Annotated in this window: 113 protein-coding genes and 2 pseudogenes (2 of these 115 only partly in view); 64 read left to right on the top strand and 51 right to left on the bottom strand. The window is 60.3% G+C overall.

The features are described 5' to 3' along the window. The 4 genes in view from LG409_RS17995 to hemC are tightly spaced (at most 43 nt apart) and all read right to left on the bottom strand, a layout consistent with a single transcriptional unit that may run on beyond the window. Positions 1 to 80 carry the start of a heme biosynthesis HemY N-terminal domain-containing protein gene (locus LG409_RS17995; RefSeq protein WP_227407338.1) on the bottom strand. It extends 1183 nt beyond the left edge of the window, so the window shows 80 of its 1263 coding nt (coding positions 1-80); it begins with the start codon at positions 78 to 80; the stop codon falls past the left edge of the window. After that, on the bottom strand, positions 77 to 1465 hold the full coding sequence (locus LG409_RS17990) for a uroporphyrinogen-III C-methyltransferase (RefSeq protein WP_227407337.1): 1389 nt from the start codon (positions 1463 to 1465) through the stop codon (positions 77 to 79). The genes LG409_RS17995 and LG409_RS17990 overlap by 4 nt, the downstream gene beginning before the upstream one ends. A gap of 43 nt (positions 1466 to 1508) precedes the next feature. Further along, a complete protein-coding gene (locus LG409_RS17985; protein ID WP_227407336.1) occupies positions 1509 to 2261 on the bottom strand; it encodes a uroporphyrinogen-III synthase in 753 nt (250 codons plus the stop codon). Then, on the bottom strand, positions 2258 to 3202 hold the full coding sequence (gene hemC, locus LG409_RS17980; protein ID WP_039178844.1) for a hydroxymethylbilane synthase: 945 nt from the start codon (positions 3200 to 3202) through the stop codon (positions 2258 to 2260). The genes LG409_RS17985 and hemC overlap by 4 nt, the downstream gene beginning before the upstream one ends. A gap of 135 nt (positions 3203 to 3337) precedes the next feature. Here hemC and LG409_RS17975 point away from each other — a divergent pair, with 135 nt between their 5' ends. From LG409_RS17975 to LG409_RS17940, 8 genes are all read left to right on the top strand, one after another. After that, the gene (locus tag LG409_RS17975; RefSeq protein ID WP_227407335.1) at positions 3338 to 5782 is read left to right on the top strand and encodes a sensor domain-containing protein; all 2445 of its coding nucleotides are present in this window, start codon (positions 3338 to 3340) and stop codon (positions 5780 to 5782) included. A 119-nt stretch (positions 5783 to 5901) separates the two neighbouring features. Next, a complete protein-coding gene (gene argH, locus LG409_RS17970) occupies positions 5902 to 7305 on the top strand; it encodes an argininosuccinate lyase (protein WP_227407334.1) in 1404 nt (467 codons plus the stop codon). After that, the gene (gene lptM / locus LG409_RS17965) at positions 7305 to 7430 is read left to right on the top strand and encodes an LPS translocon maturation chaperone LptM (RefSeq protein ID WP_081138587.1); all 126 of its coding nucleotides are present in this window, start codon (positions 7305 to 7307) and stop codon (positions 7428 to 7430) included. The genes argH and lptM overlap by 1 nt, the downstream gene beginning before the upstream one ends. Beyond that, the gene (lysA, locus tag LG409_RS17960; protein WP_227407333.1) at positions 7430 to 8701 is read left to right on the top strand and encodes a diaminopimelate decarboxylase; all 1272 of its coding nucleotides are present in this window, start codon (positions 7430 to 7432) and stop codon (positions 8699 to 8701) included. Before lptM ends, lysA begins: the two co-directional genes overlap by 1 nt. After that, a complete protein-coding gene (gene dapF, locus LG409_RS17955; RefSeq protein WP_016915460.1) occupies positions 8701 to 9534 on the top strand; it encodes a diaminopimelate epimerase in 834 nt (277 codons plus the stop codon). Before lysA ends, dapF begins: the two co-directional genes overlap by 1 nt. A gap of 16 nt (positions 9535 to 9550) precedes the next feature. Then, positions 9551 to 10279 (top strand): DUF484 family protein, encoded by a 729-nt coding sequence (locus LG409_RS17950; RefSeq protein ID WP_016915459.1) that lies wholly within the window; start codon positions 9551 to 9553, stop codon positions 10277 to 10279. Beyond that, complete coding sequence (locus LG409_RS17945; RefSeq protein ID WP_016915458.1) at positions 10269 to 11183, top strand: tyrosine recombinase XerC; 915 nt, start codon at positions 10269 to 10271, stop codon at positions 11181 to 11183. Before LG409_RS17950 ends, LG409_RS17945 begins: the two co-directional genes overlap by 11 nt. Positions 11184 to 11198: 15 nt before the next feature. Next, positions 11199 to 11936: an HAD family hydrolase gene (locus LG409_RS17940; protein WP_189463832.1), complete on the top strand. Its 738-nt coding sequence runs from the start codon at positions 11199 to 11201 to the stop codon at positions 11934 to 11936. 19 nt (positions 11937 to 11955) lie between these two features. Here LG409_RS17940 and yihA read toward each other — a convergent pair whose 3' ends face one another. Continuing rightward, on the bottom strand, positions 11956 to 12603 hold the full coding sequence (gene yihA / locus LG409_RS17935) for a ribosome biogenesis GTP-binding protein YihA/YsxC (protein ID WP_016915456.1): 648 nt from the start codon (positions 12601 to 12603) through the stop codon (positions 11956 to 11958). Between the two features lie 305 nt (positions 12604 to 12908). Between yihA and LG409_RS17930 the strand changes: the two genes are divergently transcribed. The 9 genes from LG409_RS17930 (at position 12909) to dtd (ending at position 20208) form a co-directional block, all read left to right on the top strand. After that, on the top strand, positions 12909 to 13538 hold the full coding sequence (locus LG409_RS17930) for a c-type cytochrome (protein ID WP_039178828.1): 630 nt from the start codon (positions 12909 to 12911) through the stop codon (positions 13536 to 13538). 115 nt (positions 13539 to 13653) lie between these two features. Continuing rightward, positions 13654 to 14286, top strand: a complete 633-nt coding sequence (locus LG409_RS17925; RefSeq protein ID WP_227407332.1) for a thiol:disulfide interchange protein DsbA/DsbL — start codon at positions 13654 to 13656, stop codon at positions 14284 to 14286. A 2-nt stretch (positions 14287 to 14288) separates the two neighbouring features. After that, complete coding sequence (locus LG409_RS17920) at positions 14289 to 15152, top strand: endonuclease/exonuclease/phosphatase family protein (protein ID WP_446719088.1); 864 nt, start codon at positions 14289 to 14291, stop codon at positions 15150 to 15152. 115 nt (positions 15153 to 15267) lie between these two features. Next, entirely contained in the window at positions 15268 to 15816 is a 549-nt protein-coding gene (locus LG409_RS17915; protein ID WP_218314035.1) for a TRAP transporter small permease subunit, read from the top strand. After that, the gene (locus LG409_RS17910; protein ID WP_227407330.1) at positions 15816 to 17231 is read left to right on the top strand and encodes a TRAP transporter large permease; all 1416 of its coding nucleotides are present in this window, start codon (positions 15816 to 15818) and stop codon (positions 17229 to 17231) included. The genes LG409_RS17915 and LG409_RS17910 overlap by 1 nt, the downstream gene beginning before the upstream one ends. 15 nt (positions 17232 to 17246) lie before the next feature. After that, the gene (gene thiD, locus LG409_RS17905) at positions 17247 to 18062 is read left to right on the top strand and encodes a bifunctional hydroxymethylpyrimidine kinase/phosphomethylpyrimidine kinase (RefSeq protein ID WP_227407329.1); all 816 of its coding nucleotides are present in this window, start codon (positions 17247 to 17249) and stop codon (positions 18060 to 18062) included. Positions 18063 to 18195: 133 nt separating this feature from the next. Beyond that, entirely contained in the window at positions 18196 to 19041 is an 846-nt protein-coding gene (locus LG409_RS17900; protein ID WP_189463835.1) for a universal stress protein, read from the top strand. Positions 19042 to 19136: 95 nt separating this feature from the next. Beyond that, a complete protein-coding gene (locus tag LG409_RS17895) occupies positions 19137 to 19715 on the top strand; it encodes a chalcone isomerase family protein (RefSeq protein WP_227407328.1) in 579 nt (192 codons plus the stop codon). Between the two features lie 55 nt (positions 19716 to 19770). Beyond that, a complete protein-coding gene (dtd, locus tag LG409_RS17890) occupies positions 19771 to 20208 on the top strand; it encodes a D-aminoacyl-tRNA deacylase (RefSeq protein ID WP_096921805.1) in 438 nt (145 codons plus the stop codon). Between the two features lie 10 nt (positions 20209 to 20218). Here the strand turns inward: dtd and LG409_RS17885 are convergent, their stop codons facing one another. Further along, positions 20219 to 22165 carry an ABC-F family ATP-binding cassette domain-containing protein gene (locus LG409_RS17885; protein ID WP_227407327.1) on the bottom strand — a complete coding sequence of 649 codons (1947 nt, stop codon included), beginning with the start codon at positions 22163 to 22165 and terminating at the stop codon, positions 20219 to 20221. A gap of 44 nt (positions 22166 to 22209) precedes the next feature. On the opposite strand from LG409_RS17885, the gene LG409_RS17880 reads away from it, so the two are divergent. The 7 genes from LG409_RS17880 to LG409_RS17850 all read left to right on the top strand — a co-directional run bounded on the left by LG409_RS17880 (position 22210) and on the right by LG409_RS17850 (position 28508). Continuing rightward, the gene (locus tag LG409_RS17880) at positions 22210 to 22776 is read left to right on the top strand and encodes a TIGR02444 family protein (protein WP_227407326.1); all 567 of its coding nucleotides are present in this window, start codon (positions 22210 to 22212) and stop codon (positions 22774 to 22776) included. Positions 22777 to 22977: 201 nt separating this feature from the next. Continuing rightward, entirely contained in the window at positions 22978 to 24024 is a 1047-nt protein-coding gene (locus LG409_RS17875) for a TRAP transporter substrate-binding protein (protein ID WP_227407325.1), read from the top strand. Between the two features lie 228 nt (positions 24025 to 24252). Next, positions 24253 to 24840, top strand: a complete 588-nt coding sequence (locus LG409_RS17870; protein WP_227407324.1) for a TRAP transporter small permease — start codon at positions 24253 to 24255, stop codon at positions 24838 to 24840. A 17-nt stretch (positions 24841 to 24857) separates the two neighbouring features. Continuing rightward, on the top strand, positions 24858 to 26141 hold the full coding sequence (locus tag LG409_RS17865; RefSeq protein ID WP_227407323.1) for a TRAP transporter large permease: 1284 nt from the start codon (positions 24858 to 24860) through the stop codon (positions 26139 to 26141). A 15-nt stretch (positions 26142 to 26156) separates the two neighbouring features. Continuing rightward, on the top strand, positions 26157 to 26600 hold the full coding sequence (locus LG409_RS17860; RefSeq protein ID WP_016915442.1) for a universal stress protein: 444 nt from the start codon (positions 26157 to 26159) through the stop codon (positions 26598 to 26600). Positions 26601 to 26741: 141 nt separating this feature from the next. Next, a complete protein-coding gene (locus LG409_RS17855; RefSeq protein WP_096921810.1) occupies positions 26742 to 27422 on the top strand; it encodes an FKBP-type peptidyl-prolyl cis-trans isomerase in 681 nt (226 codons plus the stop codon). A gap of 3 nt (positions 27423 to 27425) precedes the next feature. Continuing rightward, the gene (locus LG409_RS17850; protein ID WP_227407322.1) at positions 27426 to 28508 is read left to right on the top strand and encodes a PHB depolymerase family esterase; all 1083 of its coding nucleotides are present in this window, start codon (positions 27426 to 27428) and stop codon (positions 28506 to 28508) included. Here the strand turns inward: LG409_RS17850 and LG409_RS17845 are convergent. Then, on the bottom strand, positions 28505 to 29110 hold the full coding sequence (locus tag LG409_RS17845; RefSeq protein WP_227407321.1) for an SCO family protein: 606 nt from the start codon (positions 29108 to 29110) through the stop codon (positions 28505 to 28507). The genes LG409_RS17850 and LG409_RS17845 overlap by 4 nt on opposite strands. 4 nt (positions 29111 to 29114) lie before the next feature. After that, positions 29115 to 29666: a hypothetical protein gene (locus LG409_RS17840; RefSeq protein ID WP_227407320.1), complete on the bottom strand. Its 552-nt coding sequence runs from the start codon at positions 29664 to 29666 to the stop codon at positions 29115 to 29117. Positions 29667 to 29726: 60 nt separating this feature from the next. Between LG409_RS17840 and LG409_RS17835 the strand changes: the two genes are divergently transcribed. Further along, positions 29727 to 30644, top strand: a complete 918-nt coding sequence (locus tag LG409_RS17835; protein WP_227407319.1) for an AEC family transporter — start codon at positions 29727 to 29729, stop codon at positions 30642 to 30644. Between the two features lie 211 nt (positions 30645 to 30855). Here the strand turns inward: LG409_RS17835 and trmB are convergent, their stop codons facing one another. From trmB to thiS, 3 genes are read right to left on the bottom strand one after another with little or no spacing between them, the layout of a single operon-like run. Then, a complete protein-coding gene (trmB, locus tag LG409_RS17830) occupies positions 30856 to 31605 on the bottom strand; it encodes a tRNA (guanosine(46)-N7)-methyltransferase TrmB (protein WP_227407318.1) in 750 nt (249 codons plus the stop codon). A gap of 12 nt (positions 31606 to 31617) precedes the next feature. Beyond that, entirely contained in the window at positions 31618 to 32412 is a 795-nt protein-coding gene (locus LG409_RS17825; protein ID WP_193461326.1) for a thiazole synthase, read from the bottom strand. A gap of 27 nt (positions 32413 to 32439) precedes the next feature. Then, a complete protein-coding gene (gene thiS / locus LG409_RS17820) occupies positions 32440 to 32661 on the bottom strand; it encodes a sulfur carrier protein ThiS (protein ID WP_044629870.1) in 222 nt (73 codons plus the stop codon). A gap of 142 nt (positions 32662 to 32803) precedes the next feature. Between thiS and LG409_RS17815 the strand changes: the two genes are divergently transcribed. Then, on the top strand, positions 32804 to 33184 hold the full coding sequence (locus LG409_RS17815) for a DUF423 domain-containing protein (RefSeq protein WP_193461324.1): 381 nt from the start codon (positions 32804 to 32806) through the stop codon (positions 33182 to 33184). Between the two features lie 6 nt (positions 33185 to 33190). On the opposite strand, the gene LG409_RS17810 is transcribed toward LG409_RS17815, so the two are convergent. After that, positions 33191 to 33946 (bottom strand): glutaredoxin, encoded by a 756-nt coding sequence (locus LG409_RS17810; RefSeq protein ID WP_198517525.1) that lies wholly within the window; start codon positions 33944 to 33946, stop codon positions 33191 to 33193. Positions 33947 to 34111: 165 nt separating this feature from the next. On the opposite strand from LG409_RS17810, the gene LG409_RS17805 reads away from it, so the two are divergent. After that, positions 34112 to 34552 (top strand): DUF411 domain-containing protein, encoded by a 441-nt coding sequence (locus LG409_RS17805; RefSeq protein WP_227407317.1) that lies wholly within the window; start codon positions 34112 to 34114, stop codon positions 34550 to 34552. On the opposite strand, the gene LG409_RS17800 is transcribed toward LG409_RS17805, so the two are convergent. The 3 genes from LG409_RS17800 to LG409_RS17790 all read right to left on the bottom strand — a co-directional run bounded on the left by LG409_RS17800 (position 34539) and on the right by LG409_RS17790 (position 37602). Beyond that, positions 34539 to 34721, bottom strand: a complete 183-nt coding sequence (locus tag LG409_RS17800; protein WP_264477638.1) for an EAL domain-containing protein — start codon at positions 34719 to 34721, stop codon at positions 34539 to 34541. The two genes, LG409_RS17805 and LG409_RS17800, sit on opposite strands and share 14 nt — an antisense overlap. A 169-nt stretch (positions 34722 to 34890) precedes the next feature. Next, positions 34891 to 35301 (bottom strand): PaaI family thioesterase, encoded by a 411-nt coding sequence (locus tag LG409_RS17795; RefSeq protein WP_227407316.1) that lies wholly within the window; start codon positions 35299 to 35301, stop codon positions 34891 to 34893. A gap of 126 nt (positions 35302 to 35427) precedes the next feature. Continuing rightward, entirely contained in the window at positions 35428 to 37602 is a 2175-nt protein-coding gene (locus LG409_RS17790) for a malate synthase G (protein ID WP_227407315.1), read from the bottom strand. A gap of 219 nt (positions 37603 to 37821) precedes the next feature. On the opposite strand from LG409_RS17790, the gene LG409_RS17785 reads away from it, so the two are divergent. Together LG409_RS17785 and LG409_RS17780 are read left to right on the top strand one after the other, a co-directional pair. Next, on the top strand, positions 37822 to 38814 hold the full coding sequence (locus LG409_RS17785) for an alpha/beta hydrolase (protein ID WP_227407314.1): 993 nt from the start codon (positions 37822 to 37824) through the stop codon (positions 38812 to 38814). Then, a complete protein-coding gene (locus LG409_RS17780; protein WP_227407313.1) occupies positions 38811 to 39392 on the top strand; it encodes an NADPH-dependent FMN reductase in 582 nt (193 codons plus the stop codon). The genes LG409_RS17785 and LG409_RS17780 overlap by 4 nt, the downstream gene beginning before the upstream one ends. A gap of 11 nt (positions 39393 to 39403) precedes the next feature. Here the strand turns inward: LG409_RS17780 and LG409_RS17775 are convergent, their stop codons facing one another. Then, positions 39404 to 40912, bottom strand: coding sequence for a YifB family Mg chelatase-like AAA ATPase (locus LG409_RS17775; RefSeq protein WP_227407312.1), 1509 nt, complete (start codon positions 40910 to 40912; stop codon positions 39404 to 39406). Positions 40913 to 41111: 199 nt separating this feature from the next. Here LG409_RS17775 and LG409_RS17770 point away from each other — a divergent pair, with 199 nt between their 5' ends. Together LG409_RS17770 and LG409_RS17765 are read left to right on the top strand one after the other, a co-directional pair. Next, positions 41112 to 41447: a type II toxin-antitoxin system PrlF family antitoxin gene (locus LG409_RS17770; RefSeq protein ID WP_074211285.1), complete on the top strand. Its 336-nt coding sequence runs from the start codon at positions 41112 to 41114 to the stop codon at positions 41445 to 41447. Further along, the gene (locus LG409_RS17765) at positions 41444 to 41941 is read left to right on the top strand and encodes a type II toxin-antitoxin system YhaV family toxin (protein ID WP_227407310.1); all 498 of its coding nucleotides are present in this window, start codon (positions 41444 to 41446) and stop codon (positions 41939 to 41941) included. Before LG409_RS17770 ends, LG409_RS17765 begins: the two co-directional genes overlap by 4 nt. A gap of 35 nt (positions 41942 to 41976) precedes the next feature. Here LG409_RS17765 and LG409_RS17760 read toward each other — a convergent pair whose 3' ends face one another. After that, on the bottom strand, positions 41977 to 42414 hold the full coding sequence (locus tag LG409_RS17760) for a cation diffusion facilitator family transporter (RefSeq protein ID WP_227407309.1): 438 nt from the start codon (positions 42412 to 42414) through the stop codon (positions 41977 to 41979). Between the two features lie 146 nt (positions 42415 to 42560). Further along, a complete protein-coding gene (gene chrA, locus LG409_RS17755; RefSeq protein WP_227407308.1) occupies positions 42561 to 43937 on the bottom strand; it encodes a chromate efflux transporter in 1377 nt (458 codons plus the stop codon). 79 nt (positions 43938 to 44016) lie between these two features. Here chrA and LG409_RS17750 point away from each other — a divergent pair, with 79 nt between their 5' ends. Together LG409_RS17750 and LG409_RS17745 are read left to right on the top strand one after the other, a co-directional pair. Then, on the top strand, positions 44017 to 44985 hold the full coding sequence (locus LG409_RS17750; protein WP_227407307.1) for a chromate resistance protein ChrB domain-containing protein: 969 nt from the start codon (positions 44017 to 44019) through the stop codon (positions 44983 to 44985). A 197-nt stretch (positions 44986 to 45182) separates the two neighbouring features. Continuing rightward, positions 45183 to 45791, top strand: coding sequence for a hypothetical protein (locus LG409_RS17745; protein ID WP_227407306.1), 609 nt, complete (start codon positions 45183 to 45185; stop codon positions 45789 to 45791). A 91-nt stretch (positions 45792 to 45882) separates the two neighbouring features. Here the strand turns inward: LG409_RS17745 and LG409_RS17740 are convergent, their stop codons facing one another. Beyond that, entirely contained in the window at positions 45883 to 46698 is an 816-nt protein-coding gene (locus tag LG409_RS17740; RefSeq protein WP_227407305.1) for a hypothetical protein, read from the bottom strand. Positions 46699 to 46713: 15 nt separating this feature from the next. Further along, on the bottom strand, positions 46714 to 47448 hold the full coding sequence (locus LG409_RS17735; RefSeq protein ID WP_227407304.1) for a HupE/UreJ family protein: 735 nt from the start codon (positions 47446 to 47448) through the stop codon (positions 46714 to 46716). A 549-nt stretch (positions 47449 to 47997) separates the two neighbouring features. Here LG409_RS17735 and LG409_RS17730 point away from each other — a divergent pair. From LG409_RS17730 to LG409_RS17720, 3 genes are all read left to right on the top strand, one after another. Further along, complete coding sequence (locus LG409_RS17730; protein WP_227407303.1) at positions 47998 to 48273, top strand: metal-sensing transcriptional repressor; 276 nt, start codon at positions 47998 to 48000, stop codon at positions 48271 to 48273. Positions 48274 to 48308: 35 nt separating this feature from the next. Continuing rightward, complete coding sequence (locus tag LG409_RS17725) at positions 48309 to 49679, top strand: MFS transporter (protein ID WP_227407302.1); 1371 nt, start codon at positions 48309 to 48311, stop codon at positions 49677 to 49679. A 139-nt stretch (positions 49680 to 49818) separates the two neighbouring features. After that, a complete protein-coding gene (locus tag LG409_RS17720) occupies positions 49819 to 51174 on the top strand; it encodes an IS1182 family transposase (RefSeq protein ID WP_016913619.1) in 1356 nt (451 codons plus the stop codon). A gap of 36 nt (positions 51175 to 51210) precedes the next feature. Here LG409_RS17720 and LG409_RS17715 read toward each other — a convergent pair whose 3' ends face one another. From LG409_RS17715 to LG409_RS17700, 4 genes and pseudogenes are all read right to left on the bottom strand, one after another. Then, the gene (locus LG409_RS17715; RefSeq protein WP_227407301.1) at positions 51211 to 51684 is read right to left on the bottom strand and encodes a hypothetical protein; all 474 of its coding nucleotides are present in this window, start codon (positions 51682 to 51684) and stop codon (positions 51211 to 51213) included. Between the two features lie 131 nt (positions 51685 to 51815). Beyond that, positions 51816 to 51926 (bottom strand): annotated as a pseudogene (locus LG409_RS18755) (ATP-binding protein); the annotation flags it as partial. Between the two features lie 115 nt (positions 51927 to 52041). Beyond that, on the bottom strand, positions 52042 to 52911 hold the full coding sequence (locus tag LG409_RS17705; RefSeq protein WP_227407300.1) for an ABC transporter substrate-binding protein: 870 nt from the start codon (positions 52909 to 52911) through the stop codon (positions 52042 to 52044). A gap of 240 nt (positions 52912 to 53151) precedes the next feature. Beyond that, positions 53152 to 53493: an accessory factor UbiK family protein gene (locus LG409_RS17700; protein WP_096921824.1), complete on the bottom strand. Its 342-nt coding sequence runs from the start codon at positions 53491 to 53493 to the stop codon at positions 53152 to 53154. 350 nt (positions 53494 to 53843) lie between these two features. Between LG409_RS17700 and LG409_RS17695 the strand changes: the two genes are divergently transcribed. The 3 genes from LG409_RS17695 (at position 53844) to glnK (ending at position 56055) form a co-directional block, all read left to right on the top strand. Further along, positions 53844 to 54182 carry a P-II family nitrogen regulator gene (locus LG409_RS17695; RefSeq protein ID WP_007112359.1) on the top strand — a complete coding sequence of 113 codons (339 nt, stop codon included), beginning with the start codon at positions 53844 to 53846 and terminating at the stop codon, positions 54180 to 54182. A gap of 61 nt (positions 54183 to 54243) precedes the next feature. Continuing rightward, the gene (locus LG409_RS17690) at positions 54244 to 55491 is read left to right on the top strand and encodes an ammonium transporter (RefSeq protein ID WP_039178722.1); all 1248 of its coding nucleotides are present in this window, start codon (positions 54244 to 54246) and stop codon (positions 55489 to 55491) included. 225 nt (positions 55492 to 55716) lie between these two features. Next, on the top strand, positions 55717 to 56055 hold the full coding sequence (glnK, locus tag LG409_RS17685; protein ID WP_009098335.1) for a P-II family nitrogen regulator: 339 nt from the start codon (positions 55717 to 55719) through the stop codon (positions 56053 to 56055). A 155-nt stretch (positions 56056 to 56210) separates the two neighbouring features. Here glnK and LG409_RS17680 read toward each other — a convergent pair whose 3' ends face one another. Continuing rightward, entirely contained in the window at positions 56211 to 56987 is a 777-nt protein-coding gene (locus LG409_RS17680; protein WP_016915417.1) for a ferredoxin--NADP reductase, read from the bottom strand. Between the two features lie 193 nt (positions 56988 to 57180). Between LG409_RS17680 and LG409_RS17675 the strand changes: the two genes are divergently transcribed. Then, on the top strand, positions 57181 to 58107 hold the full coding sequence (locus LG409_RS17675; RefSeq protein WP_016915416.1) for a LysR family transcriptional regulator: 927 nt from the start codon (positions 57181 to 57183) through the stop codon (positions 58105 to 58107). Between the two features lie 16 nt (positions 58108 to 58123). Here LG409_RS17675 and LG409_RS17670 read toward each other — a convergent pair whose 3' ends face one another. The 6 genes from LG409_RS17670 to phnD all read right to left on the bottom strand — a co-directional run bounded on the left by LG409_RS17670 (position 58124) and on the right by phnD (position 64011). Beyond that, positions 58124 to 59974 (bottom strand): methyl-accepting chemotaxis protein, encoded by a 1851-nt coding sequence (locus LG409_RS17670; protein WP_227407299.1) that lies wholly within the window; start codon positions 59972 to 59974, stop codon positions 58124 to 58126. 83 nt (positions 59975 to 60057) lie between these two features. Further along, complete coding sequence (locus LG409_RS17665; protein ID WP_039179255.1) at positions 60058 to 60489, bottom strand: host attachment protein; 432 nt, start codon at positions 60487 to 60489, stop codon at positions 60058 to 60060. An 81-nt stretch (positions 60490 to 60570) separates the two neighbouring features. Continuing rightward, a complete protein-coding gene (gene phnE / locus LG409_RS17660; protein ID WP_039178707.1) occupies positions 60571 to 61380 on the bottom strand; it encodes a phosphonate ABC transporter, permease protein PhnE in 810 nt (269 codons plus the stop codon). Continuing rightward, complete coding sequence (phnE, locus tag LG409_RS17655; RefSeq protein WP_039178704.1) at positions 61374 to 62174, bottom strand: phosphonate ABC transporter, permease protein PhnE; 801 nt, start codon at positions 62172 to 62174, stop codon at positions 61374 to 61376. Before phnE (LG409_RS17655) ends, phnE (LG409_RS17660) begins: the two co-directional genes overlap by 7 nt. Before the next feature lies 1 nt (position 62175). Then, positions 62176 to 62967, bottom strand: coding sequence for a phosphonate ABC transporter ATP-binding protein (phnC, locus tag LG409_RS17650; RefSeq protein ID WP_227407298.1), 792 nt, complete (start codon positions 62965 to 62967; stop codon positions 62176 to 62178). Positions 62968 to 63021: 54 nt separating this feature from the next. Next, on the bottom strand, positions 63022 to 64011 hold the full coding sequence (gene phnD, locus LG409_RS17645) for a phosphate/phosphite/phosphonate ABC transporter substrate-binding protein (protein ID WP_144981374.1): 990 nt from the start codon (positions 64009 to 64011) through the stop codon (positions 63022 to 63024). Between the two features lie 157 nt (positions 64012 to 64168). Between phnD and LG409_RS17640 the strand changes: the two genes are divergently transcribed. Beyond that, positions 64169 to 64762, top strand: coding sequence for a histidine phosphatase family protein (locus LG409_RS17640; protein ID WP_039178694.1), 594 nt, complete (start codon positions 64169 to 64171; stop codon positions 64760 to 64762). Here LG409_RS17640 and LG409_RS17635 read toward each other — a convergent pair. From LG409_RS17635 to hemE, 8 genes are all read right to left on the bottom strand, one after another. After that, positions 64759 to 65151 carry a RidA family protein gene (locus LG409_RS17635; RefSeq protein WP_039178691.1) on the bottom strand — a complete coding sequence of 131 codons (393 nt, stop codon included), beginning with the start codon at positions 65149 to 65151 and terminating at the stop codon, positions 64759 to 64761. The genes LG409_RS17640 and LG409_RS17635 overlap by 4 nt on opposite strands. Positions 65152 to 65248: 97 nt before the next feature. Continuing rightward, positions 65249 to 65977: an amino acid ABC transporter ATP-binding protein gene (locus LG409_RS17630; RefSeq protein WP_039179251.1), complete on the bottom strand. Its 729-nt coding sequence runs from the start codon at positions 65975 to 65977 to the stop codon at positions 65249 to 65251. 86 nt (positions 65978 to 66063) lie between these two features. Then, complete coding sequence (locus LG409_RS17625) at positions 66064 to 67164, bottom strand: amino acid ABC transporter permease (RefSeq protein ID WP_227407297.1); 1101 nt, start codon at positions 67162 to 67164, stop codon at positions 66064 to 66066. A 21-nt stretch (positions 67165 to 67185) separates the two neighbouring features. Continuing rightward, entirely contained in the window at positions 67186 to 68376 is a 1191-nt protein-coding gene (locus LG409_RS17620) for an amino acid ABC transporter permease (protein ID WP_227407296.1), read from the bottom strand. Between the two features lie 98 nt (positions 68377 to 68474). Next, the gene (locus tag LG409_RS17615) at positions 68475 to 69500 is read right to left on the bottom strand and encodes an amino acid ABC transporter substrate-binding protein (RefSeq protein WP_227407295.1); all 1026 of its coding nucleotides are present in this window, start codon (positions 69498 to 69500) and stop codon (positions 68475 to 68477) included. A 226-nt stretch (positions 69501 to 69726) separates the two neighbouring features. Next, a complete protein-coding gene (locus LG409_RS17610) occupies positions 69727 to 70737 on the bottom strand; it encodes an amino acid ABC transporter substrate-binding protein (protein ID WP_227407294.1) in 1011 nt (336 codons plus the stop codon). Positions 70738 to 70825: 88 nt separating this feature from the next. Beyond that, positions 70826 to 71686, bottom strand: coding sequence for a polyamine aminopropyltransferase (speE, locus tag LG409_RS17605; RefSeq protein WP_227407293.1), 861 nt, complete (start codon positions 71684 to 71686; stop codon positions 70826 to 70828). Further along, positions 71683 to 72798: a uroporphyrinogen decarboxylase gene (gene hemE / locus LG409_RS17600; protein ID WP_016915400.1), complete on the bottom strand. Its 1116-nt coding sequence runs from the start codon at positions 72796 to 72798 to the stop codon at positions 71683 to 71685. The genes speE and hemE overlap by 4 nt, the downstream gene beginning before the upstream one ends. A gap of 218 nt (positions 72799 to 73016) precedes the next feature. Between hemE and ribA the strand changes: the two genes are divergently transcribed. The 3 genes and pseudogenes from ribA (at position 73017) to cheZ (ending at position 75116) form a co-directional block, all read left to right on the top strand. Then, a complete protein-coding gene (ribA, locus tag LG409_RS17595; protein WP_039178678.1) occupies positions 73017 to 73652 on the top strand; it encodes a GTP cyclohydrolase II in 636 nt (211 codons plus the stop codon). Positions 73653 to 73688: 36 nt separating this feature from the next. Then, positions 73689 to 74048, top strand: a pseudogene (gene trhA / locus LG409_RS17590) (PAQR family membrane homeostasis protein TrhA); the annotation flags it as partial. A 414-nt stretch (positions 74049 to 74462) separates the two neighbouring features. Beyond that, positions 74463 to 75116, top strand: a complete 654-nt coding sequence (cheZ, locus tag LG409_RS17585; RefSeq protein WP_422822528.1) for a protein phosphatase CheZ — start codon at positions 74463 to 74465, stop codon at positions 75114 to 75116. 76 nt (positions 75117 to 75192) lie between these two features. On the opposite strand, the gene LG409_RS17580 is transcribed toward cheZ, so the two are convergent. From LG409_RS17580 to LG409_RS17560, 5 genes are all read right to left on the bottom strand, one after another. Then, positions 75193 to 75816, bottom strand: coding sequence for a glutathione S-transferase family protein (locus LG409_RS17580; RefSeq protein WP_227407292.1), 624 nt, complete (start codon positions 75814 to 75816; stop codon positions 75193 to 75195). Positions 75817 to 75881: 65 nt separating this feature from the next. Next, a complete protein-coding gene (djlA, locus tag LG409_RS17575; protein WP_189463616.1) occupies positions 75882 to 76643 on the bottom strand; it encodes a co-chaperone DjlA in 762 nt (253 codons plus the stop codon). Between the two features lie 28 nt (positions 76644 to 76671). Further along, positions 76672 to 78582 (bottom strand): 1-deoxy-D-xylulose-5-phosphate synthase, encoded by a 1911-nt coding sequence (dxs, locus tag LG409_RS17570; protein ID WP_200885465.1) that lies wholly within the window; start codon positions 78580 to 78582, stop codon positions 76672 to 76674. Between the two features lie 39 nt (positions 78583 to 78621). Further along, entirely contained in the window at positions 78622 to 79515 is an 894-nt protein-coding gene (locus tag LG409_RS17565; RefSeq protein ID WP_227407291.1) for a farnesyl diphosphate synthase, read from the bottom strand. Next, positions 79509 to 79793: an exodeoxyribonuclease VII small subunit gene (locus LG409_RS17560; RefSeq protein ID WP_039178661.1), complete on the bottom strand. Its 285-nt coding sequence runs from the start codon at positions 79791 to 79793 to the stop codon at positions 79509 to 79511. Before LG409_RS17560 ends, LG409_RS17565 begins: the two co-directional genes overlap by 7 nt. Positions 79794 to 80067: 274 nt before the next feature. Here LG409_RS17560 and serA point away from each other — a divergent pair, with 274 nt between their 5' ends. After that, positions 80068 to 81312, top strand: a complete 1245-nt coding sequence (serA, locus tag LG409_RS17555) for a phosphoglycerate dehydrogenase (protein ID WP_039178658.1) — start codon at positions 80068 to 80070, stop codon at positions 81310 to 81312. 51 nt (positions 81313 to 81363) lie between these two features. On the opposite strand, the gene LG409_RS17550 is transcribed toward serA, so the two are convergent. Beyond that, entirely contained in the window at positions 81364 to 82053 is a 690-nt protein-coding gene (locus LG409_RS17550) for a pirin family protein (protein WP_227407290.1), read from the bottom strand. Positions 82054 to 82295: 242 nt separating this feature from the next. On the opposite strand from LG409_RS17550, the gene trhO reads away from it, so the two are divergent. The 4 genes from trhO (at position 82296) to ybiO (ending at position 87342) form a co-directional block, all read left to right on the top strand. Next, on the top strand, positions 82296 to 83255 hold the full coding sequence (trhO, locus tag LG409_RS17545) for an oxygen-dependent tRNA uridine(34) hydroxylase TrhO (protein WP_227407289.1): 960 nt from the start codon (positions 82296 to 82298) through the stop codon (positions 83253 to 83255). A 189-nt stretch (positions 83256 to 83444) separates the two neighbouring features. After that, positions 83445 to 84269 (top strand): IclR family transcriptional regulator domain-containing protein, encoded by an 825-nt coding sequence (locus LG409_RS17540; protein WP_227407288.1) that lies wholly within the window; start codon positions 83445 to 83447, stop codon positions 84267 to 84269. Between the two features lie 16 nt (positions 84270 to 84285). Further along, positions 84286 to 84717, top strand: coding sequence for a YqaA family protein (locus LG409_RS17535; RefSeq protein WP_227407287.1), 432 nt, complete (start codon positions 84286 to 84288; stop codon positions 84715 to 84717). Positions 84718 to 84987: 270 nt separating this feature from the next. After that, positions 84988 to 87342 (top strand): mechanosensitive channel protein, encoded by a 2355-nt coding sequence (gene ybiO, locus LG409_RS17530; protein ID WP_446719104.1) that lies wholly within the window; start codon positions 84988 to 84990, stop codon positions 87340 to 87342. A gap of 68 nt (positions 87343 to 87410) precedes the next feature. Here ybiO and LG409_RS17525 read toward each other — a convergent pair whose 3' ends face one another. Beyond that, a complete protein-coding gene (locus LG409_RS17525; protein ID WP_227407285.1) occupies positions 87411 to 88160 on the bottom strand; it encodes an SDR family oxidoreductase in 750 nt (249 codons plus the stop codon). A gap of 210 nt (positions 88161 to 88370) precedes the next feature. Here LG409_RS17525 and folK point away from each other — a divergent pair, with 210 nt between their 5' ends. From folK to hglS, 5 genes are all read left to right on the top strand, one after another. Next, a complete protein-coding gene (folK, locus tag LG409_RS17520; protein ID WP_227407284.1) occupies positions 88371 to 88799 on the top strand; it encodes a 2-amino-4-hydroxy-6-hydroxymethyldihydropteridine diphosphokinase in 429 nt (142 codons plus the stop codon). A 119-nt stretch (positions 88800 to 88918) separates the two neighbouring features. Then, positions 88919 to 89740, top strand: a complete 822-nt coding sequence (locus LG409_RS17515; protein WP_227407283.1) for a flagellin N-terminal helical domain-containing protein — start codon at positions 88919 to 88921, stop codon at positions 89738 to 89740. A gap of 186 nt (positions 89741 to 89926) precedes the next feature. After that, positions 89927 to 91180 carry a 2-aminoadipate transaminase gene (locus LG409_RS17510; protein WP_227407282.1) on the top strand — a complete coding sequence of 418 codons (1254 nt, stop codon included), beginning with the start codon at positions 89927 to 89929 and terminating at the stop codon, positions 91178 to 91180. Further along, entirely contained in the window at positions 91177 to 94272 is a 3096-nt protein-coding gene (gene ydiJ / locus LG409_RS17505; protein ID WP_227407281.1) for a D-2-hydroxyglutarate dehydrogenase YdiJ, read from the top strand. The genes LG409_RS17510 and ydiJ overlap by 4 nt, the downstream gene beginning before the upstream one ends. A 26-nt stretch (positions 94273 to 94298) precedes the next feature. Further along, positions 94299 to 95660 carry a 2-oxoadipate dioxygenase/decarboxylase HglS gene (gene hglS / locus LG409_RS17500; RefSeq protein WP_227407280.1) on the top strand — a complete coding sequence of 454 codons (1362 nt, stop codon included), beginning with the start codon at positions 94299 to 94301 and terminating at the stop codon, positions 95658 to 95660. Between the two features lie 166 nt (positions 95661 to 95826). Here the strand turns inward: hglS and amaA are convergent, their stop codons facing one another. The 3 genes from amaA to amaB all read right to left on the bottom strand — a co-directional run bounded on the left by amaA (position 95827) and on the right by amaB (position 100198). Further along, complete coding sequence (gene amaA, locus LG409_RS17495) at positions 95827 to 97119, bottom strand: L-pipecolate oxidase (RefSeq protein ID WP_227407279.1); 1293 nt, start codon at positions 97117 to 97119, stop codon at positions 95827 to 95829. A gap of 54 nt (positions 97120 to 97173) precedes the next feature. Next, positions 97174 to 98634, bottom strand: coding sequence for a Na+/H+ antiporter NhaC (gene nhaC / locus LG409_RS17490; protein ID WP_227407278.1), 1461 nt, complete (start codon positions 98632 to 98634; stop codon positions 97174 to 97176). Between the two features lie 70 nt (positions 98635 to 98704). After that, entirely contained in the window at positions 98705 to 100198 is a 1494-nt protein-coding gene (gene amaB, locus LG409_RS17485; RefSeq protein ID WP_227407277.1) for an L-piperidine-6-carboxylate dehydrogenase, read from the bottom strand. A gap of 120 nt (positions 100199 to 100318) precedes the next feature. On the opposite strand from amaB, the gene LG409_RS17480 reads away from it, so the two are divergent. Further along, entirely contained in the window at positions 100319 to 101206 is an 888-nt protein-coding gene (locus tag LG409_RS17480) for a LysR substrate-binding domain-containing protein (protein WP_227407276.1), read from the top strand. Between the two features lie 107 nt (positions 101207 to 101313). Here LG409_RS17480 and LG409_RS17475 read toward each other — a convergent pair whose 3' ends face one another. Next, positions 101314 to 102867 carry a BCCT family transporter gene (locus tag LG409_RS17475; protein ID WP_227407275.1) on the bottom strand — a complete coding sequence of 518 codons (1554 nt, stop codon included), beginning with the start codon at positions 102865 to 102867 and terminating at the stop codon, positions 101314 to 101316. 343 nt (positions 102868 to 103210) lie between these two features. Here LG409_RS17475 and LG409_RS17470 point away from each other — a divergent pair, with 343 nt between their 5' ends. From LG409_RS17470 to LG409_RS17460, 3 genes are read left to right on the top strand one after another with little or no spacing between them, the layout of a single operon-like run. Further along, positions 103211 to 104263: an ABC transporter substrate-binding protein gene (locus LG409_RS17470; RefSeq protein WP_227407274.1), complete on the top strand. Its 1053-nt coding sequence runs from the start codon at positions 103211 to 103213 to the stop codon at positions 104261 to 104263. Continuing rightward, positions 104263 to 105045, top strand: a complete 783-nt coding sequence (locus tag LG409_RS17465) for an ABC transporter ATP-binding protein (protein WP_227407273.1) — start codon at positions 104263 to 104265, stop codon at positions 105043 to 105045. The genes LG409_RS17470 and LG409_RS17465 overlap by 1 nt, the downstream gene beginning before the upstream one ends. A gap of 10 nt (positions 105046 to 105055) precedes the next feature. Beyond that, positions 105056 to 105829, top strand: coding sequence for an ABC transporter permease (locus LG409_RS17460; RefSeq protein ID WP_227407272.1), 774 nt, complete (start codon positions 105056 to 105058; stop codon positions 105827 to 105829). 9 nt (positions 105830 to 105838) lie between these two features. Here the strand turns inward: LG409_RS17460 and LG409_RS17455 are convergent, their stop codons facing one another. Beyond that, positions 105839 to 106585, bottom strand: coding sequence for a DUF481 domain-containing protein (locus tag LG409_RS17455; RefSeq protein WP_039178631.1), 747 nt, complete (start codon positions 106583 to 106585; stop codon positions 105839 to 105841). A 125-nt stretch (positions 106586 to 106710) separates the two neighbouring features. Between LG409_RS17455 and LG409_RS17450 the strand changes: the two genes are divergently transcribed. The 6 genes from LG409_RS17450 to urtA form a co-directional block, all read left to right on the top strand. Continuing rightward, entirely contained in the window at positions 106711 to 108405 is a 1695-nt protein-coding gene (locus tag LG409_RS17450; RefSeq protein ID WP_227407271.1) for an ATP-binding protein, read from the top strand. Positions 108406 to 108448: 43 nt separating this feature from the next. Further along, positions 108449 to 109177 carry a response regulator gene (locus tag LG409_RS17445; RefSeq protein ID WP_227407270.1) on the top strand — a complete coding sequence of 243 codons (729 nt, stop codon included), beginning with the start codon at positions 108449 to 108451 and terminating at the stop codon, positions 109175 to 109177. A gap of 154 nt (positions 109178 to 109331) precedes the next feature. After that, entirely contained in the window at positions 109332 to 110327 is a 996-nt protein-coding gene (locus tag LG409_RS17440) for a Bug family tripartite tricarboxylate transporter substrate binding protein (protein ID WP_227407269.1), read from the top strand. 91 nt (positions 110328 to 110418) lie between these two features. Next, entirely contained in the window at positions 110419 to 110901 is a 483-nt protein-coding gene (locus LG409_RS17435; protein ID WP_039178620.1) for a tripartite tricarboxylate transporter TctB family protein, read from the top strand. A gap of 49 nt (positions 110902 to 110950) precedes the next feature. After that, positions 110951 to 112450, top strand: a complete 1500-nt coding sequence (locus LG409_RS17430; RefSeq protein ID WP_227407268.1) for a tripartite tricarboxylate transporter permease — start codon at positions 110951 to 110953, stop codon at positions 112448 to 112450. 341 nt (positions 112451 to 112791) lie between these two features. Further along, positions 112792 to 112892, top strand: the beginning of a protein-coding gene (urtA, locus tag LG409_RS17425; RefSeq protein ID WP_096921849.1) for an urea ABC transporter substrate-binding protein. Its footprint extends 1252 nt past the window's final position; 101 of the gene's 1353 nt are visible here — the first part of the coding sequence; its start codon is at positions 112792 to 112794; its stop codon lies beyond the right edge, outside the window.

The following is a 112892-nucleotide window of genomic DNA, read 5'->3' as shown; positions in this document are numbered from 1 at the left end:
CCGGGCACCGACATCATCAGGTGCCCGAACAGTGCGCCAACCGCCAAGCCTGCAACGATCAGCAGGATAAGTTTTCTCATGCATCACCTCCGCCCTGGCGGCGCGACTCGAAGCGGTTGTCGATGAAGCTGGCCAGTGCCTGCTGGGAAGCACTGATGTCCGGCAGCTCGGGCTTGACCTGAACTTGCTTGAGTTCCTGCAGACGCGCGATGACGCTCTGGGTCTCTTCGCGCTCGGTGGCGTAGTAGCCATTCAGCAGTTCCAGCGCCTTGTCGAGGCTGGCTTCATAAAGCTCCTGCTCTTCTTGCAGCAGGGCCAGCTGCGATTGCTCCAGCACCAGGCGCAGGCTTTGACGCAGATAGGACTCTTGTTCCGGTGTGATCAGCGTTTCGAGAGCTTCATCGTGATGACGAATCACTACCAGATCTTTCAGCTCTTCACCGAAACGAGCCAGCTGGCGCTGGAAGGTGCCGGTCGGGGGCTGTTCGATCCCTGAGTTCACGGCACGCTCTTCGATCTCCTGGGAGAGCCGCAGGCCTGAAATGCGCTCCTGCTGCGCGTTGAGCGCCAGATAGATGCCGGTACGGTCGACGCGAGGCACGGCATCCAGTGCGGCCAGCTCGCTGGCGATTTCACGGCGCACGGAAGTGAGTGCCGGGTTGTCGGCATCGACCAGGCGAGCATCGGCAGTGCGCAGCAGGGCTGCGGCACCATCCACATCGCCTTCGAGCTGCAGACGTTGGTTCGCCAGACGCAGCAGGTAGGCGGCTTCGGCGTGTAGCCAGTCGCGCTCGTCGGTTTCCTGCTCTTGTGACAGTTGGGCCAGCACCTCATCCAGCGTGCTGTTGACGTCGCTGCGATAGCTGTCCAGCTCGCTGCGCAGTTCGTCCATGGTGCTGTCCAGCGCCTGACTGCGTTCGGCTTCACCAGACTCGAAGCGTGCTTCCAGGTCGCTGACCGAGGCTTGTGTGGCGCTGTCCTGGGTCTGTTGGGTCAGCTCGTCGATGCGCTGCTGCTGGCTATCCAGGCGCTGCCAGCCTTGCCAGGCAACGATACCCAGGGCGAGTGCCAGGATAACCACCAGCGCAATGGCAATGCCGCCACCCTTGCCGTTTCCGCCACCGTTGACGGTGGGCGGCGGCGTGGGCTTCGCGCCGCCGCCTGCTGGAGCAGGCCCGCTATGCTTGGCAGGCTTCTCATCTGCCGGCTTGGCGGTGGGTTTGGTGCCGGCAACGTTCTCTTTGGCGGGGTCGACCGCAGCGCTTGCCGCAGGGGCCGCTGTCGTGTTGCTGGTGTTTTTATGCCGACGCCGTGAACGGCTGTTCTTGGCGGCATAAGACGAAGAGCCGTTGGGGCCCGTGTCTTGGGGCGCGGTCGCTGAGGCGTCACCAGCAGGAGTGCCGCCCTTGGATGCATCGGTAGACGCGTGGTTGACGCCTTCCTGATCAGTTGGTTGTTTGCTCATCTGTCGCTAGCCCTTATTAAGTTCCTTGATCGACATCGGCACCCTAGGGGTTGCAGGACCGATCCAACGCGGCCACCAGCGCAGCCGGCGTTGCTCCCGACGCCACCTTGAGGTCACAAAAACCCAGTCTACCGGCCAGTGTAGCTAAACGGTGACTGGAAACGATTAGCGGTTGGTTCAACGCAGCTGGACCACACCATTTTGCCAGATATTCAAGTAGTTCGCCGCTGGTGACGATTAACGCTCGGTAATGGCCGTTTGCCAGACACTGCTGCATGGCCGCCGAGGGCGGCTGGTATAGCCGACGATAGACGGCCAGCCGAGTGACGCAGGCGCCCCGCTCGGCCAGCGTATCCGCGAGCAGGGTACGGCCCCCTTCTCCAGCGACCAGCAGCACCCGCTGATGGTCCAGTCGGGCCAGCGAGGCCAGCGACAGGAGTGCTTCGCTGGTGTCTTCTCCTCGCTGAGGCGAGGGAACACGCACCCGTACGCCAAGCTGGTCATGCAGCGCGCTGGCAGTGCTGCGGCCCACACTGTAGTAATCGATGCCAGTCGGCAACTGCGGCCAGTAGCGATCCAACGCTTCACTCAAACAGTAAGCGGCAAAGGGGCTGACGACTACTATCTTATGGTACTGATCGATATCCAGCCAGATTTGACGCTGCGCGGCATCTTCCGCCAGTGCTTCCAGACGCATGACGTCCAGGGGCAGTACCTCCCACTCCTGCTCGCCCAGCGCCTGGGCCAGGGCGTCGCCGCGGTCACCGGGGCGACAAATCAGCACCGGTAGCGTCATACGTCGCTGCCGTAGACCTCGGCCAGGATGTCACCAGCCCCTTGGTCCAGCAGCTCCTCGGCGATACGAATGCCCAGTGCCTCCGGTTCGTGGATGGAGCCCCGCCCCTCGGCGCGCAGTACTTCGGTGCCCTCCGGGTTGCCCACCAGGCCACGTAGCCAGAGCGTGTCATTGGCCTTGTCCAGTACGGCATGGCCCGCGATGGGCACCTGGCATCCACCTTCCAGGCGGGTATTCATGGCGCGCTCGGCGCGCACGCGGGTGGCAGTGTCCGGATCGTCCAGCGGGGCCAGGAGCGCGATCAGGTCGGGGTCGTGCAGGCGGCATTCGATGCCCAGCGCCCCCTGGCCGCAGGCAGGCAAGCATACTTCCGGCGGCAGCGCTTGGGCGATTCGGGCGTCCAGCCCCAGGCGCTGCAAACCTGAGGTCGCCAGGATGATGGCCTCGAACTCGCCGTCGTCCAGCTTGGCCAGCCGGGTCTGCACGTTACCGCGCAGGTTGAGAATCTGCAGGTCGGGGCGCGCTTCCCGGAGTTGCAGGCCTCGGCGCAGGCTGGCGGTACCAATGCGAGCGCCCTCCGGCAGCGCTTCGACGCTGGCGTAATGGTTCGAAACGAAAGCGTCGGTCGGGTCGGCACCTTCCAGAATGACCGACAGCCCCAGCCCCTCGGGGAAGTGCATCGGCACGTCCTTCATGGAGTGCACGGCGATATCGGCGCGGCCATCCAGCATGGCATCCTCGAGCTCCTTGACGAACAGCCCTTTGCCGCCAATCTTGGAAAGCGGTGTGTCGAGGATCTTGTCGCCCTTGGTGGACAGCGGAACAAGCTCGACCTCCAGGCCTTCGTGGGCCGCCATGAGGCGGTCGCGAACATACTCGGCTTGCCACATGGCCAACTGGCTTTTTCGCGTGGCAATGCGCAATTTCGTGATGGGTAACACGTTATTCTCCCTTTGCCGCTGACACGGCGCGTCGAACTGTGATAATTCTCATCATAAAGCACCCGGCCACACAGTAAAAATAACCGGTCCATTTAAGAGCCGTGCGCGATGCGCCCAACCCTGCCAGGAATCCTAATGTCAGTCGATGAACCGCAAGGCAAGCTAGACCAGTTCTTCCTGCTTTCCCAGGACTTGTTCTGCTGCATCGACTTTGCGGGCAAGCTGCTCAGCGTCAACCCACGCTTCGAGACCTTGCTGGGGTATGACGCTGCCGCGCTACTGGGCAGGCCCTGTGGTGTCGTGGTGGAGCCCCGAGACCACCCGGCCATCGAAGATGCCCTGGCGCGGTTATGTCGTGGCGAGAAGATCGAGGCGTTTGCGGTCTGCGCATTGACCGCCGATGGTCGTCGCGTATGGATCGAGGTGACCGCCTCTACCGGTGACCAGGTGATCTATGTGATTGCGCGAGATATCACCCAGCGCAAGGCGGTAGAGAAGCAGCTGCGGCGCAATCAGCGCCTGTTCAGGATTGCTGGGGAAACCGCCCATATCGGCGGTTGGTACATGGACATTGCCGCTGGGGTGCCGATCTGGTCAGAAGAGGTGTGTCGCCTCCACGGTATGCCCGTGGGCTATCAGCCGACCCTGGGCGAAGCCCTGGGTTTTTACGAGGCGCGTTCCCAGGAGCGCATCCGGGCGGCGTTTACGGCTTGCTGCGAACAGGGCATGAGCTTCGACGAAGAGCTCGAGATCGTCACCCAGCACCATCAGCGCCGCTGGGTCAGGGTGATTGGGCGTGCCGTGCGCGATGAGCTGGGGCAGATCATCCAGGTGCAGGGGTCCACTCAGGACATTACCCAGCGCAAGGCCACCGAGCGTCAACTGACCCTGCTGGAGCGTAGCGTGGAGTCCAGCACCAATGGCGTAGTGATCGTCGATGCGCAGCAGCCGGACCTGCCGATGGTCTACGTGAACGCTGCCTTCGAGCGTATCACCGGTTACTCCAGGGATACGGCCCTGGGGCGCAACTGTCGCTTTCTGCAGGGCGAAGAGACGGATTTGACAACGCTGGCGCTGTTACGCAAGGGCATTCAGGAACAGCGGGACGTGCACGTGGTGATCCGCAACTATCGTCGCAACGGAGCGCCATTCTGGAACGATCTGTACATTTCCCCCGTGCGTGACGACGACGGCGTGGTGACCCATTTCATCGGCGCTCAGAACGACATTACCGCTCAGCGTGAATATCAGGCCCAGTTGAGCCACAACGCCAATCACGACGCGCTGACGGGGCTGCCCAACCGGCTGCTGCTGGATCAGCGGCTGGCCCAGGGGTGTCTGCTGGCCAAACGCTACCACCGTTACCTGGCCGTGCTGTTCATCGACCTCGATGACTTCAAGCCCATCAACGATACCCTGGGCCACGAAGTGGGCGACTTCATGCTCCTGGAGGTGGCCAAGCGCCTGGAGGAGGAGCTGCGGCCCTGGGATACCGTGGCGCGTTTTGGCGGCGACGAATTCATCGTGCTGTTGCCGGACCTTGCCCATGAGCACGATGTGCTGCAGGTGGTCGAGCGGCTGCTGGCCCGAGTATCGGCTCCTTATTGGTATCGCGGCAGCGAGCTGCGCATGACCGCCAGCATCGGTATTGCCACCGACGACGGGACCATCAAGGAGCCGCGCCAGCTAGTGCAGCAGGCGGACCTGGCCATGTACAAGGCGAAGCGACGGGGACGCAACACCTTCCAGTGGTACACTGACGAGCTGAACCGCAAGGTGACCGAGCGCGTCAACCTGCGTCATGCCTTGCAGCAAGCCATCGAGCAGCACCAGTTCGAACTCCATTACCAGCCGCAGATCGATCACCGTGGGCGAGTGGCGGGGGTAGAAGCGCTGATTCGCTGGCATCACCCGGTGCGCGGCAATATCCCGCCTACCCAGTTCATCAGCCTGGCCGAAGACACGGGCCAGATCATTCCGATCAGCGAGTGGGTGCTGGCCACCGCATGCCGCGATGCGCTGGAACTCAATGCGCTGAACGACACCCCAATCACCGTGGCCATCAACGTCTCGCCCATGCAGTTTCAGCGCCCGGGTTTTCTCACCTCGCTGGAGCAGGTGCTGGCCGACAGTGGTCTGGCACCCGCGCTGCTGGAGCTTGAGCTGACCGAAGGGGTGTTGATGGACAGTGCCGAATCGACCATTCAGGCCCTGCAGGCCATCCGGCGGCTGGGCGTGCACATTGCGCTGGATGATTTTGGCACCGGGTTCTCCAGCCTCAGCTACCTCAAACGCCTGCCTATCAACAAGCTGAAGGTGGATCGCTCCTTCGTACGCGACGTTGCCAACGATACTCGCGATGCCGCCATCGTCGAGGGGGTGGTGACCATGGCCGACAAGCTTGGCCTGGAAGTGCTGATCGAGGGCGTGGAAACGGCCGAGCAGTTTGCCTACCTCCGCCAGCTCCAGTGCGACCATTTTCAGGGCTACTACTTCGCGCGCCCGATGAGCCTGACGGCGCTGAAAGACTTCCTGCGCACGCCCTTGGCCTCCCTGGATGCCCCTGCCGAACTGCCGTGAAGGTGAGGGCTGCCGAGCACACTGAGCAGAGTGCTAAAACGGCGTGCCGCTCGGCGGGGTGACTCTGGTACACTTTCCGGTAACGACTCCTTTAGTTTTGTCAGCAGGATATATCACCGATGAGCCAAGCTACGAATCAGTCCTGGGGCGGCCGCTTCAGCGAGCCTACCGATGCCTTTGTCGCACGCTTCACCGCGTCTGTGAATTTCGACCAGCGCTTGGCGCGCCAGGATATCCAGGGCTCGATTGCCCACGCCACCATGCTGGCGCGGGTGGGCGTGCTCACCGAGGACGAGCGTGACGCCATCATCAATGGCCTGACCGAGATTCAGGGCGAGATCGAGCGCGGCGAGTTCCAGTGGTCGGTGCCGTTGGAAGACGTGCACATGAACATCGAAGCGCGGCTGACCGACAAGATCGGCATCACCGGCAAGAAACTGCACACTGGCCGTTCGCGCAACGACCAGGTGGCCACCGATATTCGCCTGTTCATGCGTGATGAAATCGATGTGATCGAGGCCGAACTGACACGGCTGCGCGATGGCATGATCACGCTGGCCGAACGGGAAGCCGATACCATCATGCCCGGCTTCACCCACCTGCAGACGGCACAGCCGGTCACTTTCGGCCACCACCTGCTGGCCTGGCAGGAAATGCTGGCCCGCGATCACGAGCGCCTGCTGGATTGCCGCAAGCGGGTCAACGTGATGCCGCTGGGTTCGGCAGCGTTGGCGGGCACCACGTACCCCATCGACCGCCACGTGACCGCCGAGCTGCTGGGCTTCGTGCGCCCATCGGAAAACTCGCTGGATGCCGTGTCGGATCGAGACTTTGCCATCGAATTCACCAGCTTCGCCAGTATCCTGCTGATGCACCTCTCGCGCATGAGCGAAGAGCTGGTGCTGTGGACCAGCGCGCAGTTCAATTTCATCGATCTGCCTGACCGCTTCTGCACCGGCTCCTCGATCATGCCGCAGAAGAAAAACCCCGACGTGCCCGAGCTGGTACGTGGCAAGACAGGCCGCGTGTATGGCCACCTGATGGCGCTGTTGACGCTGATGAAGTCCCAGCCGCTGGCCTACAACAAGGATAATCAGGAAGACAAGGAGCCGCTGTTCGATGCCGTCGATACCGTGCGCGACTGTCTGAAAGCCTTTGCCGACATGGTGCCCGCCATCGAGCCGAAGAAAGACAGCATGTACGAGGCTGCGCGGCGTGGATTCTCGACCGCCACCGACCTGGCCGACTATCTGGTACGCAAGGGCGTGGCTTTCCGTGATGCTCACGAAATCGTCGGCCTCTCCGTGGCCTACGGCCTGAAGAGCAAGAAAGACCTCTCGGAAATGACGCTGGAAGAGCTGCAGCAGTTCTCCGCGATCATCGAGCAGGACGTTTTCGAGGTGCTGACACTGGAGGGCTCGGTGGCGGCGCGTAATCACATTGGCGGCACGGCACCGGACCAGGTGCGTGCCGCCGCCAGCCGTGCCCGTGACGCGCTGAAAGCGCTCCAGGGTGCCTCATGATGCGCGCTGCCAGTGCCTTCGGCGCGCTGCTGCTGGTGGCGCTGCTGCTGGTGGGCTGCGGCCAGAAAGGGCCGCTCTACTTGCCTGACGACACATCCGATTCGGCCGCCGAGCAGGAGGGGTAATGGATCATTTTAACTATCGCGATGGCGTGCTCTATGCCGAAGACGTCCCGCTGACGGCGCTGGCCGCCGAGCTGGGCACGCCCTGTTACGTCTACTCCAAAGCCACCCTGGAGCGCCACTTCCGGGCTTACACCGAAGCGCTGGGTGGCCATCCGCATCTGATTTGCTATGCGGTGAAAGCCAATTCCAACCTGGCGGTACTGGGCCTGCTGGCACGTCTGGGTGCCGGGTTCGATATCGTCTCGGTGGGTGAGCTGGAGCGGGTGCTCAAGGCGGGAGGCGACCCCGCCAAGGTGGTGTTCTCCGGCGTGGCCAAGCAGCCCCATGAAATGGCTCGGGCCCTTGAAGTCGGGATCAAGTGCTTCAACGTCGAGTCGCGCCCGGAGCTGGAGCGCCTGAACGCCGTGGCGGGTGAACTGGGGAAAATCGCCCCGGTCTCGCTGCGCGTCAATCCGGATGTCGATGCGGGTACCCATCCGTACATCTCTACCGGTTTGAAGGACAACAAGTTCGGCATTCCCGTCGATGATGCGCTGGACGTGTATCAACTGGCTGCCAGCCTGCCCCATTTGCGCGTGACCGGTCTGGATTGCCACATCGGCTCACAGCTGACCGAAACCGCTCCGTTCCTGGATGCCCTGGAGCGCCTGCTGCTGCTGATGGAGCGCCTGCGCGAGCAGGGTATCGAGATCGACCACCTGGACCTGGGAGGTGGCCTGGGCGTGCCTTACCGCGACGAGAAGCCGCCCCAGCCCTTCGACTACGCCAGCCAGCTGCTGGCGCGCCTCTCCCGCTGGGAAGGCGGCGAAACCCTGACGCTGCTGTTCGAGCCGGGCCGCTCCATTGCGGCCAACGCGGGCCTGATGCTCACTCGGGTGGAGTTCCTGAAGCCTGGTGAAACCAAGAACTTTGCCATCGTCGATGCGGCCATGAACGACCTGATTCGCCCGGCGCTGTATCAGGCGTGGCAGGCCATCGTGCCGGTGGATACCCGCACGCCCCGTGAGCCGGCCACCTACGACGTGGTCGGCCCGGTGTGTGAAACCGGCGACTTCCTGGGCAAGGAGCGGGAACTGGCGATTGCCGAAGGCGACCTGCTGGCGGTGCGCTCTGCGGGCGCTTACGGTTTCGTGATGGCCTCGAACTACAACAGCCGCCCACGCCCGCCGGAAGTGATGGTGGACGGTGACCGCTACCACGTGGTACGTGCGCGGGAGAGTCTGGAGAGCCTGTGGGCGGGCGAAGCGCTGCTGCCGGAAGGGGCGCGCTGATGCTGCTGCACTTCACCAAGATGCACGGGCTGGGCAACGACTTCATGGTGATCGATCTGGTCACCCAGCGTGCCCGCCTGCGCGACGAGCAGATCCGCCAGTTGGCGGATCGTCGCTTTGGCATCGGCTTTGACCAACTGCTGATCGTCGAACCCCCGCGCGACCCGGACATGGACTTTCGTTATCGTATCTACAACGCCGACGGTAGCGAGGTGGAAAACTGCGGCAACGGAGCGCGCTGCTTTGCCCGCTTCGTGCGTGACCAGCGCCTGACCCACAAGCACGAAATTCATGTCGAGACCGCTGGCGGCCCGCTGGTACTCAACGTTCAGCACGATGGCATGGTGCGGGTGGACATGGGCGCGCCGCGCTTCAATCCGGCCACGCTGCCCTTCGAAGCCACCGGCGACCAGCCTCTGCACGAGGTGGAGGTAGACGGTGAAACGCTCTCCCTTGGAGTGGTTTCCATGGGCAACCCCCATGCCGTGCTCCAGGTCGAGGATGTCGAGCGTGCGCCCGTCGAACGGCTGGGTCCGCTGCTGGAGTCGCATCCTCGCTTTCCCAAGCGCGTCAACGTGGGCTTCATGCAGGTCGTGTCGCCCAACGAGATTCGCCTGCGGGTCTTCGAGCGAGGCAGCGGTGAAACGCTAGCCTGCGGGACCGGGGCCTGTGCGGCGGTGGCCAGTGGCATTCGTCAGGGGCTACTGAAAAGTCCGGTCAAGGTCTCCCTGCCGGGTGGCCAGCTGAGTATCGAGTGGCCTGGCCCAGAAGCCTCGCTGGTCATGGTGGGGCCCGCTACCCGAGTGTTCGACGGTCGGGTATCACTCAACTGATTCGAGGAGAACGGCGATGTCTCAAGCCCCTGAGCCGCGTAAAACGCTGGACCCGGACCAGGTCGCGTTCTGGCTGGCCCGCCATCCCGATTTTTTCATCGGTCGTGAGGGGCTGCTGCAACAGCTGAAAGTCCCGCATCCGCATATCGAGGGAGCGGTATCGCTGCTCGAACGGCTGGTCATCGACCTGCGCCAGCGGGCCGAAACGGCGGAGGGCCGCCTGGAGCACCTGCTGGAAACCGCCCGCCATAACGAGGCCCAGTACCGCCGCCTGCGCGAAACGCTGCTCAGCCTGGTAGAAGCAGAAGACCGCGATGCCTTGGCGCAAGCGCTGGCGACCCAATTGAGCGAGCGTTTCCAGACGCCCGCCATGGCGCTGTGGTGCCCGGCCTCCTTGAGTGACGCAGAGCCCGCGCCGCCGCAAGCGCCCCGGCATGTGCTGGACCAGCACGCCGGTGCCCGCCTGGCGGCGTTGCTGGATGGTCGCACCAGCCGCTGCGCCAAGCTCAGCGTCAGCGACTGGAAGTGCCTGCTGCCCCATGCCAAGCCCCCGCGCAAGGCGGGCTCTTGTGCGATTACGCGGCTTTCCGCAGGCGAATCCCTGGGCTATCTGCTGCTCGCCAGCCCCGACCCCGAATGCTACCGCGCCAGCATGGATACGCTGTTTACCGAGTATCTGGGGGATATCGTTGCTCGGCTGTTGCTGCGCCTGGGGCCGCTGGGTTCGGTACCCCATGGAGAGTGACTCTCCGCTGGCGCAGGCGATAGAGGGCTATCTGGCCCATCTGGCCAGCCATGCCAGCCCGGCGACGGTGGCTGCGTATCGGCAGGATCTGAACGCGTTCTGCCAGTTTGCCCTGCAGCGCGGCGTCACTCAGCCCCATGGCTGGGACACGGCGCTGGCGCGGGCCTTCCTGGGGGCCGAACGCAGCCGTGGCCTGGCGCCCCGCAGCCTGGCGCGCCGCCGAGCGGCGCTCTCTCGGTTTGCCGATGCGCTGGTGGAGCGCCAGGTACGGGCGGACAACCCCGTGGCGCTGCTGCGCACTCCCAAGCAGCCCAGCCACTTGCCCCGGCCACTGGATGTCGATGCGCTGGCTCGCTTTCTGGATACGCCCCACGATGGCACGCCGCTGGCGCTGCGGGATCAGGCCATGCTGGAGCTGTTTTACTCCAGCGGGCTGCGTCTGGCCGAGCTGGCTGCGCTGGATGTCGCCCACTTGGCGGGCCACCACGTGCGGGTCATGGGCAAGGGCAGCAAGCCCCGCCAGGTGCCGGTGGGAGCCCGGGCTCGGCAGGCGCTGGAAGCCTGGTTGGGCTGCCGTGACGGGTTGGCTGCCAGTGAAGAGCAGGCACTGTTCGTCGGCCTGCGCGGGCGACGTCTAGGGCATCGCGGCATCCAAAAGCGACTGGCCCAGCTGTCGGTACTGCGTGGCCTGCCAGAGCATCTTCACCCCCACCGTCTGCGCCACTCGTTTGCCAGCCATCTGCTGGAGTCCAGTCAGGACCTGCGGGCCGTACAGGAGCTGCTGGGGCATGCCAATCTATCGACTACCCAAGTCTACACGCGGCTGGACTGGCAGCACCTGGCCGAGAGCTACGATGCTGCCCACCCACGCGCCAAACGGCGTTCCCGCGAGAGTGAAAGTTGAGGCGAGAATCGAAACATGGTCACGTTAGATGCCATCACCTTTGATCTGGACGACACCCTGTGGGACAACCACGGCGTCATGCTCACCACCGAAGAGGGCCACTACCGCTGGTTATTGACGGCGCTGGCGGCCTGGCGAGCGGCCCGCCAGGAGCCGCCGCTGGCACTGGACTACGATGCAGGCGTGGCAGACTATCTGCAGCGCCGCCAGCAGTGGGCCAGCCAGGTGCCCGAGCGTCGCGGCGACTTCACCTGGCTGCGGCTACGGGCGCTGGAAGCGCAGCTGGAGGCCAGCGGGCTACCGCGCAGCGCGGCGCTGCTGTGGGCCGCCGCCGCGATGAACGAGTTTCACCGTCTACGGGTGCAGGTCACGCCTCACCCGGAGGCTGATGGCTTGCTGGCCGCGCTGGCTCAGCGCTATCGGCTGGCTGCCATCACCAACGGCAACATTCATCTCAAGCGCCAGCCGCTGGCCGCCCACTTTCCCATAGCGATTGCGGCCGGTGAGCTACTCGCCCCCAAACCGGACCCCAAGCCGTTTTTGACCGCGCTCGAACGGCTCGGTACCGTGCCTGCCCGGGCCATGCATGTGGGCGATTCATGGCAAGAGGATGTGCTGCCCGCGCAGCAGTTGGGCATGCACGCGGCCTGGGTGGCCGAACGTGGCGATCAGGCGCTGCCCGCCAGAGTGCATCGCATTGCCCACGTGAAGGAGTTGCCAACGCTGATTGCATGGCTGGAGCAGCGCCGGTGAAGACGCACCTGACGCACGCTCAGTGTTCGGTTTCCTCGGGCGTATGCAGCCAGCGGTCCAGGGTCTGGGAAAGCGTGTCCACGCCCTGACGCTTGAGGGAGGAGAAGAGCTGTACCGAGACCAGGTCTTCCCACTCTTTCAGGCGTGAACGAACCTTCTGCAGCGCAGCGCTGGCAGGCCCTTTCTTCAGCTTGTCGGCCTTGGTCAGCAGAATATGCACCGGCATGCCCCGCTGGTCGGCGAACTCCAGCATCATCTGGTCGAATTCGGTGAGCGGGTGACGCACGTCCATGAGCAGGACCAGGCCACGCAGGCTGAAGCGGCCGCGCAGGTATTCGGAAAGGTGCTGCTGCCACTCGATCTTGACCGCTTCCGGTACTTTGGCATAGCCATAGCCGGGCAGGTCGACCAGGCGGCGACTTTCATCGTTCATCACGCTGAAAAAGTTGATCAGTTGCGTACGCCCGGGGGTGCGCGAGGTGCGTGCCAGCGCGTTCTGCTGGGTCAGCGCGTTGATGGCGCTGGACTTGCCCGCATTGGAGCGCCCGGCAAATGCCACTTCGGCGCCGGTGTCGTCCGGGCACAGGGCCAGCGTGGGGGCGCTGATCAAGAATCGCGCAGTAGGGTAGTTCAGTCGTGGGACTGGGCTATCATGAAGGGTAGACATGATGGTGTTCCTGAAAACAGACATGAAAGAGGGCTCATCGAGCCATCCTGCAGGGATCGCCAAGGTACCGCGACGAATTACCCCAAAAGCAGACATGGACTTGCATTCCCGCCGCTTGGGTGATTCGTTATAATGCATGAGGTTCATAACTGCGACCTGGGGCGCTAGTGTACCATCGCGCTCTAGCCAGCAGCGACCAACAACATGTTGTTCGTTTCGGCGGAGCTGACCCTGGTAGTGTGCAGAGCCTGGGCAGCGCCCAGGGTGCGTACCAGTCAATAATCAAACGGCATAGTGGAATAGCAATGAGAAAGTTACTGGCAAGCCTGGCAATTACCATGGGTGCCGTTGGCACCGCTCACGCCCAAACGGACCTTCAAGCCGACGCAGATGCGGCCGCTGGTCGCGAAATGGCACAAACCTGCGCTGCCTGTCACGGCCAAGCGGGTATCAGCCCTTCGGGCGCTTTCCCTAACCTGGCCGGACAGCAGATGTCCTATCTGGCCAAGCAGATCATGGACATTCGTGACGGCGACCGCATGGTCCCCACCATGGCAGGTCAAGTAGACGACTTCTCCGACCAGGATGCCTGGGACGTGGCGGCCTTCTTTGCCGGTCAGGACGCCAACCTGGGTCAAACCAGCGATGAAGACGCCGAGCTGCTCGCCCGCGGTGAAGAGCTGTATCGCGCAGGCGACATGAGCAAAGGCATTCCTGCCTGCAGCGCATGCCATACGCCCACCGGTGTCGGCATCGGCAGTGCCGTCTATCCGGCGCTGTCGGGTCAGCACGTGGAGTACACCATCTCCACCCTGCAGGATTTCGCATCAGGCGAGCGTACCAACAGCCCCAACAACCTGATGGGCGATATCGCTTCCAAGATGAGCGATCGTGACATGGAAGCGGTTGCGAACTACGTATTGGGCCTGAACTAAGCGCTCGATGCTGTGCCCCATCCTGCGTGGTACCGGCAGGATGGGGAACCTGCCTGTGCAAGCGGTGGTCTTAGCCTCGCCCTTATTGGCTCGCTTATTCTGGAGAGTTCTCGCTATGTTGAAAACGTTGATGGTCGCCCTGGCTGGTCTAGGTCTTTCCGCTGGGGTCAGTGCTCAGGAGTTGGTGGAAGGCCAGCACTACACGCTGCTGGCGTCTCCGGTCGCCACGCAGGTGGAAGAAGGCCAAATTGAAGTGACCGAAGCGTTCTGGTTTGGCTGCCCGCACTGCTATCGGTTGCAAGAGCATGTCAACGACTGGTACGACACGCTGGAAGACGACGTCAGTGTGATTCACATGCCGGCCACCATGGGCGGTGACTGGAATACTCACGCCACGGCCTTCTACGCCGCTCAGTCACTGGGCATCGAAGAAGAACTGCATGCAGACTTCTTCGATGCAATTCACCAGGATGGCCGCTCTCTGACCGACCCTGACGACATTGCCAAGTTCTTCACCAATTACGGCGTCAGTGAAGAAGAAGCCAAGCAGGCGTTGACCGCTTTCAGCGTACGCAGCGATGTCAACAAGGCCAACAGCCGCATGCGTGAAATGCGCCTGATGGGGGTTCCGGCCATCGTGGTGGATGGTCGCTATGTGGTATCGCCGCAAACCGCAGGCAGCCTCGAGAACATGCCGCGCATTGCCGATGCCCTGGTGGAAAAAGTGCGTAACGAGCGCGCTCAATAACCGTGCTCGAACACGGCACTACCGGTGAGCCTGTGGGCTCACCAAAGGCGCCCCCCGCTCCCTTGCTGGAGCGGGGGCACTTGCGACTGCTGACGTTCAATCTGCAGGTGGGTATCCAGACCTCTGCCTATCACCATTACCTCACCCGCAGCTGGCAACACTTCTTGCCACATCCCCAGCGCTTGAAGCGCCTGGCGATGATGGGCACTATACTCGAGCAGTTCGATGTGGTGGGTTTGCAGGAAGTAGACGGCGGCAGCTTTCGCTCCAGCCGTGTCAATCAGGTGGAGTTCCTTGCCGCCCAGGCCAGGTTTCCGCACTATTTTCAGCAGTTGAATCGCAACTTGGGCAAGTTCGCCCAGCACAGCAACGGGCTACTGTCGCGGCTGGTGCCGAGCCGTATCGAAGAGCATCGGCTGCCCGGGATGCTGCCAGGGCGAGGCGCGATTCATGCCCGCTATGGCGATGGCCCCGATGCCCTGCACATCTTCGTGGCCCACTTGGCCTTGAGCCATCGTGGCCGAGTACGCCAGCTGGACTACCTTAGCGACATCATTCAGCCACTGCGCCATGTGGTCGTGATGGGGGATCTCAACTGCACGCCGGATCAACTTCATGCCCACGAGCGTTTCAGCACATCGTTGCCGCTGCATCCGGTGAAGCCGCTGCTCAGTTACCCCTCCTGGCAGCCCCGTCGGGCGCTGGACCATATCCTGCTGTCCCAAACGCTGGAAGCCGCAGAAGTGCGCGTGCTGGATCATCTGTTTTCCGATCACTTGCCCATCGCGGTCGACCTGCCCTTGCCCGCGGCCTGCGTCAGTGCGCTGGCAGAGGCCGAACATGCGCAAACCCATGAGCGTTCATAGCCAGACGTGCCGCCCAGACGTATGGATAAGCGTTTAATCCTGTGAATGGGGATGACGTCAGGCCCAGAATCAGCGATGATTCTGGGCCGTTTTTATTCATGCTGGGACATCTGCTATGCCGACGAGTGCTCAAGAGCCACGTTTATTGCGTTGGCTGGACTGCGTAACCGAGGGGATTGGCCGAGCCATTGCTTGGCTGGTGATCATCATGATGCTGGTCCAGTTTGCCATTGTCATCATGCGCTACTGGTTGGGCATCAACAGCATCGTCATGCAAGAGTCGGTGATGTACATGCACGCCGCAGTGTTCATGCTGGGTGCCGCCTGGACCCTCAAGCGCGATGGCCATGTACGCGTCGATATTTTCTATCGCCGCCTGTCCGACCGTGGGCGGGCCTGGATCGACCTGATGGGCACGCTGCTGCTGCTGATTCCGGTGTCGATCTTCATCGCCGTCAGCAGCTTTCATTACGTACGCAGCAGTTGGGCCATCATGGAGCGCTCACCAGACGGCGGCATTCCCGGCGTCTACCTGCTAAAGACGCTCATGCTGGTGATGGTGGCGCTGCTGCTGCTGCAGGCGGTGGCACAGCTGATTCGTCAGACCTTGATATTGCGCGGCAAACTGCCTACCACGCCCCCTGCTCACGAGGAGATCATCTAGTGCTGGCGACCTTATTAGACATGATGCCGCTGGTACTCTTTGCTGCGGTCTGTATCGTCCTGATGCTGGGGTATCCGGTGGCGCTTTCGCTGGCGGGCACCGCATTGGCCTTTGCCGGGTTCGGGCTGCTGCTGCAGTCCATAGGCGTGGATGTACCCTTCGAAGCGCGCATGATGAACGCCATGCCCAACCGGCTTTACGGCATCATGACCAATGCCACGCTGCTGGCGGTGCCGCTGTTCGTGCTCATGGGCGTCCTGCTGGAGAAGTCTCGGGTAGCGGAAACGCTGCTGGACGCCATGGCCATGGCCTTCGGCGCGCTGCGCGGCGGCCTGGGTATCGCGGTGGTCATCGTCGGCATGCTGCTGGCGGCTTCTACGGGGATCGTCGGGGCCACGGTCGTCACCATGGGGCTTCTGTCGCTGCCCACGATGTTGAAGCGCGGCTACTCGCCCGCGCTGGCCACGGGCACGATCTGCGCCACGGGTACGCTGGGGCAGATCATTCCTCCCTCGATAGCGCTGGTGCTGCTGGGCGACGTACTTTCCAACGCCTACCAGCAGGCGCAGCTCTCCATGGGCGTGTGGAGCCCGAAAACCCTGTCGATTGGGGACTTGTTCATTGGCGCATTGGTGCCCGGCCTGTTGCTGGTCGTGGTGTATATCCTCTATCTGCTGATGGTGGCATGGTTGAAGCCGGAGGCGGCACCGGCGGCGGACCGCGCAGCGCTGAAGGCCGAGCTGGGACACACTGGGAGCATCTGGCCGCTGCTGTTGAAAGGCTTGCTGCCTCCGGTACTGCTGATCGTGGCGGTGCTTGGCTCGATTCTGGGGGGCTTTGCAACGCCTACCGAAGCGTCGGCGGTGGGCGCGTTTGGCGCGCTGGTACTGGCGGCGACCAATCGCCAGTTGAGTATCAAGATGCTCAAGGAAACGCTGCACTCTACGGCGCAGGTCACCAGCATGGTGTTCCTGATCTTGATTGGCGCTGCGCTGTTTTCACTGGTGTTTCGCGCTTACGGCGGTGAAGAGCTGGTCACCGAGCTGTTCGAAGCCATGCCGGGCGGCGTGGTCGGGGCCACGCTGGTGGTCATGCTGGTGATCTTCCTGCTGGGCTTCATTCTCGACTTCATCGAAATCACCTTCGTGGTGGTGCCCATCGTCGGGCCCGTCCTGCTGGCCATGGGCGTAGACCCCATCTGGCTGGGCATCATGATCGCGGTCAACCTGCAAACCTCGTTTTTGACCCCGCCGTTCGGTTTTGCGCTGTTCTACCTGCGCGGCGTGACCCCAGCCAGCGTGCCGACCTCGGCCATTTACAAGGGCGTGATCCCATTCATCATTCTTCAGTTGGGCATGCTGTTGGCGCTGGCGATTTTCCCCGGCATCGCCACTTGGCTACCCTCTGTTCTCTAAGAGGTGAGGAGCGTCATGATTGCCAACGTATTGACCATCGCTGGCTCCGATCCCTCTGGCGGGGCGGGCATCCAGGCGGATCTGAAGACCTTCTCCGCGCTGGGCACCTACGGCACCAGCGTGATCACGGCGCTGACCGCCCAAAACACTTGTGGTGTCGCCGGGGTACATGGCGTCTCGGTGGCGGCCATCCGTCAGCAGTTGGAGCACCTGCTGGCCGATGTGCATATTGATGCCGTGAAGATCGGCATGGTGGCCAGCCGTGACGTGGCACAGACCATTGCCGACGTGCTGCGGCAGCGTCGCCCACGCTGGATCGTGCTGGATCCGGTCATGGTCGCGAAGAGCGGTGACGTCCTGGTGGACGATGCCGGCATCCGCGCCGTGCGCGATATTCTGGTGCCCCTGGCGGACGTGATCACTCCCAATCTTCCCGAAGCCGCCGTGCTGCTGGACCGCTCGCGGCCCGCATCGCTGGAAGACATGGAGTCGCTGCTGCCGGAGCTGGTGGCGCTGGGTGCGCCTTACGTGGTGCTCAAGGGTGGGCACCTGCGGGGTGAAACCTGCCCGGATTTGCTGGCCTCCCCTCAGGGCCAGCGCTGGCTGGCCGCCGAGCGGATTGCCACCGACAACCTGCACGGCACCGGCTGTGCGTTGTCATCGGCGATCACGGCATGCCTGGCCAAGCTGCCCCCGCAGGCAAGCAGCGAGGCCCCCATCGAAGCGATCACCACCGCCAAGCAGTGGTTGCACGAGGCCCTGGCCGCCAGCGAACGCCTGAACGTGGGCCAGGGAAGAGGCCCGGTTCACCACTTTCATGCCTGGTGGTAGTCGTCGCTGGAAGCGCCCAATGACTCAGGGCCTGCGCCGATAAAAGACGGCTTGCGAGATAGGCGAACGGGCACCATGCTGAAGGGTGCCCGTTTAATCCAACCGGCTGCGCTATTCGGCCAAGGAGCACGCCATGTCTCGCTCGCTGCTGTTTGCCTCCGATCTTTCCCAGGAAAATCGCGCCGCGTTTGCACGCGCTCTGCGCCTTGCCCATGAGCAAGGGGCGGCCTTGAGTGCACTGCACGTACTCGACCCTTATCTGCCGCACCGTACCCTGCATGACCTGGAACAGGCCGTCAGTGATGATATCAGCGCCACGCTGACGGATTTGCGCGAAGACTACGCCCTGGCGATGCCGCCGCTGATGATCCAGACCGTGGTGGGCGAGCCCCACGCGGAAATTGTCCGCGAGGCCCACGAGCGTCAAGCATCGCTGATCGTGCTGGGTATGCACCGCAAACGAGGCCAGAAGGAACTGCTGCAGGGCACCACCATGATGCGCGTGCTGCGCAGCGCACCATGCCCCGTGGTCGTCGCGTTCACCCCGCCGACGCAGTCCTGGCGGCATATCGTGGTGCCCATCGATTTTTCACTCACTGCACGCCAGACGCTCAAGGAAGCCCTGATACGCTTTCCGGAAGCGCAGATTACTCTGCTGCATGCCTGGAGCCTGCCCGGCGAGCGTGAGCTGGGTAATCAGGCCTTCTACGCCCAGTGGCGAGACCATGAGGTCAACCGGCTGCGTACGGCGCTGGACAACGAAGTCGATAGCCTGATGGACGAACTGCAGGGCGTGCCTGATACGCAGCTGGTACTGGAGCCGGGCAACCCCTGCGATGTGCTCGGCGACTATATCAAGCGCCATTCGCCTGACCTGGTGATGCTGGGAAGCCGCAGCCGACCCCAGCAGCCCAACCCGCTTACCGAGATGCTGCTGAGCGAGCCGCACTGCGATGTGATGATTTGTCGGCCCTGGTAGCACCGCGCGCCATTGGTTGTACGGAACCTTTACGCATAGCGTGGGTATGTATAGCGTAGAGGTTCCTGTTCCTTCTGTTTCAAGAGGAAAATATCGTGCGGCGACTCAAGCAATCCACTCCGTTCACCATCCTGTTACTGCTGGCAGCATCGCTGTGGGCATCGGCGGCCATGGCCAGCAGTGTCACCGAGCGTGGTGAGCAGTTTGACCGTGTGGTCGAAGACCAAGGGCAGCGCTATTCCCTGCTAGGCAGTGGCGTGTTCCGCTACATGATCTGGACGGCCTACGCGGGGGCCTACTACCAGCTGGAGGGCGAAAACGAGCCGCAACCGCTGGGCGACGTGCCGCGCCGCCTGGAACTGGCTTATTTTCACGCCATTTCTGCCAGCGACTTTGCCGATGCCACCGAAAAAACCTTGCGTGACTCCCTGACGTTATACGAATTCAACCAGATTCATGACAGCATGGCGCAGCTCAACCAGCGCTATCAGGATGTCTCGCCCGGCGACCGTTACCTGTTGAGCTGGGACGGCGAGCAGCTGCGCCTGGCCCTCAATGGCGAAACGCTCTTCGAGGATGACAGCGCCGAGTTTGCTCGGGCCATGTTTGGTATCTGGCTGGGTGAGCGCCCGCTGGGTGAAAGCTTTCGGGATGCCCTGTTAGGGCGGAGCTGAACTGCGCTAGACTCTTGCCCCTGAAGAGCAGACATCACCCAGGGGTAAGCGTGACGTGAAGGCTTTGATTCAACGGGTAACCACCGCCAGCGTGACGGTGGAGGGGCAGGTCATCGGCGCCATTGATCACGGGCTCATGGCGCTGATCGGCGTCGAAAAAGGCGACAGCGAGGCCAATGCCGACAAGCTGTTGCACAAGCTGCTGAATTACCGCGTGTTCAGTGACGAGGCGGGCAAGATGAACCATAACCTGCAGCAGGCCCAAGGGGGCTTGTTGCTGGTATCCCAGTTCACGCTGGCCGCCGATACCCGCAAGGGATTGCGGCCGGGCTTCTCCAGCGCCGCACCGCCGGAGGAAGGTGAGCGGCTATTCGATTACCTGGTGGCGCGCGCGCAGCAAGCGGGCCCACCGGTGGCCACCGGGCAGTTTGGCGCCGACATGCAGGTGGCGCTGGTCAACGATGGCCCGGTGACCTTCATGCTGGAAGGGTAGCGGAAAAACCTCAGGCGTTTTCGCTGGCCAGCAGTTCGGCTTCCATGGCTTCCAGCGCCTCTTCGGCGGCCAGCCAGGCCTGCTCGGTGCGCTCCAGCTCGACCTTGGCATCGGCTTGCCGGGCCAGCGCCTGGGTCAGTTCCGCCTTGCGGGCGTTGTCGGTATACAGCGTGGCATCGGCCAGCACGGTTTCGACTTCCTCCAGCGCCGCCTGGGCCTTCTCCATCTGTTTTTCGGCCTGATCACGAACCTTTTTCAAGGGGCGCAGCTTTTCACGCAGCTCGGCGGCAGCCTTGCGAGCGGCCTTGCGGTCGGTCGTGGGCTGCTGCCCCTGGCGTTCGCTCTTCTCGCTGCGTGCGTCGCGGCGGCTCTCTTCCAGGCGTGCTTTCAGCCAGGCGCGGTAATCCTCCAGGTCGCCATCGAACGGCTCGACCCGATGGTCGGCCACACGCCAGAACTCATCGACCGTGGCGCGCAGCAGGTGACGGTCATGGGAAACCAGGATGACCGTGCCCTCGAAGGCGGCCAGCGCTTCGGTGAGCGCTTCGCGCATTTCCAGGTCCAGGTGGTTGGTCGGTTCGTCCAGCAGCAGCAGGTTGGGTTTTTGCCAGGCCACCAGCGCCAGCGCCAGGCGCGCCTTCTCGCCCCCCGAGAAGGTCGCCACCTCGCCGAAGGCGTCATCGCCCTTGAAACCGAAGCCGCCCAGGAAATTGCGAATGTCCTGATCGCTGGCAGTAGGGGAGAGGCGCTGGACGTGGACAAACGGGGTGGTGGTCACGTCCAGCCCTTCCAACTGATGCTGGGCAAAGTAACCAATCGCCAGATGCTCGCCGGGCACCCGCTTGCCCTCCAGCAGGGCCAGCTCGCCGGTCAGCGATTTGATCAGCGTGGATTTGCCCGCGCCGTTGGGCCCCAGCAAGCCAATGCGGCTACCGGGTAGCAGGGTGATATTGACCTTTTCCAGCTGCACGACATCGGCCGCTTCGCTGCGATATCCCAGGGTTGCCTGGTCCAGCACCAGCAGGGGGTGAGAAGTCTTGTCGGCGGCGGGTAGCGTGAAGTGGAAGGGCGAGTCCACGTGCGCCATGGCGATATCTTCCATGCGCTCGAGCATCTTCATGCGGCTCTGGGCCTGGCGAGCCTTGGTCGCCTTGGCCTTGAAGCGGGCGATGAACCGCTCTATTTCCTCACGGCGCGCCTGCTGCTTGGCGGCTTCGGCCTGCTGGAGCGCAAGCTTCTCGGCGCGGGTACGCTCGAAGCGTGAGTAGTTGCCCCGGTAAAGCTCCAGGGTCTGCTGATGCATGTGGACGATATGGTCACACACGGCATCCAGGAAGTAGCGGTCGTGGGAGATCAGCAGCAGCGTGCCTGGGTAACGTACCAGCCACTGCTCCAGCCACAGCAGTGCATCCAGGTCCAGGTGGTTGGTCGGCTCGTCGAGCAGCAGCAGGTCGGAAGGCATGAACAGGGTGCGGGCCAGGTTGACTCGCATACGCCAGCCACCGGAAAAATCGGAAAGCGGGCGCTGCAGGTCGGCCTGTATGAAGCCCAGCCCCACCAGCAGCTGGGCGGCGCGGGAGGCGGCGCTGTAGCCATCCAGCGTCTCGATCAGGCCGTGCAACTCGGCTTCACGGTGGGCATCCCCCGCCTGCTGGGCGGCCAGCAGGTCGGCTTCGGCCTGGCGCAGGGCATGATCGCCATCCAGCACGTACTCGACGATGGGCCGGTCCAGCGCTTCCACTTCCTGAGCCATGTGTGCGATACGCTGGCCACCGCTCATCTCTACATCGCCCTGGTCCGGGCCCAGCTCGCCCAGCAGCAGCTTGAACAGGCTCGACTTGCCCGCCCCGTTGGCCCCGATGATGCCTGCCTTGACTCCGTTGTGCAGGGTCAGGTCGGCGCTTTCCAGGAGCGTTTGCGTACCTCGTTGCAGGGCGACTTGGCGCAGTGCGATCATGCTTTCTCCCGAAACCAGTGGGTAAATTCATGGATTCTAACCGATTGCAGGACTTGCAGCAGGCTTTGCAGCATCGTTCGTTGTGGGATTTTGCGCTGGCCTTTTACGCCCAGCCCGGTGTGGAGCAGGCGTGCTTGACGCTACAGGACGCCGCCGACGTGGATGTCTGCGAATTGCTGTTTCACGGATGGCTGTATTGCCACGGCCTCCAGGCCAAACGTGAGGTGCTTGCCGATATCAGCCGTGAGCGAGCGCACTGGCAGCGCCAGTTTACCGAGCCGTTACGTCACCTGCGCCGTGAATTGAAGCCTCAAGCGGCTGAGGATGAGGCCATCGATACGTTGCGCAAGAGCATCAAAACTGCCGAGCTGCAGGCCGAGCGTGTAAATCTTCAACGTTGGCAGCAGTGGGCGCAGGCTTCCGAGCATGTCTCGCAGCGTTTGGAGGAAATTGATGATAGCGTGCAAGATCGTGGCATTTGGCTGCAGAAGAGGCTCTTTTTTGCCAAGGTTGACAGCGCTTCGTTGAGTGGTTCACGCGCATGCGATGGCATCTTCCCTGCGCTTGAATGTCTGGCAAGTCAGCTTGACCACTGTAAATCACCACGCTAGCCTGAAATTAAGCTGTTTTTGAATAACCTGTGACCACTTGTGTGGCAATCGCCCGCTAACCCACAGCAATGAACCCAGCAGCCATTAATCGATAAGTGAAAGCGTTTCTGCGTGTTAGCGGTTGATCAGGACAGCACTGGACAGACAACACTAACTTCATGCGCACTCGTAGAGCGCGCTACCACTGTCAGGGAACTCTGTATGAAGCCAAACAAGTTTGTTTCGACCCGCTCACTCACCACGAAACTCATCACGTCCGCGAGCGTAGGTGCTCTGCTGCTGGGCCTGAGCTCCGCTGCGCAGGCAGATAACTGGCGTTATGCCCACGAAGAGTATGAAGGCGACGTTCAGGATGTCTTCGCCATGGCATTCAAGGAGTACGTGGAAGAGAACTCCGACCACACCGTCCAGGTATATCGTTTTGGCGAGCTGGGCGAGTCTGACGACATCATGGAGCAGACCCAAGCGGGTATTCTGCAGTTCGTCAACCAGTCGCCTGGTTTCACGGGCGCACTGATCCCCGAAGCGCAAATCTTCTTCGTGCCTTACCTGCTGCCCACCGATGAAGAAACGGTCATCGAATTCTTCAACTCCAGCACCGCGATTCATGAAACCTTCCCGGAGCTCTACGCGGAGCAGGGGCTGGAGCTGCTCAAGATGTACCCAGAAGGTGAGATGGTCGTCACCCTCGACGAGCCGTTTACCTCGCCAGACGAGCTGCGTGGCAAGAACATCCGCACCATGACCAACCCGCTGCTGGCGGAAACCTACCGCGCCTTCGGCGCCAGCCCCACGCCGCTGCCCTGGGGTGAGGTATATGGTGGCCTGCAAACCAACATTCTGCAGGGCCAGGAAAACCCCATCTTCTGGATCGAGTCGGGCGGCCTGTATGAAGTTTCCCCCAACTTGGTGTTCACCGGTCATGGCTGGTTCACCACGGCCATGATGGCCAACCAGGACTTCTTCGAAGGCCTCTCGGAAGATGATCAGCAGCTGGTGCGTGATGCCACGGAAGCGGCTTACGAGCACACCATGGAGCACATCTCGGGCTTGGCCGACGAGTCGCTGGAGAAAATCCAGGCCGCCTCGGATGACGTGACCGTGACCCGTCTCAATGAAGAGCAGATTCAAGCCTTCCGCGAGCGTGCGCCCCAGGTAGAAGAGCGCTTCGTGGAGATGACTGGCGAGCGCGGTGCGGCACTACTCGAGCAGTTCAAGGAAGACCTTGAAGCGGTGACCAGCAACTGATTCATGGCAAGGGCTTGGCAGGGCTGACGCCCACAATGCCCGCAAATGCGTGAAAGCAAAAGGGGTGGCCAAGTGCTGCCCCTTTTTTGTTCACCACTCCGTGAAGAGCAACACCCATCTACCGTGACACGGGTGCGGCTAATCAGCGTTGAATGGTGTGCTGTTTCAAGCCGCTACAGTAGCAAGGTAGACCGACAAGTTTAACGGGAACAGAGAGGAACAACTCCAATGGATATGAGCGAAGATGATGTTGCTGAAAAAAAGTATCGCTCTATGCTGCCTGGGCTGCTGGGTACCGTTGATACGTGGATCAGTAAAATGGAGGCCGTGATTCTGGCGACGGGCGTCATTCTGATGGCGATCAATACCGTGGCCAACGTCATTGGTCGCTTCGTGTTCGGTGAGAGTCTGCACTTTTCCGAAGAGGTCAACCGTATGCTGATCGTGCTGGTGACCTTTGCCGGGATTGGCTATGCCGCTCGGCATGGTCGGCATATCCGCATGTCGGCGATCTACGATGCGCTGCCCACAGGAGGGCGCCGCGCGCTGATGATTGTCATCAGCCTGTTCACGGCGCTAGTGATGTTCGTGCTGTGCTACTTCTCGATTGGTTACATCGACACCATCATGGGCCGCGGCCGTAGCTTGCCCTCCACGGGCATTCCGGCCTGGTGGATGTACGTCTGGGTGCCCGTGGGCTTTGCCGTCACCGGCATTCAATACGTCATGACGGCGATCACTAACCTGCTTTCGAAGGATGTGTACCTGTCCACGCATGTGGTGGACGGCTACAAGGACACCGAAACCGAAGTCTAGGCAGCGAGGAAACACGCATGACTGCGACGATAATAACCCTCATGATCGTGCTGCTGCTGCTCGGCTTCCCGATGATGATCCCCTTGATGACCGCGGCCTTCGTGGGCTTTTTCATGAGCTTCGGCGGCCTGGGCCAGATGGAAACGCTCATTCAGCAGATGATGCGCGGCATCAGCCCCACCGCGCTGATTGCGGTGCCCATGTTCATTCTGGCAGCCGACATCATGACCCGCGGGCAGTCGGCCAACCGATTGATCGACATGGTGATGACCTTCGTGGGCCATGTCAAAGGCGGCCTGGCCGTCAGTACGGCGGTCTCCTGCACGCTGTTTGGTGCCGTGTCCGGGTCTACCCAGGCCACCGTGGTGGCCGTGGGCTCCCCGTTGCGCCCGCGCATGCTGAAGGCAGGCTACAAAGATCCCTTCACCCTGGCGCTGATCATCAACTCCAGCGACATCGCCTTTTTGATACCGCCCAGTATCGGCATGATCATTTACGGGGTGGTATCACAAACGTCGATTGCCGAGCTTTTCATTGCCGGTATCGGGCCCGGCCTGCTGATTTTGGCCATGTTTTCTGCCTATTGCATCATCTATGCCATCGTCAACAAGGTGCCCACCGAGCCCAAGGCCAGCTGGAAAGAGCGAGCCGTGGCCGTGCAAAAGGCGCTGTGGCCGCTGGGCTTTCCGGTACTGATCGTCGGTGGCATTTATGGCGGGGTGTTTAGCCCGACCGAGGCGGCGGCGGCCTGCGTACTGTACGCCTTCCTGCTGGAATTCGTGATTTTCCGTTCGCTGAAGCTGCCGGACATGTTCACCATTGCCAAGTCCACGGGCTTGATCACCGCCGTGGTGTTCATCCTGGTGGCGGCAGGCAACGGCTTCTCGTGGATCATCTCGTTTGCCCAGATCCCGCAGACGATTCTGGGCACCTTCGGAATCAACGAAGCGGGGCCCGTGGGCGTGCTGGTGGCCATTTCGATAGCCTTCTTCGTGGCCTGCATGTTCGTCGATCCCATCGTGGTGATTCTGGTGCTGACCCCCATTTTTGCACCGGCGATTGCGGCTTCGGGGCTGGACCCGGTTCTGGTGGGGGTACTGATCACCCTGCAGGTGGCCATTGGCTCGGCAACGCCGCCCTTTGGGTGTGACATCTTTACCGCCATTGCGATTTTCAAACGGCCTTACCTGGAAGTGATCCGCGGCACGCCGCCCTTCATTTTCATGCTGATTCTCGCGGCGGCCCTGATCATCATGTTTCCGCAGATTGCGCTGTTCCTGCGCGACCTTGCTTTCCGCTAGCCGCCAGGAGCGCTTATGTTCAACCGCATCTTGATTCCTGTGGATGGCTCCAAGGGGGCCATCAAGGCGCTGGAGAAGGCCGTTGGCCTGCACATGCTCACTGGGGCAGAGCTCTACCTGCTGTGCGTGTTCAAGCATCACAGCCTGCTGGAAGCGTCGCTCTCCATGGTGAGACCCAACAAGCTCGACCTGCCGGACGATGCCTTGAAGGAGTACGCCACCGAAATTGCGGTGCACGCCAAGTCGCATGCCATCGAACTGGGGGCCGATAGCCTGCGCGTGCGCGCTTTCGTCAAGGGCGGGCGCCCCTCGCGTACCATCGTGCGCTTTGCGCGCAAGCGGGAGTGCGATTTGATCGTGATCGGCGCCCAGGGCACCAACGGCGAGAAGAACCTGCTGTTGGGCAGCGTGTCCCAGCGCGTGGCTGGGGCGGCACACTGCCCTACGCTAGTGGTGTAAACCTCTGCGGCATCCTGTTGTCTGAAGAGAACGCCTGAACAACACCCGCCGCGTCAGGTAATGCAGCCTGACGCGGCGGGTGTTAGTCTTTAGGGATTCGACAACACGTTGGCGCGCTGCGCCGCTGGATAAGGTTTTTCCATGAAAGCACTTGTGACTTCTACTGCCCTGACTGGTTTGTTGCTGGTAGCACCGTTCGCCGCCGCAGCCCCCGAGACCGACGAGCAACGCCTGGCTTACAGCCTGGGGGTGACGTTGGGCGAGAGCATGCAGGCGGATATCGAAGATCTGGATCTCGATGCCTTCACCGATGGCATGCGCGACGTTTTCGACGGCAATGAGCTGGCGATGAGCGAAGAAGAGATGATGGAAGCGCTGATGAACTTCCAGGAAAGCTCCATGGAGGCCCGCGAGCAGCAGGCCGCTGAAATTGCCCAGCTGAACCTGGAAGAAGGCCAGGCCTTCCTGGAAGAGAACGCCGAGCGTGAGGGTGTGGAAGTCACCGAGTCGGGCCTTCAATATGAAGTGCTGGAGTCTGGCGATGGCGCCACGCCCGGACCTGAAGATACCGTGGAAGTGAACTACGAAGGCATGCTGCTGGATGGCACCGTGTTCGATAGCTCCTTCGAGCGTGGCCAGTCGGTCAGCTTCCAGGTGAATCAGGTCATCGAAGGTTGGCAGGAAGCGCTGCAACTGATGAGCGTGGGCGACAGCTGGATGCTCTATATCCCTGCCGAGCTGGCTTACGGCGAGCGCGGTCAAGGTCCGATCGGTCCGAACGAGATGCTCACTTTCCGCGTTGAACTGCTGGGCGTCGAGTAACCCATGCCTGCCGCCATTGCTTATCGCCTGCTGGGCGTATTGATGCTCATGGGTGGCAGTGCTGCCCATGTGCAGGCGGACACGCCGCCAGCTGATCTGCCTGCGTTGGGTGCGGTGCCCGAAGCTGCGTCGGTGGTGGGTGTCTCGTCGGGTGGCTACATGGCCACGCAGTTGGCCGTTGCCTGGCCAGAGCATTTCAGTGGCCTGGGGGTGCTGGGCGCAGGCCCCTGGGGCTGCGCCCAGGGGGCGCTGAGCCTGGCGCTCAACCAGTGCATGATGATTCGCCGAGGCTTGCCCGCGCTGGATACGCTGGAACAGCGCCATGAGCGTTATGCGGCACTGGAGCAAGTAGGCAGCCGCGAGGCGTTGCGCCAGCTCAGAGCCTACGTGTGGCACGGCGAATCCGACGCAACGGTATCTCCCGCGCTGGGTGATCTGTTGGCCAAGCAGTGGCAGCGCTGGCTGGCAGAGCCCGACGAGCAGCTGCGCCATGTGCAGCGTGAGAACACCGGCCACGGCTGGCCGGTGGCGATGCCCAAGGATGCCCCCATCGACCCCCAATCCCTGGGCGACTGCCATCTGGGCGGCGGTAGTCACGTACTGGCCTGTGGCGACAATGTGGCCGCCGATATGCTGGACTGGCTCTACCCCGAACGGTCCGTGCAGGAGAGTGAAGGCGAGTTACGGCGCTTCGATCAGTCCGAGTTTGCCGTCAAGGGCTTGGCCGATTCGGGCTATGTCTTCGTGCCCGAGGCGTGTGACGCGGGAGGCTGCCCCGTCACCGTGGCGTTGCATGGCTGCCAGATGAATGACCAAGCGATTGGCGACACCTTTGCTCGCTATAGCGGCCTGAACCGCTGGGCCGAGGAGCACGGGCAGATCATCCTCTACCCCCAGACCGAAAGCAGCATGGCCAACCCGCAAGCCTGTTGGGACTGGTGGGGGTTTGCCGAAAGTACATGGCAAATCAACCCTTTGCATGACACCCGAGAAGGCACGCAGGCTAAAGCCCTAATAGCCATGGTCGAGCGACTCCAAGAGGCGCCCGATACTCCCGCAGAGGAAAGCACGCAGGAGGCGGACTAGCCGCCCAGCTCGCTCTCCAGGGCAGATTTCAACCCATGGGGGGTAGGCGAATAGAGTACCCGCTGCAGGATGGTTCCCTCACGGTTCACCAGAAACAGTGACGCACTATGGTCGATGGTATAGGCCATGGCGGAATCCGGCGCCTCGACACGGCGCCAGATGATGCCATAGCGCTCGGCAACATCGCTCAACTGCTCCTGGCTGCCCACCAGCCCCACAAACTCCTCGCCGAAAAACTGCATGTATTCATTCATGCGCTCCAGCGTATCGCGTTCCGGGTCCACGGTGATCATCACCGGTACCACACGCTCACGCTGCTGTTCGTCCAGCTGTGACAGCACTTGGCGCTTCACGGCCTGGTTCATGGGGCAGACGTCTGGGCAGTAGGTGTAACCGAAAGAGACCACGGCGATCTCGTCGTCATCCAGTTGGGTCAGCGTAAAGTCGCCGTGGGTGGAGGGCATGGCAATGGGGCCGCCTTGCGGCTCGCCGTCGTTCGAAGGGGTGGCCAATTGATACATCCCGACGGCGCTGATCGTCAGCAGTACACCCAGCAGTGCCAACCCCCACACCAGCGGTTTACGTTTATTTGCTGCCGCCATGCCTTCAGCTCCTTGTGACATCGAAATCGAACCAGCTACCCAACTTGCCCTCGGGCGTATCGAGAATGACCCGAGCCCGCCAGGGCATGACGTCCTGGGTGCAAATGCCTACCTGCCCCTGGCCGTGGAAATGGCCGGGCGCCGTTTCGTTCAGCGTGAAACGGTGCAAGCCCATGTCCATGTCTCGGCCCACGAAGTCGACGGTCACCTGACTGGCGCTGACGCCGTCCACTTCGACGTCCAGAGGCAGCACTTCCAGCGCCTGGATACGCCCATGAGCATCGATGGAGAGGGCCAGGCGCCCCTTGTCTCCCAGCGTTGCCGAACATTGGCTACTATGCAAGTTGCACTCACCGCTGGGCGAGAACCAGACCACATCGCTGTCGCCCTTCAGCCAGTTGGCAAAGACATACCAGGTGCAGGCCGCCAGCGCGAGGCCCGTGATCAATATCAACACTTTTAGCGCTGGAAAACCCGTCGGCTCGACGGGTTCAGGCAATTTCTTCATGGCAGAATAGTCGCTACGCAAGCCGTGAGGCGGGGAAGTTGGATTCATGGTAACAGCTATCCAGCGGATGTCGCTGTGCTGGGATGTCGCACTTGATAAGGAAAACAAATGGAGAGTATTACGGGCGCGCTTGGTCCCTTGTTTCTACTGATTCTGCTGGGAGCGTTACTGGGCAACCGCCGCTGGCCCAGCAGTGAGTTCTGGGTACAGATGGAGCGCGTGATTTATTTCGTGCTGTTCCCCGCCATGCTGGTGGGCACGCTGGCCACCGCGGATGTCAGTCAGGTGCCTGTGGGGCGGCTGGCGCTGGTGCTGCTGGGGGCGATGGCGCTGTTTGGCATGGCGCTCTGGCATTTTCGGGGCTGGTTGGCTTTGGAGCCTGCGGCGTTCACGTCTGTCTTTCAGGGGGCCGTGCGCTTCAATACCTATGTGGGTGTCGCGGGTGCCGCCGCGCTGCATGGCAGCCTGGGGGCCACGACGGCTGCCGTGGCCGTGGCGCTAATGGTGCCTATCGTCAACGTGATGTGTGTCGCCAGCTTTGTGGCAGCGGGCACCCTGGGCAGTGCCAGCGTGGGCAAAAGCGCCCTGGCGCTGATCAAGAATCCGCTGATTCTGGGCTGTCTGGTGGGGATTGCCTTGAACGTGAGCGGCATCGGCCTGCCCGGCTGGAGCGAAGACACCGTCTCGCTGCTGGGGGGCGCTGCCTTGCCGCTGGGACTGGTGGCGGTCGGGGTGGCGCTGCGCCCGCGTGCGTTGCTGCGCTTCGACCGCGGTGTGCTGGCCACCAATACCATCAAGCTGGTGCTGATGCCTGTATTGGTGCTGGTGTTGGCCTGGGCGTTGAGACTGGACCCCGTCAGCCGAGACGTGGCGCTGCTTTTTGCGGCGCTGCCCACGGCCACATCGGCCTATATCCTGGCGCGACAGCTGGGCGGCGATGCCGAGCTCATGGCGGCGATCATCACTGGACAGACGCTATTGGCGATGCTGACGCTGCCGATGTGGCTGCAATGGGTAGGAGGATAAAAATAAATAAAAAGTATTCGCATTTGTGTTGACGTAGTAAATGAGAACTATTACATTGTGGGTGTGGCGTTTGATGAGACGCCACAGGCCAAGACAGAAACCGCCAGTTTCCTGTCATGGTTTCTCCCTCTCATTGCTAGTCACGGTCTTTTGCCGCTCCATTGGAGCGGCTTTCTTTTTTTGGTGGGTCAGTCGCGGCAGAGTCCGGGCGTCAGGCTTCCCGGCGGTAAATCAAGTCCCATACGCCGTGACCGAGCTTCTCGCCGCGCGCTTCGAACTTGGTGAGCGGGCGGAATTCCGGGCGCGGTACATAGGGGGCCGTGTCTTGATCGGCGGTGTTGGCATAGCCAGGGGCCGCCTCCATCACCTCGGCCATCCATTCGGCATAGGCTTCCCAGTCGGTGGCCATATGGAAGGTGCCGCCGGGCATGAGGCGCGTGCGAATGAGCTCCACGAAGGCCGGCTGGACGATGCGCCGCTTGTGGTGCTTTTTCTTTGGCCATGGGTCGGGAAAGAACAGTTGCAGGGTCGTCAGCGAGGCTTCCGGCAAGCACTGCTCGAGGACGGCCAGCGCATCTTCACGGTACACCCGCAGGTTGGTCAAACCGCGCTTGTCGACCTCGTCCAGCAGCTTGCCCACGCCAGGGGCGTGTACTTCGATGCCGATGAAGTCGGTATCCGGGTGGGTTTCTGCCTGTTCGATCAGCGAATTACCCATGCCAAAGCCAATTTCCACCACGCGGGGGGCTTGGCGGCCAAACAGGGCGTCTAAATCCTGGCGACCATCGGCAATGGTCAGCCCCAGGCGCGGCCATACGTCTTCCAGGCCGCGTTGTTGGGCTTGGGTCATGCGCCCGGCGCGAATCACATAGCTTTTAATGCCGCGGCGGTGCAGCGGCGCATCGGCACTTTCGGGGCCAGTGGTGTTGCCGTTCGGCACAGTGTCGTTGGTGTCGGTCATGATGTCTCTGTATCAGCCGTTGATTCGGCCTGCAAATGGCGAAGAGGGGTCGGCGCTCTGGCGGCGCGGCATGCGCCCGGCCAAAAAGGCGTCGCGGCCAGCTTCCACGGCCAGCTTCATGGCGTTGGCCATGCGCAGCGGGTCGCGTGCGTGGGCAATCGCGGTATTCAGCAGTACCCCGTCGCACCCTAGCTCCATGGCCATGGCGGCATCCGAGGCCGTCCCGATACCGGCATCCACCAGTACGGGAACTTTGCTCTGCTCGACGATCAGGCGCACGTTGTGCGGGTTCTGAATGCCGTGGCCCGAACCAATCAGCGAGCCCAGCGGCATGATGGCGCAGCAGCCCATGGCTTCCAGCTCACGTGCCACGATGGGGTCATCACTGGTGTACACCATGACGTCGAAGCCATCGGCCAGCAGGGTTTCTGCGGCTTTTAGCGTCTCGACCACGTTGGGGTAGAGGGTGTGATCATCGCCCAGCACTTCCAGCTTGACGAGGTTGTGGCCATCCAGCAGCTCGCGGGCCAGGCGGCAGGTGCGAATCGCATCCTTGGCGTTGTAGCAGCCAGCGGTATTGGGCAGCAGGGTGTACTGCTTGGGCGAGATGACGTCGAGCAGGTTCGGCGCATCGGCATCCTGGCCAAGGTTGGTACGGCGCACGGCAAAGGTGACGATTTCGGCACCGCTCTGGGCAATGGCAGCACCGGTTTCGGTAAAGTCTTTGTACTTGCCGGTACCCACTAACAGGCGGGAGCTAAAATCACGTCCGGCAATGGTGAACGGTGTATCAGTCAGTTGCGTCATAGCGATTCCTTGAAAAAGCACCGGCAGCTAGCCGCCGCCAATGGCGTGGACCACTTCGATCTGGTCGCCTGCGGCCAGCGGGGTCGCGGCCAGTTGGCTCTTAGGCACAATCTGTTCGTTGATTTCGACAGCGATACGACGCCCGCCCAGGCCAAGCTGCTCGACCAAGTCGGCAGCGGTGAGGCCTGCGGTCATGGCGTAGGGTTCGCCGTTGAGCGTAAGCTGTATCGACTCATTGGGGGTAGGCATAAACAGTAAGCACCCTGGTGGAGGAGGCAAAACGGCCTCTATTGTAGCGGTTTCGACCCGTGCAAGGTATGCAGCGGGGTGAATATCTCAATGATTAACGGGGTGGCGATGCGCCGCCAACATAGGTGAAAAGGAGTCAGGCGTGCAGCGAATCGACAAGCTGTGGTGGTGTGTGGTGGCGCTTTTAGGGGCAACCATGGTGATGCTGGGGGCTTACGCCGCCCACGGGTTAGCGGCCCGCACCAGCGCTGCCATGGTAGATATCGTAGAAACCGGCGTGCGCTACCAAGCGTGGCATACGCTGGCCATGCTGGCGGTGCTTGCGTGGCGCAGCCAACGTCCGCTCCCCGGTCAGCAGGTCGTACTGGCGTTATGGGCGTTAGGTGTGCTGGCCTTTGCTGGTTCGCTCTACCTGATGGCGCTGGCCGGGTTGAGCGTAGGTATCGTGACGCCGATCGGCGGGCTGCTGCTGATGGCCGGTTGGCTGGCCCTGGGCGTCACGGCGCTGCTAAGCCGCTCTTAATCGACGCTAGCCCAGTAGCATGCGCAGCGGCATCCACAGGCCCATGCCGATCATCACCAGGTTTTCGGTGAGCGACACAAAGCCGAGCGGTACGTTGCTGTTGCCACCCACGCAGGCGCACTTGAGTTCGCGCTTATCGATGTAAACCGCTTTGAAGACTGATACCGCGCCCACGGTGCCGACGAATAGCGCCAGCGGCGCGGCTACCCAAATCAGTGTACCAGCCAGCATCAACAGCCCGGCGGCGGTTTCGGCGTAGGGGTAAACGTAGCTATAGGGCACGTAGCGCTGGGCGAGCAGGTCGTAGTTGAGAAACATGGTGCTGAAGCTTTCGATATCCTGCAGCTTCTGCAGGCCCAGCAGCACCATCGCGGTCGCTACGGCAAACTCTGGCATGCGCGCCGTGAGCAGCGTGCCCTGGGTCGTCCAGCTCATCGCCAGGCCTATCAATAGCGCGATGGCAAAAATGGCCAGCACCGGGCGGTAGGTAGTCTCTTTGGCATTGGGAACGCTCATCCCTAGATGCTCACGCAGCTCTTCGTAGCCGCCGATACGTTGGTTATCTATGTACACCTGTGGCGTGGTATCGACGTTCTCCTGCTCCTTGAACGCGTCGATCTCCTCACGAGAGGTGAGGGTGTGGTCATCCACCGCGTAGCCTTTGCGCCTGAGCAGGTCGACGGTCTTCAAGCCGAACGGGCACATGTGCTCGGCGGTTTTCATCCGATACACCTGTGCGGTGTGGTGGGTCGTTGCTGCCATCATCAGCCTCCTTGTCGTCTTACGATCAACGTCCAACCTTTAGCGTAGAACCTGGTGCCGCCCATAGGTCAAATAACCGGGCTGATGCTGCTGCAGCGGGCTTGACCTATGGGTAACCCCTAGGTTGTAAGCTTTATAACAGAGACCATTTAACAGGAGATACATATGAAACGTAACGCCACGGCGCTCTTGGTATCCGGTGCACTGATGTTTGGTGCCGCAACAGCCCAAGCGGCGCTGCCGGATGAGGCGACGCTGTATAAGAACCCGCAATGCGACTGCTGCGATGAGTACGCGCGTCATCTTGAAGAACTTGGCGTAGACGTCACCATCATCGATGACGTCGAGCTGGGTGATATTAAGCAGCAGGCGGGCGTGCCTTACGGCATGGGCTCTTGCCACACCATTGAGATAGGCAACTATTGGATTGAAGGACACGTGCCGATGGAAGCGGTTGAGGCACTGTTTGAACAGCAACCGGATGTCGATGGCATCGGCTTAGCCGGTATGCCGATTGGCACACCGGGCATGCCAGGGCCCCAAAGCGAGCCTTACAACGTTTACCTATTCAGCGACCAAGACGCCCAGCCGTTTATGACGCTGTAGGCGAAGAAGCGCCATTGCGTCGCGCAAACTCTACTGCGGGTGCTGGCTTGCCAAAATAGTAGCCTTGATACACATGGCATCCTAAGCGAGCCAGCACCCTGCACTGGTCGGCAGTTTCCGTGCCTTCGGCAATCACGTCTAATCCCAGGCTCTCTGCTAGGGCGATAATGGTGGCGGCTGCCAGACAGCTGTGGCGGGGTTTGTGCAGCGTTTCCTTAACGCCACCGGTATTCGCGTACGGGACTACCCGATGACGCTGGATCGGCTGATCGACCAGCTCCCCAAAGTGAGTTGAGCGCGTTAAAGCGTGAACGACCGCGCTGTTCGGCTGCCTAGAGTTAATCCGGCAGCGCATAGCTGGCGGTGACATGCACCACGGGGCGCGTGTCATCGCTGGCGGAGAAAATCTGCACTTCGCCCACCGCCAGGCGGCGGCCCAGCTTGATCAGCCTGGCGTGGGCGATGATGTCGTGATCGCCGGAGGCCGCGCGTAGAAAGTGGCAGTTCAGATCGCTGGTCACGGCCATCGCTTCGGGGCCAATTTGGGCGAGTATCGCCACGTAGAGCGCCACATCCGCAAAGCCCATCATGGTGGGGCCCGATACGCGAGGGCCAGGGCGCAAGTGCTCATGGCCAATATTTAAACGCATGGTGGCGCACATCTCTCCTACGCTCTCTATCTTTCCCATGCGCTGGGGAAAGACCTCATCCAGAAAGTGCTCGATCTGCTCGACGGTCATGACGGTCATTGTTATTTTCCTATGATTGATTTCGTTAACGTCAACGTAAGCATGTTATTAAGCTAAACAAAAGCCCCTCAAGGTGCGAGACCATGAGGGGCTTTTAGCGACTATTGTCTAGTCAGCGCGAAGCGTTTACTTCGATTTGTGCACCTGACGCCACGCGTGCAGCAGCGGTTCGGTGTAGCCAGAAGGCTGTTCACGGCCCTTGAAGATGAGGTCTGAGGCCGCTTTAAAGGCGGTAGAGCCTTCAAAATCGGCGCTCATGGCGGTGTAAGTGGGGTCGCCAGCGTTCTGCTCATCGACCACTTTCGCCATGCGCTTGAGGGTTTCCTCAACGCGGGGCGCATCGACAATGCCATGATGCAGCCAGTTGGCAATGTGCTGGCTGGAGATACGCAGCGTGGCGCGGTCTTCCATCAGGCCCACGTTGTGAATATCCGGCACTTTGGAGCAGCCGACGCCGTGCTCTACCCAGCGCACCACGTACCCCAGAATGCCCTGGCAGTTGTTATCCAGCTCTTGCTGAATCTCTTCATCCGACCAGTTGGGGTTTTCGGCCACCGGCACGCTCAACAGGTCGTCGAGGAAGTCCGGCTCGCCCTGAGCTTCCAGGTCGCGCTGAATATCGGCCACGTTGACCTGATGGTAGTGCAGGGCGTGCAGGGCAGCCGCCGTGGGTGACGGTACCCACGCCGTGTTGGCACCGGCTTTCGGATGGCCAATCTTCTGCTCCAGCATGCTGTGCATCAGGTCGGGCATGGCCCACATGCCTTTACCGATCTGGGCGCGGCCACGCAGGCCACAAGCCAAACCGACCTGCACGTTGTTTTTCTCGTAGGCGGTGATCCACGCAGCGCTCTTCATGTCGCCCTTGCGAACCATCGGGCCGGCTTCCATGGCGGTGTGCATCTCATCGCCGGTACGATCCAGGAAGCCGGTGTTGATGAAGACTACGCGTGAGGTGGCTTCGGCAATACATGCCTTGAGGTTGACCGTGGTGCGGCGCTCTTCGTCCATGATGCCCATTTTCAGGGTGTCACGGCTCATGCCGAGAATGTCTTCCACGCGGCCAAATAGCTCGTTAGCGAAGGCGACTTCTTTAGGGCCGTGCATCTTCGGCTTCACGATATACACCGAGCCTGCGCGGGAGTTGCGCGGCTGGTCGGCGTCTTTCTTCAGGTCGTGCAGGGCCAGCAGCGAAGTCACCACCGCGTCCAGAATGCCTTCCGGCAGCTCGTTGCCGTTTTCGTCCAGAATCGCCGGGGTGGTCATCAGATGACCCACGTTGCGCACGAACATCAGCGAACGGCCCGGCAGCGTGACGCTGTTGCCGTCGGTGGTTTGCCAGGTACGGTCGGCGTGCAGCTTGCGGGTGAAGGTTTTGCCGCCTTTTTTGATGTTCTCTTCCAGGTCGCCCCTCATCAGGCCGAGCCAGTTGCTGTACACACCGACTTTATCTTCAGAATCCACCGCCGCAACGGAGTCTTCGCAATCCATGATGGCGGTCAGCGCGGCTTCAACCACGACGTCTTTGACGTGTGCCGGGTCGGTCTTGCCGATGGGGTGGCTGGCGTCGATCTGGATTTCCAGGTGCAGGCCGTTGTTGGCCAGCAGAATCGACTCGGGGGCAGAAGCGTCGCCGTTGAAGCCGATCAGCTTGCCTGCATCTTGCAGGCCGGTTTCACGACCGCCCTCCAGGCTGACCACCAGGTGGCCATCGCGAATGACGTACTTCACCGCATCCCGGTGGGAACCGGTGGCCAGCGGGGCGGCACGGTCCAGCACGCCACGGGCGTAAGCGATGACTTTTTCGCCGCGCTTCGGATTGAAGCTGGTGCCTTTTTCCGCGCCGTCTTCTTCAGAGATGGCGTCGGTGCCGTACAGCGCATCGTACAGGCTGCCCCAGCGGGCGTTGGCCGCGTTCAGGGCGTAGCGAGCGTTGCTCACCGGTACGACCAGCTGTGGGCCCGCTTGAATGGCCACTTCACGGTCGACGTTGGCGGTGGTGGCCTTCACGCTGTTCGGTGCCTCTACCAGGTAACCCACTTCTTTCAGGAAGCGACGGTAGGCGGGCATGTCGCTGACCGGGCCGGGGTTTTCCCGGTGCCAGGCGTCCAGCTTCTCTTGCAGCGTGTCGCGCTCTTCGAGCAGTTGGCGGTTTTTTGGGGTCAAATCGTGGAACAGGGCATCGACACCGGCCCAGAAGGCGCTTTCGTCGACGCCGGTGCCCGGCAGAGCCTGCTCGTTGATGAAACGGTCCAGGTCGGCTGCCACCTGTAAACGGTGGCGCGTGATACGCTCGCTCATGGGGATCTCCTGTGAAGGTGCCCGTGGATTGTTCTAGTGCCACGGTTCGGGTGAAAGGTGATTTATGGAAAATACTTCCACACCTGCGGTGGCATGTAAACAGGGTAGACCCGAAAGCGGTAAAATGCTCGACCAAATGATGAGAGTGGCCCCGCTGCCGCTGCGATCAAGCGCTGTTTCGCCAGCCCATGGATGTGTCGTGTTCACGGAGAGACGTTGATGCATAATTTCCAGCATTTGGAAGGCCTGTTTCGCCAGGCATCAGGCGATTCGCCGCTCTCTCTCTTGAGGCCGGGCGAGGCCCTCACGGACGCCATGCACGACTACTTCTGCCATTACGGTTTGGCGGCTTTGCTGAGCGATACCCATGAGGTGCACGCTGGTTTCATCGATACCGGTCGGTTTGCGCTCTGGTGCCAGGTATGGAGTCCGCCCTCACCAGTGGGCACGGCGTTTGTGATTCACGGCTATTTCGACCACCTGGGGCTGTATCGCCATTTGCTGGGCTGCTTGCTGGCCAAGGGGTGGCGTGTGGTGCTGTGGGACTTGCCGGGCCATGGGCTTTCCAGCGGCCCCCGGGCCGAGATCGAAGACTTCGACGACTACCAGCACTGCCTGACTTACCTGCAAGAGGCGCTGCAGGTATATGGCATGGTGCCTACGCCGTGGCTGGGGGTCGGGCAGAGTACCGGCGCGGCCATTCTGGCCACGGATGCGTTGACGCGCCAAGACGAGGCCGGCTGGGCAGGCATCGTGCTGCTGGCCCCCCTGGTACGGCCCTGGCGCTGGAGCCAATCCAGCTGGCTTCACTTGATTGCCAGCCCGTTCGTCAAGGAGCTGCCGCGCAAGTATCGGCCCAACTCCACCGATGAACAGTTCACCGAATTCCTGCGCGACCAGGACCCGTTGCAGCCTGAGCGGCTGAGCGTGGCGTGGATTACCGCCATGCGCCGCTGGATGCCCCGGCTGCTGGCGCTGGAGCCCAGCCCGCTACCCACCTTGATTCTTCAAGGCGAGCAGGACCTCACCGTCGATTGGGAGTGGAACCTGGCCATTCTGGCGGAGAAGTTTCCCAATGCCGAGATACACCGCCACCCGGAAGCGCGTCACCATCTGGTGAACGAAGCCGAGCCCATTCGCCAAGTGCTGTTTGAAGCGCTCGATCGCTTTATCGAGAACGTACCTGAAGCCCCCACCAAGGAGCAGCCATGACCGCCACTCAATCACCCAAAGTACTGGTTTTTGCGGGTAGCGCCCGTGAAGGCTCGCTGAATAAACAGCTCGCCAAACTGGCTGCCCAGCGCATCGAAGCGCTGGGCGGTCAGGCCACGTTCATCGATTTGAAAGAGTACCCCTGCCCGCTGTTCGATGAAGACATCGAAGCCCAGGGCATGCCGGAGAACGTACTGAAGCTGCGCGAGATCCTGGCAGAGCACCAGGCGCTTTTGATCGCCTCGCCAGAGTACAACGGCTTTATCACGCCGCTTTTGAAGAACACTCTGGACTGGCTGTCTCGCCCCTATGGCGATACCCCCGGCTTGGGACTGTTTGCCGGTAAATGGGCGGCGCTGGTGGCCGCTTCCCCCGGTGGCTTGGGCGGCATTCGCGCGCTGCCGCTGGGCCAGCAGCTATTGGCAAACTTAAGCCTCACCGTGCTGCCTCAGCCGCTCTCGCTCCCCAAGGCGGGCAGCGCGTTCGACGACAGCGGCGCGCTCAGCGATGATGCCACGGGCCAGAAGCTGGATGCGCTGTGCCAGCGCCTGGTGGATTCGCTCGCGGCAACGCACTGACCACAGGGGGCTTATGCCCCCTTCAGCAGACGATCCAGCTGCCGGTAGCCGATGGCTTCGATGAAGTGGGGCTGAGAGGGCTTGGGTTCACCCTGCAGGTCGGCCAGCGTCAGCGCCACGCGCAGTACCCGGTGGTAGGCGCGGGCGGAGAGCTTGAGCTTTTCCAGTACGCCTGCCAGCCAGGCGCGCTCTTCATCGTTGAGGGCGCAGGCGGCTTCCAGCGCTTTACCGCTGAGCTGGCTGTTGAGCGCACCTCTTGCCATCTGCCGCTCCCGGGCGGCCATCACCCGTTCGCGCACCGCGCTGGAGGGCTCGCCCTGGGTTTGTGCGGTGAGCTGCTCCGGTGGCAGCGCGGGCACTTCCACCTGCAAGTCGATACGGTCCAGCAGCGGGCCAGAAAGCCGCGCCTGGTAGCGCTGAATCTGGCTGGCGCTGCACTGGCAGCGGCTTCGCGGGTCGCCCAGGTGCCCGCAGGGGCAGGGATTCATGGCGGCAACGAGCTGAAATTGAGCAGGGTAGCGGCGCTCATGGCTGGCGCGGGAGAGGTGAATTTCGCCTGTCTCCAGCGGCTGACGCAACACTTCCAGCACGTGGCGGGAGAACTCCGGCAGCTCGTCCAGAAACAGCACGCCGTGGTGCGCCAGCGAGATTTCCCCCGGCTTGGGCTTCGAGCCGCCCCCAACCAGCGCAGCGGCGCTGGCGCTGTGGTGGGGCTGGCGGAAGGGCCGCTGGCCCCAGTCGGCCTCCAACGGCAGGCCACATACCGAGCGCACCGCCGCCACCTCCAGGGCGTCGTCCTCGGAAAGCGGCGGCAGAATACCGGGCAAGCGGCTGGCCAGCATGGTCTTGCCGGTGCCGGGCGGGCCTGCAAACAGCAGGTTGTGGCCCCCGGCGGCGGCCACTTCCAGCGCCCGGCGGGCCTGGTGCTGGCCGCGCACATCGGCCAGGTCGGCCATGGGCGTGGTCGATTTGGCCGATGCCGAGAGCTGGTGGGGTGGGATCTTTTCCTGGCCTAGCAGGTGGGCGACGACTTGCCAGAGAGAGTCGGCGGGCAGCACCGGTAGATCGCCCGCCAGGGCAGCTTCATCGGCGCAGGCGCGGGGCACGATCAACGCCTTGTTGGTACGGCGAGTGGCCAGGGCAAAGGGCAGCACGCCGGGTACCGCCCGCAGCTTGCCATCCAGGGCCAGCTCGCCTGCGCACTCCATGCCTTCCAGCGCATCCACCGGGATTTGGCCCGACGCCGCGAGAATGCCCAGCGCAATCGGCAAATCGAAACGGCCACCCTCTTTGGGCAGGTCCGCCGGGGCGAGGTTGAGGGTAATGCGCTTGGTGTTGGGGAAATCGAAGCCCGCGTTGATCAAGGCGCTGCGCACCCGCTCGCGGCTCTCCTTTACGGCGGTTTCCGGTAGGCCCACCAGTGTCAGGCCCGGCAAGCCATTCGCCAGATGTACTTCGACATGCACCGCCGGTGCTTCCAACCCCACGCCCGCCCGCGTGGCCACAATGGCTAGCGTCATCGCCTTTCCTCTGCAGTTGTCACTTACTCCAATGTAGGATAAAGCTACATTAGCTTAAGTATTTAACCTAACGTAATTAAGAAGGCTTTGGTAGCGATTAAGCAACCGGTTCAAGCAGGGGAGACAGCTTGACGAAGTAATGCGGTTGCATTAACTTTGTATGCATTACTTTTGCATTGCTATCAAGCGGAGAGCGACAGTGAGCACGCTTATCGAAGACGACTCAACTCTGACGGATCGCTATCAAACGACTGTTCCGGCATCGATTCGCCGGGCGCTAAAGCTGAAGCGCCGAGACCGTATTCATTATACCGTTCGTCCTGATGGTGAAGTGGTGCTTTCCAAGGCGAGTGATGAGGCCAGGCACGACCCTGTGATGGTCAACTTCCTCAATTTTCTAGAGCGCGATCTTCTGGCGCATCCAGAAAATATTCGCCCGGTGACTGCCAGTAGCTTTTCCGAGGCTGAGCGGCTTACCGCAGGTATTGAGGTAGACCTCGAAGAGGCACTGGAAGAGGATGATGACGACGAATGAAGCCTCTGGAGGTTAATGGATGGACGATTTATGCCCATCCGTTGTTCTTGGAACAAGTCGAAGCACTCACCTTGAAGGTGAGACATCTTCAATCGAAAGATCCTGCCGGTTATCGAAACAAGGCGGCCACCAAGCGCCTAGCAGCGATCATGAAGCTAGCCTTGAATGATATTCCGCAGGATCCATCAGGCACTCAATATCGCCAAGGGAGCACGCTTGGCACAGAGCACACTCATTGGCAACGAGCAAAGTTCTACCAGCAGTACCGGCTGTTCTTTCGCTATGATGCTGCGAGCAAGATCATTATTTATGCATGGGTCAATGATGACGCTACAAAACGCGCTTATGGCAGTAAGCATGATGCTTACTCTGTCTTTCAGAAAATGCTCAGCAGTGGCAACCCACCGGATAGTTGGACAGCCTTACAGAAAGCCTCAATGAGCGAAGTAGAACGAACCCATTTACTTTTAGCGGCAGATAACAACGATAACTAAATCACACTAGATCTGTTTGGGGGTTCTTCGTCACTTTATGTGGATTTGGCCTGATCGAACAGGCGGCCCACGCTTTCTATCACCATGTACAGGGCGAATACGGCCAGCAGTATCGCCCCAGTAAACCCGCCCAGCGCGTTGACCTTTCCGGTGCCAAACGAGAACCGGTCTCTCGTAGCCTGCTTCCGAGCATAGGCATACGCGAAGGCGGCAATGCCCAGTGCCACTGCGTGAGAACCCATGTGCAACCCATCGGCCAGCAGCGCCATTGATCCGTAGATCACCCCCGCCGTAATTTCCCACACCATCATGGCCAGGGTCAGCCCGACCACAATGAGCGTCCGCGACTCACCGGAGCGTTTATGATTCTGGCCAAACGTGTGATCGTGTTGCCATTGGTCAAGGCGATGGTGATGCATGACGGGCGTACCTAAGGAAAGAAGATCATATTCAGCGTAGGCGCTATCGAGCATTGCGACGCCACCTATCCCCCCAGGGGGGATAGGTGGGATACTAGTGGAGATTAGGTGGGTTCACAACCAAGCGTGTGAGAGTAAGCGCAGCGAACTATAAAGGACGACGCTAATGAGACGGAAACGTCACCGGCGGGGACTGCTGGCTAAAAAAACACAAGAGACGCTAAGACACCCAGAAGCGCGCAACCCGCCAGCACTTTGAGCATGCCCACCTTGAAATGAAAAATCGCGACCATGGCGCCTGCCGCCAGTAACAACGCCAATAGATCAAGAGACGCTAAATTCGGCGCTAAAATACGCGCCCCCATCACGTGCCACTCGCCTACGTCAGCGAAAATAACGTGAACGCCAAACCAGATGGCCAGGTTGAGGATAACCCCGACGACCGCAGCGGTAATGGCGGACAGCGCAGCGCTTAGGGCGCGGTTGTCACGTAGACGCTCCACATAGGGAGCCCCTAAAAATATCCAAAGGAAACAAGGAATGAACGTTACCCATGTGGTCAGCAGTGCGGCGAGCGTTGCCGCCAACATGGGATCAAGGCCTGTGGCGTCACGATAAGCGCCCATAAACCCAACAAACTGGACGACTTGAATTAATGGGCCCGGTGTTGTCTCCGCCATGCCCAGGCCATCCAGCATCTCGCCCGGTGCCAGCCATCCATAGTTTTGCACCGCCTCTTGAGTGATGTAGCCCAATACCGCGTAGGCACCGCCAAAGGTCACCACCGCCATCTTGCTAAAGAAGAATGCGATCTGACTGAACACATTCTCGCTACCGAATAGCGCTAATAGCAGTACCACGGGCGTCAGCCACAATAGGAGTAACGTGCCTGACATGCGTAGCGACCACTGGTGATTGGGGCGTGCATGGGCAGGCAGCCCTTCTCCCAGTAGAGAGTCTCGGTCGCTAAGCACTGACTCGTCGGCATCACCGTGGCCACCGCCCACCTGGAAGGCCGGCATGCCGCGCTTTCCTCCCCAGTACCCCAGAAGGGCCGCGCTCAGAATAATCAGCGGAAACGCCACCTCAAAAAAGAAGATAGCGACAAACGCGGCAGCGGCGATGCCAAGCATTATCTGATTTTTCAGCGCCCGCTTGCCGATACGGACGACAGCGTTAAGTACCACGGCCAGAACCGCCGCTTTTAGGCCAAAGAAGAGTCCCTCAACGGCTCCCACATTGCCTAAGGCGGCATACAGGTAGCTCAGGGCCAGAATGGCGATGAAGCCAGGTAGCACAAAGAGGCTGCCCGCGACTAAACCACCTTTGGTACGATGCATCAGCCAACCGATATAGATAGCCAACTGCTGCGCTTCTGGCCCCGGCAGCATCATGCAATAGTTAAGCGCGTGCAGAAAACGGCGCTCGCCAATCCATTTTTTTTCTTCGACAAGGATGCGATGCATCACCGCTATCTGACCCGCTGGGCCGCCGAAGCTCAATAGTGCGATTCTTAACCAGACCCTAACGGCCTCACGGAACGGGACTTGATGGGTCGACTCAATGTTGGACGGCATGGCACACTCTCTAACGAGTTAGGGTATTATTTTGTAGAATGTATAACAGTGAAGTTATACATGCAACGTAAGAGGCGGTATGGCAGATAACGAACAACACTGGTTAATCCTGATCATGCGCCTCAGTGGGCGGTCGGGCACACCCCGTATGAGGATCTGGCGGGCACTTCGTGGTTTAGGTGCTGCGGTACTCAGAGACGGCGTCTACTTACTGCCTGCTAGCCCCACGCGAAGGGAAGCGCTGGAGCTGCAAGTCGGCGCTATTCGGGAGCTGGGAGGTAACGCGCTGCTGATCGAGGTAGACGATTCAGCCATAGATAGCGTCGAGGTATTGCCTTCGCTCTTTGATCGAACGCCAGATTTTCAGGCCTTACGGGCGGCAGTGGCTGACTGGAAACAGGCATGCCCTCAGTTGGAGGAGCGAGACGCGCAGCGTCAATTGACCCAGTTGCAGCGACGTTTACAAAGCATTGTGGAGATTGATTTTTTTCCAGGATCAGAAAGCGAGCGCGCTATCATGGCCTTGGCAGAAGCGGCGACCGTCTTCAATCGTTGCTTTGTGCCAGATGAGCCCCAGCCGATCCAGGCCGAGATCCCACGGCTTGATCACTCTGCATTTCGTGGAAAACGGTGGGCCACGCGCCGTCGCCCTTGGGTGGATAGGCTAGCATCGGCTTGGTTGATCAAGCGCTTTATTGATCCTGAGGCTCGCTTCGTGTGGCTAGAACATCCAAGCCAGTGCCCGCCAGACGCGCTAGGGTTTGATTATGATGGAGCCTATTTCACCCATATTGATGACAAGGTGACGTTTGAAGTGCTGCTCGCGAGCTTTAGCCTTGAGACGCAGGCAGGCTTGAGCAGAATTGCGGAGCTAGTACACTACTTGGACGTGGGGGGCACCCCTGTACCAGAGGCCGTGGGGTTAAAACTTATGCTGGCCGGGGCTAAAGAGCGCTGTGACGACGATGATGCCCTGCTGCAACATACCGATATGTTGTTTGATGACCTTTACCAAGCATATTTGGCGGGAGACCCAGGCCGGGAGTGAGTATGCGCTAATAGTGAAAAGGCCGGGTTTACCCCAGCCTTTTGCTAGCGACCCTTATGGCTCGACATAAGGGTTTAGAGATCGATGTGTTCTGGTCGTTCTTTACTGAGCTCCACCAGGCATGGGCACGGATACCGAGCTATGTGGAACTGCTCCATCACTTCGGGGCGGAGGGGTTGCGGCGTGTGAGGCTCCCTATGAGATGGTTGCATGAAGAAAAAGGGGTGGAGCCGGATCATCTGGCAAAACGAATCGACTCCGAGAAACGACGCATTCAGGCATGCCTCAACTCCGTACCGTCGACTTCATTATCAGAAAGGGTGCTGCAAACTTATTGGCAGCAATTGGAAACCCGTATAGAGGCGGGTAAAACGCCCCACACCTCCGCTCGACTTGCACTAAGAGCGGCAGCCGCATTGCTACTCGCTACTGACCGGGAGGGACAGCGACTGCCTCAACAGGGCGATGTGGACAACTATTTGCGTGCGGTGCCCGGACAAGCCGCGTCGGTGACGGGGTTTGCCAATTTCTTAAATCGCCAATATGCCACCACACTAGCCCCTAGAGTGGATGAGAAGCGAATAAGAAAACGGCGAAAAGAAAAGTTGGCTCGCACCATGATGGAAATGACGAAGTTCGCTGATCAAGGAGAAGAGTGGAGTGAGCAGTGGATCGTGACCGCCATGGAATACTTTCACGACAAGAAAGTGTCGAAAAAATCACTGCGCCATCATTCTATAGAGCGTTCAAGAGGCGGTTTACAGGTTAGCGTGGACGGTGTGAGCTACTGGCTGCCCATTGCCTAGAGCATCAAACATTGTGCGTAAGCCCGGTTGTTAAACACATTACATGCTGAGTACCGCCCCGGCCTTTTGGCCGGAGCGGATCAGGAGGGGATTAAAGCATGCGTTTTAGCTCTCCGTAATCTCCCCCAACACGCAAGACTACGGTTACGTCATTGTCATTGCGGTTACGAAAGAACCAGCCGTGATTGCCAGTGAAAGCGGCTTCTAGCTCGCCTTCATCCTCGGGCACGCCACGGCCTTTCTCGTAGCTGATGGAGTTCCCGTTGCCATCACCGTGCGTGTCAAAATTGACAGGGCCACCTTCGGATACCCAGGCAAAGGTTGCCACCGCCCCTTCTTCCATAGTGAGTTTGTATTCTGTGCCTTCTCCTGGGGTCAGGGTAAAGCTCACCTCATCGCTCCACGGGGTCGCTTCTTCCGCTTGCGCCGCCTGAGAAGCGGCTTCATCAGTCGCTAATGTCTCTGCCATTGCCGCGCTGGCATCGGTCATCATCCTTTCCGAATCAGTGGGCGAAGGTGCAGCTGGATCACTCGCTGAGGCTGAATCGGCTGTTTGGGGAGCTATCCCTGCCTCGGACGTCTCAGTCTGAGCATCAGCATCGTTTACCGTCGTAGAATGGCGATCACTGACGATCTCTTGTGATGCCGAGGGTTGAGACGCCTGTTGAGCCATGGCTTGGTCGTTGGCCCGGTCGAGTTCGGCTTCCTCAGCCAGCTGGGTTTTGATTTCGCCCATCTCAGTCAGCCCCAACAAGCGCCCAGCGCCGGTGGGGTCAATGGCATACTCGGCAGGTAACACAACCGTGATCAGTAAAGCGACGGCAATAACCGCTGCTATTAGCGTAGAGCGAAGTAACTGACCCGTTGATGGTAGTTCGGCACGGGTTGGAAGGTCGGTGTTATACATCAGGGACTCCTTCAATTAGGCGATGAAATAGCCGGTCAGTTGATAACCCACCAGCATAAAACCAGCACACATCATGGCGACGTTGGCGGTATACGCATGGCGTAAGAAGCCAGTAGTGCGTCGCCAGAAGCCCATTACGATGAGAATAGCGCTCAATGCCAGTAGCTGGCCGATCTCTACGCCTATATTGAATGCCAGAAGGTTAGGGACGAGGCCATCGGGAGCGATATCGTACTCAATGATCTTGCTCGACAGGCCAAAGCCATGAAACAGACCAAACACCAACGTAGCGACTTTAGTGTTGGGCTGAAAGCCGAACCAGCGCTGATACGCACCGATGTTATCGAGCGCCTTGTAGACAACGGAGAGTCCGATGATCGCGTCGATCAGATAGCTATTGATGCCAATATTGAAGTAGACCCCTAACAGCATGGTCGTGGAGTGACCGACGGCGAAGAGGCTGACGTAAATAGCGATATGCTGCATTCGGTAGAGGAAGAAGATGACCCCTAACAAAAACAGGATGTGGTCATACCCCGTTACCATGTGTTTGGCACCGAGATACATAAACGAGATCAGATGAACGCCATAGATCTCCTGGATATAGCCCTTGTCACCTTCAGCAACCGCGTGAGCAAGCGCCTCGCCACTGGCTCCCAGTAGCATTAACAGCAGGGTTAGAAAGGCTAAGGCGTGGCGTCGTGCCATCATAGGCAAGCCGAGCGCACCCCTTACTTGGGATGGAAACATGTAACCTCCACGGGTCTGACATTAGTATTGGCCACCCAAAGGGTGGCCCCAGTTATCAAGCGATAACTGGCCGTGGTGGTCGCTCCAATCGGTAGGCGCGACGCAGGGGTAAACCGCGCCGTTCGCCTAGCCGCAGGGCATGACGGATGTTCGGAGCGATAACAAGGCCCGCCCCCAAGCGATCCGCTTGTTCGTGAAAGTGACTGCCGCTCTCATGAGAGAGATGTCGACCGTCATCGTGCTTATGCCCATGGGCATGACCATGGCCTTTCTGCACACTCTCCTGGTGAGATGACTCAACGCCAACCATGCTCATTGCGCCATGCGCACTCGCTTCGCCCACACTGGAAAGCACCAGGCTAGGCAAAAACAGCAGTAGTAGGGTCAGATAGCCAAGGCGGTGACGCAGCCGATGGAGCATGTAGATCAACCAGGGTAAAAATTGACGATAAAAAGGGTAGATAACAGTTTACTTACGCGGTAGCGCCGCATAGCGGTAATAGATTACCATCCCCTCCTGGGGGATAGGAATAGGATAAGGGAAAGAAAATGACAATACATACGCACCAGTCACATCCCGACATCATCAAGCGCTTGAACCGGGCTCGGGGGCACCTTTCGAGCGTAACGCAGATGATAGAGGATGGTCGCCACTGTCTGGACATTGCCCAGCAGCTCCATGCGGTGGAGAAGGCGATTCAACAGGCCAAACGTGCCTTGGTTTTAGATCATATCGATCACTGCCTAGAGGATGCCTTGGGCTCTCAAGATCAAACTCAGCGGGCGCGGGCTGAAGAGTTCAAGGCTATTACCCGCTACCTGTAAATGCCTCTAAGCGCCCCTCACGTGAGGAATGCTCTATGTTTAATGTGCTCACCCATCGCGTCTATCGCCATCTCTTTTTCGCTCAGGTCATTGCACTGATTGGTACCGGTCTTACCACCGTTGCCTTAGCGTTACTGGCTCATGATCTTGTAGGGGGACAGGCGGGTGTTGTATTAGGCACAGCGCTGGCGATTAAGATGGTCGCCTACGTGGGCATTGCTCCCCTGGTGGGCGCTTACGCCTCACGTCTACCTCGACGCACGTTGTTGGTTAGCCTCGACTTGTTGCGAGCAGCCGTGGTTTGCGCACTACCTTTTGTTACAGACGTGTGGCAAATCTATGTGTTGATTTTTTTGCTCAATGCTTGTTCTGCCGGTTTCACGCCCGTTTTTCAGGCGACAATACCAGATATCCTGGAAGACGAAGCGCAATACACGCAAGCATTGTCCCTGTCACGCCTTGCCTACGATTTAGAGAATCTTCTTAGCCCGATGGCAGCAGCAGCATTGCTGATGGTGATGAGCTTTGATGTCCTGTTTGTACTGAACGCCCTGGCATTCGCGATCTCTGCCTCATTAGTTATATCGGTGCTGTTGCCCGCGTCACAACCGCTTGAGGAGATTCCCGGCGTTTGGCGTCGCATTTCTCACGGTCTACAGATTTATCTAAAAACACCTCGTTTGCGCGCCTTGTTGGCGTTGAACTTGGCGGTATCCGCCGCTGGAGCGATGCAGATCGTCAATACGGTAGTGCTTGTGCGCTCGATGTTGGGGCTTGGCGAGCAAGAAGTAGCTTTGGCCTTTGCTGCCGCAGGAGGCGGCTCTATGCTAGTGGCCTTACTGCTACCTAGGCTGCTGGATCGCTTGCCTGAACGACCTGTCATGCTGCTGGGTGGCATGATCATGGCACTCAGTCTGTACTTGGGCTGGCTTGGCCCATCATTCGCGGGACTGGTCGGACTATGGTGGCTACTGGGTGCAGGCGCGTCGATGGTCATGACTCCTACCGGACGTTTGCTCAAGCGTTCGTGCCAGCCGCAGGATCGTCCGGCGCTCTTTGCTGCCCAATTCTCGTTGTCACACTGTTGCTGGTTGTTTACTTATCCGTTGGCAGGATGGCTAGGGCTGAACGTGGGGATGACTGAAGCGTTCGCCATGCTCGGAACAGTCGCTTTAACGGCGACGGTGCTTGCGGTGCTTGCTTGGCCACGAAGAGATTTAGATACGTTGTTGCATGAGCACTTCCCTCTCACTCATAGCCACCTTCACTATCATGATGAGCATCATCAACACGAACATGAGGGATGGGAAGGGGCAGAGCCGCATAGTCACCCCCACACTCATTCCAGGCAAGTGCATCGGCATTTATTTGTCATCGATAACCACCACACACGGTGGCCTTTGTGACATGACTAGAAAAATACGCTAATAGAGGCCAATCAGAGTAAATCACCACGGGTGATACCGATTTTGCTAGCAGCCTGTCGGTCTTTCCGTTGCACCGTGAGATACTGACCACCGTCATCGCCGAGCTGAGAAGATCGCCATGAGCCGCTTCATCCCTGTGGATCGCCAGACCGATTACCTGCTGCCGCCTTCGGTAGACGAGTGGTTGCCCGATGGTCACCTGGCGCGGTTCGTTGTCGATGTTGTCGAACAACTGGACCTCTCGACGTTGACCCGGCGTTACATGGGGCGGGGTTCCAAGGCACATCACCCGGCGGTGCTACTGAGCCTGCTGATCTACGGCTACGCCACCGGGGTGGTCTCCAGCCGCAAGATCGAGCGTGCCACCTATGACTCGGTGGCGTTCCGCTACCTGGCCGCCAATACCCATCCCGACCATGACACGCTGGCCACCTTTCGCCGCCGCTTTCTGCCGGAACTGGAACAGTTGTTCGTACAGGTGCTGCTGCTGGCCCGCGAGATGAAGCTGCTCAAGCTTGGCACCATCGCCCTGGACGGCACCAAGCTCAAGGCCAACGCCAGCAAGCACAAGGCGTTGTCGTATGGCCATGCCAAGAAGCTGGAGGCACAGTTCAGGGCAGAGGTGAAAGCGCTGACCGAGCGGGCCGAGTCGGCGGACAAGGAGGACGCGGCCGACGGCATGGATATCCCCGCCGAGATTGCCCGCCGTGAAGCCCGCCTGGCGGCCATCGCTGAGGCGAAGGCCAAGATCGAGGCGCGCGCCGAGGAGCGGGACGCCACCGAGCAAGCCGCCTATCAGGAAAAGGTGGCGCGGCGGGAGGCGCAGCGCAAGGCCGGCAAGAAGCCCCGTGGGCGTGACCCCGAACCGCCCACTGGTGGCCCGCGTGACAAGGATCAGATCAATTTCACCGACCCGCAGTCGCGCATCATGCCGGTCACCGGCAAGGGGTTTGATCAGTGCTACAACGCCCAAGCCGCGGTTGATACCGAGAGTCTGCTGGTGACCCATGTCCACGTCACGCAGGCGACCAATGACAAGCAGCAAGTCATGCCGCTACTGACGGCCTGGCAAGGTTACCCGGAAACGCTGGGAAAACCTGACCACCTGCTGGGTGATACCGGCTACTTCAGTGCCAGCAATATCCAGGCCTGCCATGACCATGGTATCGAACCGCTGTTGGCGATGAAGCGAGACGTCCATCACCTTCCGGTCTTTGAACGTTTCGCCGCGGATCCGCCTGCCCCGGAGAGCGAGGACCCCGTCGAACAGATGGCACACCGCTTGAAGACGCAGGCGGGCCGAGCGCTCTACGCATTGCGCAAACATACCGTGGAGCCGGTCTTCGGGATCATCAAACACGTGATGGGGTTCCGGCAGTTCTCGCTACGCGGACTGGATAAGGTCAGCGGCGAGTGGCGATTGGCCACCATGGCGTGGAATATCAAGCGGATGCACCGGTTGACGGCGGGCTGAGGGCTCGCCGCGCCCAACCGGCCAGCAGGCAAGGCGTCAGAACCGCCTTGCAGAAGCTGAGGGGCAGGTTAAGAGCCACACAACAGCACCAACACCAACACCAACACAGGGGGGGGTGAAGAACCCACGCCTCAGCTCATCCATTAACCTCAAGTCCGACAGACTGCTAGAGGCATTCAGCACGGAAGCTTCGCCGGGAACGTTCTCATTTTTGGCCTTCGGGTGCTTGAACGTGTCGGCGAATCCTGGGCAGTGACGAACGAGCTTTTGAACGACACCTTCAGCGTGCCGCACATTAGACAGCACTTGGCGCAACCAGTGTTCAAAGCTGTTTTGGTGATCCAACGTAAACACTAAACCTTTGTAGGACGGAGGTTTTGACCCTTCCTCTCTACCGCCTTTTCTGGGTTTTGGAGGGCGTCGCTGGGGTTCCATGAGATAAAGCGCTTGACCTAACACATGCACCTTGATGACAAGTGCCCCGCGAAGAACCTTGGTTTGAGTATCCATATAGACCCAATTGGCCACGGACGTTTTTACCTCATCGTCTGTGCCGAAGGGTTCCAGGCTAATTAATCGAGGATCAGGGGACGTGCTGAAGCCGTCTTCAAAGGTAAACCAGCTAACGCTATGAATCGCTGTAGGCCTACCAGTGTCAGGCCCGGCAAGCCATTCGCCAGATGTACTTCGACATGAACCGCCGGTGCTTCCAACCCCACGCCTGCCCGCGTGGCCACAATCGCTAATGTCATGGCGCTCCCTCGCAACGTCTCTCAATTGGCTCACTCAGTTTAATGAGTCTGCTCGTTGGCTAAGCCTACTTTATTTCAAGCGTTGAGCGCTACTGAGCGGCCAGCGAGTAAAGCGTTAATGTGCCCCCTGGGCGTTCAATGCGCTGGTCAGTTCGCGGGCAAAGCGCTGGGCGGAGGGCAGGGCGCCAAAGCTCCAGACTGGCGGCAGGCGCAGCAGATGACCATGTTGAACGCTCGGCAATTGCTGCCACAGGCCGCTCTTTTCCAACTGCGTTTCCACCCCTGCGGGGAGCGGGTCAACGATGACCAGGGTGGCGTCGGGGTAGCGTGCCAGCGCTTCGATACCGACCAAGGCGAAGCCCCAGGCGTTGGTGGGCTCATCCCAGGCGTTGGGCAGCGCCAGCTGTTCCAATACGGCGTTGTAGAGGCTGTTCTCGCCAAAAACCCGCACATGCCGAGCATCCATGAACTGCACCATCAGCAATGGAGATGCGTTGCCGGGCGGGTAGCGCAGCTCGCGCATCAGCTGCTGGGTGTTCTCGATCAGCGCCTCGGCTTCTGCGTTGCGTTCGGTCAACTCGCCCAACTGGCGGGTGAGGGTCTGCATTTCCTGCCACGTATCGGTGCCTGGCGAGTAAAGGGCGAAAGTGCCCACCGGCGCGATGCGCTCCAACCGAGGAATCAGCCCGGTAAACATGGGCGAGAGCAGGGTTTGCTCAGGGGGCGATTGGGACAGCAGCTCGAAGTTGGGCTGGGTGCGTAGGCCAAGGTCGCTGACGTGCTCCGGGATACGCGGCTCGCCTACCCAATCGTGATATCCCGGCTGTTGCGCGATACCGCTGACCGGAGCGCCAATCGCCAGCAGCGTTTCGGCGATGGTCCAGTCGATGGTGGCCCACTGGGCGTGGCTGGCAGTGCTGAACAGCAAGGCTGCCGCGAGCAAGCAGCTGCGGGCCAGGGTCGGGAGTCGGGGGATGCAGCGCATGAAGTGGGCACCTGACAATAAGCGCTTTATTTAAACGATTCTGTTTATCAATTGCAAATGGAAACAGCGGAGGTCGCACAAGTCGTCAGCGCGAGACGCCCCAGGGGCGTAATTGCTCCAACATGGTGCATGAGGTGGCTTTCGCCATGCCTTCGCGCGTTTGATGCGTCACAAAGTGAGCCGTAAGGGGTCAGGCGGATAAGCGCGCTGGGTGCCTATCCAAGGCCACCCAGCGTTGCCTCAGCTTGGGTTGCCGGGGGTGGGCTTGCCTTGCTCGGCAGGCTCAACGGGGGCTGGCGGTACTTCGGCTTCCATGGGAGTGGTCTGCGCGGCGCTGGCCGCTTCCACCGTGGCTTCCAGGCTGGCCACCTGACGCTCCAGCGCTTCGACACGCGCGCGCGTGCGCTGAAGCACATCCATCAAGATATCAAAGTCTTCTCGTGATACCAGCTCCAGGCGGTCGAAGGCGCCTCGTACCACTTGCTGCACGCCTTTCTGAATGTCTTCCGGGGCCTGGGAAGCATTCTGTAAACGGTCGCCTATCTGCTGGGCTAAACGGCTGATGCGATCCTGGGGCGTCATGGCTCTCTCCTTAAACGGTGGCGCATAAATGTGGATAGCTTACCTGTAAGGATACGCAACCCTTTGCCAAACCGCATGCCCCGCGTGCGTTTTCTCCTGCAATGTGCGCATGCATCAAAAAAGAGCGCGCCGCTTTTGTTGGTGATCGTTTTTAGTGCATGGGCGGGTGTGAATGGATGCGTAGTCGCCTTGCCAGTGGCTGTAAAGCGCACTTTTGAAACCTTAAGGGTATGAATTTCAATGAGAAAAAATCCAGTGGCACGGTATGAGCATTAGCAGGGCAAGCACTAAATTCGGGCGGCCACGCCGCTCTCCACCGAGTGGGACTGAACCAGCAGGGGAGATCCGGGATGAAACTCATCACCGCTATCATCAAGCCTTTCAAGCTTGACGACGTTCGTGAAGCACTCGCCGACAACGGCGTGCAGGGGATTACGGTTACTGAGGTCAAGGGATTTGGTCGCCAGAAAGGCCACACCGAGCTGTATCGCGGTGCCGAGTACGTAGTGGACTTTCTGCCCAAGGTGAAAGTGGAAGTGGCCGTGGACGATGCGCGTCTGGAGAGCGTGCTGGATGCCATCTGCAGCGCTGCCAACAGCGGCAAGATCGGTGACGGCAAAGTGTTCGTGACGCCGCTGGAAGATGTCATTCGTATTCGTACCGGAGAGCGCGGCGCCGACGCGGTATAGGCCTGCCCACACAACGACGACCCACTACGTATAACTTCTCTTGGATCACGGGGAACACCTGATGAACGAGCTTACAGAATTGAGCTATGCGCTCGATACGTTTTACTTCCTGATTTGCGGCGTACTGGTCATGTGGATGGCCGCTGGCTTCTCGATGCTCGAGGCCGGTATGGTACGTTCCAAGAACACCGCTGAAATTCTGACCAAGAACATTGCGCTGTTTGCCATTGCCTGCACCATGTACCTGCTGGTGGGCTACTACATCATGTACTCCAGCGGCGAAGGCGGTTTCCTGCCTAGCCTTGGGTTCCTGATCGGTACCGAGAACAGCGTCGATGCGGTGCTGGCCGGTGGTGAAGATGCACCTTACTACTCCATGCGTTCGGACTTCTTCTTCCAGGTCGTGTTCGTCGCAACGGCGATGTCGATCGTGTCGGGTGCCGTGGCCGAGCGTATGAAGCTGTGGGCCTTCCTGGCCTTCGCGGTGGTCATGACCGCCTTCATCTACCCGGTGTCTGGCTACTGGACCTGGGGCGGTGGCTGGCTGGATGGCGTTGGCTATTCTGACTATGCGGGCTCGGGTATCGTCCACATGGCCGGTGCAGCAGCAGCGTTGGCGGGTGTGCTGGTACTGGGCCCCCGTAAGGGCAAGTATGGCAAGGACGGTTCTATCCACGCGATTCCGGGCGCCAACATGCCGCTGGCCACGCTGGGTACCTTCATCCTGTGGATGGGCTGGTTCGGTTTCAACGGTGGTTCCGAGCTGAAAATGTCGGATGCCGTGTCGGCCAACAACGTTGCTCAAGTGTTCGTGAATACCAATGCGGCGGCGGCGGGTGGCGTGATTGCAGCCCTGGTGCTGGCCAAACTGTGGTTCCGCAAGGCGGACCTGACCATGGCGCTGAACGGTGCGCTGGCAGGCCTGGTCGCCATTACCGCAGACCCGCTGTCGCCTTCTGCGCTGGGTGCCGCCTTGATTGGTGCCATCGGTGGCCTGATCGTGGTCGCTGCCATCGTCACGCTGGACAAGCTGAAGCTGGATGACCCTGTGGGTGCTATCTCGGTTCACGGTGTCGTGGGTATCTGGGGTGTGCTGGCCGTGCCGCTGAACAATGGCGATGCGTCCTTCGGTGCACAGCTGATCGGTATCGTGGGCATCTTCGGCTGGGTGTTCCTGGCGAGCCTGGTGGTGTGGCTGGTGCTGAAAGCGGTCATGGGTATCCGTGTCAGCGAAGAAGAAGAGTACGAAGGCGTCGATATCGCAGAGTGTGGCCTGGAAGCCTACCCCGAGTTTGGCGTCAAGAAATAAGCGCCGTGCCATAGCAAGCGGCACTGCTACTCAAGGCCTCCCTCGTGGGAGGCCTTTTGCCGTAGGGAACGGGTCAGGCTTGCCCGCATGTACGTGCCAGGCACAAGGGCTTTTTATTCTCTGGGCTGGCGGGTGTATGCTAGGTGCAATGGGCGTGAGGGACATCGACATCGCGCCGCCGTGTTTCCGGTCAAGACAACCGTTGCATAACCAGAGGATGTGGTCATGAAATTAATCTCAGCCATTATCAAGCCGTTCAAGCTTGATGACGTACGCGAGTCGCTTTCCGATATCGGCGTGCAGGGTATTACGGTGACGGAAGTGAAAGGCTTTGGTCGCCAGAAAGGCCACACAGAGCTGTATCGTGGGGCGGAATACGTGGTGGATTTCCTGCCCAAGGTGAAGCTGGAAGTGGCCGTGGACGACGATATGGCCGAGCAGGTCATCGATGCGATCACCCAGGTGGCCAATACGGGCAAGATCGGCGATGGCAAGATCTTCGTGATGCCGTTGGAGCAGGTGATTCGTATCCGTACCGGCGAAACCGGCAAAGACGCTGTGTAACGGTCAAGGGTAAGTCGTGAAGGGCAAGCGTGAAGAGCCAGTCGCGCCGAGTAGACAAAGCCCCTGTGGATAACATCCACAGGGGCTTTTTGCAGGGCTTGACAAGATGAGGGTGGCACAGGCTATGCGCTATTCTTCAGCCTTCACCCCCAGGCTTACTTCTCTACGAAGGCGCGTTCGATGACGTAGTCGCCTGGTTCGCCCATGCGCGGGGAGATGTTCAGCCCCAGTTCATCCAGCAGCGCGCTGGTGTCGTCCAGCATGGCGGGGCTACCGCAGATCATGGCGCGGTCCTGGCGCGGGTCGATGGGCGGCAGGCCGGTGTCGGCAAACAGCTTGCCGCTGCGAATGTGGTCGGTCAGGCGGCCCATGGTGTGGAACTCTTCACGGGTGACCGTGGGGTAGTACACCAGCTTTTCGGCGACTTCTTCACCCAGGTACTCGTGGGCGGGCAATTCCTTGGTGATGAAGTCGGCGTAGGCCAGCTCGGAGACTTCACGCACGCCGTGAATGAGTACGACCTTCTCGAAACGCTCGTAGACTTCCGGGTCCTGGATCAGGCTCATGAACGGCGCCAGGCCCGTGCCGGTGGAGAGCATGTACAGGTTACGTCCGGGCAGCAGGTCGTCGCATACCAGCGTGCCGGTCGGCTTGCGGCTGACCATGATCTGGTCGCCCACCTTCAGGTGCTGCAAACGTGAGGTCAGCGGGCCATCGGGCACCTTGATACTGAAGAACTCGAGATGATCTTCGTAGTTGGGGCTGGCGATGGAGTAGGCACGCATCAGGGGTTTGCCCGCCACTTCCAGGCCGATCATCACGAATTGGCCGTTCTTGAAGCGCAGGCTGCGCTCACGTGTCGTGCGGAAGCTGAACAGCGTGTCGTTCCAGTGGTGAACGCTTAGCACTTCTTCCAGGGCAAACTTGCTCATGCTGACTCCTTTGTGGCTGCGTGGCCTAAGCCTTGCTCGCCATATTCTAAAAAAGAATAAAAAATAGCTTTATAGGATGCGCTCATTCTAGATAAAGGGTGGTATATCTGTTAAGCAAATTATCTTGATAACGTATATCTTTAAAATCGATATAGCATTCGTTGAGCAGCACTTTTTCTGGAGGGGCCTGGTCATGCATTACACGTTGCGCCAGCTGGAAGTCTTCGTCGCCGTTGCCCAGCACGAAAGCGTTTCCCAGGCGGCGAGGGCGCTGGCCATGTCCCAGTCGGCGACCAGTACGGCGCTGGCCGAGCTGGAACGCCAGTTCGACTGCCAGCTATTGGACCGCATGGGCAAACGGCTGAAACTCAACGCGCTGGGGTTCCAGCTGCTCCCCAAGGCCGTGGCGCTGCTGGACCGAGCCGAAGAAGTGGAGGAGCTGCTGCGCGGCCAGCAGGGGGTAGGGGCTCTGGACGTAGGTGCCACCCTGACCATCGGCAACTATCTGGCCACCCTGTTGATCAGTGATTTCATGCAGCGTTACCCCGGTAGTCGCGTGCGGCTGGCGGTGCGCAATACGCGGCATATCATCGAGGGGGTGCGCCAGCATTCGCTGGACCTGGGGCTGATCGAAGGGCAGTGCGATGACGATATGATCATCAGCCAGCCCTGGGTAGAAGATGAGCTGTGCGTGTTCTGCTCGCCTCGGCACCCGCTGGCCGGGCGTGCTCACCTGGAGTTGGATCAACTGCTGCGGGAAGACTGGATCATGCGCGAGGAGGGCTCCGGCACCCGCATGACGCTGGAGCATGCGGCGCGCCATCGGCGCAGCCGCTTCAATACGCTGCTGGAACTGGAGCACACCGAAGGGATCAAGCGGGCGGTGGAATCAGGCCTGGGGATCGGCTGCGTCTCCCGGCTGGCGCTGCGAGACGCCTTCCGGCGGGGTAGCCTGGTGCCGCTACCCACGCCGGAGCTTGACCTGAAGCGTCAGTTCACCTTCATCTGGCATCGCCACAAATACCTGACCACCGGCGTGCGCGAGTTCTTGCGTCTCTGCCGCGAAATGACCGCCGGTGCCCAGCGCAGCGACGACATCCCGCTGCCGCCCATTCCTTGAATGTTTGTCTTGGGTGTCAGTAATCGCGCAGCGTGGGTGACCCCAGGGCAAGTGCGCTGGCACCGGATAGCTTGAAGCTGCTGATGGTGCCGGTCAGGTGGTTTGCCTGCTCCTTGAGGTGCTCGGCGGCGGTGGTGGACTCTTCCACCATGGCGGCGTTTTCCTGGGTCATCCGGTCCAGCTCGGCCACGGCGATGTTGACCTGCTTGATGCCATCGCTCTGTTCACTGGTGGCGGCGTTGATCTCTTCGAGCACGTCGGTGACGCGGGTGATGTGCTCGACGATATCGTGCATGGTGCTGCCTGCATCACGCACCAGCGTCGTGCCATTGTTGACTCGTGCCTGGGAGTCTTCGATCAGCTTCTGGATGTCGCTGGCAGCGTCGCTGCTGCGGCCGGCCAGTTTACGCACTTCGTCGGCCACCACGGCAAAGCCGCGGCCATGCTCGCCCGCTCTGGCGGCTTCTACCGAGGCGTTGAGCGCCAGCAGGTTGGTCTGGAAGGCAATGCTGTTCATCAGCGTGACGATCTCGCCAATCTTGTTGGAGGCCTGGGAGATGTCTTCCATGGTCGTCACCACGTTCGAGACCACCTGACCGCCGTTTTTCGCTACTTCAGAGGCGGCATGGGAGAGCTTGTTGGCCTCTTGGGCCGACGCAGCGGTGTGGGCGACGGTGCTGGTGATCTGCTCCACCGATGCAGACGTCTGCTGCAGGCTGGAAGCGGCATTGTCGGTGCGGCGCGACAGATCCTGCCCGCCCACGGCAATCTCGTTGGCGGCGTGGTGCACGGCTTCGCTGCTGGTACGCACCTCGATCAGCACTTCTTCCATTTTGCCCACGAAGCGGTTGAAGGCGCGGGCGATCTGCGTGACCTCGTCGTTGCCCTCTTCCGGCAAGCGCTGCGTCAGGTCGCCTTCGCCGGAGGCAATGTTGTCCATGGCGTTACGCACACCCAGCAGGCGACGCAGCAGCAGCGAGAGCAGCAGGCCAAACACCACGGCGGTGATGGCGGCGACGATCAGCAGGGTAATGATGGACGTGGTGGCAATGGCGCGCAGCCCGGCCGTGGCTTCTGCTTCGTCCAGCGCGACCACCAGCTGCCAGCCGCTATTGCCGCCTACCTGGCTGCCCAGGAGCAGCTTGCTGCTTTCCTGCAGGGCCATGGGCTGGGGCGTGTCGGACTGGATAATGCGCGTGAGCTCTTGAGGGTTCAAGTTCGCACTCAGGGCGGTCGAAGGCTCCAGGGTCAGGGCGGCGTCCGGGTGGGCAACCAATGTGCCATCCTGAGTGGTCAGAAACGCGAAGCTTGAGGGAGTCGGAGCGATAGATGTGACTAGCTCGATGACATCTTGAATAGAGATGTCAGCCCCCACCACCGCCTGCAATTGACCGTTGCTCGTATATGGGTGAACGAGGGAAACCACCAGCTCGCCACTGATCATGTCGACGTAAGGTTCTGTGACAATCGTCTCGCCTGCTTCAACCGCTTGTTGATACCAAGGCCGCTGTCGTGGGTCGTAGTCACTGGGTGGCTGCCAGCCATCTGAAAACACGGCTTCTGAGGTTTGAGGATAGGCCATGTAGGTGGACATGAAACCACCCGATTCTGCCAGTTGTATCAGATAAGGCAGAGGGTTCTCTTCGGTGGTGGCGTTGCTAAGTGATCTCATCATGCTGGCGCGTGACGATACCCATTCATCCAGGGCGCTCGTGTTGCCCAATACAACGGCATCCAGGTTTTGAGAGACCTGCTGGGCATTGTGATGTTTAACCGTGGAGTAGCTGGCAATGCCGTTGATCACCAGCGCGAGAACGATGGCGATCAACGCCGCTAACAGTATTCGGAAGCGCAATGTAGCGAGCATGGTCACTCTCTTTATCGTCAGGGTAAGTAACGACTATCGGCGAGAGTGACCACTTCTTTAGTCTAATAGTCTTTTGTCTTGGGCTAGCGCAAATCGCTGACCGCTGCCTGAATATCCGGTAGCGAGGCCTTGCTGAGGTCTTTGGAGAGGGTATGGATCACCAGCTTCTGGGTGGGGTTGTCGAGTTTCTCACGTAGCAGCCCGAGGAACTTGGGTGGGGCCACCATGATCAGCTTCTCCATGCTGTTATCGACGCGGGCAGCATAGAGCCGTTGGGCGACTTCCTTGGCAAACAGCTCGTTTTCATGCCGGGAAGCGGCGCCTTCTTCACCTGACGAGCGTGACGTGGTGGACGTGGACTCATGCACGTCGGCCCCTCGGCGGTCGGTGATCAGGTCGCCTTCATGCAGCCTTCCTGCCGCATGCACCATGCTTTCCTGCTCGGCGAGTTCCAGGGCGTCACGGGTAAAGATTCTGGCGCGTGCCGCATCGGCTACCACGATATAGGTGGTCATCGTCATACGTCCTCCATGTCGTTGATTGCCCTTTAACCATGGCAAGCGTTTGGGGTTAGGTCAAACGCTTGCCTGGTGGCCTTACAGCACTTTGCGGCGCAGCACGCTGGTGATGGCTTCACCGATCAGCACCAGCACGATGATCGCCATCAGGATGGTTGCGACGGTCGGCCAGGCGAACGTATCGATGGCACCCTGCAGGATCACGCCAATCCCACCGGCCCCTACCAGGCCCAATACGGTCGATTCGCGGATATTGATATCCCAGCGCAGAATCACGATGGCGAAAAAGGCGGGCATCACCTGAGGGACGATGGCGTAAGCGACCACCTTGGCTTTGGAAGCACCGGTGGCTTCCATGGCCTCGACGGGACGGCGGTCGATCTCTTCGATGGCCTCGCCCATCAGCTTGCCGATGAAGCCGATGGAGCGAAACACGATGGCCAGAATACCGGCCAGAACGCCAGGGCCGAAAATGGCCACGAACAGCAGCGCCCAGATGATGGTGTTCACCGACCGGCTGGAGACCAGAATGAAGCGCCCCAGCCACAGGCAGGCCCGGTTCGGGGTGGTGTTCTGGGCAGCGATGTAGGCCACCGGCAGCGCCAGAAAGATGGTGATGAATGTGGCCAGGGTAGCGATATGCACGGTTTCCAGCAGGGCATTCAGGATGTTGCCCAGCCCGGCGCTGCTGGGTGGCCACATGCGTGCGCCCAGCCCCGAGATCTGGTTCGGCGCGTCCCACACCCAGGGCCAGAAAATATCGATATCGCGAACGGCCCAGAACACCAGCATCAAGGTGGCTAGCAGGACGGCATAGCGGATCAGCCGCTCTTTCCGGTCGTAACGTTGCCAGACTCGGTCGGCGAGTTGCTGTGCGTGATCTACCATATTTTTTTCCTCACCCAGCCGCTGACGCCTTCGCTAAGCAGAATCACCGCAATGATGATCAGCAGAATGGCGAACGCAAAGTCGTAGTCATAGCGCCCGAAGGCGTTCATCAACGTGCCGCCAATCCCGCCAGCACCGACGATGCCCACCACGGCCGACGCGCGCAGATTGCTGTCCAGCTGATACATGGAGAGCCCCACCTGGCGAGGCAATATTTGCGGAAACACCGCATAGAACAGCGTGGCCAGATACCCGGCGCCAGCGGCACGCATGGCTTCCACCTGGCCCCAGTCGATCTCCTCGATTTCTTCGGCAAGCAGCTTGCCGACAAAGCCGATGGAGTAGAGGGTCAGGGTCAGGATACCCGCCAGCGGGCCAAAGCCCACCGCAGCAACGAACAGGATGGCCACGATGACCGGATGAAAGCTGCGTGACACGATGATGACGCTGCGACCGATCAGGTAGATCGGCAGAGGCGCGATATTGCGGGCGGCCATGACCGCAAAAGGGATGGAGAGCAGCACGCCCAGCAAGGTGGCCAGAATGGCGATCTGGAAGCTCTCTTTAAAGCCGGTCAGCAGCAGCCCGAAACGTTCGAAGCTGGGCGGAAAGCCGCCGCTGAAAATACGCGCCGCCCGGGGCAGGCCTTCGGAGATACGGGCCCAGTTGAAGGGCAGCGATCCAAACGCCCAGACCAGATACGCCAGGGCGATCAGAATGAGCCCGTAACGAAGGACGGGGTTGGCGATGAAAGGCGGCTTTTTCCAGGTGCGTGGAGTAGGGGGAGTCGTCATGTCAGACCCCTTGCGCTGCAGGGGCGGGCTGTTCACTGACGGATTCGTCCGGCGCCTCGATGCCCCCATAAATGGCGTCCAGTGCCTCCTTGTTGAAGTCGCTCGGCAAGCCATCGAAAATCATCTTGCCATGCCGCAGCCCCACGATGCGTTCGGTGTAGGTCTTGGCCTGGGCGACGTTGTGGATGTTGATGAGCACCGGCAGCGACAGCTCGCTGGCCAGGCTCTGCAGCAGCATCATGATCTGCTCGGACGTTCTCGGGTCCAGCGAAGCGGTAGGCTCATCCGCCAGCAGCAGGTCGGGCTCCTGCATCAGAGCGCGTACCACGCCTACCCGCTGGCGCTCGCCGCCAGACAGTTCATCGGCGCGTTTGTTGGCGTAATGGGCAATCCCCACGCGCTCCATCAGCATGAATGCACGTTCGATGTCCGCTTGGGGGTAGCGTCGCGAAATGGCCTGATAAAGGCTCACATAGCCGAGTCGGCCCGCCAGCACGTTCTCCATGACCGTCAGCCGATCGAGCAGGTTGAACCCTTGAAAGACCATGCCGATCTTGCGGCGAGCACGGCGCAGCTCGGCGCCTCTGATATTCACCAGCTCCGTACCATTGAGCTTGATGGAGCCGGACGAGGGCTCCACCAGACGGTTGATACAGCGCAGCATGGTGCTCTTTCCCGCCCCCGATGCGCCCACGATCGACACGACGCTGGCGCCTTCTACCTTGAGGTCCAGGCCCTTGAGAACGGGCTCACTGTGGCCATAACGTTTGACCAGATTGGTAATTTCCAGCATGGGTGCACATCCATTCGCTCGATAAAAGCGCGCCGCCAGGGCGGCGCGACCAGGCTACTCCAGGTTTTCCCGCGTGTAGCGCACGTCATTGGCGGCCTGAATGGTGCGAATCACCTGCCAGTGTTCCTGGTAGTTGATGGGGATGAATTTCTCGACCCCTTCGAACTCCTCGCCCAGCTCGGTGCCGACGAAGTCAAAGGTAAAGAACGCCTCTTCGATCTTCTCGACCAGATCCGGGTGCAGGTTGTGGGCGTAGTTGTAGGAGGTGGTCGGGAAGCGGTCGGACTCATAGATCAGCCGTACGTCCTCTTCGTCGTACAGGCCACGCGCGGCCATGCGCTCGACCACTTCGGAGGCAACCGGCGCGGCGTCATAGTCGCGGGCCACCACGCCCAGCATGGATTGGTCATGGCTGCCGGAGTAGACCACCTCATAATCTTCATCCGGGGTGATGCCCAGCTCGGGCAGCAGTGCCCGCGGTGCCAGGTTGCCGGAGTTGGACGTGGGGGAGGTATGCGCGACGCGTTTGCCCTTCAGGTCTTCCAGAGACTCGATGTCCGAGTCGACATGGGTGAACATTTGCAGCGTGTAGCCGAACTGGCCATCGTCAGAGCCCATCAGGGCGAAGGGTACGGCTCCGGCCAGGTTCACGGCAAAGGGCGTCGGGCCGGTCGAAAACCCGGCAATGTGCAGTCGGCCGCTGCGCATGGCTTCCACCTGGGCAGCGTTGGACTGCACTGCAAAGAAGCGCACGTCACGGCCCGTGACCTCGGAAAGGTGGTCGACGAACGGCTGCCAGATGTCGGAGTAAATGGCAGGGTCTTCAACGGGGGTGTAGGCGAAGATCAGCGTGCTGGGATTGGCCCAGTTCGATTCATCGGCCGGGCGGTCGGCGACCATGTCGCCATTCTCGTCGCAGTAGAGTGCGTCCAGGGCGCCGCGTTCGCAGTCGGCCTGGGCATGGCTGGCAAGCAGTGCCATGGGGAGAAGCGAGACCGCAGTGAGCAGAGCCAGCGGACGCTTGGGCCAGGATGGCGTTTTCATGAGAAGCCTCTTATGTGCGTTATTGTTGTTGCGTGATGCCCACCATCGCTGCAAGGTGGTGTTGCGATCAGCGTGCGTTTCGCTAATGGACATTTGAAGACGCAGATGTTTATTTTTCGAAAACGAGCATTCTCAATCTAGGGTTTGTTACAAAGATATGTCAAACACTTTCCTGACCCCCTCCTACCATTGGCGCAACCGTTATCTGCTGATGCGCCATGGCCACAGCCAGGCCAACGCGCAGGGGCGAATCATCAGCACCCCCGAGCGTGGAATAGACGCCTATGGATTGTCGCCCGAAGGCGAACGGCAGTTGGACGATGCGCTGGTGGACTGGCGTTGGCCGGTGCCCACCCAGGTGGTGCATTCGGACTTTTTACGCACGACTCGAACTGCCGCCCGAGTGGCCAGCGCCTTCGGGTTGGGCATGGCCATCGACGAGCGCTTGCGAGAGCGCCATTTTGGCGAGCTGGAAGGCCAGGCAGATAGCCATTACCCCGAGGTATGGGCGCAGGATGCCCAGAGTGCCGCGCATCGGCAGTGGCAGGTAGAGCCGCTCACCAGCGTGGCAGCGCGCATGTGCGCGACGCTGGAAGCACTGGAGCAGCGCTGGCAAGGGGAAACGGTGCTGGTGGTGAGCCATGGCGACCCGCTGCAGATCCTGCTCACGGCGCTGGCAGGAAAGCCATTGACCCAGCACCGTGAGCAGCTCGCGCTGGCCCCGGCCAGCATCACGCTGGTAGGCGGTTAGGCGCCTTCCTTGGGGGGGATCCAGGCAATCATGTCGACTTCCACGTCGGCACCGCCTGCCAGGCCGGTGACGCCGATGCAGGTACGGGTGGGGAGCGGTTTCTCGAAGTAGCTGGCGTAGACCTGGTTCACTTCATCGAAGTGGCCCATGTTGGTGATGAAAACCCGTGACTGCACCACGTACTCGAAGCTGCTGCCCACCTCTTCCAGCACGATGGCCAGGTTCTGCATGACTCGATGGGTTTGTTCGGTAAAGGTGCCCAGCAGCATTTCGTTGGTTTCCGGCACGGTCGGCATCTGGCCGGTGATGAACACCAGGTCGCCCACGCGGCAGGCGTGAGAGAACGGCGCAATGGGCTGTGGGGCGCGGTCGATGAACAGTTTTTCCATGATGACTCTCTGGTGTGATGTGGGGTATTCAGAAGGGCCATGAAAATGGGCCTCAGCTGAGGCCCACGTTACGCATTATGACGCGCTGGCAGTCGAATCAATGCCCCAGAATCTGGCTCAGGAAGAGCTGGGTGCGCTCGGACTGCGGGTTGTTGAAGAACGGCTCTGGAGCGTTTTCTTCGATGATCTGCCCCTGGTCCATGAAGATCACGCGGTCGGCCACGGTCTTGGCGAAGCCCATTTCATGGGTCACGCAGAGCATGGTCATGCCCTCTTCGGCCAGTTCGATCATGACGTCCAGTACTTCCTTGATCATTTCCGGGTCAAGGGCCGAGGTCGGCTCATCGAACAGCATGACGTCCGGGTGCATGCACAGCGAGCGGGCAATGGCGACCCGCTGCTGCTGACCACCGGAAAGCTGGCCGGGATATTTCTTGGCCTGTTCGGCGATGCGTACCCGCTGCAGGTAGCGCATGGCCTGCTCTTCGGCCTCTTTGCGCGGCTTTTTCTGTACCCACATGGGGGCGATACAGCAGTTCTCCAGCACGGTGAGGTGAGGGAACAGGTTGAAGTGCTGGAACACCATGCCAACGCTGCGACGAATCTGCTCGATACGCTTCACGTCCTGGGTTAGCGGCACGCCGCCGACCACGATCTCGCCCTTTTGATGCTCTTCCAGGTGGTTGATGCAGCGAATCATGGTGGACTTGCCCGAGCCGGACGGCCCGCAGATGACGATCCGTTCGCCGCGCTTCACTTCCAGATAGATGTCGCGCAGCACGTGAAAATCGCCGTACCACTTGTTGACGCCGCGCATTTCGACCATCAGATCCGAAGTACCGGTGCCAGGGTTATGGGAAGCTGCTTGTGTCATGTCACTATCCTGCTAAAAAATCGTTGATAAAGGCGGCGTTAACGCCTGTGGCCGGTGTGTAGCCTGCGTTCCAGATACTGGCTGTAGCGCGACATGCTGAAACAGAAGATCCAGAACATGAAGGCCGCAAAGACATAGCCTTCCAGCGAGAAGCCCAGCCAGCGCGAGTCGGCCAGTGCCGCTTGCACGATCCCCAGCAGATCGAATAGTCCGATGATCATGACCAGGGTCGTGTCCTTGAACAACGAAATGAACGTGTTCACAATACCAGGAATCATCATTTTCAGAGCCTGGGGCAGTACGATCAGACCCATGCGCTTCCAGTAGGTCATGCCGAGGGCGGCGGCGGCTTCTTCCTGGCCTTTGGGAATGGCCTGCAAACCACCGCGAATGACTTCGGCCATGTAGGCGCTCTGGAACAGCGTCAGGCCGATCAGGGCGCGCACGAGACGGTCCACGCTGACCCCGGTAGGCATGAACAGTGGCAGCATCACCGAGGCCATGAACAGCACCGTGATCAGCGGCACACCACGCCAGAACTCGATAAAGACGACGCAGAAGCTCTTGACGATGGGCATGTTCGAACGCCGCCCCAGGGCCAGCACGATACCAATCGGCAGCGCACCTACCATGCCCACGGTGGCCAGCAGCAGGGTCAGCATCAGGCCGCCCCAGCGATGGGTCGGCACACGCGGCAGGTCGAAATAGCCGCCGTGCAGCAGCACGTAGGCGATCACGGGGAAGCCGACCAGCGCAAACACGGCCACCCAGCGCTTGAAGGGCAGGCGTGGAATCGCCAGCCAGGCAATCAGGGTGAAGAACCCGGCAAAGACGATATTGGCACGCCAGATTTCCGAGCGCGGGTACAAGCCGTAGATGAACTGGGTGAAGCGTGCGTTGATGAACACCCAGCAGGCGCCTTCCCGGGAGCAGTCTTCGCGGGAGGTGCCTACCCAGTCGGCGTTGATGAACGCCCATTGCACCGTGGGAACCACGAGCAGGTAGAGAATATACAGGCCGATCAGCGTAAAGATCGTGTTGATCGGGCCGTTGAACAGGTTGCTGCGTAGCCATGCCACAGGGCCCACGGAGTTGCCGGGCGCTGGCCTTGGCTCGATCATCGTTTGGTTATGAATCATTTGAGTGTCCTCGCCAACGGCCTAGCGTTCAACCAGCGCCACACGGGCGTTGAACCAGTTCATGAACATGGAGACCAGCAGACTGATGGTCAGATAAACCGCCATGGTCATGGCAATGACCTCGATGGCTTGGCCTGTCTGGTTCAGCGTGGTGCCCGCAAAGACCGAAACGAGGTCCGGATAGCCAATGGCGGTGGCCAGCGACGAGTTCTTGATCAGGTTGAGGTACTGGCTGGTGAGCGGGGGGATGATGACCCGCAGTGCCTGCGGAATGACCACCAGACGCAGCACCAGGTTACGCGGCAGGCTCAGCGCTTGTGCGGCCTCGGTTTGGCCATGGGAAATGGCCTGAATACCGGAGCGCACGATTTCAGCAATGAACGCTGCCGTATAAATCGAGAGCGCGAACCACAGTGCCAGGAACTCGGGAATGACAGTGATACCACCGCGGAAGTTGAAACCGCGCAGCTCGGGGACATCCCAGGTGATCGGCACGCCGGTGGCAAACATCACTAGCAGGGGCAGGCCGAATATCATCGCGAAGGAGATCCAGTAGGCTGGCAGGCGCTTCCCCGTGGCCTCTTGGCGGCGCTTGTTCCAGATCACCAGTGCAATGCTGGCGATGATCGCCGCAATGAAGGTGGCCGGAATCAGCCCGAACCCGGACTCGAATAACGGTTCGGGAAGATACAGGCCGCGCACGTTGAGAAAGATGACCTCACCGAACGCCAGGCTGTCACGGGCGCTGGGCAGCGTCCGCAATACGGCAAAGTACCAGAAGAAAATCTGCAGCAGCAGCGGGATGTTACGGAAGGTTTCGATATACGCCGTGGCCAGTCGTGCGATCAGCCAGTTGGGCGACAAACGGGCAATCCCGACGATGAAACCGATGATGGTGGCGGCAATGACCCCCAGTGCGCCCACCAGCAGAGTATTCAGCAGGCCCACGAAGAAGGTGCGGCCATAGGTGCTTTGGGAGGAGTAGTCGATCAGACTTTGAACGATCCCGAAGCCTGCGGTGTTGTTAAGAAAACCGAACCCGGTAGTGATCCCGCGAGAGGATAGGTTGTCTTGAACATTACCGACGATATAGAACAGAAACGCAATAACGGCAGCAATGAGTAAAAACTGAAAGATCAGCGCACGCTTTGCGCGATCTCGCCAGAACGGAGGCTTTTGGCCAACGGGGCGAGCGTTAGGTCTTACGGACATGGATGGCGTCTCCGCTACACGGAAGGTCAATCAAATGGCCCGCCGATACCCTTGAGTGTTGATGGCAAGGGCCGGCGGGCCGGGGTCAAGCGAGACGCTTAGCGAATCGGCGGTGCGTACTGGAAGCCACCCTGGTTCCACAGAGCGTTGACGCCCCGTTCGATTTCCAGCGGTGAATCCATGCCGACGTTACGTTCGAAGCTTTCTGCGTAGTTACCTACCTGGCTCAGGATGTTGTAGGCCCACTCGGCATCCAGACCCATGCCTTCACCGTAGTTGCCGTCCTGACCCAGCAGGCGAGCCACGTCCGGGTTATCGGAATCGCGCATCTCTTCGGCGTTTTCGCTGGTCACGCCGTACTCTTCACCGTTGATCATGGCGAACAGAGACCACTTGACGATGTTGAACCACAGGTCGTCACCCTGACGTACCACGGGGCCCAGCGGCTCCTTGGAGATGACGTCGGGCAGGATCATGGCAGCAGACGGGTCGTCCAGCTGAATACGCAGTGCGGCCAGCTGAGAGGTGTCAGAGGTCAGAACGTCACAGCGTCCCGCCTGGAAGCCACCCACGGTTTGCTCGGATGTATCGAAAACGATGGGATCGAATTCCATGCCGTTGGCGCGGAAGTAGTCAGCCAGGTTCAGCTCGGTGGTGGTGCCGGACTGGATACAGATCGCAGCGCCATCCAGCTCGGAGGCGTTGGAGATGCCCAGGTCGGTAGAGACCATGAAGCCTTGGCCGTCGTAGAAGTTCACGCCAGTGAAGTTCAGGCCCAGCGTGGTGTCACGGGTGGTGGTCCAGGTGGTGTTACGTGACAGGATATCGACTTCGCCAGACTGCAGCGCGGTAAAGCGCTCGACGGCGTTCAGGGAAATGTAGTTAACGGCGTCCGCATCGCCCAATACGGCGGCAGCCACGGCACGACATACGTCAACATCAAGACCTTGCCACTCGCCGCTATCGTCCGGCGCGGAAAAACCTGGCAAGCCATCACTAACGCCACACTGTACGGCACCGCGAGAGCGAGTTTCTTCTAATGTGTTCGCCTGCGCGGTAGCGATACCGGCCAGCGTAATTGCACCCGCAGAGGCAAGCAGTACCAGGTGTTTCTTGTTAACCATGTGTGTTCCCCTTCCTCGATTTAATGATGTTATGCATGTCGATGCATGCCTAAAAGCTAGCAAGGAAGGTGCCAAAAAAGATATGTCGGCAAATTCAGCGGTTTTCAACGTAAAATCAGCGAATTTATCGAAAGTATTGGTGCGAAAAAGAGTGCCAGCGACTACGCGATGCTCTGTTTTGGTGCGTAGCCGCTGGCGCGGGGAGAAAACTGCTGACGTTCGCCGATCAGCGAATCGGCGGTGCGTACTGTATACCGCCGTTATTCCATAGCCCGTTGAGGCCTCTAGCTATGTTGAAGTCCGACCCTGAGCCGACATTGCGGTCATAAACGTCGGCGTAATTACCCACCTGCTTGACGACCTGGTAGGCCCAGTCGGCGCTGATGCCCATGGGGCTGCCGAAATCTCCATCCTGGCCCAGCAGGCGCTGCACGTCAGGGTTGTCGCTGTCGAGCTGCTCGTCCACGTTTGCCTGGGTGACTTCCAGCTCTTCGGCATTGAGCATGGCAAACAGCGTCCATTTGACGATATTGAACCACTGGTCGTCGCCCTGGCGCACGGCCGGGCCCAGCGGCTCCTTGGAGATGATCTCGGGCAGCACCACGGCCATGTCGGGGTCGGCCAGCTGCATCCGCTGGGCATAGAGCTGTGAGGCATCGGAGCTCAGCACGTCGCAGCGGCCTGCTTCGAACCCGGCAATCGACTGCTCGGGAGAGTCGAAGACCACGGCATCGTAGGTCATGCCGTGGATTCTGAAGTAGTCGGACAGGTTCAGTTCGCTGGTGGTGCCCGACTGGGTGCATACCGCGGCGCCGTCCAGCTCCTTGGCACTCTGTACGTTCAGGTCGCTGGCGACCATGAAGGCCTGGCCGTCGTAATAGCTGACGCCGGTAAAGTGCATGCCCAGTGTGGTATCGCGGCTGGAGGTCCAGGTGGTGGTGCGCGACAGGACATCCACTTCACCGGACTGAAGGGCCGTGAAGCGCTCCACGGAGTCCAGCGGCACGAAGTCCACCTTGTTGGCATCGCCTAGCGCGGCGGCGGCAATGGCACGGCAGATGTCGGTATCCAGGCCCCGGTATTGGTCGTCGTCATCCAGTGACGAGAAACCGGGCTGGGCGGCATTCACGCCGCAACGCAGGCTATCGCGATTCTGGACGGTGTCCAGCGTGCTGGCCATGGCGATGGCCGGTGCCAACAGGCTGGCCCCTACTCCCAACCAACGAACACTCTTCATGTGTTATTCCTTGACGTCGAAGCGCGCCGATCAGCGCGCATAAAAAAAGCCGAGCAGCGCCCGGCTTTTCCACTAACGGTGCCCGCTCTCACGCAAAGGCTTTGCGCATGAAGGGGGGCAGCGCCAGGGCTCCACGATGGGCCTCTGCTGTGTAGTACTGTAGCGGCATTTCGTGGCTGGCGGCAGCTTCTTCGCGGAAGCTTTCAACGCTGGTGCCTTTACCTGCCAACGTCACGCTCCACCAGCCAGAGGGGTAGACCGGTTGGGGGAAGGGCAAAGTGACCACGCTGTCGAAGCCCGCTTCGCGCATGTCGTTGCGTAGTTCGCGAATGATCGAACCGCTATGGTAAAGCGGCGACTCGCTCTGCTGCACCATCACTCCGCCACTTTTCAGAATACGGTGGCAGCGTTTCAGGAAGTCGGTCTTGAACAGGCCTTCGGCCGGGCCGACCGGGTCGGTGGAGTCGATGATCAGCAGGTCGATACTCTCGTCGGCCGCGTCGTCCACCCACTTCACGCCGTCGGCAAACAGCAGCTCGGCGCGGGGGTCGCCGTTGGCTTCCACGAGTTCGGGGAAAAAGCGCTCGGCGGCCTTGGTGACTTCCTCGTCGATATCGATCTGGGTGACCTTCTCGACGCCCGGATGGCGCAGCACTTCTTTCAAGGTGCCGCAGTCGCCGCCACCAATGATAACCACGCGCTTGGGGTCCTGATGGGTGAACAGCGCCGGGTGGGCGATCATTTCGTGATACAGGAAGTTGTCGCGGTCGGTGAGCATCACGCAGCCGTCCAGCACCATCAGGTTGCCGTAGGTTTCGGTGGCGTACACTTCCAGGTGCTGGTAGGGGCTTTGCACATCCAGCAGTTTTTCAGAAACTTTCAGCGAGAAAGCGCTGCCGTGGCTATCAAAGACTTCGGTAAACCACTGGTCGTCGCGTAGGTCGCTCATTGCTTGGCTCCTGGGCATGAGTCGTTCGATTGAGTCGGAATGCCCTGATGGTACTGCGGGCTCAAGTCGTGCAGCGCCTCCATGAAGGCGGTGACATGATCAGGGTTGGTGAACTGGCTGATGCCATGGCCCAGATTGAAAACGTGGCCAGGGCCGTGGCCGTAGCTCTCCAGTACGCGAGCCACTTCCGCACGAATGGCCGAAGGGCGCGCAAACAGCACGTTGGGGTCCAGATTGCCCTGCAGGGCCACCTTGTGGCCCACGCGGGCGCGGGCGTCGGACAGCTCGGTGGACCAGTCGATGCCCAATGCGTCGGCACCGGCACAGGCAATGTGCTCCAGCCACTGGCCACCGTTTTTGGTGAACAGAATCACCGGTACGCGACGGCCATCGTGCTCGCGGATCAGCCCGGAGACGATCTGCTCCATGTAGCGCAGCGAGAACTCCAGGTAGGCCGGGGTGGACAGCGCGCCGCCCCAGGTATCGAAAATCTGTACCGCTTGAGCGCCTGCGCGAATCTGAGCGTTCAGGTAGTCGGTGACCGCTTGCGCCAGGGTGTCCAGCAGCTGGTGCATGGTGTCGGGCGTGTCGTACAGCATGGTCTTCAGGTGACGGAAGTCCTTGCTGGAGCCGCCTTCGACCATGTAGGTGGCCAGTGTCCAGGGGCTGCCGGAAAAGCCGATCAGCGGCATGCGGCCGTTGAGCTCACGACGGATCGTGGAGACCGCCCGCATCACGTAGTCCAGGTCGCGCTCGGCATTGGGCACGGTGAGCGCGGCGACTTCTTCGGCGGTGCGTACGGTCTTCTTGAATTTGGGGCCTTCACCGGTTTCGAAGTACAGGCCCAGCCCCATGGCATCGGGGATGGTCAGAATGTCCGAGAACAGAATGGCGGCGTCGAGCGGGTAGCGCTCCAGCGGCTGCAGGGTGACTTCACAGGCCAGGTCATGATTGCGGCACAGGTCCATGAAGCTGCCCGCATCGGCGCGGCTGGCGCGGTACTCGGGCAGGTAACGGCCCGCTTGACGCATCATCCACACCGGAGTGCGGTCGACAGGCTGGCGCGCCAGCGCGCGAAGAAAACGGTCGTTCTGCAAAGGTGTGGTGGTCATAAACACTTGCTCTTGGAAAATTTGCCCGCATTGTAAGGGAGTCAGCACATCCGACGATAGGAATTGTACGTGAAGTTGGGCAGCGGTGGCGCCTGTTGGCTGGCCAACATCGTCGCACCCCGGCCAATCGTGAGGCTTGCGCCACTTCCTGTTAGACTATGCGCCCACTTGCCAACACTGATGTGGATAACTGGCCTGGTTCATCTGTGAGGTAATCCGTGACCATTCGCTTCATCGCCGCTTCCCGGCTGCCCACCCCCTGGGCCACGTTCACCATGCATGGCTTCGAAGACGATGCCACGGGGAAAGACCATATTGCGCTCACCCTGGGCGATGTGAGCGATGGCGCGCCGGTGCTGGGGCGGGTGCACTCCGAGTGCCTGACGGGCGATGCGCTGTTTTCCATGCGCTGCGACTGTGGCTACCAGCTGCAGGAAGCCCTCAAGCGCATTGCCAGCGAAGGCCGCGGGGTGCTGCTGTACCTGCGTCAGGAGGGGCGCGGTATTGGCCTGCTCAACAAGATTCGCGCCTACCACTTGCAGGACCAGGGGGCGGATACCGTGGAGGCCAACGAGCAGCTCGGCTTCGGTGCCGACATGCGCCGTTACGATCTCTGCGTGCCGATGCTCGAGCATCTGGGCGTCACGGCCCTCAAGCTGATGACCAACAACCCCCGCAAGGTCGATGCGCTCACCCGCGATGGGGTCAACGTGGTGGAGCGTCAGCCCATCACCACCGGCCTCAACCCGCATAACGAGCAGTATCTGGCCACCAAGGCGGGCAAGCTGGGCCACATGATGGCGCTGGATGACTTCACCCAGGCCAGCGATGTGGATATCGAGCGCAAGGGGTGATAATGGTGGGGCGTCAGAGGTCGGGAGCGCCCCAGTATGAAAGCTGTACGAAAAGAATCGTATGTCGGCGTGCATGAACCGCCGCTTGAAGAGCAGGGGGAGTTCAGCCCCCTCGAAGAGTGGCTGCACAGCGTTACCCATGGCATTGGTGCGGTGCTCAGCTTGGTGGGTATGGTCATATTGCTGGCGGCGGCCAGCGTAGCTGCTCACGTGGATGCCTGGAAAGTGGTGAGTCTGAGTCTTTACGGCACAACGCTGCTACTGCTTTACACTGCCTCGACCCTTTACCACGGCATTTCTCATCGCCGCTGGAAGCAGCGTTTTCAACTGCTTGACCATTGTGCGATTTACCTCCTTGTCGCAGGCACCTACACCCCCTTTCTACTTTGCCGTTTATAGCACCGTATTGCCCAACGCTTCGGCGGCGTAATGGTTATTTACTGGCAGCACGGCTGCCCAGGGTCTTGGCAGGCCTGGCGCAAACGGCCATGATCCGCCTGTTGAAGAGCGGTGAAGACGATCCCCCTGGAGAGAGCAGGTGCTGCACTTATGGCTTGCACCCGGAGGGAAAGTTAGCTGATAAGACTTTTCGTACAAACCCCAAGTCGAAAAACTCACGCTTCAAAATATTAAGCCTAAAGTAGTATTAGGGGTAGCTCCTGTCCTGGATGTAGGTAATGCTGTGTGGCCTGAACAATCACGGCGGGTTGGCATAGCGATGCCTATCGCCACACCCGTAACGACATTCAACAAGATTTTTCCAACAAGAGGATTGTCATGAGCACTGTTAACAACGCCCACGACACGACCATGCCGTCGGTGCTGGGCAAAAAAGACAGTACTGATGAGATGGTGCAGCGCATAGGCCACTTGACGCGACTGCTGCGGGACAGCATGAAAGAGCTGGGCCTGGATCAGCAGATCACCCAGGCGGCGCAAGCGATACCGGATGCCAATGACCGTCTAAACTATGTCGCCTCCATGACGGAGCAGGCCGCAGAGCGGGCATTGAATGCCGTTGAGCGTGCTCAGCCGTTACAAGACGGTCTTGAGGAAGAGGGCGCCGCACTTAATAAGCGCTGGCAGTTGGCGACAGCGAAGCTGGCGACGATAGAGGGTGATCCCAGTCTCCTCGAAGACACCCAGGACTTTTTGAACAACAAACTTCCCAGCGCAACCGGGGCGACGCAAAAAGAGCTGCTTGAAATCATGATGGCTCAGGACTTCCAGGATCTCACCGGGCAGGTGATCAAGAAAATGATGGAGGTCATCAAGCTCATCGAAGAGCAGCTTGTTCAGGTGCTTGTCGATAATGTGCCCCACATCACCGATGGCGTTAAGGTGGAAGATAGCCGAGATGAGCATGCCAAGCTGCGGAACGGACCGCAGGTGAACCAAAATAAGGCAGATGTGGTAGCAGGGCAGGAACAAGTAGACGATCTGCTGGATGAGCTGGGCTTTTAGACCAAGCCAAGCGACATCGAGCCAAAACCATTGCCATGCGTTGCCAGCAACGGTTTTGAAAGCGTTTAGCGATGGATCAATGCTTTGCTGCGGCCTGCTCCTTCTCCGCGGCACGGGCCAGCGCCGGGCGGTTGGCATGGCGGGCGCGGTAGGCCACCAGCGGTTCCGGCAGGCGGTGTTTCATGCTCGCTGCCCAGCTCAAGGTGTGGGTCAGGAAGAGGTCCGCCAGTGTGAAGGTATCGCCCACCAGCGTCTCCTGGCCGTGGTAGCGGCGCTCCAGGGCGGTCTGGGCGCGCTGAAATTCCCAGGCGGCGGTGGGCAGTACGGAGGGCACGCGCTTGTCCTGAGGCAGGGCGAACTTGTGCTTGGCCTGCAGCCACAGCGGCTGCTCGATTTCGGTGACGATGAAGCTTAGCCACTGATCTACCTGGGCGCGTTCCTCTACGCTGTGTGGCAGCAGTTGGCCTTCGCCATACCGTTCGGCGAGATAGCGGCAGATGGGCGCGGATTCGAACAGCGTCAGTTCGCCGTCTTCCAGCACGGGTACCTTGCCATCCGGGTGGCGAGCGAGATGCTCGGCGCTTTGCCCCGCGCCCTGGTCCAGGGCTACGTGGTGGCACTGGTACGCCAGGCCCAGCTCTTCCAGCGTCCAGGCGGCACGCAGCGAGCGGGAGTTGGGGAAGCTATAAAGGGTGATCATGGGGCGGCTCCAGGCAGTACCGTGAAGCCTTCACTGTAGCCACTGCCTGAACGCCTGTCACGGGGCTACTGGCCCCGCGCTGCGCGGATGCGCTCGTAGGCATTGCCAATCTCGCTGGTGCGGGCCTGCGCCACCTCGCGCATGCTCTCCGGAAGCCCCTTGCCCGCCAGCTTGTCCGGGTGATTCTGGCTCATCAGGCGACGATACGCTTTCTTGATCTCGGCATCGCTGGCGTCTTCGGCCACGCCCAGTACGCGATAGGCATCCTTCAGAGCTTCCTCGCTGGCGCCTTGAGAGTTGGCCGCCGCGCCATGCAGCATGGCTTCGATCTGCTGTACTTCGGCCTCGCTGCAGCCAACGCCCCGCGCCACGCGCAGAATCATCTCATGCTCGGCGGGGTGCAGGACCCCATCGGCGGCAATCGCGCTGAGCTGAACCTGCAAAAATACCTGGCGCAAAATGGGCTGACGCTGGGTCAGGCGATTGACCTTGGCCAGCTCGGCCTCCAGATCGAAGTCGTCGGCACGGCCCCGTTCGAAGGCGGCCCGCGCCTTGGCGCGGTGCTCGCCCTGCAAACGCATCTGATCGAACAGCTTTTCGGCCACGCCCAGCTCACCTGGCGTGACCTTGCCATCGGCCTGGCAAAGGCAGCCCATCACCGAAAAGATCGACTCCAGGAAACCTTCCTGCAAACGCGTGCGGGCGGCATTCAAGCGGCGCCCCAGCTGGCGTGCCAACCACCAGCCCAGACCCGCTCCCACCAGCAGGCCCACGGGGCCGCCGCTGGCAAGGCCAATCAAACCAAACAGAATCATCAAAAAAAGCATAACGGTCTCAACAAGTTAGTCAGTAGGCTCAAGGCGACGGCAGGCGCGAACGAATGGCTGCTTCGATGCCGACAGCATCCAGTCCGCAGTCGCGCAGCAGCTCGGCGGGGGTGCCGTGCTCGACGAAGCTGTCTGGCAAGCCCAGGTTCAGGACTTCGACCTGAACGCCTTCGCTGTGGAGCAGCTCATTCACCGCGCTGCCCGCGCCGCCCGCAATCACGTTCTCCTCCAGCGTGACCAGCAGCTCGTGTTCGTCGGCGGCGTGCAGCACGGCGTCGCGATCCAGCGGCTTTATGGAGCGCATGTTGATATGCGTTGCATTGAGCTTCTCGGCCACCTCGGCGGCGGCACCATTGATGCTGCCAAAGGCCAGCAGGGCGATGCGCATGCCGTCGCTGGTGCTGGTGCGACGAACCTCGGCCTGGCCAATCGCCATGGGCTCCAGATGGTCTGGAATGGCCACGCCGGGGCCGGTGCCACGGGGGTAGCGAACGGCGGCCGGGCCCGGGTGGTGGTAGGCGGCGCTGAGCATGGCGCGGCACTCTGCTTCATCGGCGGGGGCCAGAATCACCATGCCGGGCACGCAGCGCAGGAACGACAGGTCCATGCTGCCGTGGTGCGTCGGGCCGTCTTCTCCCACCAGGCCTGCTCGGTCGATGGCGAAGGTGACATCCAGGTCCTGAACGGCCACGTCGTGGATCAACTGGTCGTAGCCACGCTGCAGAAAGGTCGAGTAGATGGCGACGACGGGCTTCATGCCCTCGCAGGCCATGCCTGCGGCCAGGGTGACCGCGTGCTGTTCGGCAATCGCCACGTCGAAATAGCGTTCGGGGTAGGTCTGCGCAAAGCGAATCAGATCCGAGCCTTCGCCCATGGCGGGAGTGATGCCCATCAGGCGCGGGTCGGCGGCGGCCATGTCGCACAGCCAGTCACCAAACACATTGCAGTACTTCTTCTTCGGCGCAGCGGGGGGCTTCACCGGGGGCGCGCTGGACGCGGGCACTTTTTCCAGCTTGGTGATGGCGTGATAGCCAATCTGGTCGGCCTCTGCCGGCAGGAACCCTTTGCCCTTGACCGTCTTGATATGCAGAAACTGAGGGCCTTTCTGGTCACGCAGGTTGCGCAGGGTCTGGGTCAGCGCGTCCAGGTCGTGGCCGTCGATGGGGCCCACGTAGTGAAAGCCCATCTCTTCGAAGAGCGTTGCTGGGCTCACCATGCCCTTCATGTGCTCTTCGGTGCGCTTGGCAAACTCCAGCGCGCCGGGCAGATGCGAGAGCACTTTCTTGCCCTCTTCGCGCATTTTCAGGTAAGGCTTGCTGGAGAGCATCCGCGCCAGATAGGTGGCGATACCGCCGACGTTCTCGGAGATCGACATCTCGTTGTCGTTCAGCACCACCAGCATGTTGGCGTTGACGTGCCCCGCGTGGGCCAGCGCTTCGAAGGCCATGCCCGCGGTGAGCGCGCCATCGCCGATGATGGCGCACACGCGGCGCGGGTCGTTTTGTGCCTGGGCGGCCAGGGCCATGCCGAGCGCCGCCGAGATCGAGGTGCTGGAGTGACCAACGCCGAAGGTGTCGTACTCGGATTCGGCGCGGCGGGGGAACGCGGCCAGGCCGCCGTGCTGGCGGATGCCGAGCATGGCTTCACGGCGGCCGGTGAGGATCTTGTGGGGGTAGGCCTGGTGGCCTACGTCCCATACCAGGCGGTCTCTGGGGGTGTGGAAGGCGTGGTGCAGGGCCACGCTGAGTTCCACCACGCCGAGCCCTGCGCCAAAGTGGCCGCCGGTGACACCGACGCTATACAGCAGATAGGCGCGCAGCTCGTCGGCCAGCTGCGCCAGCTGGCCAGGACTCATGGCCCGCAGGGCTGCGGGGTGATCAAAGGAGTCGAGCAGCGGCGTCGCCGGGCGCTCGCGGGGTATCTCGTCGAACAGCTTCATAGGCGGCATGTTTTCATGGGTATGTTGTGAAAGGCATCGTTAGTGGTCGCGCTCGATCATGTAATGGGCAAGATCGGCCAGGGGCGCGGCGGGCTCGCCAAGCGGGGCGAGCGCAGCAATGGCCTCGTCGATCAATGCGTTCGCTTTTTGCTGGGCGCCCGCCAGCCCGAGCAGGCTGGGATACGTGGGCTTGGCGCGGGCAGCATCGGCACCGGAGGCTTTGCCCAGCGTGGCGGTGTCTCCGGTGACGTCGAGAATGTCGTCGTGAATCTGGAAGGCTAGACCAATGGCGCGTGCATAGCGAATCAGTGCCGCCAGGCGTGGGTCATCGGCCTCGACGGCAATCAGCCCACCCATCCGGACCGCCGCCACGATCAGCGCCCCGGTCTTGTGGGCGTGCATGTGCGCCAGTGCCTCGACATCCGGATGGCCACCCACGGCTGCCAGGTCCAGCGCCTGGCCTGCCACCATGCCATCGCGGCCAGCGGCCACCGCCAGGGTAGACACCAGCGCAGCCAGGCGCGGGTGCGGGCGGCTGGCCATGACTTCAAAGGCCAGCGCCTGCAGGGCGTCGCCTGCCAGAATGGCCGTGGCTTCGTCGTAGGCCTTGTGCACCGTGGGCTGGCCACGACGCAGGTCGTCGTCATCCATGGCGGGCAGGTCGTCGTGGATCAACGAGTAGGCGTGGATCAGCTCGATGGCCGCCGCGGGGGCGTCCAGGGCGTCGTCTTCTGCTCCCAGGGCACGCCCCGCCAGATAGACCAGCAGCGGGCGCAGGCGCTTGCCGCCCACCAGCAGGCCGTGGCGCATGGCTGCCTCCAGGCGCGCCTCGACGGCGGGCCGAGACTCGAACAGCGCCGCCAGGGTGGCATCGACGCGGGCGTTGCTGGCGCGGCGCAGCGTGGCCAGCGGTGTGTCGTGGGCCGTTACCATGGGGGCGTTTCCTCGCTGTCGTCGTGTCCCTGAGCGGCTGACGGCTCTGGTGCGGCATGGAAGGGAGCCACGTCCAGCTTGCCTTCGGGGGCTTCGCTGAGCGCGCGCACTTTCAGCTCGGCACTGTCGAGGCGCTGCTGGGCATCGCGAGTGAGCCGCACGCCCTGCTCGAAGGCGGTCAGGGCATCTTCCAATGAGAGTTCGCCTGACTCCAGGCGTTCCACGATGGTTTCAAGCTCGGTCACCGTGGCAGCAAAATCTTGGGGAGGGGTGCTCATGGTCAATGCCTACCGTTTGTCGTGGGCCCTGTGCTCGGTGCGGGCGGCGAAAGTGGCCGGATGCCAGTCAAATAAACGCACAGTATACACCGAGGCAAGGGGGTGGCGTCTGCCTCCCGCTGGCGGGATTCCTCGACGTGTGCCGGGTTCATCTTCAAAACGCAGACTTTTCATCATCCGGGAGCGCTGAGAAAGGCGGGGGCTGTGCTACCATACGGGCCTTCCGTGAACCGATACACGGCGCCTGCCGCCGACCATAGAGGTTGATTCAGCCATGGCCAAAACGTCCCTGGAAAAGAGCAAGATCAAGATCCTGCTACTCGAGGGCGTCCACCAAAGCGCGGTGGACAATTTTCACAACGCGGGTTACGAAAACATCGAGTCTCTCTCTACATCGCTGGATGAAGAGGCACTGATCGAGAAGATCCGTGATGTTCACTTCCTCGGCATTCGCTCCCGGACGCAGTTGACGGAGCGCGTGTTCGATGCCGCCGAGAAACTGGTCAGCGTGGGCTGTTTCTGTATCGGGACCAATCAGGTCGACCTGGATGCGGCGCTCAAGCGCGGTATCGCGGTCTTCAATGCGCCGTATTCCAACACTCGCTCGGTGGCCGAGCTGGTGCTGGCGGAAGCCATCATGCTGCTGCGCGGCATTCCCGAGAAAAACGCGCTGGCGCACCAGGGGGGCTGGTTGAAATCGGCCAAGAACTCCCATGAGGCGCGCGGCAAGACGCTGGGTATCGTGGGCTATGGCAGCATTGGCGCTCAGCTGTCGGTGCTGGCGGAGTCACTGGGCTTCAACGTGATCTACTACGATGTGATCACCAAGCTGGGCATGGGTAATGCCAGCCAGGTCGCCAGCCTGGAGGAGTTGCTGGGTCGTTCGGACGTGGTCAGCCTGCACGTGCCGGACCTGCCCTCTACCCGCTGGATGATGGGTGCGAAGGAAATCGCTGCCATGAAGGATGGTGCGATCCTGATCAACGCCGCCCGTGGCAGCGTGGTCGAGATCGAAGCGCTGGCCGACGCCGTGAAGGCTGGCAAGCTGAACGGTGCCGCCATCGACGTCTTCCCGGTCGAGCCGAAGGGCAACGATGAAGAGTTCCAGAGCCCGCTGCGTGGCCTGCACAACGTGATCCTGACGCCGCATATCGGCGGCTCGACGCTGGAAGCGCAGGAGAACATCGGGGTCGAAGTGTCCGAGAAGCTGATCACCTACTCGGATAACGGCACCACGGTGACGTCGGTCAACTTCCCCGAAGTAGCGCTGCCTGCCCACCCGGACAAGCACCGCCTGCTGCACATCCACGACAACGTGCCCGGTGTGCTGTCGCAGATCAACCGCGTGCTGTCGGAAAACGGCATCAACATCTCCGGCCAGTACCTGCAGACCAACGACAAGGTGGGCTACGTGGTCATCGATGTCGACAAGGCCTACGGCCCGCAGGCGCTGGAGGCATTGAAGCAGGTAGAGCACACGCTGAAGATTCGTGTTCTCTACTCGGCGCAGAACAGCTGATCTCGCCCCTTCGTGCAATAAAAAACGGCCCCTCTGGGGCCGTTTTGCCTATCAGGCCAGGTCGAACAGCAGTACTTCGCTGGCCTCGGTGCACGCCAGCGCAACGTCCTCGCTGGGGGTGAAGGCCGCCGCGTCTCCGGTGCGCAGGATTTCTCCGTTCACTTCAACGGCCCCTTTCACCACATGCAGCCAGGCGTGGCGGGAAGGTGGCGCTGCCAACTGATCACCCGCGCTCAGCAGGCTGGCATACAGGTTGACGTCCTGATTGACGCCCACCGAGCCGTCGCGGCCATCCTGAGAAGCGACCAGGCGCCACTGGCCCTGGCGTTCGGCCGTGGGGAACGCCTTCTGCTCGTAGCTGGGCGAGATGCCCCGCTGGGCCGGTTCGATCCAGATCTGCAGGAAGTGTAGGCCGTTTTGCTGGGAGTGGTTGAACTCGCTGTGCAACACCCCGGTACCCGCCGACATGCGCTGTACGTCGCCAGGGCGCATGACCTCGCCGTTGCCCATGTTGTCCTTGTGCTCCATTTCACCTTCGAGCACGTAGGAGATGATCTCCATGTCCCGGTGGGGGTGGGCGCCAAAGCCGTGGCCTGGGGCGACCCGGTCTTCGTTGATCACCCGCAGGGCGCGAAAGCCCATGTGCTCAGGGTCCATGTAATTGGCAAACGAAAAGGTGTGGTACGAGCGCAGCCAGCCGTGGTCTGCATAGCCGCGCTCGTTGGAACGACGAATCTTCATGAACGGTACCTCGTTATTCAGTCAGGTTGTTGCCTTCTATATGTCTCCTACTATACGACCGAGTGCGCCTGGCGTGGGGTGAAGCTTTCTCAATGGTGGCGTCGAAATAATCGACGATTGAGGGCTGTCAGGAGGGTGGCTGGCAGGTGCGTGCAGATGCACGCGCGGCGCGCTTTTTGCTATCATGCGCGGGTTTATTCACCCGGTCCGCCCTTTACGAGGGCGACTACCAGGAGCACTTCATGACGACCCCCACTTCCACGCCGCCCATCGTGGTGGCTGCGCTATACAAATTTGTCACCCTGAACGACTTCGAAGCGCTGCGCGAACCGCTGCGCCAGACCATGCTGGCCAACGACGTCAAAGGCACGCTGCTGTTGGCCAAAGAGGGCATCAACGGCACCGTGGCCGGCAGCCGTGAAGGCATCGATGCGCTGCTGGCCTGGCTGACCGCCGACCCGCGCCTGGCCGATATTGATCACAAAGAGTCCTATTGCGAAGAAACGCCGTTCTACCGCACCAAGGTGAAGTTGAAAAAGGAGATCGTGACGCTGGGCGTGCCGGGCATCGACCCTAACGACACCGTGGGCACTTACGTCGAGCCGGAAAACTGGAACGACGTGATCTCCGACCCGGAAGTGCTGGTGATCGATACCCGTAACGACTACGAAGTGGCGATTGGCAGCTTCGAAGGCGCTGTCGACCCCAAGACCACCACCTTCCGCGAGTTTCCCGAGTACGTGCGCCAGCACTACAACCCGGAGCAGCACAAGAAGGTGGCGATGTTCTGCACTGGCGGTATTCGCTGCGAGAAAGCCTCCAGCTTCATGCTGAAAGAGGGCTTCGAAGAGGTGTACCACCTGAAGGGCGGCGTGCTCAATTACCTGGAAAAGGTGCCGGAAGCGCAGTCGCTGTGGCGCGGCGAGTGCTTCGTGTTCGATAACCGCGTCACCGTGCGCCATGATCTCACCGAGGGCGAGCACGAGCAGTGCCACGCCTGCCGGATGCCTATCTCTCAGGAAGATATGCAGTCGTCGGCTTATGAACCAGGTATCAGCTGCCCCCACTGCATCGACTCACTGCCTGAGAAAACCCGCGCCGCCGCCCGCGAGCGTCAGCGCCAGATTGAGCTGGCCAAAGCCCGTGGTGAGCCTCATCCGCTGGGCTATAACCATCGCCAAGGCACTCGCGAGAAAGCGTAATCATCCTGGTCGACGATGTGGCAGAAGGCATCGATGCGTTTATCGAAAAGCGCGCGCCTCGCTGGCACCATCGCTAGTACACGCTGCTAGCCATTGGTGGAATTTGTTTCCGTAAACGCGACAGCGCCCCCTGCGGCGCGTTATCCTGCTGGCTTTTTACGTATTGAGCGCCGTCAGGAGAGTAGTCAGGTGAGTGAAGTCAAGCGCAGGTCAGTCGGACGTCCGGCGGGAGCCACGAAAGCGAGCGGCGGGCATAGCCAATCGTTGGTGCGTGGCCTCACGCTGCTCGAATATCTATCCGCTAGCCCGCTGGGCCTTGCGCTTTCAGAGCTGGCGGAAATGGCTGACCTTGCCCCTTCCACCACTCATCGCCTGCTTCAGGCGCTGCAAAGCCAGGGCTTTGTCACCCAGGAGAGCGAGCAGGGCCTGTGGCGAATCGACGTAAAAACCTTCCGAATTGGTAACAGCTTTTTAGAAGCACGCGACGTGGTGGCCAAAAGCCGCCCGTTTTTGCGCCGCTTAACCGCAGAAACCGGCGAAACGGCGAACCTGGGTATCCGCGATGGCGCCACGGCGGTGTTTTTGGCCCAGAACGAATCGCCGCAAATGATGCGCATGATCACGCGGCTGGGGTCGCGGGCACCGCTGCACGCCTCTGGGGTGGGCAAGGCGCTGCTGGCCTGGATGAGCGAAGAGGAGCGCAACGCGCTGCTGGCAGGCGGGTACGAGCTGGCGCGCGTCACGGAAAACACGCGTTATCAGGTCGATTCGCTGTTGGCGGAAATGGCCGCCATTCGTGCCCAGGGCTTTGCCTGTGACCGTGAAGAGCACGCCATTGGCCTGCACTGCGTGGCCGCGTGTATTTTCGATGAGCACGCCACCCCCTTGGCGGCCATTTCCGTTTCCGGGCCCATGGCGCGCATTCCAGAAGATCGCCTGCTGGCGTTGGGGGCGCTGGTGCGTCGCACGGCCGACGACATCACCCTGCAAATGGGTGGCCAGCGGCCTCGTTAATTGCCGATGATTGCTCATGTTTAGTCTGTTTTGGGTGGCACTCGCCAGTGCCACACTACTGCCGGGCGGCTCTGAAGTGTGGCTGGCCAGGCTCTGGTGCCTGGGTGAGCCCGCGCTGGGGTTGTGGCTGGTCGCCACGGCGGGCAATACGCTGGGAAGCGTGATCAACGTGGCCATGGGCCGCTATGCCCGCCAGTTTCAGGACCGTCGCTGGTTCCCTGCATCACCGCAAGGGTTGGCCCGCGCAGAGCGTTGGTACCATCGCTTTGGTGAGTACAGCCTGCTGTTGTCATGGCTGCCGGTCATAGGCGACCCGCTCACCGTTCTGGCAGGCGTTATGCGGTTGGCCTGGTGGCGGGCGCTGCTCTGGATCGTGCTGGCCAAGGGCGCGCGCTATGCGCTGTTGATCGTCATGGCCCAGCAGTGGCTGGCCCCTTACTGCCAATAAGGCACTGCTATGCGATTGCCTGAAAACTGCGCGACGGTGTCTTCGTGGTGCGCCAAAAGCAGTCGCGTTAACGTCTCTTGCATTCAGGTATGTTACCCTAGCGTATGTTATGTCAGGTTTGCATTCCTGAAGGATGCACTATTCTGTGTGGACGTGTCTGTGTGGGCACGCATAGGCAGGCTCTTGGCGAGTCGCAGGTTCGCAAACACTCACCCAAAGGGAGGTTATGGTGTGACGTCACTACGTTTATTACCCTGGCTAGGCGTCTGGATGCTGGCGCTGTTCGCCTTATTGGCCGGCCCCGCCATGGCGCAAACCACGCTGGGCGGTGACAACGAAGCGCCGGATACGAGCGCCGAGCAGCCGCCCTCGTATTCGGCGCTGGCGGACTTGCTGGAAGATGAGCAGGCTCGCCAGGAGCTGATTGAGCTGCTGCGCCACCAGGCATCGGCGCTGCCTCCAGGGTTGGCCAACGAACTCTCCCCGGAAGCCGCGGCTGCCGGTGGCAATGTCGCACCCGAAGATGTCTCGCTGCCGCGCCAGCTGGCCGAACTGACCAGCCGCACGGTGAGTGATGTCGGGGGCCAGCTGGAGCAGGCCGTCTCTATCGTCGGCAGCCTGTTCACGGGGCAGGGGGCCGGCACCTTCAATATGGCCGACTTCACCAATGCCGCGATCAATCTCGGCATTGTCATCATTGCCACGTTTGCCCTGTTCTTTACCTTCCGTCGTCTCGCCAAGACGCTGTTTACCAAGCTCAGTGCCTGGTCGCTGGCCGGTGGCAGTTTGACCCCGGTGCTGCGTCTCGTGCTGTGCGTGGCGTTGGCCACGGTGGTGGATGTGCTGCTGGTGGCGCTGGCCTACGTGGGCGGCAACCTGATCGCCACGTTCGCGGTGGGCGAAGCGGGCGAGCTGTCTACCCGGGCCTCGCTGTTCCTGAACGCGTTCCTGATCATCGAGCTGCTCAAGGCGGCAGTGCGCATGCTGTTCTCCTCCCGCTATGAGGGACTGCGGCTGCTGCATATTTCTGCCCAGGAAGCCTCCTATTGGAATCGCTGGATCGCCCGTCTGATCGGTATGGTGGGCTATGGCCTGATGGTGGTCGTACCGCTGGTCAACTATTACCTGGCCCCGACCTTGGGGCAGGCCGTGGGCACCTTCATCATGCTGCTGGCCTTCGTCTATGCCGTGGCGGTGGTGCTGAAGAACCGTGTTCGACTGCGTGATAACTTGAACCTGATGGGCGACCGTTCGACGCTCATGGCCAGCCGCGTGTCGCTGCACCTTTTTGCCCGTACATGGCACCTGTTTGCTCTGCTCTACTTCCTGATGGTGTTCGTGCTGACCCTGACCCGCCCGGGCGACGCACTGCCCTTCGTGCTCATGGCCACGCTGAAAACGCTGGTGGCGGTGGTGGTGGGGCTGCTGCTGTCCACCTTCCTCACCCAGACCATCGGCCGTCGTATTCAATTGTCGGATGACCTGCGTCGCAAGCTGCCGCTGCTGGAAACGCGCCTGAACAGCTACGTGCCCAATGCCCTGCGCGTGCTGCGCACCATCATTGTCGTGGCTGTGATCATGGTGGTGCTGGATGCCTGGGGAGCGTTCAATCTCGCCGCTTGGTACGCTTCCGAGCGCGGTGCCAACCTGGTGGGCAACCTGATCAGCGTGGCGGTCATTCTGATCGTATCGCTGGGCGTATGGCTGGGGCTGGCAAGCCTGATCGAGCACAAGCTGAACCCCGAGACGGGCGACGGGGAGCCCTCGGCGCGTGCCAAGACGCTGCTTAGCCTGTTCCGCAACGCACTGGCCATTGCCATGGTGACCATTACCGGCATGATCGTGCTGTCGGAGATCGGCATCAACATCGGGCCACTGATTGCCGGTGCCGGTGTGCTGGGTCTGGCGATCGGTTTCGGTGCTCAGAAGCTGGTGCAGGACGTCATCACCGGCGTCTTCATCCAGATCGAAAACGCCATGAACACTGGCGATGTGGTGACCGTGGGTGGCGTTACCGGTACGGCCGAACGCCTGAGCATTCGCTCGGTAGGCATTCGCGACCTTTCCGGCACCTACCATATCGTGCCGTTCTCCAGTGTGGATACGGTCTCCAACTACATGCGTGAGTACGGTAATCACGTGGGCGAGTACGGCATTGCCTACCGCGAGAGCATCGACGATGCGATTGCTCAGCTCCAGCTGGCCTTCGAAGACCTCAAGGCCAGCGAAGAGCATGGTCACAAGCTGCTGGCAGACATGACCGTTGCGGGCGTCACCGCGCTGGCCGATAGCTCGGTCAATATCCGTGTGGTCATCAAGACCACGCCGGGTGACCAGTGGGGCGTTGGCCGGGCGTACAATCGCCTCGTCAAAATGCGCTTCGACTCGGCGGGTATCGAGATTCCGTTCCCGCATACCACCCTGTACTTCGGGCAGGACAAGTCCGGCTCAGCGCCGCCTGCCAACCTGCGCATCATGCAGCAGGACTTCACCATCGATGGCAGCCCGGCCGGTCAGCCCAAGCGAGCAGAGCTCGATGTGGATGACCGTCATCGCCCACGGCGTGGTCAGGCACCTTCCGACCAGGCTGCCGAGCACCACAAGCCTGACGACGAGGATGTCTGATCCTCGCTGCATCAACGACAAGGCCGCCTCCGGGCGGCCTTGTCGTATTTATGGAGTGCTGCTGTGACTCAACAGCCCGGGTAGTTCTCCGAGTGGCGTCCCACCAGGTTGATGGATTCCCCGCCATCTACGAACAGCACTTGGCCCACCACGAAGTCGTTGTCCAACAAATAGTACAAGGCTTGTACGAGATGCGCTGGGCTTCCCTGGTGATCGGCAGGAATACCCTCGATGCGCCACTGAACATAGTCGCTGGTGCGCTGTGATGCGGGCAGCACGACGCCAGGGGCGATGCCATTGATGCGTAGGCGAGGTGCAAACTCCAGCGCCGCCATGCGCGTCATATCTGCCAGACTTTTCTTGGACAGCAGGTAGGCTGCATAAGGGTACTGATGGTAAGCCACCTTGTTGTCGATGATATTGATGATCTGGCCGCGCTCGACCACCTCGGCAAAGTGGCGCGTCAATAGCAGCGGGGTGAACATATTGACCCGAAACTGGGTCTCCAGCATGTCCAGGTTTGTCTGGGCGATAGGTGCAGGCGCGTAGGCACTGGCGCTGTTGAGCAGTACGCAAAGCCCTGGGAAACGAGCCTTGGCGTGGGCAATCAACGTGTCCAGCGGGTCTTCCAGAAAGTTGCAGGGCAAGATCTCGCAATCACGCCCCTTGCTCCGGATGCGTTCCGCGACCTCTTCGGCCTCGGTTCGCGAGCTGTTGACATGCAGCGCGATATCGAAGCCCTTGTCGGCCAGCGCTTCGGAAAAGTGGCGGCCAAGGCGGGTGGCGCCACCGGTGACGAGTGCAGCAGGGTTTCCCATGGGTTGCTCCCTATACGGAAGATTATTATTAGGTGGTCAGCTGACTTTCTGCGTGTAAGCAGCGTTTGTCAATAACTTATACAGATGTTGAGCATAATGCTGAAAACGCTACGCTTGGAGGGTGCCGCTCGTTTCCCGTGGGCAAGTGGAAAAAGGCGGCGGGTACGTTTCAACAGAAACCGTCTTTCGCTCAAGTCCCGAGGGCTTGCCATGACAGCCATACCGTCCCATGAGTGCATCATTTCGTTAGGAACCAACATCGAGCCAGAACACCATTTTGCGCAAGCGCTGGAAATCTTGAGCCGCGAGTGTGAGTTGGTGGCCCGCTCCGAAGCTGTACGAACAGCGCCCGTGGGGTTTCAGCAGCAGCCTGACTTCCTCAACGCTGCACTGGTCGTTCGCACCACGCAGACTCGTGATGCCTTCAAAGCTTATCTGAGGGATGTAGAGCAGCGTCTGGGACGTGTGCGAGGACCGATCAAGTCAGGCCCGCGTACCATGGATCTGGATATCGTGGCATGGGACGGCGAAGTGGTCGACGAAGGCTATTTCCAATATGACTATGTGCGTGGCCCCGTGGATGCCGTATTGGCGTCCTGCCATCGCGCTTTGGGAGGGCAAGCGCCCCAGCAGCCGTGAGGAGAGCAGTGTTGCAGGCCTTGTGGTCGTTTTGTTGCTGGACGCGCTCATGGATTGGCAAGGCCGGCCGATAATAACGTTACCCCGTTCCTGTTTCGTTGACGCCTGAGGTCACGCCCTTGCTTAGCCTTGCGACCAACATCACGTCGCTGTTGGTGATGAACAATTTACGTACTAGCCAGCAGGCCATGCAGACCTCCATGCAGCGCCTATCGTCCGGCTTGCGTATCAATAGCGCGAAGGATGACCCCGCCGGTCAGGCCATTGCCAACCGCATGGGCGCGCAGATTCGAGGCATGAACCAGGCCATTCGTAACACCAACGATGGCATCTCCATGGTGCAGACGGCGGAAGGCTCGCTGAATCTGATCAACGACAACCTGCTGCGAATCCGTGAGCTGAGCGTTCAGGCGCTCAATGGCACCAATTCGTCAGACGATCTTGCCTCTATTCAGTTGGAAATCGACCAGCGCCTGGAGGAGATTGATCGCGTCGCTGGGCAGAGTAATTTTAACGGCATCAGGCTGGTCGAGAGCGATAAAACCCTCAACATTCAGGTGGGCGCCAACGCCGGAGATGTGATTGGCGTGCGCTTTTCGGGAATGGGGCGCCAGGCCTTGGGCCTGGACGGTTTCAGCGTATTGGACGATGGCTCGGCCACGCCCAACCCGATGGATGTCGTGGATGAGGCCATGAAGCAGGTCGACCGTCAGCGTAGTTATTTTGGCGCGGTACAGAACCGTTTCGAGAGCGTCATCGATGGCCTCAATACCAACATCATCAACACCTCCGCCGCCCAGTCGCGTATCCAAGACGCCGACTACGCGCAAGAAGTCTCCAATCTGATTCGTGCCCAACTGCTACAACAGGTGGGTATCGCCATGCTGACCCGGGTCAACCAGCAGCCGCAGATGATTCTGCGGCTGCTGGAGGGGCTGTAGTGTCCAGAGAAGCCTAAGATATTCCTTTTTTGCTTCTCTTCGCGGACGTATCCGCATTCAAAAGCCATCTAAAGCTTGTTCATTCCAGTATGGAATGGATTGAGCGTTTTTTTTCGTTTGTGAGCGGCGGCGGGAATTTGCTTTGATAAGCCTATTCAACTCACAACGACAGGAAACGCGACGGCGATGGACCTTCCTCATGTCAGTGCTGCACTAGGCGTCATACATCCGATTTGCGTTGCCCGCGGGCGCAATGCCGAAGTTTGGGACGAAGCGGGTCAGCGCTATATCGACTTCATCGGTGGGATTGGCGTTCTCAATCTGGGGCACTGCCATCCGGCCGTCGTCGACGCCGTCCACTCCCAAGTGGGCACCTTGATGCACTCTGCGTTCAATGCCGTACCACACCGAGGTTACCTGGAGGTGGTCGAGGCATTGAACCAGTTCGTGCCGGTTTCCTACCCGCTCTCTTGCATGCTGACCAACAGCGGGGCGGAAGCGACCGAAAACGCGCTAAAAGTGGCCCGCGGCGTGACCGGTCGTCAGGCCGTAATCGCCTTTGATGATGCTTTCCATGGACGCACCCTGGCGGCGCTGAACTTGAATGGCAAGGTGAAGCCGTATAAATCCGGCCTGGGGGCCTTGCCCGGCCCGGTCTACCACCTGCCTTTCCCTAGCCGGGATAGCGGTGTGACGGCTGAGCAGGCGCTTACTGCGCTGGAGAGGCTATTTGAAGTTGAAATACCTGCCGATGAAGTAGCCAGCATTATCGTTGAGCCCATTCAGGGCGAAGGTGGCTTTCGTTTACTCTGCCCGCAGTTTGCCAAAGCACTGCGAGGCGTTTGCGATAAGCAAAACATCTTATTGATTTGTGACGAAATTCAGTCTGGATTTGGGCGAACTGGCCAGCGATTTGGCTTTACTCATTTGGGCATCGAACCGGATCTTTTGCTCATGGGCAAGAGCATGGCCGCGGGCCTGCCGCTGGCCGCATTAGTAGGCCGGAGCGAATTAATGGATGCGTTGCCCAAAGGTGCCTTGGGTGGCACTTACTCGGGCAATGCGGTGGCCTGCGCGGCTGCTCTGGCAGTGATGGATGTCATGCAGGAAGAAGCGCTAACCGCATGGTCAAATGCGCAAGAAGCGGCGATTGTTAGTGCTTACCAGCGTTGGCAAGCAAGCGAGCGTTTCCCCATGCTGGGGGCTATGACAGGCATTGGCGCTATGCGCGGCATCGTCTTTGAAGACACTGATAACGCGACGGGTGCGGAGCACTTGGCCAACCTGTTGGTAGCCGGCCGTGATGCTGGAGTTTTATTAATGCCCAGTGGTCGCAAACGTAATGTCTTGCGTTTATTACCGCCGTTGACCACCGAACCAGACATCATGGCAGAAGGGCTAGGGCTCATAGAGCAGGCGCTGGAGACGCTCAAGGCATGATCGCAATGGTCAGCGAGGAGGCAGTGCGCAGTGGGTATGTGGCGTTTCTAGACGCCTTGGGCGCCCACGGCTTTGAAGGCGAAATCGCTCCCGATTACGCCAACCGCACGGTGCTGGCTACGGATAACTCGATTTACCAGCGCCTGCCCCAGGCGGCGGTCTACCCCAAGCATGCCGAAGACCTAGAGCGCCTTACCCGGCTGGCTGCGCAAAGCACTCACCGCAGCATTGTATTAACGCCCAGAGGCGGCGGTACCGGCACCAACGGCCAGTCGCTCACCGATGGCATCGTAGTGGATGTCTCCCGCCATATGAACCGGATCCTTGAGATCGACGTTGAAAACCGTCGGGTGCGCGTTCAGGCCGGGGTGATAAAGGATCAGCTCAACACGGCGCTCAAACCCCATGGGCTGTTTTTCGCCCCGGAACTGTCGACGTCCAACCGCGCCACTATTGGCGGCATGATCTCTACCGATGCCAGCGGCCAGGGCAGCTGTGAATACGGCAAAACCCGTGATCATGTGCTGGAGCTTGATACCATTCTGATCGGCGGAAAGCACCTGCACAGCCGCGCTTTAACATCGGACGAAGAGCTGGCTGAGCGCCAGCAGGAAGGTATTCTTGGCCGCGTGCATACTACCGCCGCCGAGATTATCGACCAGCAGCGCGACTTGATTGCAGCCAAGTTCCCACCGCTCAACCGCTGCTTAACCGGCTACGACTTGGCCCACCTGCGCGACGACGAGGGGCAGCTCAACCTCAACAGCCTGCTGTGCGGCTCGGAAGGCTCGCTGGGCTTTTTAAACGAAGCCGTCCTCAATGTATTGCCGATTCCCAAGCACTCCACCCTGGTCAACGTTCGCTATACCAGTTTTATGGATGCGTTGCGGGATGCCAAAGCATTAATGACTGCCAGCGCGCAGCCTACCTCGATTGAGACCATCGACGACAGCGTGCTTCAACTGGCGATGGAAGATTTCGTCTGGGACAGCGTGGCAGAGTTCTTCCCGGCAACTGGTAGGACGCCGATTCGCGGCATTAACCTGATCGAATTTAATGACGACGATGAGAGCGCCCTCGCCGAGCGGGTGCGCGCCTTCACCGACTACCTAAGCCAAGACACCACCGTTGAGCGCCTAGGCTATACCCTTGCCGAGGGGCGCGGTCAGATCCAGAAAGTATACGCCATGCGCAAGCGCTCGGTGGGTTTGCTCGGCAATGTACAGGGTGAGAAACGGCCGATTCCGTTTGTGGAAGATACCGCCGTACCGCCGGAGCACTTGGCGGACTTTATCGCCGAGTTCCGCGCCGCGCTGGATGCCCGCGGGCTCTCCTATGGGATGTTTGGTCATGTGGATGCGGGGGTACTCCACGTACGCCCCGCCATCGATATGAAGGATCCAGAGCAGGAAAAACTGATTCGCGCGGTGTCCGATGAAGTGGCGGCGCTGACCCAGAAATATGGCGGCCTGCTGTGGGGCGAACACGGCAAGGGCGTGCGCTCCGAATATTCGCCTAAGTTCTTTGGCGAACTCTATCCCAGCCTACAGCGGGTAAAAGCAGCTTTTGACCCTTTCAATCAACTCAACCCTGGTAAGATCGCTTCGCCCGCAGAAAGCGGCGAACTAATCGCCAGGGATAGCGACCCCGATCTATTGACGGTCGATGGTGTGCCCATGCGCGGCCAGTTTGACCGCACCATCGACGAGCGCGCCTGGCAGGCCTACGACGCCGCGGTGTACTGCAACGGTAACGGCGCCTGCTACAACTACGACCTTGACGACCCCATGTGCCCTTCCTGGAAGGCGACGCGGGATCACCGCCACTCGCCCAAAGGGCGTGCCAGCCTAATCCGTGAGTGGCTGCGCCTGCAGAGCCAGGCAGGGATCGACGTGGTCGAGGAGTCGCGCAAGCAGCAAGCCGAGGGTGGCTGGGGCTTTATGAAAAGCTTTCCGCGGCGGGTGGCTAACACGCTAAGCCGCCAGCAGCACCACGACTACTCCCATGACGTCTACGACGCCATGGCGGGCTGCTTGGCGTGCAAATCCTGCGCCGGGCAGTGCCCCATCAAGGTCAATGTACCCCAGTTCCGGGCGCAGTTTTTAGAGGTTTATCACGGCCGCTACCTGCGCCCGGTTCGCGACTACGTGATCGGCGGCACTGAGTTTATGCTGCCCACCCTGGCCAAGGTCGCGCCGTTGTATAACGCGGTGATCGGCCAGGGCTGGGTGGAAAAGCTGATGCGCAGCACCTTGGGCATGAGCGATTCACCCGCCCTCTCTCGCGCCAGTGTGAAGAAACAACTGAAGGCCTGGGGCATCGCCGAGGCAACGCCGCTCTCGCTGGCTCTGTTAACCGAGCAGCAGCGCGCTAACAGCGTGATTATTGTGCAGGATGCCTTCACTACTCACTTTGAAGCCAAGCTGGTGATGGACGTGGTGGAGCTACTATCGCGTCTAAATCTACGCGTATTTGTGATGCCCTTCTCCGCGAACGGCAAACCGCTCCAGGTGCAGGGCTTCTTGGGCGCCTTCGAGCGCACCGCTGCCAAGCAGGCCGAGCGGCTGCGCACTCTGGCCCGCTTTGATATCCCCATGGTGGGCATCGACCCAGCCATGACGCTCACCTATCGCCAGGAGTATGTCAAAGCGTTAGGCAATGAGGCGGTGCCGGAGGTGCTGATGCTGCAGGAGTGGCTCACGACCCGCATCAATACGCTAGCGCCCAACCAACTTAAGCTAACCGACCCCGGCTTTAAGCTGCTCTCCCACTGCACCGAGAAAACCAACGCACCGGGCAGCCCGAAAGCGTGGCAGCAGGTATTTGCGGCGTTTGGGTTAGAGCTAGAGTTGATGGCCACCGGCTGCTGCGGTATGTCCGGCACCTACGGCCACGAAACCCGCAACGCCGCCACCTCAAAAACGATCTACGCCCAGTCCTGGCAGCCCCAGGTGGAAGCCGAAAACAACGCTGGTAAGTTGCTGGCCACCGGTTACTCCTGCCGCAGTCAGGTGAGACGTTACTCAGCGCAAACGTTGCACCACCCCTTACAGGCACTATTGGCGCAATTGAAGCCGGTATCTCATCGTTAACCAACAATAGGCAAGAGAGCAATAAAATGACTCAAGCAGATCTTCTTTCAACCAATGAGGTTCGCGACCGTTTCTCCAAGGCCATGTCGGCTATGTATCAAACAGAAGTGCCGCAGTACGGCACGCTGCTTGAACTTGTGGAAAACGTTAACCAGGAAACGCTTAGCCAGCAGCCTGAACTGCATCGCCGCCTGGAAGCCCAGGGGGAGTTGGCTCGTTTGAGCGTAGAGCGCCATGGTGCGATACGTGTAGGTACAGCCGATGAGCTTTCCATGCTGCGCCGTCTGTTTGCTGTCATGGGCATGTATCCGGTGGGTTATTACGATCTCTCTGAAGCGGGCGTGCCGGTTCACTCAACCGCCTTCCGGCCCATCGACGATGACGCGCTGGCGATGAACCCCTTCCGCGTTTTTACCTCGCTACTGCGTTTAGAACTCATTGAAAGTGAGGCGCTGCGCCAGCGTTCAGAAGAAATTCTGGCGAAGCGCGATATTTTTACGCCAGGGGCACGTGAGCTTATTGAACGTCATGAAACTCAGGGGGGGTTAACCAGCGAAGAAGCCGACCAGTTTGTAAAAGAAGCCCTGGAAACCTTCCGTTGGCACCAGGATGCGACGGTTGATCTGGATACCTATCATGCACTTCATGATGAGCACCGTTTGATTGCCGATGTGGTGTGCTTCCGTGGGCCGCATATTAATCACCTAACGCCGCGCACCTTGGATATCGACGAAGTGCAGCGCCGCATGCCTGAAATGGGCATGAACCCCAAAGCCGTCATTGAAGGGCCACCGCGTCGTGAATGCCCTATTTTATTGCGCCAAACTAGCTTTAAGGCATTAGAAGAATCAATCCGCTTTGCCGGTGATACCCAAGGTACCCACACGGCGCGCTTTGGTGAAATTGAGCAGCGTGGAGTGGCGCTAACGCCGAAAGGCCGCGCGCTATATGACCAGTTGCTTAACGAAGGTCGTAAACAAACCGCGGGGCTGGATAACGACGCGCACCAAACGGTTATGGAAAACGTCTTTGTCAAGTTCCCGGATAACGATGAGGCAATGCGCCGGGAAGGCTTGGCGTATTTTCACTATCACCTGACAGCGGTAGGTCAGGCTGCTAAAGAGAGTGCCAGCAGCGATATTGAGGCGTTGATCGAACAAGGCCTAGTGGAAGCCCAACCAATTACCTATGAAGACTTTCTACCGGTAAGCGCGGCGGGTATTTTCCAGTCGAATCTAGGAGGAGGTCAGAATGAGGCCTATGCGGGTAACGCTAATCGTGATGCCTTTGAGGAAGCGCTGGGCGCTCAGGTAACGGATGAACTATCACTCTATGCAGAACGCGAAAACGCCTCTAAAGCGAAAGTGCTGGCAAGTTTAAAAGGCTAATCCGTCGTTTATAAAGAACTGCAGCATAAAGATACACAGTAGTTCTTTAATCAGAGGGCCCTTAAATAAGTGTGTTTAGGCAGTAGTTAAACGATAAAAAACGTGCGCCTACGGTTAACTCGCGGCGCATGTTTTAGTTAAAGGATGTTAAGTAGTGACACCTTGATTAGATGAGTACCCGTAAACACTGACCCGCATGATATAGCGAGAAACCGCTTTCATAGGCACAGCTCCATAACGGGCGTGCCCTGATGGGTTTAGGCTGCGATAACGGCAAAGGGAGCAGGCTGTCATCGCCATTGGCAATATAGTGAGCAAACCCTTCGCCAACTACGGTGCCAGTGGTAACGCCGCGCCCGTTGTAACCGGTGGCTGACAATATCCCAGGGGCAGGTTCAAAAATACGTAAGGTGTGGTCAGGGGTGAAGGCGACCTTACCTGTCCAGGTGTATTCCCAGCGAACGTTACCGAGCGCAGGGAAGTAGTGATTCTGTATCGTATCGGCCCAGCGGGTGAGGTAAGAAAGCGGCTTACCCTCACCTTTGCCCAGGCTGCCAAGGATAAGTCGGCCCTCTTTATCTCGACGAATGCTGCTAAGTACCGTTCGAGTATCCCAGGCGCCTTGCTTCTCTGGAAGTATCGCATCGGCGGCTTCACCGGTAAGGGGTTCTGACGCCAGTTGATAATAATGGCCGGTAAAAAAGTGTTGTCGAACTTGGTTCCAGTCATCTTCGGTATACGCATTAGTCGCCATTACGACTCTATTTGCGGCCACGCTGCCATTTTGAGTTAGCACGCGCCAGCGGTTTCCTTGTCGCTCGATACCTGTAACTGCACTGTGGCAGTAAAGCTTGGCCCCGGAGCTAGTCGCCACGCGGGCGAGCCCCCGCGTATAAGCACAGGGATTGATGGTGCCTGCACGTTTATCAAGAAGTGCAGCATATATCTTGGAGGTGCCTGTAGCATGCTCGCATGCCTCACCTTCCAGCAACGTCACCGGTGCTCCCCGGTTTTGTAACTGATCGCGACGGCGGGCGAGTGCTTGGCAGCCTTTGGTGTTATGGCCAAGGTGCAGCGTGCCTGTTCGGGTGGCATCGCACTGAATGGCATGGCGCTCAATGATATTGAATACCTTTGACGGCGCGCCGCCTAGAACAGTATTAACCCGCTCACCGTTCTCTTTGCCTAGCGCGGCCACAATGTCATCGGGGGGTATCCAAAGCCCCGCGTTCACTAGACCAACATTGCGTCCTGACCCGCCACTGGGAATATCTCCCGCCTCCAGCAAGGCTGTTTTGATACCTTTCTCGGCCAGATGCAATGCGGTTGAGAGGCCCGTAATCCCGCCGCCCACCACACACACATCGACCTCTTCATGGCTGGCTAACGCGGGGTAATCTAGAGGTGTTTCGGCACTCGTTTGGGGCCAAAGGCAGCGCTCGGAGAGGGGCGTTGGCATTTTAGTACCTCCTTAAAAAGATGAGCAGGTCGGCCCAAGGCCGACCTTTTATGGCTATGAAGTAGGTTGTTGAGAGGAGGGGGCAGAGTGTGGTGTATCAGTAGCGTTTGTTTCAGGCTGCTCCGGTTCGTCGCGGGGAATAAAGCGGCCGGTTAGTGCCCACAGCAGTCCGAATAGCGGTGATAGCCAGCAAGCGAAAGCGAAAGGTGCATAAGCCAGTGTGGGTACACCAATGGTCGATGACACAAAACCGCCGCCCATGTTCCAAGGAATCAATGGCGAAGAAAGCGTGCCGTTGTCTTCGATCGAGCGCGACAGCGTACAGGTTTTATAGCCCATGGCTTGATACTGACCTTTTAACAAACGGCCGGGTAACACCAGCGTTGTATACACATCGCCGATAATAGTACTCACTGCAAGCGTAGTGCCGGAGCTTGTCGCCACTAGGCTGAAACGACCTTTAATTAACCGCATTAGCTGTTTAATGATCGCATCAACGGTGCCGTAGGCTTCCAGCATGCCAGCGAAACCTAACGCAAAGAACGTTAAGGTAACCACCCAGGTCATGGAGAGCACGCCACCACTGCTTAGCAGTGCATCAATGGCTGGATTGCCGGTATTGCTGCTAAAACCATTCTGCATGGCATCAAATACCGCGTGTAAGGTCTCACCTTGAACACCGATGGCTACCAGGCCGCCTATAGCTGCGCCGGTAAAAATGGTTGGAAAAGGCGGAAACTTGGCAAGCGCTAGAGCGATGACAACACAGGGGGGGATAAGCGTTATCCAAGAAAGGGTAAAGGTGTCATCAAGCGCCTGACGAAAGGTGGCAATATCGGTGCTTCGTTCGAACTGGCCGCCATAGTCAGCGCCGAGCCATACGTAGAGCACCAGCGCTATCAGCATCGCGGGAACGGTGGTCGCCATCATGCTGCGAATATGGCTCCATAAATCCGTTTCACACACGGCCGGTGTTAGGTTGGTCGTCTCAGATAGAGGTGACATTTTATCGCCAAAGAAAGCCCCTGATACCAACGCGCCGCCCGTTAAATGCATGGGAATACCCAACCCTTCCCCGATCCCCATTAGGGCAAGCCCGAGTGTCCCTACCGTGCCCCAGGAAGTGCCCGTTGCGAGGGATACCAAAGCGCTAATCAAACAAGTAGCGACCAGGAAATAGGAGGGCGAAACCAACTGAAAACCATAATACATCAGCGTGGGAACAGTGCCGGAAAGAATCCAGGTGCCAATCACCATGCCGACCGCCAAGAGAATAAAAATGGCGGGCATTCCTAGCTTAACCACCTCCAGCATTGAGGCTTCCATCTTTTCCCAGGGAACGCCGCGTATGCGCCCGCACATGGCGCAAATCATAATGCCGAAAGCTAAGGGAATATGGGGAGTAAAGTCAGAGAAGATAAAAAACTGCAGTATAAGAATGGCGGTAGTGGCCAGCAACGGAAGTAGCGCCATCGCGAGGCCCGGCGTCGGGCCGATTTGGACATCGTCACGCATACATCACCTTCTTTTTTTATGTTGTTAGTAAGGGCCCTTTAGATAAGAGCCCTTACTTGATGGGGAAGGGTTAGTCGAACTTAATGCCTTGTGCTAACGGGAGTTCGCGGGAGTAGTTCACGGTGTTAGTTTGGCGACGCATATAGCTCTTCCAGACGTCGGAGCCGGACTCACGACCACCGCCGGTCTCTTTCTCGCCTCCAAACGCTCCACCAATTTCAGCGCCACTGGGGCCGATATTGACGTTAGCGATACCGCAATCACTGCCGACGGCGGATACGAAGGTTTCCGCTTCACGCACATCGGTGGTAAAGATGCAGGATGACAGCCCCTGGGGAACGTCGTTGTTGGTAGCAATGGCCTCATCCAGCTCCTTATAGGTGAGCACATAGAGAATGGGCGCAAAGGTTTCGTGCTTAACTAGCGAGTTTTGCTCTGCCACTTCAACAATGGCGGGCGCCACGTAGTAGCCTTCATCGCTACCCGCGATCTCAACTCGATCTCCACCGAAGACATTGGCACCATGCTCACGCGCTTTGGCCAGTACACTTTGCATCGCATCAAAGGCTTGATGATCAATCAGTGGGCCGACTAAGCTGCCTTCAAGTGGGTTTCCGATGCTTACCCCGGTGTATGCTTTTTTCAGCCGCGATAGCACGTCATCTTTGATGGATTCATGCACGATCAAACGACGTAGCGTGGTGCAGCGCTGGCCTGCCGTGCCGACCGCGGAGAAGAGAATGGCGCGCGTCGCCATGTCTAGATCGGCACTGGGTGCCAGAATCATCGCATTGTTGCCGCCCAGCTCGAGAATGCTGCGACCGAAGCGCGCCGCCACTTTGGGGCCGACTTCGCGACCCATGCGGGTGCTGCCAGTGGCACTGATAAGCGCTACGCGTGGGTCATTGACCAGTTGCTCGCCAGGAGCGCGCTCGCCAATGATCACTTGGCTCAGGTGGGCCGGTGCCTCATCGCCAAACTGTTCGATGGCGCGATCCAGCAGCGCCTGACAGGCCAGTGCCGTTAACGGTGTTTTCTCCGAAGGCTTCCACAACAGGCTGTTGCCGCAGACCAGAGCCAGTGCTGCATTCCATGCCCAGGGCGCGACTGGAAAGTTGAAGGCCGTGATCAGGCCAATGGGGCCGAGCGGGTGCCAGCTTTCACGCATGTGGTGGCCGGGACGCTCGGAGGCGATCGTCAGACCGAATAGCTGGCGCGACTGACCCACGGCGAGATCGCAGATATCGATCATCTCTTGAACTTCACCCAATCCTTCCGGAAGGATCTTGCCGCACTCCCAGGTGACGAGCTCACCCAGCGATGCTTTGTGCTGGCGTAGCTGCTCGCCGAACAGGCGGACCAGCTCTCCGCGACGTGGAGCAGGCACTTTTCTCCATGTTTCGAAGGCTTCTACCGACCGAGCAATGGCCGTTTCGGTGTCGCTCTGGCTGGAGGTTGTTAAGCGGCCGATTTCGCTGCCATCGATAGGCGTGGTGACCGATAACTCGCCTCCCTGATATAAGTGACTTGCCACGCCCAACTTTTCCATTAAAGAATGAATCATTCTTTTTCCTCGTGTTGTGGTTTTGCAATAGGTGTGAGATCAGTATTGCGAGCCCCAAGGCAAGTGCACAAACGATGAATGGGAAGAATATCATTCCTTTTTTTATTGATGCGAGGTGATATGCGCCGTAACCACTTACCCTCTTTGATGGGGTTGAACTGTTTCGAAGCTGCGGCTCGGCATCTGAGCTTCACGCGTGCGGCGGAGGAGCTGAACTTGACCCAAAGCGCCGTCAGCAAGCAAGTGGCACAGCTGGAGGGAACGCTGCTACACCCTTTGTTCAGACGGGTGAAAAAGCGTCTGCACTTGACGCCTGAAGGGGCGGTGTATCTTGGTGAGGCGCGCAAAATTCTCGCGCAAGTGGAGATGTCGACTCGGTACATGCAGTCATACGGAGTAGAGTCAGACGTGCTCAACGTCGCCACGCTGCCTACGTTTGGAGCGCGTTGGCTGATTCCTCGCCTCAATGGATTTCGTCACCAGCATCCATCTATCAGCCTGAATATACTCAATCGTTCAGAGCCGTTCGATTTACAAAAAGAGCGTATCGAGGTTGCGTTCTTTTTTGGCCCAGGGGCCTGGCCCAAGGCGGAGTGCATGGAGCTGCTGACCGAAGAGCTCGTGCCCGTTTGTGCACCGTCGACGTTCGACCAGTTCGACATCAACGGCCCATTGGCATTGACGGATATGGTGCTGCTGCAAGTATCTACGCGCCCCGAAGCGTGGCACGAGTGGTTCGAAGCACAGTCACTTTATACTGAGCACAGCTATCACGGGCCGCGCTTCGACACCTTTTATATGGCCCTGTGTGCGGCCCAGGCGGGTTGTGGCGTCGCATTGGTGCCAAAGTTTTTGGCGCAAAAAGAGATCGAAGAGGGAAAGCTGGTGATCCCATGGCCGTTTGGGCTAACGAGTACCAACGCTTACTATATGGCCTACCCCGAGCACATGGGCGAGATTTATAAGGTGAGAGCCTTCATCGACTGGATAAGTAAGCGTATCGATTAACACCCTCCATAGCGAGCACTTGATCATAGCCGACGGCCCCGACACTCGTCTGCCAGGGCCGCCGACATCACCTCAACGCTCGCTGTGTGTGATACGTTCACTGGGTGCTAATCGATGATGCCCTGTTCCCGTGCCATGGCATAAGCCGCCTGCGGCCCGTTCCATAACGAGGGCAGCAGTATCAGCGACACCGGGATCGCGGTGATCACGATGAACTGCTGCAGCGCGCCAATCTGGCCTGCGCCCATGTACAGCAGGACTGCCGCCATCAGCGCCATGGCGATCCCCCAGAACGCACGCATGTAAGGGCTGGGCGCATCATGCCCCGCTCCTACCACGGCAATGGCATAGCTCATGGAGTCGCCGGTGGTGGCCACGAAGATGGTGGTCAGCAGCAAGATGGCCATGGCCATCCAGGTGCCGCCCGGCAGTGCCTGGGCCACGGTGAGGGTAGCCACGTCGAACTGGAAGTTGTCGAGCGCCTCGGTGATATCGATCACGTCGGTCAATTGATAATAAATGCCGGTACCGCCCAGCAGCGTGAACCAGATGGTCGTCGCCAAGGGGGCGAGCACCGCCACCGCCAGAATCATTTCGCGTATCGTGCGCCCTCGGGAAATGCGCGCCACGAAAATCGCCATCAGCGGCGCATAGCCGATGAACCAGGCGAAGAAGAACACCGTCCACCACTGCATCCACCAGGCGGGCGCGGTGTCGGCGGTCATGGTGGCCATGGTAAAAAAGCCGCTGACATACGCACCCATGCTGGCCATGTAGCTATTCGTCAGAAACAGCGTGGGGCCAAAAACCACAATCACGGCACCAATCGCCAGTGCCAACAGCACGTTGAAGCGGCTGAGCAGTTGGATGCCTTTGTGTACCCCACTCATGGAGGAGAGCACATAGATGGCCCCCAACACGGCCAGGATGATCAGCTGGCCTGTGTAACCTTCCGGCAGGCCGAACAGCTCATGCAGGCCGAAACTGACCTGAGTCGCCAGAAAGCCAATCGGCCCCACGGTCCCCGCCACGACACCGATCACACAGCAGGCGTCCACCACGCTGCCCAGCGGGCCGCGCATCAGGCGCTCACCGAACACCGGGTAAAGGAGCGTTCTGGGTTGGAGCGGCTGGCCCTTGACGTAATGCGCATGCGCCAATACTACCGCCGTGAGTGAACCCAAGACCGCCCAGGCCATGAACCCCCAGTGGGTAAACGACTGGGCCAAGGCACCTGCCACCGCCTCGGCAGTGCCGGGTTCGGTATCGAAGGCGGGGGGCGTGACGACAAAGTGATAGATCGGCTCGCCTGTGGCAAAAAACACCCCGCCACCGCCCAGCAAAGCGCACAGAATGATCGACACCCACTTGAAGGTGCCCATTTCTGGTGCATCCAGATTGCCGATACGCGCCTTGGCTGCCGGCGTCAGCGCCAGGCCCATGGAAATCAGGAAGGTCATCAACAGCAGCAGTTGAAAGTAGCTGCCCAGCGTAAGCGCCGTCCAGGCAAATCCTTGGCTGATGGTGCTGGCAACCCGCTCGATGTCATACAGCGAAAGTGACAGGAAGGCCACGATGAAGCCAATGCTGAGCGCCAGCACGATGGGGTCTCCAAAGGGTCGCCGTGTGGCTTCCTCGGTGGGGCGAGAAGAGTGCGTCATGTCGAATACCTGTTCGGGATCGAAGGGGGAGTAGGCAGGGCAAGAGCATGGCTTGAGCGTGCTACGGAGCAAAACCTCGGCACAAAAAAAAGCGCCATTCAATGAATGGCGCGAGGACAGGAAACTGAGCACAGTATACCGTTGGGTTAGACCAAAGTCTAACGGTTTGGCCAAAAATGTTTTCTAATGGTGCGCGGCCAATGCGTGGCGCACCATTTTGGCGCTTTCGAGGGCGCTGACTGATCCATTTTCAGGCCTAAGCTCATGAATGAAAAGTAAAAAGCAAAAGATGGCAGTGTTGCTGCAGAGCCTCTTCAACTTTGTATACAAGGTGCTCACTGCCATGCTGATCCGTTCCCGTACTGCCCGTTCCCCTTTGTTTCCGCTAGCGCTATTTGGCGCGGTGCTGATGATGCCGCTCGGCGCTGCTGCCGAGACGACCTCGATTCGCTTCCAGCTGGACTGGCGTTTCGAAGGCCCGGCAGCGCCGTTTCTGATGGCGGCGGAAAAAGGCTACTTCGCCGAAGAAGGTCTGCAGGTTCAGATCGATTCGGGAAGCGGCTCTGCAGGGGCGGTGAACCGGGTGGCCTCGGGCGCCTATGAGATGGGCTTTGGCGATCTCAACGCGCTGGTCGAATTCCTTGCGGAAAACCCGGAAGGCCCCGGCATCAAGGGCGTCTATATCGTTTATGACGGCACGCCCGCGGCGGTGTTTGCGCGCAAGGAGAGCGGCATCGAGAGCCCCGCTGACCTGGCAGGCAAGACCATCGCCGCCCCGGCCTTCGACACCGGCTATCGCGCCTGGGGCATCTTTGCCGCTGCCAATGGGCTGGAGGCCGACGCGGTGGCGTGGCAAAACGTCGACCCTGCGCTACGCGAAACCCTGCTGACCCGGGGCGATGTCGATGCCATCACCGGCTTCTACTTCACCAGCCTGCTCAACCTGGAAGAGCGCGGCATGAGCGAAGACGAGCTGACCATCATGCCGTTCCCCGACTACGGCGTCCCGCTGTACGGCAACGCGATTCTGGTCAGTGATGCCTTTGCCGATGCCAACCCCGAGGCCGTGCAGGGCTTTCTGCGCGCCTTCAACCGTGCGCTGGGAGAGACCCTGGCAGACCCCGAAGCAGCCATCGAGTACGTGCGTAACCGCGACGGCCTGATCGATGTCGAGATGGAAACGCGTCGCCTGAAGCTGGCGTTGGAGAGCGTGGTGGATACCCCCGATGCCCGTGAATATGGCGTGGGCGGTGTGGATGACGAGCGGTTGAGCCAGGCGATTCAACTGGTGGCGGATGCTTACGATCTGCCCACGTTGCCATCCCCCGATCAGGTCTTTGACTCCCGCTACCTGCCGCCGGTAGAAGAGCGCATGCTGCTGCCGGAGGCGGAGTGATGTCGGCAGCGTTCGTCCGCTTCGATGACGTCAGCCTGGCGTACGACGGCTCGGGCAACGCCATCGAAGATATCGACCTGTCGATCCACGAAGGCGAGTTCGTCGCCTTCGTGGGGCCGTCAGGGTGTGGCAAATCCACCTTCATGAAGCTGTGTACCGGCCTGCATGCCCCTACGCAGGGAAGCATCCAGGTGGATGGGCTGCCCGTGACCGGGCCTTTGAAAATCACCGGCATGGCGTTCCAGAATGCCAACCTGCTGCCCTGGCGTACCACTCTGGACAACGTGCTGCTGCCGCTGGAAATCGTCGAGCCCTATCGGAAGCAGTTTCGCAAGCGCCGGGAAGAGTTCAAAGGCTGGGCTCGGGCGCTGCTCGAGACGGTGGGCCTGGCCGAGCATGAAAACAAGTACCCCTGGGAGCTGTCGGGGGGCATGCAGCAGCGAGCGTCCATCTGTCGCGCGCTGATTCATCGGCCGCGCTTGCTGATGCTGGACGAGCCCTTTGGCGCGCTGGATGCGTTCACCCGTGAAGAGCTCTGGTGCGTCTTGCGTGACCTGTGGGAGGCCCAACGCTTTACCGTGGTGTTGGTGACCCATGACCTGCGCGAAGCCGCTTTCCTGGCCGACACCGTCTATGTCATGAGCCGTCGTCCGGGGCGCGTGATCGAGCGGCGCTCCATCGAACTGCCTCGCCCTCGGGCGCTGGAAACCACTTACCAGAAACCGTTCATTGACCTGGTGCAGTCGCTGCGCGCCCAGATCGGTGAAGTGCGCAGCGCCTGAAGGAGTGCCCATGACCCATAATCGCAAGCTGGCCGAGCGGCTGGCTCCCTGGATCGCCATGGCGGGGCTGGTGGTGATCTGGGAAGTGACGGTACGCCTGTTCAACGTGCCCAGCTTTATTTTTCCCAGCGCGCTGGACACGGTTCAGGCGCTGGTGACCTACGCCGGGCCCATCGGCAAGCACTCCTGGCAAACCTTCTGGACCACGCTGATTGGCTTTGGCCTGGGCGTTGCCGTGGGGCTGTTGCTGGGCTTCAGCATCGGCTCGTCGCGCTTTTTGTACAACGCCTGCTACCCGCTGCTGGTGGGGTTCAACGCCATTCCCAAGGTGGCCTTCGTGCCCATTCTGGTGGTCTGGTTCGGCATCGGCTCGGTGCCCGCAATACTCACCGCCTTCCTGATCTGCTTCTTCCCCATCGTGGTGAACGTGGCCACCGGCCTGGCGACCCTGGAGCCTGAGATGGAAGATGTGCTGAGAGTGCTGGGCGCACGGCGCATCGATGTGCTGCTCAAGGTGGGCTTGCCGCGTTCGCTGCCGTACTTCTTCGCCTCGCTGAAAATCGCCATCACGCTGGCCTTCGTGGGCACGGTGGTGTCCGAGACCGTGGCCTCCAACCAGGGCATTGGCTACCTCATGATGAGCGCGGGCTCACAGATGCGCATGGGGCTGGTATTTGCCGGGCTGCTGGTGATCAGCGCCATGGCCATGGTGATGTACGAGCTGTTCTCGCTGCTGGAAAAGCGCATGACCGCCTGGGCACACCGCGGGCAGCAGCGCCAGTAGCCTGTCAGGCTACCAGCGGTAGAGAAGCGACGCGCTGGTGGTATGGTCGGTCCGCTCGCTGGCCTCTTCGGGGGGCTGGGAGTTGCGCTTGATCTCATGAGACAGGCGCAGCGACAGCCGCGAATTCAGGCGTGCCGTGAGGGCCGACAGCGAGCGCGAGGTGGTGTTCTCATGGGTATACTCCACCGACATCTCCTGGCGCAGATCCGCGAACTGGGAGAACTCCCAGCGGTAGTCCAGCGCCGAGTAGGCCACGCCCAGTTGCTCGTTCTCATCGTCACGCAGCCGGTCATGGCGATAGCCGGGCCCTGCTTCCAGGGAAAGGTAGTGGCGCTCGCCATCCACGATCTGTCGACCATAGCCACCGATGGCGGTGAGCTGCTGATCGTAGCCCGCAAAGCGGTCCTTTTCCCAACGAGCAAATCCAAACAGGTAATGCGGGCCGTTGAAGTCATAGCGCTCCCGCCCCGCCACGAGATACTGCTCCGCGCTGGTCTCGCCATCCTTGCTGACATTGCGCACTTCTGCCCGAAACGAGTGGGTGAAGTCGCCGGTCAGCCAGGTGAGCAGCGTTTTGCCGATCAGCGTGCGGCTGTCGGTATTGCCGGAGAGCTGGTTGAACCCAAGCTCGGCATCACCGCTGAAGATGGGTGCATCTTCCTGGGGCGGCGGGGGCGCATAGAACGGGTTGGCTGCGGCAGCCCCCGCCCAGAGCGGGCAGCTGGCCAGTAACAGGTAGCGTGAAAGGTGTCGCACTTTTCTCCTCCTTGAGTGTTGCGGTGGGCAGGGAGTATATAAGCCGCTGGGTGAAAAAGCGCAAAGCCTAACGCCGCCTGGCGGTGCGTGCCATAATGACGCTCTTGCGCATCACGAGTTCCCTTATGACCGAGCCCCGCCCACGCACCCTGGCCGAACTGCAGCGCTGGCGTCGCACGCGCGCCAAGCGACGCTGGTACAAACGCAGCTTTCGCTTGCAGGTCATGATCCTGGTGGGCCTGCTGCTGGCGGGTATGCTGCTGGCCCAAGGGACCTACCTGAACTACCGTAAAGCCGACATCATCACCTATCAAATGGGTGAGCGGGCGCTGGCGGTCGCCAAGACCGTAGCGGCCATGCCGCAAATCGTCGATGCCTTCTCCACGCCCGAGCCTTCCCACTTCATTCAGCCGCTGGCCGAGCGGGTGCGCCAGGAAACGGGCGCGCGCTATGTGGTGGTGGGCAACGCCCAGTCGATACGCTACTCCCACCCGGTGCCCGAGCGCATCGGCGAGCGCATGGTGGGGGATGATAATGATCAAGCGCTGATCTATGGTCAATCCTACGTGTCCGAAGCCACCGGCACCCTGGGCACCGCCATGCGCGGCAAGACGCCGATTTGGGATGAAGAGGGCAACATCATCGGCGTGGTCTCCGTCGGCTTCATGCTCGATCGCGTGGACATGGACGTAGCGCGCTACACCAAACTGGGCTGGATGCTGGTGGCCATGATGATCGTGCTCGGGTTTGCCGGCGCTTATTGGCTGTCGCAGCATCTCAAAAAAATCATTCTCGGCCTCGAACCCTACGAAATCGCCCGTCTCGCCATGGAAAAGGAAGCCATCCTGCAATCGATTCACGAGGGCATTCTGGCGGTCAATCGGGATGGCCACATTACCCTGGTGAACCAGCAAGCACGCCGTTTTCTGGAGCTGCCCGACGAGCACGTGCTGTTGGGGCAGCCCATCCGCGAGGTAGTGCCCAATTCCCGCCTGCTGGAAGTGCTCAGACACGGTGAGCAGGAGTTCGACCAGGAAATGTGGCTGGGGGATCACCCGGTGGTGGTCAACCGCGTGCCCATCATTCACGAGGGCGAGATCGAAGGCGCCGTGGCCACCTTCCGTAGCCGCCGGGAAATCATCGACCTCTCCCAGGCGCTGACCCAGGCCAGCCGCGACGTGGACATGCTGCGCGCCCAGGCCCACGAGTTCTCCAACAAGCTCTACACCATTTCCGGGCTGCTGCAGTTGCAGCGCATCGAGGAAGCGCTGGCCCTGATTCATCAGGAAACCGAGCGTGCCCAGGCACAGATGAACTTCCTGATGCGCCATGTGGCCGATGCGGTGCTGAGCGGCACGCTGCTGGGCAAGCTGACCCGCGCCCGTGAACTGGGCGTGGCGCTGGAAATCGACGAACAAAGCTCGCTCTCCTGCCCGCTGACGCCAACGGGGCAAGAGGTCATGATGAGCGTGGTGGGCAATTTGCTGGATAATGCCTGCCATGCGGCACTGAATGGCCCCCACGCCAGCGAGCCCAAGGTACGGCTGTTCTTCACCGATTTGGGCGAACAGCTGTTGGTCGAGGTCGAAGACAATGGGGCAGGGGTCCCTGCGGAGCACGCCGGGTCGATCTTCCAGGAGGGTTTTTCGACCAAGACCGGCAAGCACCGCGGCATTGGTCTGGCGCTGGTGGAGCGGCTGTGTCGTCAGCACGGTGGCGCGATCACCCTGGAAGAGAGCGAGCTGGGGGGCGCCTGTTTCATTGCCGTGCTGGACCGCTCGCTGTGCGCCCGCAGCGATGAACCCGGCCCACCAGGCTAAACGGTTCACACTCATAATAACGACGTTAACAAGAGGATGACGCATGTCTGCGACGCAATACGGCATTCTGGTCGTCGAAGACGATTTCCGCATCGCCGATATTCACCGCGCCTTCATCGAGCAAAGCGACGGCTTTTATGTGGTGGGCATGGCGCGCAACGGCAGCGAAGCCAAAGCGCTGATGGCCGAGCACGCCTCGCAAATACAGCTGATTCTGCTGGATGCCTACCTGCCCGACGTGGAAGGGCTGGAGCTGTTGTGGTCGATTCGCCGCGACCATGTGCACGTGGATATCGTCATGGTGACGGCGGCCCGTGAGGTGGAAACCATCAGCGAGGCGCTGCGTGGCGGGGTGTTCGACTACCTGATCAAACCCATCGAAGCGGCAAGAATGAACCAGATGCTGGCACGTTTTCGGCGCGAACGGGAGGCGCTGGCCAACCGCGCCGAGCTGAACCAGGACGAGCTGGACCATGTGCTGGCCCGGGTGACGCCCAGCGAGCCTGCACGCGCCCCTCAGCGCAGCTTGCCCAAGGGCATCGACCGCTTGACCCTGCGCCGTGTGGTGGAAGCCTTGGCAGCAGACAGCGGCTCCCTGACCGCCATGCAGGTGGCGCGTACCATGGGCGCCAGCCGCTCTACGGCACGCCGCTATCTGGAGTTTCTCGTGGCCGAGCAGGCCGTAGGCGCAGAGCTGGGTTACGGGGATGTCGGGCGACCCGAGCGGCGCTACCGCTTATTGAAGGGCGATCACGGCTGGCTCGATGCGTGAACAAAATGAACAAAACGACCATAAAGAACAATTTGTCGTTTATGGTCACAAGCTTGTCCTGAAAGGTGGCTGTCTTCTAACGTTCGCGGTGTAACCACAATTGCCGCGTGTCGATCACCGCGCATAACAACATAATTGACTGTGGAGAACGCCCATGATCTCGCTTTCCTTCAAGCGCGCCGCTGTATTTGCTCTGCCTCTGGCAGCCCTCGCCATGACCACTGGCGTACAGGCCCAGGAGTGGACCCCAAGCCGTTCCATCGAATTCGTCGCGCCTGCCAACCCAGGCGGTGGCTGGGATACGCTGGTGCGTACCGTTTCTCGCGTGTTGCAGGAAGAGCAGCTGGCAGACCGTAACTTTGCGGCTATCAACGTGCCTGGCGGCGGCGGTGCCGTGGCATGGGCGCAAATCGCCCGTGACAGCGGTAACCCGCACAAGCTGTTCGCCACCAGCCCGCCCATCATCCTGGTGCCGCTGGCGGGTGCTTCGCGCTACGACCACACGGCGTTCACGCCGGTGGCGCGTCTGATCACCGACTACTCCATCATTCTGGTGTCAGCGGATTCCGAATATCAGACCATCAATGACCTGTTCGACGCGCTGAAAGAGAACCCGCGCCTGAGCGTGGGCGGCGGCAGTGCGCCGGGCTCGATGGACCATATTTCGGTGGCTGGCCTGGCCTCTGCGGCGGGTCTCGATGCCTCTACGGTGAACTATATTCCCTTCTCGGGTGGTGGCGATGCCATGACCAACCTGATGGGGGGGCATATCGAGGCGGTCATTACTGGCGCGGGTGAGTCCGTGGGCCAGCTGGGCGAAGGCAGCCAACTGCGTGCGCTGGGCGTATCTGCCCCTGAGCGCCTGGGCGGCGCCCTGGCCGACGTGCCCACGTACCAGGAACAGGGTGTGGACTACACCTTCGATATCTGGCGTGGCGTGATGGGTACCCCTGACATGCCTGCCGAAGCCGTGGCCTACTACGAAGACCTGTTTGCAGAAATGCTCGAAACCGATGGCTGGCAGCAGGCGCGTGACCAGTTGGGCTGGATCGATGCCTACCAGGATAGCGAAGCGTTTGGCGCGTTCCTGGATGAGCAGAAAGAACAGTTCAGCAGTGTCCTGAGCGACCTGGGCTTGCTGGCTCAATAACCCCCGCTTCACCGTGCTGCCCCGGGCCAGCCAGGCCCGGGGTCACTGCCTGTGACCGTAAGCGCAATCTGCGCCTTCGGAGAGACTCCCCATGACTCGATTGAACACTAATCAGTGGCTGGCCCTCGTGCTGGCGCTTCTAGCTGCCGCCTATCTAGCAATGGCCTGGCAAATTCCAACCTTTCCTCTGCCGCGCCCGGTGGATTCAGACCTGTTTCCAAAAGTGCTGGGAATTACCTTGTTATTGCTAGCAGGGCTGCTCTTCTTTGAAAAACCGGTACCGCTGGCAGGCGCTGACGAGATCGACGAAGAGGCCACCAACGGCCCGCTGCTGTTCACGCCTTGGGCGCGGGTCGTGATCACCGCCGTGGCCATCGCCGCCTATGCCTTCCTGCTGGTGCCGTTGGGCTTCGTGTTGGCATCGACGCTGCTGTGCACGGGGTTGACGGCCTATTACGGCTACCGTCGCCATGGCATCAACCTGGCGGCTTCGCTGGGGGTGGTCCTGGCGCTGTATCTCACCATGACGCGCGTCATGGATGTGTATCTGCCCACTGGCCTCTTGCCGTTCTGAATACGCCGTGCCCACGCACCTGTCGTAGTTTTTTAAGAGAGATACGCCCATGGATGCCTTGAACAACTTGATGTACGGCTTTGGCATCGCGCTCGAGCCCATCAATATCGCTTACGTCTTTGCCGGTGTGTTTGCCGGTACCATCATCGGTATGTTGCCGGGCCTCGGCCCGATCAGTGCCCTGGCGCTGATGATTCCGATCACCTTCTCAATGGAGCCTGCATCAGGCCTGATTCTGATGGCGGGTGTGTATTACGGGGCCATTTTCGGTGGCTCGACCTCTTCTATCTTGCTCAATGCGCCGGGGGTGGCGGGCACGGTCGCCACCTCTTTCGATGGCTACCCCATGGCCAAGCAGGGATTGGCGGGGAAGGCGCTGGCTATTGCCGCCTACGCGTCGTTCATCGGCGGCACGGTCTCGGTCATCTTCTTGATGCTGGTGGCACCGCTGCTTTCCAAGGTGGCGGTCAGCTTCGGGCCACCCGAATATTTCGCGCTCATGGTGCTGGGCCTGACGGCGGTCGTCTCGCTGTCGGACAAATCGCTGGTGAAGGGCCTGATTGCGGCGGTGATCGGCATCATGATCTCGATCGTCGGTATCGACATGCAAACCGGCACCGAGCGCTACACCTTTGGCTCGATTCAGCTGCTCGACGGCATCGACTTCCTGGTCGTGGCGCTGGGTATCTTCGCCCTGGCGGAAGTGTTCTACATGCTGCTGCGTGGGGGCGGTGGCAAGGAAGTGCCGCGTAACGCCATCGGTTCGCTCAAGCTGAGCGGCAGTGAAGTGAAGCAAATTGCAGGCCCCATCAGCCGTAGCTCGGTACTGGGCTTCTTTACCGGCGTACTGCCGGGGGCCGGTGCCACCATTGGTTCTTTCCTGGGCTACAGCATGGAAAAACGCCTGGCCAAGGATGGTGACACCTTCGGCAAGGGCAACATCAAGGGCGTGGCAGCTCCCGAAGCGGCCAACAACGCCGCCTGTACCGGCTCGTTCGTACCACTACTGACCCTGGGTGTGCCTGGCTCGGGCACCACGGCGGTGCTGCTGGGTGCGCTGCTGGTCATGGGCGTGACGCCTGGCCCCATGATGCTGGAGCAGCGCCCGGACGTGTTCTGGGGGGTCATTGCCAGTATGTACATCGGTAATATTTTCCTGCTGGTACTCAACCTGCCGCTGATTCCGCTGATTGCCAAGATTCTCGATATGCCGCGTCCGCTGCTGCTCTCGATGATCCTGATCTTCTGCATGATCGGTGTCTACGGCATGAGCTTCAGCGTCTTCGACCTGCTGCTGCTGCTGGGCTTCGGTTTGATCGGCCTGGGCTTGCGCCTGTTCGGCTTCCCCACGGCGCCGCTGATTCTGGCGCTGATCCTGGGCAGCCTGATGGAAGAGTCCATGCGCCGCGCACTGCAGATTTCCGGCGGTGACTGGTCCATCTTCATCGACAAGCCCATTTCACTGTCGCTGCTGATCATTGCGGCCCTGTCGCTGGGCATGCCGCTGCTGAAAAAGCGCCGCAAGCAGAAGGCCATGGCCGCCAAATAAGCGATTGTTGCGTGGTGTGATGGAGTGAGTTTTGGCGTTGTCAGCGCCCGGGGGAAACCCCGGGCGCTTCTTTGTGTGCGTGTACCCTTCTTTGGTGCAAGGCGCTTTGCTGGTGCATGACAACTGTGCATGGCGCCTCTCGGCTTGCCCTGAGTTAGTGCGTCTGGCGCAATGCGGTTTTTTTTGAGTATCGCTAACTGTCTGATTGTCATTGTCTTAATAGGCTTTGATTCAATCTGGCGCACCCCTTGCAGTGTGAAAGGTGGATTAGCCCACGGCGGGTGAATGCCCGCTCAACGCGCCTATAACAAGCCCCTTCCAAGGGGTGCAAGGAGGTTCAAGTGACCACATCGCAACGCAAGACACACCCTCGTACCCTTGGCCGTTTCGCCACGGCCGCCCTGGCCGCCGCCATCATGGGCGCCAGCGCTCAGGCCGTTGC

The organism is Halomonas sp. NyZ770 (genome assembly GCF_020616575.1).
GTDB lineage: Bacteria > Pseudomonadota > Gammaproteobacteria > Pseudomonadales > Halomonadaceae > Vreelandella > Vreelandella hamiltonii.
The sequence above is the reverse complement of the archived record's forward strand: the minus strand, read 5'-3'. Positions and strand labels throughout refer to the sequence as shown.

Bases quoted from the DNA above. Each gene is read 5' to 3' on its own strand.
- LG409_RS17990 (WP_227407337.1), bottom strand. From the start codon at position 1,465: ATGAGCAAACAACCAACTGATCAGGAAGGCGTCAACCACGCGTCTACC.
- LG409_RS17985 (WP_227407336.1), bottom strand. From the start codon at position 2,261: ATGACGCTACCGGTGCTGATTTGTCGCCCCGGTGACCGCGGCGACGCC.
- LG409_RS17975 (WP_227407335.1), top strand. From the start codon at position 3,338: ATGTCAGTCGATGAACCGCAAGGCAAGCTAGACCAGTTCTTCCTGCTT.
- argH (WP_227407334.1), top strand. From the start codon at position 5,902: ATGAGCCAAGCTACGAATCAGTCCTGGGGCGGCCGCTTCAGCGAGCCT.
- lptM (WP_081138587.1), top strand. From the start codon at position 7,305: ATGCGCGCTGCCAGTGCCTTCGGCGCGCTGCTGCTGGTGGCGCTGCTG.
- lysA (WP_227407333.1), top strand. From the start codon at position 7,430: ATGGATCATTTTAACTATCGCGATGGCGTGCTCTATGCCGAAGACGTC.
- dapF (WP_016915460.1), top strand. From the start codon at position 8,701: ATGCTGCTGCACTTCACCAAGATGCACGGGCTGGGCAACGACTTCATG.
- LG409_RS17950 (WP_016915459.1), top strand. From the start codon at position 9,551: ATGTCTCAAGCCCCTGAGCCGCGTAAAACGCTGGACCCGGACCAGGTC.
- LG409_RS17945 (WP_016915458.1), top strand. From the start codon at position 10,269: ATGGAGAGTGACTCTCCGCTGGCGCAGGCGATAGAGGGCTATCTGGCC.
- LG409_RS17940 (WP_189463832.1), top strand. From the start codon at position 11,199: ATGGTCACGTTAGATGCCATCACCTTTGATCTGGACGACACCCTGTGG.
- yihA (WP_016915456.1), bottom strand. From the start codon at position 12,603: ATGTCTACCCTTCATGATAGCCCAGTCCCACGACTGAACTACCCTACT.
- LG409_RS17930 (WP_039178828.1), top strand. From the start codon at position 12,909: ATGAGAAAGTTACTGGCAAGCCTGGCAATTACCATGGGTGCCGTTGGC.
- LG409_RS17925 (WP_227407332.1), top strand. From the start codon at position 13,654: ATGTTGAAAACGTTGATGGTCGCCCTGGCTGGTCTAGGTCTTTCCGCT.
- LG409_RS17915 (WP_218314035.1), top strand. From the start codon at position 15,268: ATGCCGACGAGTGCTCAAGAGCCACGTTTATTGCGTTGGCTGGACTGC.
- thiD (WP_227407329.1), top strand. From the start codon at position 17,247: ATGATTGCCAACGTATTGACCATCGCTGGCTCCGATCCCTCTGGCGGG.
- LG409_RS17900 (WP_189463835.1), top strand. From the start codon at position 18,196: ATGTCTCGCTCGCTGCTGTTTGCCTCCGATCTTTCCCAGGAAAATCGC.
- LG409_RS17885 (WP_227407327.1), bottom strand. From the start codon at position 22,165: ATGATCGCACTGCGCCAAGTCGCCCTGCAACGAGGTACGCAAACGCTC.
- LG409_RS17875 (WP_227407325.1), top strand. From the start codon at position 22,978: ATGAAGCCAAACAAGTTTGTTTCGACCCGCTCACTCACCACGAAACTC.
- LG409_RS17870 (WP_227407324.1), top strand. From the start codon at position 24,253: ATGGATATGAGCGAAGATGATGTTGCTGAAAAAAAGTATCGCTCTATG.
- LG409_RS17865 (WP_227407323.1), top strand. From the start codon at position 24,858: ATGACTGCGACGATAATAACCCTCATGATCGTGCTGCTGCTGCTCGGC.
- LG409_RS17860 (WP_016915442.1), top strand. From the start codon at position 26,157: ATGTTCAACCGCATCTTGATTCCTGTGGATGGCTCCAAGGGGGCCATC.
- LG409_RS17855 (WP_096921810.1), top strand. From the start codon at position 26,742: ATGAAAGCACTTGTGACTTCTACTGCCCTGACTGGTTTGTTGCTGGTA.
- LG409_RS17850 (WP_227407322.1), top strand. From the start codon at position 27,426: ATGCCTGCCGCCATTGCTTATCGCCTGCTGGGCGTATTGATGCTCATG.
- LG409_RS17845 (WP_227407321.1), bottom strand. From the start codon at position 29,110: ATGGCGGCAGCAAATAAACGTAAACCGCTGGTGTGGGGGTTGGCACTG.
- LG409_RS17840 (WP_227407320.1), bottom strand. From the start codon at position 29,666: ATGAATCCAACTTCCCCGCCTCACGGCTTGCGTAGCGACTATTCTGCC.
- LG409_RS17835 (WP_227407319.1), top strand. From the start codon at position 29,727: ATGGAGAGTATTACGGGCGCGCTTGGTCCCTTGTTTCTACTGATTCTG.
- trmB (WP_227407318.1), bottom strand. From the start codon at position 31,605: ATGACCGACACCAACGACACTGTGCCGAACGGCAACACCACTGGCCCC.
- LG409_RS17825 (WP_193461326.1), bottom strand. From the start codon at position 32,412: ATGACGCAACTGACTGATACACCGTTCACCATTGCCGGACGTGATTTT.
- thiS (WP_044629870.1), bottom strand. From the start codon at position 32,661: ATGCCTACCCCCAATGAGTCGATACAGCTTACGCTCAACGGCGAACCC.
- LG409_RS17810 (WP_198517525.1), bottom strand. From the start codon at position 33,946: ATGGCAGCAACGACCCACCACACCGCACAGGTGTATCGGATGAAAACC.
- LG409_RS17805 (WP_227407317.1), top strand. From the start codon at position 34,112: ATGAAACGTAACGCCACGGCGCTCTTGGTATCCGGTGCACTGATGTTT.
- LG409_RS17795 (WP_227407316.1), bottom strand. From the start codon at position 35,301: ATGACCGTCATGACCGTCGAGCAGATCGAGCACTTTCTGGATGAGGTC.
- LG409_RS17790 (WP_227407315.1), bottom strand. From the start codon at position 37,602: ATGAGCGAGCGTATCACGCGCCACCGTTTACAGGTGGCAGCCGACCTG.
- LG409_RS17785 (WP_227407314.1), top strand. From the start codon at position 37,822: ATGCATAATTTCCAGCATTTGGAAGGCCTGTTTCGCCAGGCATCAGGC.
- LG409_RS17780 (WP_227407313.1), top strand. From the start codon at position 38,811: ATGACCGCCACTCAATCACCCAAAGTACTGGTTTTTGCGGGTAGCGCC.
- LG409_RS17775 (WP_227407312.1), bottom strand. From the start codon at position 40,912: ATGACGCTAGCCATTGTGGCCACGCGGGCGGGCGTGGGGTTGGAAGCA.
- LG409_RS17765 (WP_227407310.1), top strand. From the start codon at position 41,444: ATGAAGCCTCTGGAGGTTAATGGATGGACGATTTATGCCCATCCGTTG.
- LG409_RS17760 (WP_227407309.1), bottom strand. From the start codon at position 42,414: ATGCTCGATAGCGCCTACGCTGAATATGATCTTCTTTCCTTAGGTACG.
- chrA (WP_227407308.1), bottom strand. From the start codon at position 43,937: ATGCCGTCCAACATTGAGTCGACCCATCAAGTCCCGTTCCGTGAGGCC.
- LG409_RS17750 (WP_227407307.1), top strand. From the start codon at position 44,017: ATGGCAGATAACGAACAACACTGGTTAATCCTGATCATGCGCCTCAGT.
- LG409_RS17745 (WP_227407306.1), top strand. From the start codon at position 45,183: ATGAGATGGTTGCATGAAGAAAAAGGGGTGGAGCCGGATCATCTGGCA.
- LG409_RS17740 (WP_227407305.1), bottom strand. From the start codon at position 46,698: ATGTATAACACCGACCTTCCAACCCGTGCCGAACTACCATCAACGGGT.
- LG409_RS17735 (WP_227407304.1), bottom strand. From the start codon at position 47,448: ATGTTTCCATCCCAAGTAAGGGGTGCGCTCGGCTTGCCTATGATGGCA.
- LG409_RS17730 (WP_227407303.1), top strand. From the start codon at position 47,998: ATGACAATACATACGCACCAGTCACATCCCGACATCATCAAGCGCTTG.
- LG409_RS17725 (WP_227407302.1), top strand. From the start codon at position 48,309: ATGTTTAATGTGCTCACCCATCGCGTCTATCGCCATCTCTTTTTCGCT.
- LG409_RS17720 (WP_016913619.1), top strand. From the start codon at position 49,819: ATGAGCCGCTTCATCCCTGTGGATCGCCAGACCGATTACCTGCTGCCG.
- LG409_RS17715 (WP_227407301.1), bottom strand. From the start codon at position 51,684: ATGGATACTCAAACCAAGGTTCTTCGCGGGGCACTTGTCATCAAGGTG.
- LG409_RS17705 (WP_227407300.1), bottom strand. From the start codon at position 52,911: ATGCGCTGCATCCCCCGACTCCCGACCCTGGCCCGCAGCTGCTTGCTC.
- LG409_RS17700 (WP_096921824.1), bottom strand. From the start codon at position 53,493: ATGACGCCCCAGGATCGCATCAGCCGTTTAGCCCAGCAGATAGGCGAC.
- LG409_RS17695 (WP_007112359.1), top strand. From the start codon at position 53,844: ATGAAACTCATCACCGCTATCATCAAGCCTTTCAAGCTTGACGACGTT.
- LG409_RS17690 (WP_039178722.1), top strand. From the start codon at position 54,244: ATGAACGAGCTTACAGAATTGAGCTATGCGCTCGATACGTTTTACTTC.
- glnK (WP_009098335.1), top strand. From the start codon at position 55,717: ATGAAATTAATCTCAGCCATTATCAAGCCGTTCAAGCTTGATGACGTA.
- LG409_RS17680 (WP_016915417.1), bottom strand. From the start codon at position 56,987: ATGAGCAAGTTTGCCCTGGAAGAAGTGCTAAGCGTTCACCACTGGAAC.
- LG409_RS17675 (WP_016915416.1), top strand. From the start codon at position 57,181: ATGCATTACACGTTGCGCCAGCTGGAAGTCTTCGTCGCCGTTGCCCAG.
- LG409_RS17670 (WP_227407299.1), bottom strand. From the start codon at position 59,974: ATGCTCGCTACATTGCGCTTCCGAATACTGTTAGCGGCGTTGATCGCC.
- LG409_RS17665 (WP_039179255.1), bottom strand. From the start codon at position 60,489: ATGACCACCTATATCGTGGTAGCCGATGCGGCACGCGCCAGAATCTTT.
- phnE (WP_039178707.1), bottom strand. From the start codon at position 61,380: ATGGTAGATCACGCACAGCAACTCGCCGACCGAGTCTGGCAACGTTAC.
- phnE (WP_039178704.1), bottom strand. From the start codon at position 62,174: ATGACGACTCCCCCTACTCCACGCACCTGGAAAAAGCCGCCTTTCATC.
- phnC (WP_227407298.1), bottom strand. From the start codon at position 62,967: ATGCTGGAAATTACCAATCTGGTCAAACGTTATGGCCACAGTGAGCCC.
- phnD (WP_144981374.1), bottom strand. From the start codon at position 64,011: ATGAAAACGCCATCCTGGCCCAAGCGTCCGCTGGCTCTGCTCACTGCG.
- LG409_RS17640 (WP_039178694.1), top strand. From the start codon at position 64,169: ATGTCAAACACTTTCCTGACCCCCTCCTACCATTGGCGCAACCGTTAT.
- LG409_RS17635 (WP_039178691.1), bottom strand. From the start codon at position 65,151: ATGGAAAAACTGTTCATCGACCGCGCCCCACAGCCCATTGCGCCGTTC.
- LG409_RS17630 (WP_039179251.1), bottom strand. From the start codon at position 65,977: ATGGTCGAAATGCGCGGCGTCAACAAGTGGTACGGCGATTTTCACGTG.
- LG409_RS17625 (WP_227407297.1), bottom strand. From the start codon at position 67,164: ATGATTCATAACCAAACGATGATCGAGCCAAGGCCAGCGCCCGGCAAC.
- LG409_RS17620 (WP_227407296.1), bottom strand. From the start codon at position 68,376: ATGTCCGTAAGACCTAACGCTCGCCCCGTTGGCCAAAAGCCTCCGTTC.
- LG409_RS17615 (WP_227407295.1), bottom strand. From the start codon at position 69,500: ATGGTTAACAAGAAACACCTGGTACTGCTTGCCTCTGCGGGTGCAATT.
- LG409_RS17610 (WP_227407294.1), bottom strand. From the start codon at position 70,737: ATGAAGAGTGTTCGTTGGTTGGGAGTAGGGGCCAGCCTGTTGGCACCG.
- speE (WP_227407293.1), bottom strand. From the start codon at position 71,686: ATGAGCGACCTACGCGACGACCAGTGGTTTACCGAAGTCTTTGATAGC.
- hemE (WP_016915400.1), bottom strand. From the start codon at position 72,798: ATGACCACCACACCTTTGCAGAACGACCGTTTTCTTCGCGCGCTGGCG.
- cheZ (WP_422822528.1), top strand. From the start codon at position 74,463: ATGCCGTCGGTGCTGGGCAAAAAAGACAGTACTGATGAGATGGTGCAG.
- LG409_RS17580 (WP_227407292.1), bottom strand. From the start codon at position 75,816: ATGATCACCCTTTATAGCTTCCCCAACTCCCGCTCGCTGCGTGCCGCC.
- djlA (WP_189463616.1), bottom strand. From the start codon at position 76,643: ATGCTTTTTTTGATGATTCTGTTTGGTTTGATTGGCCTTGCCAGCGGC.
- dxs (WP_200885465.1), bottom strand. From the start codon at position 78,582: ATGAAGCTGTTCGACGAGATACCCCGCGAGCGCCCGGCGACGCCGCTG.
- LG409_RS17565 (WP_227407291.1), bottom strand. From the start codon at position 79,515: ATGGTAACGGCCCACGACACACCGCTGGCCACGCTGCGCCGCGCCAGC.
- LG409_RS17560 (WP_039178661.1), bottom strand. From the start codon at position 79,793: ATGAGCACCCCTCCCCAAGATTTTGCTGCCACGGTGACCGAGCTTGAA.
- serA (WP_039178658.1), top strand. From the start codon at position 80,068: ATGGCCAAAACGTCCCTGGAAAAGAGCAAGATCAAGATCCTGCTACTC.
- LG409_RS17550 (WP_227407290.1), bottom strand. From the start codon at position 82,053: ATGAAGATTCGTCGTTCCAACGAGCGCGGCTATGCAGACCACGGCTGG.
- trhO (WP_227407289.1), top strand. From the start codon at position 82,296: ATGACGACCCCCACTTCCACGCCGCCCATCGTGGTGGCTGCGCTATAC.
- LG409_RS17535 (WP_227407287.1), top strand. From the start codon at position 84,286: ATGTTTAGTCTGTTTTGGGTGGCACTCGCCAGTGCCACACTACTGCCG.
- ybiO (WP_446719104.1), top strand. From the start codon at position 84,988: ATGCTGGCGCTGTTCGCCTTATTGGCCGGCCCCGCCATGGCGCAAACC.
- LG409_RS17525 (WP_227407285.1), bottom strand. From the start codon at position 88,160: ATGGGAAACCCTGCTGCACTCGTCACCGGTGGCGCCACCCGCCTTGGC.
- folK (WP_227407284.1), top strand. From the start codon at position 88,371: ATGACAGCCATACCGTCCCATGAGTGCATCATTTCGTTAGGAACCAAC.
- LG409_RS17510 (WP_227407282.1), top strand. From the start codon at position 89,927: ATGGACCTTCCTCATGTCAGTGCTGCACTAGGCGTCATACATCCGATT.
- ydiJ (WP_227407281.1), top strand. From the start codon at position 91,177: ATGATCGCAATGGTCAGCGAGGAGGCAGTGCGCAGTGGGTATGTGGCG.
- hglS (WP_227407280.1), top strand. From the start codon at position 94,299: ATGACTCAAGCAGATCTTCTTTCAACCAATGAGGTTCGCGACCGTTTC.
- amaA (WP_227407279.1), bottom strand. From the start codon at position 97,119: ATGCCAACGCCCCTCTCCGAGCGCTGCCTTTGGCCCCAAACGAGTGCC.
- nhaC (WP_227407278.1), bottom strand. From the start codon at position 98,634: ATGCGTGACGATGTCCAAATCGGCCCGACGCCGGGCCTCGCGATGGCG.
- amaB (WP_227407277.1), bottom strand. From the start codon at position 100,198: ATGATTCATTCTTTAATGGAAAAGTTGGGCGTGGCAAGTCACTTATAT.
- LG409_RS17480 (WP_227407276.1), top strand. From the start codon at position 100,319: ATGCGCCGTAACCACTTACCCTCTTTGATGGGGTTGAACTGTTTCGAA.
- LG409_RS17475 (WP_227407275.1), bottom strand. From the start codon at position 102,867: ATGACGCACTCTTCTCGCCCCACCGAGGAAGCCACACGGCGACCCTTT.
- LG409_RS17470 (WP_227407274.1), top strand. From the start codon at position 103,211: ATGCTGATCCGTTCCCGTACTGCCCGTTCCCCTTTGTTTCCGCTAGCG.
- LG409_RS17465 (WP_227407273.1), top strand. From the start codon at position 104,263: ATGTCGGCAGCGTTCGTCCGCTTCGATGACGTCAGCCTGGCGTACGAC.
- LG409_RS17460 (WP_227407272.1), top strand. From the start codon at position 105,056: ATGACCCATAATCGCAAGCTGGCCGAGCGGCTGGCTCCCTGGATCGCC.
- LG409_RS17450 (WP_227407271.1), top strand. From the start codon at position 106,711: ATGACCGAGCCCCGCCCACGCACCCTGGCCGAACTGCAGCGCTGGCGT.
- LG409_RS17445 (WP_227407270.1), top strand. From the start codon at position 108,449: ATGTCTGCGACGCAATACGGCATTCTGGTCGTCGAAGACGATTTCCGC.
- LG409_RS17440 (WP_227407269.1), top strand. From the start codon at position 109,332: ATGATCTCGCTTTCCTTCAAGCGCGCCGCTGTATTTGCTCTGCCTCTG.
- LG409_RS17435 (WP_039178620.1), top strand. From the start codon at position 110,419: ATGACTCGATTGAACACTAATCAGTGGCTGGCCCTCGTGCTGGCGCTT.
- LG409_RS17430 (WP_227407268.1), top strand. From the start codon at position 110,951: ATGGATGCCTTGAACAACTTGATGTACGGCTTTGGCATCGCGCTCGAG.